The organism is Telluria mixta, from assembly GCF_029223865.1.
Taxonomy (GTDB): domain Bacteria; phylum Pseudomonadota; class Gammaproteobacteria; order Burkholderiales; family Burkholderiaceae_D; genus Telluria; species Telluria mixta.
In genome coordinates this window covers 2,575,196-2,689,189 of record NZ_CP119520.1, presented here as the reverse complement: position 1 = coordinate 2,689,189, position 113,994 = coordinate 2,575,196, and the positions used below count along the sequence as shown (strand labels likewise).

The 113,994-nt window shown below is 65.5% G+C and carries 103 protein-coding genes, 2 pseudogenes and 1 riboswitch (1 of these 106 running past the window's edge); of the genes and pseudogenes, 52 read left to right on the top strand and 53 right to left on the bottom strand.

Annotation, left to right across the window (positions count from 1 at the left end; all coding sequences use genetic code 11):
• The first annotated feature begins 103 nt into the window (after positions 1–103).
• The 3 genes from P0M04_RS11980 to thiL all read left to right on the top strand — a co-directional run bounded on the left by P0M04_RS11980 (position 104) and on the right by thiL (position 4,250).
• Complete coding sequence (locus tag P0M04_RS11980; RefSeq protein WP_259450695.1) at positions 104–1,036, top strand: AraC family transcriptional regulator; 933 nt, start codon at positions 104–106, stop codon at positions 1,034–1,036.
• Positions 1,037–1,200: 164 nt separating this feature from the next.
• The gene (locus P0M04_RS11975; protein WP_259450694.1) at positions 1,201–3,189 is read left to right on the top strand and encodes a hypothetical protein; all 1,989 of its coding nucleotides are present in this window, start codon (positions 1,201–1,203) and stop codon (positions 3,187–3,189) included.
• Positions 3,190–3,275: 86 nt separating this feature from the next.
• Complete coding sequence (thiL, locus tag P0M04_RS11970) at positions 3,276–4,250, top strand: thiamine-phosphate kinase (protein WP_259450693.1); 975 nt, start codon at positions 3,276–3,278, stop codon at positions 4,248–4,250.
• 1 nt (position 4,251) lies between these two features.
• Here thiL and P0M04_RS11965 read toward each other — a convergent pair whose 3' ends face one another.
• The 3 genes from P0M04_RS11965 to P0M04_RS11955 are packed head-to-tail and all read right to left on the bottom strand — an operon-like array spanning position 4,252 to position 9,376.
• Positions 4,252–6,834, bottom strand: a complete 2,583-nt coding sequence (locus tag P0M04_RS11965) for an EAL domain-containing protein (protein WP_259450692.1) — start codon at positions 6,832–6,834, stop codon at positions 4,252–4,254.
• Positions 6,831–8,837: a sensor histidine kinase, YfiR-like protein-associated gene (locus tag P0M04_RS11960; RefSeq protein WP_259450691.1), complete on the bottom strand. Its 2,007-nt coding sequence runs from the start codon at positions 8,835–8,837 to the stop codon at positions 6,831–6,833. The genes P0M04_RS11965 and P0M04_RS11960 overlap by 4 nt, the downstream gene beginning before the upstream one ends.
• 5 nt (positions 8,838–8,842) lie before the next feature.
• On the bottom strand, positions 8,843–9,376 hold the full coding sequence (locus P0M04_RS11955) for a TOL_0243 family YfiR-like periplasmic protein (RefSeq protein WP_259450690.1): 534 nt from the start codon (positions 9,374–9,376) through the stop codon (positions 8,843–8,845).
• Positions 9,377–9,754: 378 nt separating this feature from the next.
• Here P0M04_RS11955 and P0M04_RS11950 point away from each other — a divergent pair, with 378 nt between their 5' ends.
• From P0M04_RS11950 to P0M04_RS11930, 5 genes are all read left to right on the top strand, one after another.
• A complete protein-coding gene (locus P0M04_RS11950; RefSeq protein ID WP_036236278.1) occupies positions 9,755–10,237 on the top strand; it encodes a CinA family protein in 483 nt (160 codons plus the stop codon).
• Positions 10,238–10,239: 2 nt separating this feature from the next.
• Positions 10,240–11,139 carry a metallophosphoesterase family protein gene (locus P0M04_RS11945; RefSeq protein WP_259450689.1) on the top strand — a complete coding sequence of 300 codons (900 nt, stop codon included), beginning with the start codon at positions 10,240–10,242 and terminating at the stop codon, positions 11,137–11,139.
• A gap of 15 nt (positions 11,140–11,154) precedes the next feature.
• The gene (locus P0M04_RS11940; protein ID WP_259450688.1) at positions 11,155–13,932 is read left to right on the top strand and encodes a M16 family metallopeptidase; all 2,778 of its coding nucleotides are present in this window, start codon (positions 11,155–11,157) and stop codon (positions 13,930–13,932) included.
• Positions 13,933–14,034: 102 nt separating this feature from the next.
• Complete coding sequence (locus tag P0M04_RS11935; protein ID WP_258852713.1) at positions 14,035–14,352, top strand: ArsR/SmtB family transcription factor; 318 nt, start codon at positions 14,035–14,037, stop codon at positions 14,350–14,352.
• Positions 14,349–15,356, top strand: a complete 1,008-nt coding sequence (locus P0M04_RS11930; protein ID WP_259450687.1) for a cation diffusion facilitator family transporter — start codon at positions 14,349–14,351, stop codon at positions 15,354–15,356. Before P0M04_RS11935 ends, P0M04_RS11930 begins: the two co-directional genes overlap by 4 nt.
• 48 nt (positions 15,357–15,404) lie before the next feature.
• Here P0M04_RS11930 and cysK read toward each other — a convergent pair.
• The 3 genes and pseudogenes from cysK to tcdA all read right to left on the bottom strand — a co-directional run bounded on the left by cysK (position 15,405) and on the right by tcdA (position 17,948).
• Positions 15,405–16,336: pseudogene (cysK, locus tag P0M04_RS11925) on the bottom strand (cysteine synthase A).
• Between the two features lie 30 nt (positions 16,337–16,366).
• Positions 16,367–16,909, bottom strand: coding sequence for an FKBP-type peptidyl-prolyl cis-trans isomerase (locus P0M04_RS11920; RefSeq protein ID WP_259450685.1), 543 nt, complete (start codon positions 16,907–16,909; stop codon positions 16,367–16,369).
• Positions 16,910–17,069: 160 nt separating this feature from the next.
• On the bottom strand, positions 17,070–17,948 hold the full coding sequence (tcdA, locus tag P0M04_RS11915) for a tRNA cyclic N6-threonylcarbamoyladenosine(37) synthase TcdA (protein WP_259450684.1): 879 nt from the start codon (positions 17,946–17,948) through the stop codon (positions 17,070–17,072).
• A 100-nt stretch (positions 17,949–18,048) separates the two neighbouring features.
• Between tcdA and pdxH the strand changes: the two genes are divergently transcribed.
• Together pdxH and P0M04_RS11905 are read left to right on the top strand one after the other, a co-directional pair.
• Positions 18,049–19,254: a pyridoxamine 5'-phosphate oxidase gene (gene pdxH / locus P0M04_RS11910; protein ID WP_259450683.1), complete on the top strand. Its 1,206-nt coding sequence runs from the start codon at positions 18,049–18,051 to the stop codon at positions 19,252–19,254.
• A 38-nt stretch (positions 19,255–19,292) separates the two neighbouring features.
• Positions 19,293–20,510 carry a class I SAM-dependent methyltransferase gene (locus P0M04_RS11905; RefSeq protein ID WP_259450682.1) on the top strand — a complete coding sequence of 406 codons (1,218 nt, stop codon included), beginning with the start codon at positions 19,293–19,295 and terminating at the stop codon, positions 20,508–20,510.
• 1 nt (position 20,511) lies between these two features.
• On the opposite strand, the gene msrA is transcribed toward P0M04_RS11905, so the two are convergent.
• Positions 20,512–21,051, bottom strand: a complete 540-nt coding sequence (msrA, locus tag P0M04_RS11900) for a peptide-methionine (S)-S-oxide reductase MsrA (RefSeq protein ID WP_259450681.1) — start codon at positions 21,049–21,051, stop codon at positions 20,512–20,514.
• A gap of 106 nt (positions 21,052–21,157) precedes the next feature.
• Here msrA and P0M04_RS11895 point away from each other — a divergent pair, with 106 nt between their 5' ends.
• Positions 21,158–21,658: a flavin reductase family protein gene (locus tag P0M04_RS11895; protein WP_259450680.1), complete on the top strand. Its 501-nt coding sequence runs from the start codon at positions 21,158–21,160 to the stop codon at positions 21,656–21,658.
• A gap of 132 nt (positions 21,659–21,790) precedes the next feature.
• Positions 21,791–22,984, top strand: coding sequence for an acyl-CoA dehydrogenase (locus tag P0M04_RS11890; protein ID WP_259450679.1), 1,194 nt, complete (start codon positions 21,791–21,793; stop codon positions 22,982–22,984).
• 92 nt (positions 22,985–23,076) lie between these two features.
• Here the strand turns inward: P0M04_RS11890 and P0M04_RS11885 are convergent, their stop codons facing one another.
• The 13 genes from P0M04_RS11885 to P0M04_RS11825 all read right to left on the bottom strand — a co-directional run bounded on the left by P0M04_RS11885 (position 23,077) and on the right by P0M04_RS11825 (position 36,697).
• Complete coding sequence (locus tag P0M04_RS11885) at positions 23,077–23,589, bottom strand: hypothetical protein (RefSeq protein WP_259450678.1); 513 nt, start codon at positions 23,587–23,589, stop codon at positions 23,077–23,079.
• A 255-nt stretch (positions 23,590–23,844) separates the two neighbouring features.
• Complete coding sequence (locus P0M04_RS11880) at positions 23,845–24,522, bottom strand: OmpW/AlkL family protein (RefSeq protein WP_259450677.1); 678 nt, start codon at positions 24,520–24,522, stop codon at positions 23,845–23,847.
• A 60-nt stretch (positions 24,523–24,582) separates the two neighbouring features.
• A complete protein-coding gene (locus P0M04_RS11875; protein ID WP_259450676.1) occupies positions 24,583–25,953 on the bottom strand; it encodes an SGNH/GDSL hydrolase family protein in 1,371 nt (456 codons plus the stop codon).
• A gap of 194 nt (positions 25,954–26,147) precedes the next feature.
• Entirely contained in the window at positions 26,148–27,659 is a 1,512-nt protein-coding gene (locus P0M04_RS11870) for an alpha/beta hydrolase family protein (protein WP_259450675.1), read from the bottom strand.
• 103 nt (positions 27,660–27,762) lie between these two features.
• A complete protein-coding gene (locus P0M04_RS11865) occupies positions 27,763–28,779 on the bottom strand; it encodes an L-threonylcarbamoyladenylate synthase (RefSeq protein WP_259450674.1) in 1,017 nt (338 codons plus the stop codon).
• Positions 28,780–28,787: 8 nt separating this feature from the next.
• On the bottom strand, positions 28,788–29,978 hold the full coding sequence (locus P0M04_RS11860) for a 5-(carboxyamino)imidazole ribonucleotide synthase (protein WP_259450673.1): 1,191 nt from the start codon (positions 29,976–29,978) through the stop codon (positions 28,788–28,790).
• Positions 29,978–30,493, bottom strand: a complete 516-nt coding sequence (gene purE, locus P0M04_RS11855) for a 5-(carboxyamino)imidazole ribonucleotide mutase (RefSeq protein ID WP_259450672.1) — start codon at positions 30,491–30,493, stop codon at positions 29,978–29,980. The genes P0M04_RS11860 and purE overlap by 1 nt, the downstream gene beginning before the upstream one ends.
• 2 nt (positions 30,494–30,495) lie before the next feature.
• Positions 30,496–31,392: a phosphoribosylaminoimidazolesuccinocarboxamide synthase gene (locus tag P0M04_RS11850; protein WP_105380804.1), complete on the bottom strand. Its 897-nt coding sequence runs from the start codon at positions 31,390–31,392 to the stop codon at positions 30,496–30,498.
• A 245-nt stretch (positions 31,393–31,637) separates the two neighbouring features.
• On the bottom strand, positions 31,638–32,702 hold the full coding sequence (gene fba, locus P0M04_RS11845; protein WP_036236196.1) for a class II fructose-bisphosphate aldolase: 1,065 nt from the start codon (positions 32,700–32,702) through the stop codon (positions 31,638–31,640).
• Positions 32,703–32,863: 161 nt separating this feature from the next.
• On the bottom strand, positions 32,864–34,312 hold the full coding sequence (pyk, locus tag P0M04_RS11840) for a pyruvate kinase (protein WP_105380802.1): 1,449 nt from the start codon (positions 34,310–34,312) through the stop codon (positions 32,864–32,866).
• A gap of 58 nt (positions 34,313–34,370) precedes the next feature.
• Positions 34,371–35,576 (bottom strand): phosphoglycerate kinase, encoded by a 1,206-nt coding sequence (locus P0M04_RS11835; RefSeq protein ID WP_259450671.1) that lies wholly within the window; start codon positions 35,574–35,576, stop codon positions 34,371–34,373.
• A 40-nt stretch (positions 35,577–35,616) separates the two neighbouring features.
• On the bottom strand, positions 35,617–35,961 hold the full coding sequence (locus P0M04_RS11830; RefSeq protein ID WP_259450670.1) for an AzlD domain-containing protein: 345 nt from the start codon (positions 35,959–35,961) through the stop codon (positions 35,617–35,619).
• Positions 35,954–36,697, bottom strand: coding sequence for an AzlC family ABC transporter permease (locus P0M04_RS11825; protein ID WP_259450669.1), 744 nt, complete (start codon positions 36,695–36,697; stop codon positions 35,954–35,956). The genes P0M04_RS11830 and P0M04_RS11825 overlap by 8 nt, the downstream gene beginning before the upstream one ends.
• Before the next feature lie 240 nt (positions 36,698–36,937).
• Between P0M04_RS11825 and P0M04_RS11820 the strand changes: the two genes are divergently transcribed.
• Genes P0M04_RS11820 through P0M04_RS11810 form a run of 3 tightly spaced genes read left to right on the top strand, consistent with a single transcriptional unit; the run spans position 36,938 to position 38,751 of the window.
• The gene (locus P0M04_RS11820) at positions 36,938–37,132 is read left to right on the top strand and encodes a zinc-finger domain-containing protein (protein WP_036236204.1); all 195 of its coding nucleotides are present in this window, start codon (positions 36,938–36,940) and stop codon (positions 37,130–37,132) included.
• Between the two features lie 25 nt (positions 37,133–37,157).
• Complete coding sequence (locus tag P0M04_RS11815; protein ID WP_259450668.1) at positions 37,158–38,159, top strand: YheT family hydrolase; 1,002 nt, start codon at positions 37,158–37,160, stop codon at positions 38,157–38,159.
• Between the two features lie 4 nt (positions 38,160–38,163).
• Positions 38,164–38,751, top strand: coding sequence for a DUF2946 family protein (locus P0M04_RS11810; protein ID WP_259450667.1), 588 nt, complete (start codon positions 38,164–38,166; stop codon positions 38,749–38,751).
• 1 nt (position 38,752) lies between these two features.
• Here the strand turns inward: P0M04_RS11810 and P0M04_RS11805 are convergent, their stop codons facing one another.
• Positions 38,753–40,351, bottom strand: coding sequence for a M48 family metalloprotease (locus P0M04_RS11805; RefSeq protein WP_259450666.1), 1,599 nt, complete (start codon positions 40,349–40,351; stop codon positions 38,753–38,755).
• Between the two features lie 96 nt (positions 40,352–40,447).
• Here P0M04_RS11805 and moaC point away from each other — a divergent pair, with 96 nt between their 5' ends.
• On the top strand, positions 40,448–40,945 hold the full coding sequence (gene moaC / locus P0M04_RS11800) for a cyclic pyranopterin monophosphate synthase MoaC (RefSeq protein ID WP_259450665.1): 498 nt from the start codon (positions 40,448–40,450) through the stop codon (positions 40,943–40,945).
• Positions 40,946–40,947: 2 nt separating this feature from the next.
• Here moaC and P0M04_RS11795 read toward each other — a convergent pair whose 3' ends face one another.
• Positions 40,948–41,325, bottom strand: coding sequence for a VOC family protein (locus P0M04_RS11795; RefSeq protein WP_259450664.1), 378 nt, complete (start codon positions 41,323–41,325; stop codon positions 40,948–40,950).
• Between the two features lie 199 nt (positions 41,326–41,524).
• Here P0M04_RS11795 and pqqA point away from each other — a divergent pair, with 199 nt between their 5' ends.
• The 5 genes from pqqA to pqqE are packed head-to-tail and all read left to right on the top strand — an operon-like array spanning position 41,525 to position 44,673.
• Positions 41,525–41,599, top strand: coding sequence for a pyrroloquinoline quinone precursor peptide PqqA (gene pqqA / locus P0M04_RS11790; RefSeq protein WP_081984033.1), 75 nt, complete (start codon positions 41,525–41,527; stop codon positions 41,597–41,599).
• 46 nt (positions 41,600–41,645) lie between these two features.
• Entirely contained in the window at positions 41,646–42,554 is a 909-nt protein-coding gene (pqqB, locus tag P0M04_RS11785; protein ID WP_259450663.1) for a pyrroloquinoline quinone biosynthesis protein PqqB, read from the top strand.
• Entirely contained in the window at positions 42,551–43,240 is a 690-nt protein-coding gene (gene pqqC, locus P0M04_RS11780) for a pyrroloquinoline-quinone synthase PqqC (protein WP_259450662.1), read from the top strand. Before pqqB ends, pqqC begins: the two co-directional genes overlap by 4 nt.
• A gap of 10 nt (positions 43,241–43,250) precedes the next feature.
• Complete coding sequence (gene pqqD, locus P0M04_RS11775; protein ID WP_259450661.1) at positions 43,251–43,514, top strand: pyrroloquinoline quinone biosynthesis peptide chaperone PqqD; 264 nt, start codon at positions 43,251–43,253, stop codon at positions 43,512–43,514.
• Between the two features lie 7 nt (positions 43,515–43,521).
• Positions 43,522–44,673 carry a pyrroloquinoline quinone biosynthesis protein PqqE gene (gene pqqE, locus P0M04_RS11770; RefSeq protein ID WP_259450660.1) on the top strand — a complete coding sequence of 384 codons (1,152 nt, stop codon included), beginning with the start codon at positions 43,522–43,524 and terminating at the stop codon, positions 44,671–44,673.
• Here pqqE and P0M04_RS11765 read toward each other — a convergent pair.
• Positions 44,658–46,127, bottom strand: a complete 1,470-nt coding sequence (locus P0M04_RS11765) for a DUF4214 domain-containing protein (RefSeq protein WP_259450659.1) — start codon at positions 46,125–46,127, stop codon at positions 44,658–44,660. The two genes, pqqE and P0M04_RS11765, sit on opposite strands and share 16 nt — an antisense overlap.
• Positions 46,128–46,363: 236 nt before the next feature.
• Between P0M04_RS11765 and P0M04_RS11760 the strand changes: the two genes are divergently transcribed.
• From P0M04_RS11760 to P0M04_RS11750, 3 genes are all read left to right on the top strand, one after another.
• A complete protein-coding gene (locus P0M04_RS11760) occupies positions 46,364–48,085 on the top strand; it encodes a methyl-accepting chemotaxis protein (RefSeq protein WP_281042408.1) in 1,722 nt (573 codons plus the stop codon).
• A 103-nt stretch (positions 48,086–48,188) separates the two neighbouring features.
• Positions 48,189–50,246 carry a S9 family peptidase gene (locus tag P0M04_RS11755; RefSeq protein WP_259450658.1) on the top strand — a complete coding sequence of 686 codons (2,058 nt, stop codon included), beginning with the start codon at positions 48,189–48,191 and terminating at the stop codon, positions 50,244–50,246.
• A gap of 115 nt (positions 50,247–50,361) precedes the next feature.
• Complete coding sequence (locus tag P0M04_RS11750) at positions 50,362–51,078, top strand: flagellar brake protein (protein ID WP_259450657.1); 717 nt, start codon at positions 50,362–50,364, stop codon at positions 51,076–51,078.
• A 94-nt stretch (positions 51,079–51,172) separates the two neighbouring features.
• Here the strand turns inward: P0M04_RS11750 and P0M04_RS11745 are convergent, their stop codons facing one another.
• The 6 genes from P0M04_RS11745 to recA all read right to left on the bottom strand — a co-directional run bounded on the left by P0M04_RS11745 (position 51,173) and on the right by recA (position 56,461).
• Positions 51,173–51,637: a pilin gene (locus tag P0M04_RS11745; protein ID WP_281042407.1), complete on the bottom strand. Its 465-nt coding sequence runs from the start codon at positions 51,635–51,637 to the stop codon at positions 51,173–51,175.
• 303 nt (positions 51,638–51,940) lie between these two features.
• Positions 51,941–52,822, bottom strand: a complete 882-nt coding sequence (gene sucD / locus P0M04_RS11740; protein ID WP_056124704.1) for a succinate--CoA ligase subunit alpha — start codon at positions 52,820–52,822, stop codon at positions 51,941–51,943.
• Between the two features lie 17 nt (positions 52,823–52,839).
• Positions 52,840–54,009, bottom strand: a complete 1,170-nt coding sequence (gene sucC / locus P0M04_RS11735; RefSeq protein ID WP_259450656.1) for an ADP-forming succinate--CoA ligase subunit beta — start codon at positions 54,007–54,009, stop codon at positions 52,840–52,842.
• A gap of 82 nt (positions 54,010–54,091) precedes the next feature.
• Positions 54,092–54,649: a DUF2889 domain-containing protein gene (locus tag P0M04_RS11730; RefSeq protein ID WP_259450655.1), complete on the bottom strand. Its 558-nt coding sequence runs from the start codon at positions 54,647–54,649 to the stop codon at positions 54,092–54,094.
• Between the two features lie 264 nt (positions 54,650–54,913).
• A complete protein-coding gene (gene recX / locus P0M04_RS11725; protein WP_259450654.1) occupies positions 54,914–55,372 on the bottom strand; it encodes a recombination regulator RecX in 459 nt (152 codons plus the stop codon).
• Between the two features lie 9 nt (positions 55,373–55,381).
• Positions 55,382–56,461, bottom strand: coding sequence for a recombinase RecA (recA, locus tag P0M04_RS11720; protein WP_259450653.1), 1,080 nt, complete (start codon positions 56,459–56,461; stop codon positions 55,382–55,384).
• A gap of 189 nt (positions 56,462–56,650) precedes the next feature.
• Here recA and P0M04_RS11715 point away from each other — a divergent pair, with 189 nt between their 5' ends.
• The 6 genes and pseudogenes from P0M04_RS11715 to P0M04_RS11690 all read left to right on the top strand — a co-directional run.
• The gene (locus tag P0M04_RS11715) at positions 56,651–57,373 is read left to right on the top strand and encodes a response regulator (protein WP_259450652.1); all 723 of its coding nucleotides are present in this window, start codon (positions 56,651–56,653) and stop codon (positions 57,371–57,373) included.
• Positions 57,370–58,935: a sensor histidine kinase gene (locus P0M04_RS11710; protein WP_259450651.1), complete on the top strand. Its 1,566-nt coding sequence runs from the start codon at positions 57,370–57,372 to the stop codon at positions 58,933–58,935. Before P0M04_RS11715 ends, P0M04_RS11710 begins: the two co-directional genes overlap by 4 nt.
• Positions 58,907–59,218, top strand: a complete 312-nt coding sequence (locus tag P0M04_RS11705) for a DUF4212 domain-containing protein (RefSeq protein WP_259450650.1) — start codon at positions 58,907–58,909, stop codon at positions 59,216–59,218. Before P0M04_RS11710 ends, P0M04_RS11705 begins: the two co-directional genes overlap by 29 nt.
• Positions 59,215–61,278, top strand: coding sequence for a sodium:solute symporter family protein (locus P0M04_RS11700; protein ID WP_259450649.1), 2,064 nt, complete (start codon positions 59,215–59,217; stop codon positions 61,276–61,278). The genes P0M04_RS11705 and P0M04_RS11700 overlap by 4 nt, the downstream gene beginning before the upstream one ends.
• A 37-nt stretch (positions 61,279–61,315) precedes the next feature.
• A complete protein-coding gene (locus tag P0M04_RS11695) occupies positions 61,316–61,897 on the top strand; it encodes a hypothetical protein (RefSeq protein WP_259450648.1) in 582 nt (193 codons plus the stop codon).
• A pseudogene (locus P0M04_RS11690) lies at positions 61,873–62,259 on the top strand (alpha/beta hydrolase family protein); the annotation flags it as partial. The gene P0M04_RS11695 and the pseudogene P0M04_RS11690, both read left to right, overlap by 25 nt.
• 128 nt (positions 62,260–62,387) lie before the next feature.
• Here the strand turns inward: P0M04_RS11690 and P0M04_RS11685 are convergent.
• Entirely contained in the window at positions 62,388–62,525 is a 138-nt protein-coding gene (locus P0M04_RS11685) for a hypothetical protein (protein WP_259450646.1), read from the bottom strand.
• A gap of 33 nt (positions 62,526–62,558) precedes the next feature.
• Between P0M04_RS11685 and P0M04_RS11680 the strand changes: the two genes are divergently transcribed.
• Entirely contained in the window at positions 62,559–70,421 is a 7,863-nt protein-coding gene (locus tag P0M04_RS11680) for a VCBS domain-containing protein (protein WP_281042406.1), read from the top strand.
• Between the two features lie 19 nt (positions 70,422–70,440).
• Positions 70,441–71,034: a PEP-CTERM sorting domain-containing protein gene (locus P0M04_RS11675; RefSeq protein WP_259450645.1), complete on the top strand. Its 594-nt coding sequence runs from the start codon at positions 70,441–70,443 to the stop codon at positions 71,032–71,034.
• A gap of 62 nt (positions 71,035–71,096) precedes the next feature.
• Here the strand turns inward: P0M04_RS11675 and purM are convergent, their stop codons facing one another.
• The gene (gene purM, locus P0M04_RS11670; protein WP_259450644.1) at positions 71,097–72,140 is read right to left on the bottom strand and encodes a phosphoribosylformylglycinamidine cyclo-ligase; all 1,044 of its coding nucleotides are present in this window, start codon (positions 72,138–72,140) and stop codon (positions 71,097–71,099) included.
• A 148-nt stretch (positions 72,141–72,288) separates the two neighbouring features.
• On the opposite strand from purM, the gene P0M04_RS11665 reads away from it, so the two are divergent.
• Genes P0M04_RS11665 through folK form a run of 5 tightly spaced genes read left to right on the top strand, consistent with a single transcriptional unit; the run spans position 72,289 to position 76,610 of the window.
• Positions 72,289–73,371 carry an AI-2E family transporter gene (locus P0M04_RS11665; protein WP_259450643.1) on the top strand — a complete coding sequence of 361 codons (1,083 nt, stop codon included), beginning with the start codon at positions 72,289–72,291 and terminating at the stop codon, positions 73,369–73,371.
• 33 nt (positions 73,372–73,404) lie between these two features.
• Positions 73,405–74,097 (top strand): DnaA regulatory inactivator Hda, encoded by a 693-nt coding sequence (gene hda / locus P0M04_RS11660; protein WP_259450642.1) that lies wholly within the window; start codon positions 73,405–73,407, stop codon positions 74,095–74,097.
• A complete protein-coding gene (locus tag P0M04_RS11655; protein ID WP_259450641.1) occupies positions 74,094–74,768 on the top strand; it encodes a histidinol-phosphatase in 675 nt (224 codons plus the stop codon). Before hda ends, P0M04_RS11655 begins: the two co-directional genes overlap by 4 nt.
• The gene (gene pcnB / locus P0M04_RS11650; protein ID WP_259450640.1) at positions 74,761–76,137 is read left to right on the top strand and encodes a polynucleotide adenylyltransferase PcnB; all 1,377 of its coding nucleotides are present in this window, start codon (positions 74,761–74,763) and stop codon (positions 76,135–76,137) included. Before P0M04_RS11655 ends, pcnB begins: the two co-directional genes overlap by 8 nt.
• On the top strand, positions 76,134–76,610 hold the full coding sequence (gene folK / locus P0M04_RS11645; RefSeq protein ID WP_259450639.1) for a 2-amino-4-hydroxy-6-hydroxymethyldihydropteridine diphosphokinase: 477 nt from the start codon (positions 76,134–76,136) through the stop codon (positions 76,608–76,610). The genes pcnB and folK overlap by 4 nt, the downstream gene beginning before the upstream one ends.
• Here the strand turns inward: folK and P0M04_RS11640 are convergent.
• Positions 76,607–77,824 carry an anion transporter gene (locus tag P0M04_RS11640; RefSeq protein WP_259450638.1) on the bottom strand — a complete coding sequence of 406 codons (1,218 nt, stop codon included), beginning with the start codon at positions 77,822–77,824 and terminating at the stop codon, positions 76,607–76,609. The two genes, folK and P0M04_RS11640, sit on opposite strands and share 4 nt — an antisense overlap.
• Positions 77,825–77,963: 139 nt before the next feature.
• Here P0M04_RS11640 and panB point away from each other — a divergent pair, with 139 nt between their 5' ends.
• Complete coding sequence (gene panB / locus P0M04_RS11635) at positions 77,964–78,800, top strand: 3-methyl-2-oxobutanoate hydroxymethyltransferase (protein ID WP_259450637.1); 837 nt, start codon at positions 77,964–77,966, stop codon at positions 78,798–78,800.
• A 4-nt stretch (positions 78,801–78,804) separates the two neighbouring features.
• Positions 78,805–79,320, top strand: coding sequence for an RNA 2',3'-cyclic phosphodiesterase (gene thpR / locus P0M04_RS11630; protein ID WP_259450636.1), 516 nt, complete (start codon positions 78,805–78,807; stop codon positions 79,318–79,320).
• Here the strand turns inward: thpR and P0M04_RS11625 are convergent.
• Positions 79,310–80,476 (bottom strand): MFS transporter, encoded by a 1,167-nt coding sequence (locus P0M04_RS11625; RefSeq protein ID WP_259450635.1) that lies wholly within the window; start codon positions 80,474–80,476, stop codon positions 79,310–79,312. The two genes, thpR and P0M04_RS11625, sit on opposite strands and share 11 nt — an antisense overlap.
• The gene (locus P0M04_RS11620) at positions 80,473–81,252 is read right to left on the bottom strand and encodes a DeoR/GlpR family DNA-binding transcription regulator (protein ID WP_259450634.1); all 780 of its coding nucleotides are present in this window, start codon (positions 81,250–81,252) and stop codon (positions 80,473–80,475) included. The genes P0M04_RS11625 and P0M04_RS11620 overlap by 4 nt, the downstream gene beginning before the upstream one ends.
• A 150-nt stretch (positions 81,253–81,402) precedes the next feature.
• Here P0M04_RS11620 and P0M04_RS11615 point away from each other — a divergent pair, with 150 nt between their 5' ends.
• Complete coding sequence (locus tag P0M04_RS11615; RefSeq protein WP_259450633.1) at positions 81,403–82,971, top strand: response regulator; 1,569 nt, start codon at positions 81,403–81,405, stop codon at positions 82,969–82,971.
• On the opposite strand, the gene P0M04_RS11610 is transcribed toward P0M04_RS11615, so the two are convergent.
• Positions 82,972–84,318 (bottom strand): glutamine synthetase family protein, encoded by a 1,347-nt coding sequence (locus P0M04_RS11610; RefSeq protein WP_259450632.1) that lies wholly within the window; start codon positions 84,316–84,318, stop codon positions 82,972–82,974.
• A gap of 177 nt (positions 84,319–84,495) precedes the next feature.
• Here P0M04_RS11610 and P0M04_RS11605 point away from each other — a divergent pair, with 177 nt between their 5' ends.
• Together P0M04_RS11605 and P0M04_RS11600 are read left to right on the top strand one after the other, a co-directional pair.
• Entirely contained in the window at positions 84,496–85,557 is a 1,062-nt protein-coding gene (locus P0M04_RS11605; RefSeq protein ID WP_259450631.1) for a sensor histidine kinase, read from the top strand.
• A complete protein-coding gene (locus P0M04_RS11600; RefSeq protein WP_259450630.1) occupies positions 85,554–86,306 on the top strand; it encodes a LytR/AlgR family response regulator transcription factor in 753 nt (250 codons plus the stop codon). Before P0M04_RS11605 ends, P0M04_RS11600 begins: the two co-directional genes overlap by 4 nt.
• A gap of 121 nt (positions 86,307–86,427) precedes the next feature.
• Here the strand turns inward: P0M04_RS11600 and P0M04_RS11595 are convergent, their stop codons facing one another.
• The gene (locus P0M04_RS11595; RefSeq protein WP_259450629.1) at positions 86,428–87,912 is read right to left on the bottom strand and encodes an aldehyde dehydrogenase; all 1,485 of its coding nucleotides are present in this window, start codon (positions 87,910–87,912) and stop codon (positions 86,428–86,430) included.
• Between the two features lie 136 nt (positions 87,913–88,048).
• Here P0M04_RS11595 and P0M04_RS11590 point away from each other — a divergent pair, with 136 nt between their 5' ends.
• Complete coding sequence (locus P0M04_RS11590) at positions 88,049–89,506, top strand: high affinity choline transporter 1 (protein WP_259450628.1); 1,458 nt, start codon at positions 88,049–88,051, stop codon at positions 89,504–89,506.
• 1 nt (position 89,507) lies between these two features.
• On the opposite strand, the gene P0M04_RS11585 is transcribed toward P0M04_RS11590, so the two are convergent.
• From P0M04_RS11585 to P0M04_RS11575, 3 genes are all read right to left on the bottom strand, one after another.
• A complete protein-coding gene (locus P0M04_RS11585; RefSeq protein ID WP_259450627.1) occupies positions 89,508–90,947 on the bottom strand; it encodes an aspartate aminotransferase family protein in 1,440 nt (479 codons plus the stop codon).
• Positions 90,948–90,977: 30 nt separating this feature from the next.
• Positions 90,978–92,348, bottom strand: coding sequence for a glutamine synthetase family protein (locus P0M04_RS11580; protein WP_259450626.1), 1,371 nt, complete (start codon positions 92,346–92,348; stop codon positions 90,978–90,980).
• A 125-nt stretch (positions 92,349–92,473) separates the two neighbouring features.
• Positions 92,474–93,232 (bottom strand): gamma-glutamyl-gamma-aminobutyrate hydrolase family protein, encoded by a 759-nt coding sequence (locus P0M04_RS11575; protein ID WP_259450625.1) that lies wholly within the window; start codon positions 93,230–93,232, stop codon positions 92,474–92,476.
• A 230-nt stretch (positions 93,233–93,462) separates the two neighbouring features.
• Here P0M04_RS11575 and P0M04_RS11570 point away from each other — a divergent pair, with 230 nt between their 5' ends.
• A complete protein-coding gene (locus tag P0M04_RS11570; RefSeq protein WP_259450624.1) occupies positions 93,463–94,917 on the top strand; it encodes an NAD-dependent succinate-semialdehyde dehydrogenase in 1,455 nt (484 codons plus the stop codon).
• Entirely contained in the window at positions 94,917–95,240 is a 324-nt protein-coding gene (locus tag P0M04_RS11565) for a DUF4844 domain-containing protein (RefSeq protein WP_259450623.1), read from the top strand. The genes P0M04_RS11570 and P0M04_RS11565 overlap by 1 nt, the downstream gene beginning before the upstream one ends.
• Here P0M04_RS11565 and P0M04_RS11560 read toward each other — a convergent pair.
• The 9 genes from P0M04_RS11560 to P0M04_RS11520 form a co-directional block, all read right to left on the bottom strand.
• On the bottom strand, positions 95,219–95,584 hold the full coding sequence (locus tag P0M04_RS11560; protein ID WP_036239243.1) for a nucleotide pyrophosphohydrolase: 366 nt from the start codon (positions 95,582–95,584) through the stop codon (positions 95,219–95,221). The two genes, P0M04_RS11565 and P0M04_RS11560, sit on opposite strands and share 22 nt — an antisense overlap.
• Complete coding sequence (can, locus tag P0M04_RS11555) at positions 95,584–96,246, bottom strand: carbonate dehydratase (RefSeq protein ID WP_259450622.1); 663 nt, start codon at positions 96,244–96,246, stop codon at positions 95,584–95,586. The genes P0M04_RS11560 and can overlap by 1 nt, the downstream gene beginning before the upstream one ends.
• A gap of 94 nt (positions 96,247–96,340) precedes the next feature.
• Positions 96,341–97,462: a molecular chaperone DnaJ gene (gene dnaJ / locus P0M04_RS11550; RefSeq protein WP_259450621.1), complete on the bottom strand. Its 1,122-nt coding sequence runs from the start codon at positions 97,460–97,462 to the stop codon at positions 96,341–96,343.
• Between the two features lie 260 nt (positions 97,463–97,722).
• Positions 97,723–99,663 carry a molecular chaperone DnaK gene (dnaK, locus tag P0M04_RS11545; protein WP_259450620.1) on the bottom strand — a complete coding sequence of 647 codons (1,941 nt, stop codon included), beginning with the start codon at positions 99,661–99,663 and terminating at the stop codon, positions 97,723–97,725.
• 93 nt (positions 99,664–99,756) lie between these two features.
• On the bottom strand, positions 99,757–100,308 hold the full coding sequence (gene grpE / locus P0M04_RS11540) for a nucleotide exchange factor GrpE (protein ID WP_036239235.1): 552 nt from the start codon (positions 100,306–100,308) through the stop codon (positions 99,757–99,759).
• 364 nt (positions 100,309–100,672) lie between these two features.
• The gene (hemH, locus tag P0M04_RS11535) at positions 100,673–101,776 is read right to left on the bottom strand and encodes a ferrochelatase (RefSeq protein WP_259450619.1); all 1,104 of its coding nucleotides are present in this window, start codon (positions 101,774–101,776) and stop codon (positions 100,673–100,675) included.
• Between the two features lie 8 nt (positions 101,777–101,784).
• Positions 101,785–103,449 carry a DNA repair protein RecN gene (recN, locus tag P0M04_RS11530; protein ID WP_259450618.1) on the bottom strand — a complete coding sequence of 555 codons (1,665 nt, stop codon included), beginning with the start codon at positions 103,447–103,449 and terminating at the stop codon, positions 101,785–101,787.
• A gap of 30 nt (positions 103,450–103,479) precedes the next feature.
• On the bottom strand, positions 103,480–104,382 hold the full coding sequence (locus P0M04_RS11525; protein ID WP_259450617.1) for an NAD kinase: 903 nt from the start codon (positions 104,380–104,382) through the stop codon (positions 103,480–103,482).
• A gap of 145 nt (positions 104,383–104,527) precedes the next feature.
• Positions 104,528–105,271, bottom strand: a complete 744-nt coding sequence (locus P0M04_RS11520; protein WP_259450616.1) for a DUF3667 domain-containing protein — start codon at positions 105,269–105,271, stop codon at positions 104,528–104,530.
• A gap of 9 nt (positions 105,272–105,280) precedes the next feature.
• On the opposite strand from P0M04_RS11520, the gene P0M04_RS11515 reads away from it, so the two are divergent.
• From P0M04_RS11515 to ribB, 6 genes are all read left to right on the top strand, one after another.
• On the top strand, positions 105,281–105,520 hold the full coding sequence (locus P0M04_RS11515) for a hypothetical protein (protein ID WP_259450615.1): 240 nt from the start codon (positions 105,281–105,283) through the stop codon (positions 105,518–105,520).
• 39 nt (positions 105,521–105,559) lie between these two features.
• Positions 105,560–105,871: a hypothetical protein gene (locus P0M04_RS11510; RefSeq protein WP_259450614.1), complete on the top strand. Its 312-nt coding sequence runs from the start codon at positions 105,560–105,562 to the stop codon at positions 105,869–105,871.
• Positions 105,868–107,190, top strand: coding sequence for a PQQ-dependent sugar dehydrogenase (locus P0M04_RS11505; protein ID WP_259450613.1), 1,323 nt, complete (start codon positions 105,868–105,870; stop codon positions 107,188–107,190). Before P0M04_RS11510 ends, P0M04_RS11505 begins: the two co-directional genes overlap by 4 nt.
• Positions 107,187–107,615, top strand: a complete 429-nt coding sequence (locus P0M04_RS11500) for an OsmC family protein (RefSeq protein WP_176936478.1) — start codon at positions 107,187–107,189, stop codon at positions 107,613–107,615. The genes P0M04_RS11505 and P0M04_RS11500 overlap by 4 nt, the downstream gene beginning before the upstream one ends.
• A gap of 89 nt (positions 107,616–107,704) precedes the next feature.
• Entirely contained in the window at positions 107,705–108,118 is a 414-nt protein-coding gene (gloA, locus tag P0M04_RS11495) for a lactoylglutathione lyase (protein WP_259450612.1), read from the top strand.
• Positions 108,119–108,171: 53 nt separating this feature from the next.
• Positions 108,172–108,315, top strand: a riboswitch (FMN riboswitch).
• Between the two features lie 104 nt (positions 108,316–108,419).
• The gene (gene ribB / locus P0M04_RS11490; RefSeq protein ID WP_259450611.1) at positions 108,420–109,076 is read left to right on the top strand and encodes a 3,4-dihydroxy-2-butanone-4-phosphate synthase; all 657 of its coding nucleotides are present in this window, start codon (positions 108,420–108,422) and stop codon (positions 109,074–109,076) included.
• Between the two features lie 4 nt (positions 109,077–109,080).
• On the opposite strand, the gene P0M04_RS11485 is transcribed toward ribB, so the two are convergent.
• The 5 genes from P0M04_RS11485 to P0M04_RS11465 form a co-directional block, all read right to left on the bottom strand.
• The gene (locus tag P0M04_RS11485) at positions 109,081–110,274 is read right to left on the bottom strand and encodes a hypothetical protein (protein WP_259450610.1); all 1,194 of its coding nucleotides are present in this window, start codon (positions 110,272–110,274) and stop codon (positions 109,081–109,083) included.
• A 200-nt stretch (positions 110,275–110,474) separates the two neighbouring features.
• Entirely contained in the window at positions 110,475–111,794 is a 1,320-nt protein-coding gene (locus P0M04_RS11480) for a TolC family outer membrane protein (protein WP_259450609.1), read from the bottom strand.
• A 41-nt stretch (positions 111,795–111,835) separates the two neighbouring features.
• Positions 111,836–112,159: a rhodanese-like domain-containing protein gene (locus P0M04_RS11475; RefSeq protein ID WP_259450608.1), complete on the bottom strand. Its 324-nt coding sequence runs from the start codon at positions 112,157–112,159 to the stop codon at positions 111,836–111,838.
• A gap of 13 nt (positions 112,160–112,172) precedes the next feature.
• Entirely contained in the window at positions 112,173–112,826 is a 654-nt protein-coding gene (locus tag P0M04_RS11470) for a protein-L-isoaspartate O-methyltransferase family protein (protein WP_259450607.1), read from the bottom strand.
• A 163-nt stretch (positions 112,827–112,989) separates the two neighbouring features.
• Positions 112,990–113,637, bottom strand: coding sequence for a TetR/AcrR family transcriptional regulator (locus P0M04_RS11465; RefSeq protein WP_259450606.1), 648 nt, complete (start codon positions 113,635–113,637; stop codon positions 112,990–112,992).
• 130 nt (positions 113,638–113,767) lie between these two features.
• Between P0M04_RS11465 and P0M04_RS11460 the strand changes: the two genes are divergently transcribed.
• On the top strand, positions 113,768–113,994 hold the 5' portion of the coding sequence (locus P0M04_RS11460; protein ID WP_259450605.1) for a YkgJ family cysteine cluster protein. The gene runs 46 nt beyond the window's last position; the window shows 227 of its 273 coding nt (coding positions 1–227); its start codon is at positions 113,768–113,770; the stop codon falls past the right edge of the window.

The window sequence follows — 113,994 nt, the reverse complement described above, 5'->3', positions numbered from 1 at the left end:
TTTCGTTGTGGGTTGGTGTGGAAAGAAGTCTAGGCCTTTGGATCTATACGATGAATGCCCGGATGCTGCGATAATTTGCTTGATCGTCTCATTCGGATAAAACATGGACACACTCAGCCGCCTGCTTTCCCTCTACACGATCCGCACCTCCCTCGACATCCGCTGCGAGCTGGCGGCGCCCTGGGTGCTGGACGAGCCGGCCGCGACGCCCGGCGTGGCGCCGTTCCACGTGATCGTCGAGGGCGATGCGCGCGTGGACGTTCCCGGTCATGACTCGCTGGAGCTCACCACCGGCGACGTCGTCGTCTTCCCCGCCGGCAGTGCGCACCGCCTGCACGCCGGGCCCGCCGAAGACGCCGCCCCGGTCCGTCCGCTCGCCGCAGAGGGTCCGCTGCAGCGCAAGGGCAATGAAGGCATGGGGCCCGCCACTGCCATCCTGTGCGGCAGCTTCGTGTTCGACGGCGCGGCGCGCCAGGCGCTTGCGCGCGCGCTGCCCGACGTGATGGTCGTGCGCGCCAGCCGCGCCGACGACTTTCCCGGCCTGCACGCGCTCGTACGGCTGCTGCAGCACGAGACGACGCTGGTGCGGCCCGGGGGCGACGTCGTCGTCGCCCAGCTGTCGGGCGCCCTGTTCGCCCTGCTGCTGCGCGCCTGGCTGGCCGGCACGGGCCATGAGGCGCGCGGCCTGTTCGCCGTCCTGGCCGACCGGCGCCTGGGCAATGCGCTCGCCCGGATGCTGGAATCGCCCGAGCGGCCGTGGAAAGTGGAAGACCTGGCCGAGGCGTGCCACATGTCGCGCGCCACGTTTGCCCGCCTGTTCGCGCGCCTGTGCGGCATGCCGCCGGCCGACATGCTGACCCAACTGCGCATGGCGCGCGCCGCCCGCGCCCTGCTGCAGGGCGACGGCGCCGTCGGCGACGTGGCGCTGGCCGTCGGCTACCAGTCGGAAGCGGCGTTCAACCGCGTATTCAAGCGCCATTACGGGATCGGCCCCGGCGGTTACCGGCGCACCCTGCGCACATCGGCCCAGGTCTGACCCAGGCGCCGTCGACGTCCGCGCCGTCTCTTCCTGCCTGTTGCTGTTTGCACCAATTGTTACGCGCTACCCGTCACGCATTTGCGCGTCCTCAGCGTTGTCATCTTCGGTCAACCTAGAGTGGGCTCAGTCTGTAACATTTTTCAGGCAAAAAGGAAGCCACCATGAGAGACCATCGCATCAAGGGATTTTCCCTCCGCAGGCCGGCGCTGGCCGGACTCGCCGCATTGCTCGCCGTCAGCGTGAGCGGCACCTCCGGCGCGGACGACACGGCCACGACGGCGAACGCAACGGCAAGTGCCTGCAGCGCTGCAAGCGGCAGCCCGGCGCGACGCACATGCCGCTACAGCATCATCAACCTCGATCCGGAAGGCGGCGCCGCGGCCTTTCTCAACGAGCGGGGCGAAGCCGCCGTGGGTTCGTTCGTCTTCGGAACAAGCCGCTTCTTCGACGGCGACCGCCTGCACGACATCGGTTCGCTCGGCGGTGGCTTCACGTCTATTGCCGGCCTGAACAACAGGGGGGTGGTGGTGGGCGAATCAAGCGATGCCAGCGAACCATTTCCTCGAGTGTTTGGGTTCCGCTGGACCGTCGCCGGCGGCATGCGCGCGATCCCGGGGTCGGACGCCGGCCGCGTCCTTGGCCTCAACGACCGCAACCAGGTCGTCGGCTCCCTGTTCGCGCCGGGCGTTACGGCACGTGCGGTACGCTGGGACGCGAACAACCGGGTCGTCAATCTCGGACCGTTGCCCTTTTCGCTCTCGGAAGCCGAGGTCATCAACGACCGTGCGCTGGCCGGCGGCTATACCGACTTTGCGGACGGCACCATCCACGCCAGCCTGTGGACCGCTACCGGCAAGACCATCGACCTCGGCACGCTGGGCGGCACCCGCGCCTTCACGCAGCACATCAACAAACGGAACGAAGCGGCCGGCTATTCCGACAATGCGACGAATGACAACGAACTGGGCTTTTACTGGAGCGCCCGCGATGGCGTCGTGCCGACCGGTGCGCAAGGTTTCCCGACCCGCCTGGTCTCCGCGCTGAACGACAAGGGCGAGATCACGGGCGACACGGATGTCCCGGGCGGGAGCGCGGCCTATCTCTGGTCGCGTGCGCGCGGCCTGACGCTGCTGCCGCGCGCGGGCGCCGCGTTCAGCGATGCGTTCGACCTCAACAACAAGTCGCAGGTGGTCGGCGGGCTCGGCGGCGGCGGCCCGGTCGACGAAGCACGCGCGGTCCGGTGGGACGGCCTCGCGAATCCGGTCGACCTGAATACGCTGCTGTACCGGCCGCCTGCCGGCCTCGTGCTCAACGCCGGCGCCGCGATCAACGACGCCGGCGTCATCCTGGCCTATTCGAATGCCGGACTGGTCATGCTGCGGCCGGGCACGCGAGGCACGGACGCGCCCGTGCTCGGCCCGGTCACGGGCCTGCCGTTCGCCGTCGACGTCGGCCAGGACGTCCACCTGACACTAAGCTTCGTCGACAATTCCGCTACCCAGACCCACAAGGCCGTGGTCGACTGGAACGACGGCTGCCCCTCGCCCGCTCCCGTGGTCACCGAGTCGGGCGGCACGGGCCAGGTTACATTCCAGCACCGTTTCTGCGCGGACGGTTATTACTTCCTGACGGTACGCGTAACCGATTCCGGCGGCCGGACGACCGAGACGCGCAGGGACGTGGTCGTCAATTCGCCCGGGCTCGCCACGGTCGGCGGCCGCGGCAATCTGGTACGGGCAGGCGCTCCCGGCGGGTCGAGGGTGCCGCCCGTGCATTTCACATTCTGGACGCCGGTGGGCAATACGGCGGCGGGAAAGAGCGGCAAGCCATTCGTCCGCTTCGACGGCCCGTTCCAGTTCCGCAGCGACCGGATCGGCACGACGACGCGCAGTGGGCCAGAGGCGCACCTTGAAGGCACGGGCAGCCTGAATGGCCGCACCGGATATCGATTCGTCGTCGACGCCACCGACGGCGGCCAGCGGCAGGCCGGCGGCAGCGACAGCCTGCGCGTGCGCATCACGCATACCGATGCGGGTGGCAAGGAAGTGGTGGACTACGATAATGGCGTGGTACCCGCGGCGGGAATATCCGCTGCAACGCGTACGAAGCGGACGCCGATCGAGAGCGGCGACATCGTACTGCGGAATTGACGCGCCCGCGCGCCGGCACCAGGGTCCCGGGCAGACGGGGAGCGCCTGCCCGGGACGTTTTGCATGCGCCGGATTAGAATCGCGGGATGCTCTCCGAATTCGACCTCATCAAACGCTATTTCCAGCGCGACCGCGCCCCCGGCCCGAACACCGCCCTCGGCATCGGCGACGATTGCGCGCTGTTGTCGCCCACGCCCGGCAAGGTGCTGGCCATCTCGTCCGACATGCTGGTCGAGGACCGCCATTTCTTCGCCGGCGCCGATCCGTACACGCTCGGGCACAAGTGTCTCGCCGTGAACCTGTCGGACCTGGCCGCGATGGGCGCCCGGCCGCTCGGCTTCACGCTGGCGCTGTCGCTCCCCGCCGCGGAGCCCGACTGGCTCGACGCCTTCTCGCGCGGCCTGTTCGCGCTGGCCGACGCCCACGGCTGCGAACTGCTGGGCGGCGACACGACCAAGGGTCCGCTGAACGTCTGCATCACGATCTTCGGCGAACTGGCGCCCGGCCAGGCCTTACGGCGCGACGCCGCACGTGTGGGCGACGATATCTGGATCTCGGGCACGCTGGGCGATGCGCGCCTGTGGCTGGCCGCGCGCCGCAGCGAGGTCGCACTGGACGCCGCCGACCACGCTGCCACCGGCCAGCGCATGCACGCGCCGGCGCCGCGCATAGCGCTGGGGCGCCTGCTCGCGGAAGGGAACCTTGCGCACGCGGCGCTGGACATCTCGGATGGTCTCGTCGGGGACCTGAAGCACATCCTCGCCGCGTCGCGCGTGGGTGCCGTGCTGGACGTCGATGCGCTGCCGGCCGGCCCGGCACTGGCGCGCCAGCCGATCGGCCTGCGCCGCCGCTTCGCCGCGGCCGGCGGGGACGATTACGAATTGTGCTTCACGGCGCCGGTGGCGCAGCGCGAGGCGATTCAAGCGGCCGGTGCGGCCTGCGGGACGGCGGTGACGCGCGTGGGGTCGATCACTTCCGAACCGGGCTTGCGTCTCGTTGATGGGGACGGCGCAGAACTTGATTTGCAGCTGGCGGGGTGGGACCACTTCAGCCCGGGTTGATTCACGCTGCTTCCTCGTCCCCCCGCGGCGTCTTGCGGTCATCGTACGGCCCGTGCGTGAGCCAGTACTGGCGGAACGCGAGCCGCACGTTGTCGCGCAATTCCGTCTCGTTCCACGGCTTCGTGTAGAAGCGGTAGATGGCGCCGCGGTTGATCGAATCGAGCACCGTCTCCACGCCCGTGTAGCCGGACAGGATGATGCGCATTGTGTCCGGATACATCTCCTTGACCTTGCTGAGGAATTCGGTGCCGTTCATCCCGGGCATCTTCTGGTCGCACAGGATCACCTGCACGTGGTACAGCGCCAGCAGCTCGAAGCCCTCGGACGGCGACGCGGCCGTCAGCACGCGGTAGTTGTCGCGCCTGAACAGCCGGTGCAGCGCGCCCAGCACGTTGATGTCGTCGTCCACCAGGAGCAGCGTCTGGACATTGCGGTCGTCCTCCGCCGGCCGCGTGGGCTGGGCGCGGTTTTCCAGCACCAGCCGGGCCAGGTCGGCGGGTAGCAGCGCGCGCGAAAAATGAAAGCCCTGGATCTCGTCGCAGCGGTGGCGGCGCAGCAGCGCCATCTGTGCACGCGATTCCACGCCCTCCGCGATCACCTGCATGTGCAGGCTGTGCGCCATGCTGATGATGGCCAGCGCGATCGCCGCGTCGTCCGGGTTCGTCGTGATGTCGCGCACGAACGCGATGTCGATCTTCAGTTTGTCGATCGGGAAGCGCTTCAGGTACGCGAGGCTCGAATAGCCGGTGCCGAAATCGTCGATGGCGATGCGGATGCCCAGCGTCTTCAGGCGCTCCAGTACCTGCACCGTATGCTCGAAGTTCGACATCAGCGCGCTTTCCGTCAGCTCCAGTTCGAGCAGGCCCGGGTCCACGCGGTGCTCCGCCAGCGCCGCGCGGATGTCGCCTTCCAGGTCCCCTTCGACGAACTGGCGGCTCGACACGTTCACGGCCACACGCACGTCGCGCACACCCTCGGCGTTCCACGCGGCGATCTGGCGGCAGGCCTCGCCGATGATCCACGCGCCCACGCGCACGACCATCCCGGTGTCCTCCATGACAGGCACGAATTCGGCCGGGTACACGAGACCGACACCGGGACGGCGCCAGCGCAGCAGCGCCTCCACGCCGGTCACGCGGCCCGTGTTCAGGTCCAGCTTGGGCTGGTAGTGCAGCTCGAACTGGTCGCCGTCGATGGCCGCGCGCAGCGCCAGTTCCAGGTCCAGGCGCGCCAGCACCTGCACGTTCATCCCGGCCGTGAAGAAGCGGTAGCCGTCGCGGCCCGCCTCCTTCGCGCGCACCATCGCCACGTCCGCGTATTTCACCAGCGTACCCGGATCGGTGGCGTCGTCCGGGTACATGGCGATGCCGATGCTGGCCGTCAGCACGGCCTGCTGGCCGTTCAGGTCGAACGGCGCGCGCAGCGCCTCGCGCACCTCGTTGGCGACGCTGACCGCTTCGTCCTCGGTCTGCTCGCGCGTCATCGTGAGGATCAGCGCGAACTCGTCGCCGCCGAGGCGCCCGATCGTGTCGCGCAGGCGCACGCAGCGCACGAGCCGCGTGCTGAACTGGCGCAGCAGCTCGTCGCCCAATGCGGGACCGAGCGAGTCGTTGACGATTTTAAAACGGTCGAGCGTGATGAACAGCACGGCGATGCGCCAGTTTTTATCCTGCGCGAGTTCGATGGCGTCGCGCAGCGTGTGGAAGAACAGGCTGCGGTTCGGCAGGCCGGTCAGGCTGTCGTAGTTCGACATGTGTTTCAAACGCTGCGCGGCCTGCAGGCGCTCGCTGACGTCGCGCGCGACGGCGATCAGGATGCGGTGGCTGTTGTCCTGCTGCTGCAGCTGCCAGCTGATCTCGACCGGCACGGCGCCCTGCCCGTCCGAGCGCAGCAGCTCCGTCTCGACGATGTCGTGCTCGCGCGACGTGGAAGCCGGGTCCGCATAGCGTTCGAGCTGCACGCGTTCCGCGAGTCCCAGCGCCACCGGATCGATGCGCAGCAGCGCCTCGCGCGAAAAACCCAGCATGCGGCAGGCGCCGTCGCTGACGTCGACCATCGCCATCGTGCGCGCGTCGACGAGGAAGATGGCGTCGGTGGTCGCGTCCATCGCGCCGCGGAAGCGCTGCAGCTCGGCCGTCCGCTCGCGCACCGTGCGCTCCATGCGCGCACCGTAGTCCTGCGACTCCTTGTGGAACAGCCGTACTTCGAGCAGGTTGCGGATGCGCGTGAGGACCTCCACCGTGTCGAACGGCTTGCCGATGAAGTCGCGCGCGCCCGCTTCCAGCGCGGCCAGCTTCTTGTCCGGCTCCGCCGTCACCACGAGCACGGGCAGCCAGGACTCGCGCTCCATCGGTTTCAACGCTTCCATCACGTGGAAGCCGTCCATGTGCGGCATCTGCAGGTCGAGGATGATCAGGTCGTAGCGGTGCTGCAGGTGCAGCGCGGCCACCTGGCGCGGATCGGTGGTGCTGGCGACGTTCTCGTAGCCGCTGGTCTTGAGCAGGAACTCGAGCAGCTGCACGTTCACCGGCTCGTCGTCGACGACGAGGATGTGCGCGCGGCGGATGTCGGTGGGGGAAATCATGGGGTCGTCCTCATTCGGGCTGACAGTACGGCGTCGATGGCCTCGTTGAACTGGCCGATGTCGATCGGCTTGGTCAGGTAGTACGCAAAGCCGAGCGCCAGCGCGCGGTCGATGTCGGCGCGCATGGCGTTGGCGGACACGGCGATGGCCGGGATCCGCGCGGTCTCGGGTTCGCGGCGCAGTTGCGCCAGGACCTCGAACCCGGAGAGGCCGGGCAGGTTCAGGTCCATCAGGATGATGTCGGGTTTCTGGCTGCGCGCGAGCGACAGGCCGAAGTGGACGTCGGGCGCGCTCACGAGGTGCAGGTCGGACCGGAAGCGCACGATCTCCTGCACGAGCCTCAGGTTGGCCGGATTGTCTTCGATGTACAGCACCGTATGCGGCTGCCCAGGCGCGGCGCCGTCCGCCGACACAGGCGCCGACCGTGCGGCAGGCGGCGCGGCAGGCAGCGCGCCGTCCGCACCGGCGACGGCCAGCTCGATCCAGAACACGCTGCCGACGCCCGGGCTGCTGGTGACGCCGATCTCGCCGCCCATCAGCTCGACGAGGCGGCGCGTCACCACGAGGCCGATGCCCGTGCCTTCCTGCGTGCCCGCTTCCTGGCCCAGGCGGTTGAAGGGCTGGAACAGGCCGGCCACCTGCTCGGGCGTCAATCCGACGCCGGTATCCTGCACGGACACGCGCAGGCGTTGCGGCGCCGGCTGCGCACAGTCGACGACGATGGCGCCGCCGTCGCGGTTGTACTTCACCGCGTTCGACAACAGGTTCAGCAAGACCTGCTTGAGACGCGTGCGGTCGGCCTGCACGCGTACGCTGGGCGCTGCCGGGAACAGCACGCGCACGCCGCGCGCGGCGGCCAGCGGCGCGATCATGCCTTCGCATTCGGCCAGCACCTCGGCCAGCAGCACCGGCTCCATCGACAGGCTCACGGCCCCCGCCTCGACCTTGGCCAGGTCGAGGATCTCGTTGATCAAGGTGAGCAGGTGCCGGCCGGATTTCAGGATGTGGCCGGAGAATTCCAGCTTCTGCTCGGGCGTCGTGGGCATGTCCTTCGATGCCAGGATCTGCGCGAAGCCGAGGATGGCGTTGAGCGGCGTGCGCAGCTCGTGGCTCATCGACGACAGGAACGCGGACTTGGCCTGGTTGGCGTTTCTCGCTTCGTCGATCGCCAGTCCCAGTTCCGAGTTGGCCAGCTCCAGCTGGGCCGTGCGTTCCTGCACGCGCGCTTCCAGGCCTTCGTTCAGGCGCACGATCTCGCGGTTCGAGTCTTCCAGCGCGCGCGTGCGCTGCTCGATCTCGGTCAGCATCGCGTTGAAGGAATCGACGAGTTCCGCCGCCTCGTCCTCGCTGATGCGCGGGGCACGCCGCGAATAATCGCGCCGCGTCACCACGTCGCGCGCGATGCGGGTGATGGCGTCGATGGGCGTCGTGATCGTGTGGCCGAGGCGGCGCACGAGCAGCCACGCGGTGAACAGGGCCAGCACCGTCACGCACACGCAGATGACGAGGTAGTCGCGCATGCGTTCCATCAGCTGGTTTTCGGAGCGCAGGTAGACGGTACCGAGCAGGTCGCCGTTTTCGCTGATCGGCTTGTACAGCACCAGTTCGTCGCCGCTCCCGACATAGGTTTCCGTGCCGCCCGCATGCACGGGCCGGCCGCCCTTCGCGGGCCGCACCGGGAACGTACTGTCCGCGCCGGGCGCCAGATAGGTCGCGAACAGCGCGCCCTTCTCGTCGTAGATCGCGGCGGCGCGCACCGACGGCCGGCTGCGCAGCAGGGCCAGGTTCTCGCGCGCCAGGCGCGCATCGTCGAAAGCCAGCGCGGCCGACGTCATGTGACCCACCAGTTCGGCCTGCGTCGCCAGGTCGTTGAGCAGAGCGTGTTTATAGCTGCGCAGGTCGTAGGCGACGACGGTGCCGACGGAGACGGCCAGCGCGGCGAGCGTCGTCGACATCACGATCGTGACGAGTTTTTCGCGGATCGAGCGGCGCGGACGGATCATGGACGTCACCGCGTCGCCAGCGCCAGCAGGCGCGCGCTGATGCGCAGCTGCGCGGCCATCGCTTCGAGCCGGTCGATGCGCAGCCGCAGGCGGTCGCCGTCCGCCACCAGTCCGACGACGCAGCCGGGTTCGGGGATGCCGTCGCAGACTGTCAATACGGGCCGGCTGCGCACGGCTTCCAGCAGCCGGGCGCGCGCGGGCGATGCGGCCACGAACAGGACGTGCAGGCCGGGAGGCAGCGCACGCGGGTCGACGCGGCGGACGGCCAGCGGGCGGCCATGCACGAGGCGGCCCGTCATGAACTGTGCGGCTTCGATGGCCAGCGCGTCGTTCCCGGCGACGCCGACCAGCAACGGCGTGCCTGCGCGCGCGAACGCGGCGTCCGGCCAGTCGACGAACGTGGCCACACGGTACAGGTAGGCCGCCTTGAGCTTGTGCTCAGGCGCGCCCAGGGGGGCTGCGCCGGCCTGGGCGGCACCCGCGAGGATCAGCAGGCACAGCGCCACCCGGCGGACAGGACGCGCGGCTGCAAGGGACAAGACCATCACGAGAATGCCGGCCCCGGATGGTCATGCGCGAAACGGTCGAGCGGCATGCAAGGTCCTGGTTCGGTCAATGAACAACACTGCGGGGCTGCCCGCAAGGCGAGCAGCATAGCAGCACGACCGGAAGTGATGTCGCACAGAACGGAGCCGGGTATTTGCACCGGTAAAGACATTTGCGTTTGTAAGGACGGCAAAGACATAACCGCAAGAATGGCTTTTCGTTAAGATTCCGACGCCGCACGGCGGGAAGGCGCGCTAGAATGGACGCGAGCGCGCAGCGGATCTTCCGCGACCGGCACACGGCGGCGCGCCCGGTTGGATCCTGGAGACCTGGCGGTTCTCTGCTACCGCCATTACAAGGAGGAGCGACACGTGACGAACGACATCATCGACCTGGCCACCCGTGTGGGCCGGGCACTCGAATCCAAGAACCTGCTGCTGGCCACCGCCGAATCCTGCACCGGTGGCGGCGTCTCCCAGGCCATCACGGAAATTCCCGGCTCGACCGGCTGGTTCGAATGCGGCTTCGTGACGTATTCGAACGCCTCCAAGACGGAGATGCTGGACGTGCCCGCCGCGCTGATCGCGCAATTCGGTTCCGTCAGCGAGGAAGTCGCGGGCGCGATGGCCGAAGGCGCGGTCGCGAACAGCAATGCCGACGTGGCCGTATCCACGACCGGCATCGCCGGCCCGACCGGCGCCGTGCCCGGCAAGCCCGTGGGCACGGTGTGCTTCGGCTGGTCGAAGGGCGACACGACGTACACCGAACGCCTCGTGTTCTCCGGCGACCGCCACGCGGTACGCGAGCAGACGGTGGCGCACGCGCTGGCCGGCCTCCTGCGACTGCTCGAGTAAGGATGCGCCGCCCGCCGTTGCGTGCTGCGGCCGCGCTCCTGGCGGCCGTATCCGTGAATGCGGCCGCCGCGGATCCGGACAAGGGCATCACCGTGTACGCGGCCGGCGACATCGCGCGCTGCGCCCATCGCGACCCGGCGTATTCGGGCGCGGCCGACACGGCCGCCACCGTCGCCGCCGGGCTCGCGCAGGACCCGCAGGCCGTCGTACTGGCGTTGGGCGACCTGACCTATCCGCGCGGCGCCATGAAGGAATTCACCCACTGCTACGCGCCGACGTGGGGCCGCTTCAAGGACCGCACGTGGCCCGCGCCCGGCAACCACGAGTACTACACGCCGGGCGCCAAACCCTATTTCGACTGGTGGGGCGCGCGCGCCGGCCGCGGCTACTACAGCTTCGAACTGGGCACCTGGCACGTCATCTCGCTGGACAGTAACCTCGCCCCGGCCCAGCACGCGGCCCAGCTGGACTGGTTGCGCGCCGACCTCGCCGCCCACCCCGCGCGCTGCACGCTCGCCTACTGGCACCATCCGCTGTACAGCTCGGGCGGGCACGGCAGCATCTCGAAGATGCGCGACGCGTGGCAGCTGCTGTACGCAGCCGGCGCCGAGCTGGTGCTGTCCGGCCACGACCACGACTACGAACGCTTCGCCCCGCAGGATGCCGATGGCCGGCTCGACCCGACGCACGGCATCCGCCAGTTCGTCGTCGGCACGGGCGGCGCCTATCCGACGCCGTTCCTGTTCACCGTCGCGCACAGCGAAGTCCGCGACAGCAACCGCACCGGCGTGCTGCGCCTGCGCCTGTACGCGGGCGGCTACGGCTGGGAATTCGTCGAGTCCACGCGGCTCTCCACCTTCAGCGTCGTCCCGCCCGACCGCGGCAGCGCCGCCTGTCATTAATAAAACGGAGTCCGCATGACACGCCTCCTGTCCCTGCTCTTGTTGTCGTTGCTGCTTGCAGGGCCGACGGCCGCGCAGCAGATCCGCTACGACAAAACGACGCTCCCCAACGGCCTGGAGGTGATCCTTGTCGAGGACCACCGCCTGCCCATCGTGGCCGTCAACATCTGGTACCACGTCGGCCCCGCCAACGAAGCGCCAGGGCTCACCGGCTTCGCCCACCTGTTCGAGCACATGATGTTCGCCGGGACGCGGCACCTGCCGCGCGGCCTCGCCGACCGCCTGCTGGAAGGCGCCGGCGCCACCGACAGCAACGGCAGCACGGACTACGACCGCACCAATTACTACGACACGGTGCCGTCGAACCAGCTCGAACTCGCGCTGTGGGTGCACGCCGACCGCATGGGCTACCTGCTCGACGTGCTGGACCAGACGGCGCTGTCGAACCAGCAGGACGTCGTGCGCAACGAGCGCCGCCAGAGCGTCGAGAACCGCCCGTACGGCGTCGTCGAGGAAGCGCTGAACCACGCGCTGTTCCCGAAGACGCACCCCTATTACGCCGCCGTCATCGGTTCGCACGCCGACATCCAGAACGCGAAACTGGCCGACGTGCGCGACTTCTTCAAGCGCTACTACGGCCCGAACAACGCCAGCATCGTGATCGCCGGCGACATCGACAAGGCGAAAACGCGCGCCCTCGTCGCGAAATACTTCGGCAGTTTCAAAAAGAGTCCGCCGGTCGTGCACCCGCAGGTGGCCACGCCCGCCATCACGCGCGAGCGCCGCATCACGGTGCCGGACCGCGTGGAGCTGCCGCGCCTGTACATGGCGTGGCTCACGCCGCCGGCCTTCCAGCCGGGCGACGCCGAGCTGGCGGTGACGGCGCAGATCCTCGCCGGCGGAAAGTCCAGCCGCCTGTATAAAACCCTCGTGTACGAGCGGCAGATCGCGCAGGAAGCGGCGGCCGCGCAGAATTCGAACGCGCTCACGTCGACCTTCATCGTCGACGCCACCGCGCGCCCCGGCCACGAACCGTCCGAGCTGGAGACGGCCATCGATGCGGAACTCAAGGCGCTGCGCGACACGGGACCGTCCGAGCAGGAAGTCGAACGCGCGCGCAACACGATCGAGACGGCGATGCTGACGTCGATCGAAAAGCTGGGCGGCACGGGCCTCGCGAACCAGATCAACCAGTACAACCAGTACACGGGCGACCCTGGCTACCTGCCGAAGGACATCGAGCGCCTGCGCCGCGTCACCGCCGCCGACGTGCGCCGCGTGGCGCAGGCCTACCTGCAGCCGAACGCGCGCGTGATCGTGTCCGGCGTGCCGGGCAAGCCGGACCTCGGCCCCGACGTGTCGACGCCGCCACCGCCCCAAGTCTCGAAGGCCGGCAGGACCGACCGCGCCGCCGGCATCAACCGCGACGAAGCGTGGCGCCGCACGCCGCCGAAGCCGGGACCGGCGCCGCGCTTCACGCTGCCGCAGGGCGAATCGTTCAAGCTGCCGAACGGCCTGACGGTCATCGTCCACCCGAATCCCGCGCTGCCGCTCGTGGCGGCGGAACTGGTCGTGAAAAGCGGCTCCGACGCCAATCCATCCGACCAGCCGGGCCTCGCCGGCTTCACGGCGCAGATGCTGGACGAAGGCACGGCCACACGCAGCGCGCCGCGCATCGCCGACGAGATCGCGCAGCTCGGCGCCTTCCTCGGCAGCGCCGCGTCGTCCGACGCGTCGACGGTGTCGCTGCTGGCGCTGCGTTCCACGTTCCCGCAGGCGCTGGACGTGCTGGCCGACGTCGTGCTGCATCCGGCCTTCCCGACGGCCGAAGTGGAACGCCAGCGTGCCTCACGCATCGGCGAACTGACACAGCAGCGCGACGATCCGGCGCTGGTCGCCGCCGTCGCCGCGGCCGGCGCGCTGTACGGCCGGGATCACCCGTACGGCTACGGCCAGCTGGGCACGGAACAGGCAATCCGCGCGACGACGCGCGAAGACCTCGTGCGCTTCTGGCGCCGCCACTACCTGCCGGGCAATGCGGCCCTCGTCGTCTCCGGCGACATCACGGCGGACGAGCTGCGCGCGCTGGCGACGGCGCGCTTCGGCGGCTGGGGACGGGCCGACGCGGCCATCACGGCGGTCGGCGATCCGGCCGGCACCAAAGCGCGCCTCGTCGTCGTCGACAAACCGGGCGCGCCGCAGACGGCACTGCGCGTGACGGCCATCGGGGCCCCACGCAGGACGCCGGACTACCCGGCCATGCAGGTCATGAACGCGGCGCTGGGCGGCCTGTTCTCGAGCCGCATCAACCTCAACCTGCGCGAAGAAAAGGGCTACAGCTACGGCGTGTTCTCGGCATTCCGCTACGACCGTACGCCGGGCCCGTTCATTATCGCGGGCAGCGTGCGCACGGACGTTACGGGGCCATCCGTCTCCGAGATTTTCCGGGAAGTGAACGGCATGCGCGACAAGCCGCTGCCTGCGGCCGAGCTGGCGGGCGCGCGCGATTCGCAGGTGTATTCGCTGCCGGGGCAGTTCGAAACGAACAGCGGCATCGGGGCGAGCCTGGCCGACACCTTTGTGTTCGACCTGCCGGCGGATTACTGGCGCACCCTGCCCGACCGCTATCGCGCCGTGACGGCGGCCCAGGTGCAGGCGGCGGCGCAGAAATATTTGAAACCCGATCAGCTGAAGGTCATCGCCGTCGGGGATAGGGCGGCGATTTTGCCGCAGTTGCAGAAGCTGGGGCTCGGGACGCCGGAAGTGCGCGACGTGGATGGGCAGGTGCCGTAACGCGGCGCCGCCCATATTACGTGTTCCCCACGTCCGTACGATATGGCTTGCACCCGCGGCCGCTATGCGCTTAACATGTGAACAGTTCTTCAAACGTTAAGCATGAGCATCCCACCCGACATCGACAACGCGGTCGACGAGCTCGCCGACCTGTTCCACCTGCTGGGCGACCCCACGCGGTTGCGGATCGTGCTCGCCTGCCTGGCGCAGCCGACGGCCGTGGGCGACATCGCCGGCGCGTTGAACCTGTCCAGTTCGCTGGTCAGCCACCACCTGCGCCTGCTGCGCGCGGCCCGCATCGTCAAGGCGGAGCGCCAGGGCAAGCAGGTGTTCTATGCGGCCGCCGATGCCCACATCAGCAGCCTGCTCTCCAATATGTTCGAACACATCGCTGAACCCACCACCGGACTGGACGCATGAGTCACTCCCATTCCCACGGCCATGGACATGGCCATCACCACCACCCGGCGCCGGGCGACAACGGCCGCGCGTTCGGCATCGCCATCGGCCTGAACACCGCGTTCGTCGCCATCGAATTCATCTACGGCTTCATCGCCAACTCGACGGCGCTGATGGCCGACGCCGGCCACAACCTGTCCGACGTGCTGGGTCTCGGCCTCGCCTGGGGCGCCGCGCTGCTGACGAAGAGTGCGCCCACGCGCCGCTTCACGTATGGCATGCGCGGTACGACCATCCTCGCCGCCCTCGCCAACGTCCTGTTGCTGATGGTGGCCTGCGGCGCCATCGCATGGGAAGCCGTGCACCGCTTCGCCCATCCGGAACCGGTGGCCGGCACGACGGTGTCCATCGTCGCCCTCGTCGGCGTGCTGATCAACGGTTTCTCGGCCTGGCTGTTCGTGGCCGGTAGCAAGGACGACATCAATGTGCGCGGCGCCTACCAGCACATGGCGGCGGATGCGTTGCTGTCGCTGGGCGTCGTCATCTCCGGTGTCGTGATCATCTACACGGGCTGGTCGTGGCTCGACCCGGTCGTCAGCCTCGTGCTCGTCGTCGTGATCGTCGCGGGCACGTGGTCGCTGCTCAAGGAATCGATCCAGATGGTGCTGGCGGGCGTGCCGGCCAGCGTCGACGCGACCGGCGTCACGGCCTTCCTGGCCGCGCAACCGGGCGTGACCGAAGTGCACGACGTCCATATCTGGGCGATGAGCACGACGGAGACGGCCCTCACGGCCCACCTCGTCATGCCGGACGGCTATCCGGGCGATGCGGCCCTCGACGACATCACCCTTCACCTGCGTGAGGATTTCGCCATCCACCATTGCACGCTGCAGGTGGAACAAGGCACGACCAAGCACAGCAGTTGCTGCCTGCACGACGGACTGGAGGCGCATGCGCACGATGACCATGATCACGACCACGATCATAACCACGGCCATCATCACGGCCACTCGCACGCACACTAAAAAAAATGGCCCGCATACAAGCGGGCCATTTCGTAGAGGGAAGCCGGATCAGCCGGCCAGGTTCGCGTACAACGCCGTACTGAGATAACGCTCGCCGAACGACGGAATGATCGTCACGATCAGCTTGCCCGCATTCTCCGGCCGCTTGGCGACCTGGATCGCGGCCCACAACGCGGCGCCGGACGAGATGCCGACCAGCAGCCCCTCCTCGCGCGCGGCCGCACGGGCCGTCTCGAAGGCATCGTCGTTCTTGACGGTGATGACTTCGTCGTAGGCTTTCGTGTTCAGCACGTCCGGAATGAAGCCGGCGCCGATGCCCTGGATCGGGTGTGGGCCCTTCGTGCCCTTGGACAGGATCGGCGACGCTTCCGGTTCCACGGCGATCGCCTGGAACGACGGCTTCCTTGCCTTGATCACTTCGGCCACGCCCGTGATCGTACCGCCCGTGCCGACGCCGGCCACGAGGATGTCGACCTTGCCGTCGGTGTCGCGCCAGATTTCCTCGGCCGTGGTGCGGCGGTGGACTTCCGGGTTGGCAGGGTTGTTGAACTGCTGCGGCATGAAGCAGTTCGGGTCGGCCGCGACGATTTCCTCGGCACGGCGGATGGCGCCCAGCATGCCTTCCGGCCCCGGCGTGAGCACCAGTTCGGCACCGTAGGCGCGCAGCAGCATGCGCCGTTCGTTGCTCATCGTCTCCGGCATGACGAGGCGGCAGCGGTAGCCGCGCGCCGCGCACACCATCGCCAGCGCGATGCCCGTGTTGCCGCTGGTGGGCTCGACGATGATGGTGTTCGGGCCGATCTTGCCGGCCTGCTCGGCCGCTTCGATCATGGCCCAGCCGATCCGGTCCTTGACGCTGTGGGCCGGATTGTAGAACTCGAGCTTGGCGGTGAGATCCGCGCCGGCGCCCTGCGCCAGGCGGCGGATCCGCACCAAGGGGTATTGCCGATCAGTTCCGTCACGTCGTTCGCGATGCGCATGCAGAGTCCTCCCGGTTGAGTGAATTGGACTTACTTGACCTTCAAGAGTTCGACGTCGAAGATCAGGTCGGAATCCGGCGGAATGGAACCGCCGCCGGCGCCGCGCTTGCCGTACGCGAGTTCGCTCGGGATGATCAGGGTGCGCTTGCCGCCCACCTTCATGCCCTGCACGCCCTGCTCCCAGCCCTTGATGACCTGGCGCGCGCCGAGCTGGAACTCGAGCGGTTCGCGGCCCGCGTCCAGCGACGAGTCGAACTTGCGGCCGCGTTGCTTGGCGGCCAGCGGCTTGTAGAACCAGCCCGTGTAGTTGACGACGACCGTGCTGCCGACCATCGCCTCGGTACCCTTGCCGATCACGTGGTCGATGACCTGCACCTTCGGCCCCTGCTCCGCTTGCGCTTCGGGTGCCGGATTGACGGGATTGTTCGGATTGGCCGGATTGGCGGCGTTGGCGGTGGCCTGGGCCGGGTCCTTGGGACCTTGCAGGCCGTCGCCGGCCTGCTGGGATGCGTCCTGCGCGTTGGCGGCGACGGCCGCCAGCAGCAGGCTGGCTAAGGCGATACGACGGATCATGGAGCCTCTTTTCACGAATCAGTAAAAACCAGGGCACGTCGCAAAACCTGCTGCGCGTTGCACTGCTGTCCTGCGATGCTCGCTGTACTCCTCGTACAGCTGCGCTTCTCGAACAGCATTGCGGCCGCTCGCGACGGTTTTGCGAGGTGCCCCACTGATCCTATGATAACAAGGCGTCTTCCAGTTGCACAGCGTCGACGGATTCGGTTACATGGTCCGGCACCCGCACGGCATTGGCCTCCTCCGCCAGCTTGCGCAGCATGTGGCCGGCCGCGACCATGCCGAACGTCGCGGTGACGACCATGCTCGAACCGAAGCCGGCGCAGTTCAGGCCCGTGATGCTGTTCGCGTCGACTTCGCAGGCGTCGCCGTCGCCGGACTGCGGATAGCGCAGCGGTTCCATCGAGAACACGGCGTCGATGTGGTACTTGTTCTTTTCGCCGCGGGCGAAGCCGTAGCGGGCACGCAGGATCTTCCGCACTTTTTTCAGCAGCGGTTCCTGCTCGGTGCGGGCGAGGTCACGCACTTCGATCTTGGTCGGATCAAGCTGGCCGCCGGCGCCGCCGATGACGATCAGCGGGATCGCATGCTGGCTGCAGTACGCGATCAGCGCGGCCTTGGCCTTGACGCTGTCGATCGCGTCGACGACGTAGTCGAAACGGTCGGTCCCGATCATTTGCGGGATGTTGTCCGGATCGATGAAGTCTTCGACGAGCTCGACTTCGCAGTACGGATTGATGAGCGCGATGCGCTGTTTCAGCGCCTCGATCTTGGGCATGCCGACCGTGGTCGACAGGGCCTGGATCTGCCGGTTGATGTTGGATTCGGCCACGTTGTCGAGGTCGATGAGCGTGAGCCGGCCGACGGCGCTGCGGGCCAGCGCTTCGACGATCCAGGAGCCGACGCCGCCGACGCCGACCACACAAACGTGCGCCGCGCGGAAGCGTTCCAGTGCACGCTCGCCGTAGAGGCGGGCAATGCCGCCGAAGCGCCGCTCGAAGTCGACGTCATCGAAAAGAGAGGTGGTAGTCGTAGTCATGATCCCTTCATTTTACCGGACGGAACGGCGCTCATTGCTCTAAAATAACTTTCAGTCAATCAAAAAATTCTCCGCATTCTGCACGTCCACAACAGCGATCATGAACAACCTTCTTGCCGACCCCGCTCCCGATTTCGACCAACCCGTCGCCGTCCTCAAGCACTGCCACGGCCGCATCCGTAAGCAGCTTGCCACGCTGGAAAAACTTGTCGCCCACCTGCCTGAACACGGTGCCGACGAGCAAGCGCGCCAGGCGGCGACGGCCGTGCTGAAATACTTCGACAAGGCCGCCCACCTGCACCACGAGGACGAGGAACAGGACCTGTTGCCGATGCTGCTGGCCGTCGCCAAGGGAGACGATGCGGCGACCCTGCAGGCCCTCGTACCCGTGATCCTGCAGGAACACAAGGACATGGATGCGATGTGGCAAGACCTGCACGAACAGCTGATGGGCATCGCGGACGGCAGCGGCACGCAGTTGTCGGCCTCCATCGTGCGCCGCTTCGTGCAGAGCTACCACGGCCATATGGAACGCGAAGAAGGCATCGTCGCGCCGATGGCACTGCGCCTCTTTGGTCCGGATCAGATGGCGCGCCTGGGCGGCGCCATGCGCCAGCGCCGCGGCCTGGAACAGACAACAAGCCCGGCAACCCCGGCGCCATCCATCGGCGAGACGGTCGCCGACCTGCGCAAGGATTACGGCCAGGCGCGCCTGGACGAAAGCGACGTGGCCAGCGATCCGATGGACCAGTTCACGCGCTGGTTCGAGGAAGCGCTGAAGGCCGAAGTGAACGAGCCGAACGCGATGAGCGTGGCCACCGTGGGCGAGGATGGGCGGCCGACGTCGCGCATTGTTCTCGTCAAGCAATTCGATGCGCGCGGGTTCACCTGGTACACGAATTACGACAGCCAGAAAGGCAAGCAGTTGGCAAGCAAGCCGTTTGCAGCTCTGCTATTCTTCTGGAGTGAACTTGAACGGCAAGTGCGGATCGAAGGCAGAGTTGAGCGCACGAGTGCCGAGGAAAGCGATAAGTATTTCAACAGCCGGCCGTTGAAAAGCCGGCTGTCGGCGATCGCGTCCGAACAAAGCGAGCCGATCGCAAACCGTGCCGCCCTCGAGCAACATTACGAGGAGGTGGCGCGTCAATATGGCGAAGCACCGCCACGGCCACAACACTGGGGCGGTTTTCGCCTGGTGCCGGAACGGATCGAGTTCTGGCAGGGGCGGCGTTCACGCTTCCACGACCGCATCGTCTACACGCGGCAGGAAGACGGCAGCTGGACGCGGCAACGTTTGCAACCCTGACCCGGTGCATCCGGCTCAGGATCAGCCGGAGAAATCGCGTGTTCGACCAACTGAAGCTTTCCGCCTGGACTTCAGGCATACGCAGCAAATTCAACCTGCCCCTGCGCGTGGAGCTATGGAACGGCGCGCAGGTGGACCTGTCATCCGACCACCAGCCGCGCGTGAAAATCCGCGTACCCCACCCGGGCGGCCTGCGCTACCTGCTCGCGCCGTCGCTGGGCAACCTCGGCGAGGCCTATGTCGAAGGCGCGCTCGAGATCGAAGGACGCGCGGCCGACATGATCCAGGTGGGTTCCGCCCTCGCGGAAACCACGGGCAAGCCTGCGCGCACGAGCCGCGTCGCCAGCGCCGCCCTGCGCCTCGTCTCGCCGCACACGCGCGAGAAGGATGCGGAAGCCATCCGCTACCACTACGACGTCTCCAACGCGTTCTACAGCCTGTTCCTCGACCCGGCCATGGTCTATTCCTGCGCCTATTTCGAGAATGGCGACGAGGACCTCGCCACGGCCCAGCAAAAGAAGATCGACCACATCCTCACCAAGATCGGCGTGCAGCCGGGCCAGACGCTGCTCGACATCGGCTGCGGCTGGGGCGCGCTCGTGATGCGCGCAGCCAGCAAATTCAGGGCGCGCTGCGTCGGCGTCACGCTGTCCGAACGACAGTACGAGCTGGCGCGCGAGCGCGTGGCGCAGGCCGGGTTGCAGGACCGCATCGACATCCGGCTGCAGGATTATCGCGACGTCGCCGGTCAGTTCGACCGTATCACCAGCGTCGGCATGTTCGAGCACGTGGGTGTGGACAATTTACCGGAGTACTTCGCCCGCATCGGCAAGCTGCTGGCGCCGGGTGGCGTCGTGATGAACCACGGCATTACCACGTCCGACGTCGAACAGCGCAACAGCCCGTACGGCGGCGGCGAGTTCATCGACAAATACGTGTTCCCGCATGGCGAGCTGGCGCACCTGTCCACCGTCATCCGCACGATGCAGGAAGGCGGCCTCGAGGTCCGCGACGTGGAAAACCTGCGCCGCCACTACGCCCGCACGTGCGCGCTGTGGACCGAGAATTTCGAGAACAATGCCGACCGCATCCGGGCGACGTGCGATCCGAAGACCTTCCGCATCTGGCACGTCTACCTGGCCGGCTGCGCCTACGGCTTCGCGCACGACTGGGTCAGCCTGTACCAGATCGTGTGCGGCAAGGCGGGCGAGACGCCGGACCTGATGCCGTGGTCGCGGCGCTACATGTACCCGTGACTTATTTCACCCGGTCCGTGAAGACCTTGCGGAACTTGGCCACCTTGGGCGCCACCACGAATGCGCAATACCCCTGCAGCGGGTGCTGGGCGAAATAATTCTGGTGGTAATCCTCGGCCTTGTACCACTGCTCGGCCGGCAACACCTGCGTGACGATCGGCGCATCCCACACCGCGGCCATCTCGGCCATCACCTTGCGCGCCGTCGCTTCCTGCTCCGGCGACGTGAAGAAGATCACCGAGCGGTATTGCGTGCCGACGTCATTGCCCTGGCGATTGAGCGTCGTCGGGTCGTGGATCGTGAAAAAGATTTCCAGGATGTCGCGATAGCTGATCACGTTCGGATCGAATTCCAGGCGCACGACCTCCGCGTGCCCGGTCGTGCCCGCGCACACCTGCTCGTAGGTCGGTGCGGGAGTCGCGCCGCCCATATAGCCCGATTCCACGCGGAGAATCCCGCGCGCTTCCAGATAAACCGCTTCCAGGCACCAGAAACACCCGCCGCCCAGGATGGCCACTTCGGTTGCTGATTGCTGGCTCATGCTGACTCCTCGAGGAATAAATAGTTGTCCATGGTTTCACTGTAAACGAAAGTGCGCGCTCGTGCAGGCTCGGGGACCCTCTGGCCATTGATGGCATAATGCGCGCATGAACACCAGCTCACCTCGCGCCGCCACGCGCGGTTTCGATTCCGCCCATTTCCGCCAAGCCCTGTCCCAATTCGCGACGGGCGTCACCGTCATCACGACCCGCCTGGGCGACGGCAAATTCCGCGGCCTGACCGCGTCGTCCTTCAATTCCGTGTCGCTGGAGCCGCCGCTGGTGCTGTGGAGCCTGTCGAACGTCGCCAACAGCCTGCCCATCTTCACCGGCAACTCGCACTACGTCATCAACGTGCTGTCGGCCGGACAGGAAGAGCTGGCGCGCCGGTTCTCGCGGCGCGGCCAGGATCCGTTCGAAGGCGTCGAGTACGAATTGTCGCGCACCGGCCAGCCGATCCTGAAAGGCGTCTCCGCCTGGTTCGAATGCCACAACCGCAGCCGCTATCCCGAAGGCGACCACGTGATCTTCGTGGGCGAAGTGGAAGACTGCGCCGTGCATCCGCAGTCCGCCCTGCTGTTCCATGGCGGGCGCTTCGGCAGCACGTGATCCTTGTTTGAAAAATGAAAATGCCTGTCGCAGTTTGAAAAGATGCGGCGGGGCGGGGTTTCTATAATGGCTCGATCCGGGCGGTCATCCATTCGCCCGCCACATTCTTACAAAGATTGAGACAGGAGCCCCATGAGCCGTTCCGATACGCCCCGCAAAGCCCAGTTCCATTGGGATGATCCGTTGCTGCTGAACGAGCAGTTGCTCGACGAAGAGCGCATGGTGCGCGACGCCGCCGCGGCCTATTGCCAGGACAAGCTGCTGCCGCGCGTCCTCGAAGCCTTCCGCAATGAAACCACGGACGCGTCCATCTTCCGCGAGATGGGCGAGCTCGGCCTGCTGGGCCCGACCATCCCCGAGCAATACGGCGGCCCTGGCCTGAACTACGTCAGCTACGGCCTGATCGCGCGCGAAGTCGAGCGCGTCGATTCCGGCTATCGCTCGATGATGAGCGTGCAGTCGTCGCTCGTGATGGTGCCGATCTACGAATTCGGCAACGAGGAAACGAAGCAGAAATACCTGCCGAAACTGGCCACCGGAGAATGGATCGGCTGCTTCGGCCTGACCGAGCCGAACCATGGCTCCGACCCGGGCTCGATGGTCACGCGTGCGCGCAAGGTCGACGGCGGCTACTCGCTTTCCGGCTCGAAGATGTGGATCACGAATTCGCCGATCGCCGACGTGTTCGTCGTCTGGGCCAAGGATGACGAAGGCAAGATCCGCGGCTTCGTGCTGGAAAAGGGCTGGAAAGGCCTGTCGGCGCCGGCCATCCACGGCAAGGTCGGCCTGCGCGCGTCGATCACGGGCGAGATCGTGATGGACGAGGTGTTCTGCCCCGAAGAGAATGCGTTCCCGGAAGTACGCGGCCTGAAGGGTCCGTTCACCTGCCTGAACTCGGCCCGCTACGGCATCGCCTGGGGCGCGCTGGGCGCCGCGGAAGACTGCTGGCACCGTTCCCGCCAGTACGTGCTGGACCGCAAGCAGTTCGGCAAGCCGCTGGCCGCCAACCAGCTGATCCAGAAGAAGCTCGCCGACATGCAGACGGAAATCACGCTGGGCCTGCAGGGCGTCCTGCGCCTGGGCCGCATGAAGGACGAGGGCACGGCCGCGGTCGAGATCACATCGATCATGAAGCGCAACTCCTGCGGCAAGGCGCTCGACATCGCACGCATGGCGCGCGACATGATGGGCGGTAACGGCATCAGCGACGAGTTCGGCGTGGCACGTCACCTCGTCAACCTGGAAGTCGTCAACACGTATGAAGGTACGCATGACATCCATGCGCTGATCCTGGGGCGTGCGCAGACCGGTATTGCCGCGTTTTAACCTCGAAATCCCGCTGAGCCGTCGTCATACGACCCACGGCTCAGCGACTGCGCAAGATCGGGCAATTCGAACGGCTCGGCTACCCGCCAGACTCAGGGTTTGCTCCCGGTCGTGCGATGCGCCTGGTTATTGCCGCCTTCGAGTTTATTGCTACATTGCAGGACCGTGGTCGAGCCTTGGCGGATCGTGAAGCTGGCGAAGTCCACGCCGACGCCGGGCTCGGCATTGTCGACCAGCCTGAAGCTGATGGTGGCGGGATCGCCGTTCAGTGTGCCGGTGCCTGTACCGGTCATGGTCGTGAACGGGGCGTCGGGACTACCGTTGTCCGGACCCGAGCAGACCGCCGAGGTCAGCGCGGTCAGGTGGAAGTGCTCGCCGGTGGAAAAATTCACCTCCAGGTTGTTCGGGGCGGAGATCGGCGTGCCTTCGCGCTGGCAGTGCAGCTCGTAGCCGAACGTGACCCGGTAGGCCGGACCGGAGCAGATGATGGAACCGCCGCCAGTCATGCGCCCGCCTTCCCAGGCCCAGGCGGAGACGGTGGCCGAACACAGCAGCACGGATGCCAGCACGCGGCTGCGCCTGCAGGAAAAAATTGATAGAGACATCGCTTGTCCTCCTCGGAAATGCTTGTCAAAACCGTGGGAGAGCTGCGTGCCCCCCAGGTCCAGGCAACCAGCATAGGCAGGCGCCGGCGCATTCAGAATGATGGAGCGACAACGGCGGACGTTGCACTTGAGAGGAATCAGAGGCGCTAAGTTTGCGAGAACTTTGCAGCCGGCGGTGGCACCCAAACTAAAAGGCCTGAGCCCTGTTCAATACAGGACTCAGGCCTTGGCTGCCTGGCGAACTTGACCGTCCAATCAGAACTTGTAACCCAGCGTCAGTACGGTCGACTTCGGATCCAGCTTCATGTGCTGGGTCTGGCCGGTCGAGAAGTGGACGTCGGTCCGCAGGCGGGTCTTCACGAGTGCGGCGTTGAGGAACCATTTCTCGTTGAAATTCCACACGGCACCGATCTGGCCCGAGTACGTCCACTTGTTGTCGATGCTGAACGTCGTTGCCGGACCGCCCGGGTTCGTCAGCGCCGTCATGCGGAACGAACCGGTTTCCTTGTAAAAGTAGGCATAGGTGACGCCCAGGCCGACGTAAGGACGGAAGGCCGCGTTCGGCGAGAAGAAACGGTATTGCGCGAACAGGGTCGGCGGCAGGGCACGCGTCGTGCCCAGCTCGCCCGTACCGGCGATGGAGCCCGCGCCGTAGATGCTGTGCTTGTACGGTTTCGCGATGGTAAATTCGGCGGTGATGTTGTCGGTGATCCCGTAGTTGATGATCGCCACCGGTTCCGTATCCTTGCCGACGTCGCCCAGCGAATTGGGCAGGGCCGGGGCGGAAATCGCACCGCTCTCCACCTTCGGTTCGATCTCGATGGCACCGACCGACACGGCCCACTTCCCTTTGGCCTGTGCCGCGGCGCCGCCCGCCACGGCCAGGGCACCCGCGGCGACCAGCAATTTCACGACATTGGAACTTACTTTCATGTTATCTCCTGATTCTTATTGATGACCCGTCCGCGCGCGCAGACGGGCCTGTCGTGACGATTACAGCCAGCCCTTCACGGCCATCTGCTCGAGGACGTAGCGGGCGACCAGCCAGTTCTCGAACGGCGTCGGGTGCACCTCGTCGGCGAACATGTAGCGGCTGACGTCGCCGGCGATCACGTTCTTCGCATTGCAGACGAGCGACGTGTTGCCCAGGGCGTTCGCGCCGCAGGCCGGGGTCGACGTATTGGTGAGGCCGTACGGGCCCGGGTTGATCACTTCGTCGTGGCTGACGGTCCACAGGTCGACGTACAGGACCTTCGGTTCGTTCGCGACACCGGCTTTCAGCTGCGCGTTGAAGGCGTCGACGGCTTTCACGATCAGGGCCTGGACGTCAGCCGACTTCGACTTGCCCGCCGGGGTCGAGGCCACGTCCGGCAGGTTGTTCACGACGACGTAGTTCGCGCCCTTGGCGACGATCTGCGACTTGACCAGGGCGCCCAGCTCGGCGCCGGCCGTTGCCATCGCGGTGACGACACCCGCGGCGTTGGCGGTCAGGTAGTCGGCGCCCGCCTTCTGGCCGGCGGCCGTGGCGTCGGCCTGGGCCTTGGTGACCATCGGACCATACACCGTCGCCTGCGCGGCTGCCGTGTTGCCGGCCATGACGGCGGCGGTGACGGCGGCTTGCACGATGGAGGCGTCGGTGTGGCCGGCGCGCGCTGCTTCCGTCTGGATCGCGAGGCCGATCGATTGCGCTGCGGTGGCCGGGTTCGTCGCACCGGCGGCCAGCTGGGTCGTCAGCGACACGGCGAAGGCCTGGGAACCGGCGGCGGTGCCGGCAGCGGTGGCGTTCGTCGACAGCTGGCCCAGCAGGAACAGGATGTCGTTACCGCCGGCCATCACGGTCACCAGTTCGGTGCCGCTGAACTTGCCGCCGGTCTTCGCCAGGTGGTTCGCGATCTGCGTCACCACGGGCACGGTGGTCAGGCCCAGCGTCGGGTTCACGGCCTTGTTGTTCGGGCCGATCGGGTTCGTCACGCGCGAGCCGCCCTGCGCATAGTTCAGGCAGTTGACGTTGTTGCTGATGGGGACGGAGAAACCTTTGGTCGCGTCGCCCTGCAGGCCGGTCTGGGCCGCGCACGGTGCCGGCAGAGTCAGTTGGGCTGCGACGAATTCGGTCCAGTTCTTGCCCGTCAGGTCGGCGTTGATCGACGTGTTGTCGCCGTTGATCGTGAACTTGCCGCCGCCCAGCGCCTTGACGCCGCCGACGGCATACGAGCCGACGTCGGACAGGCTGTCGCCGAACGACACCTGTGCGCTGAATTTGGTACCCGGGGTCTGGTCGCCGCCGCGAGGGCTGGTGCTGCTGCCGCCGCAAGCCGACAGGACAGCAGCGGTCAACAGCGCGAGCGCGAATGAGGTCTTACGCATTGTGTCTCCTAAAGAAATTTTTCTTTTACAACGAACGGCCGTGCTATTCGTGTCTTGGATAATATGCCAGTGTTCGACATCGTTGTATAGCGAAAACCTTTGTCGTGCACCGGCAACAACACCATGTCGTGACGGCTGGGAGACACGGCCGGCAGCGCGGCCGATTATAGCAACGCCGCAGGCGAGTTCATGTCTTAATGTGACAATGTTGTCTGAAAATAATCACGCGTCGCCGCCATGCAGAACGGCGCCACGAGACCCGCGTGGTAAGCCGACGCGACGGCACCGTCCCCCGACGCCGCCCGCAGGACCGACCTCGCCGTCACGAAGCCTGCCTTGGCCGAGCGGTACGGGTCGTTCAGGCCCGGCGTATCGTCGATGTCCAGCAGCGTGATGTTGCTGCCGCGTGCGCTGAAATAGCTCGCGGCCGCCGTCGCGTTGAAGAACGGCACGACGGGGTCGTCATGGCCGCCGCACAGCATCGTGGGCGCGCTGGGCATATAGCTGCGCAGGTCATTGCGCACGAGCCATTTACGCAGGCTGTGGGCCGGAGAGCAGGCCAGCGGGGAACTCGTGCTCTGGTCGCACGGGTGCGCGGCGAGATCGGCGAGGTAGCTGCCGCGGTAGGCCGTACGGATCAGGTTGTTGGCGCCGAAATATGCCGTGTAGCCGGCCGTTTGCGGCTGCGAATCCGCAGCGAACAGGGCTGTCGCCGGCAGCTTGCCCTGGTCGACGAGGTCACCGCTGCCGAGGCTGCCCGGCACCAGGTCGGCGATCGATGCGGCGTACTGCGTCTCGTAGACGTCCGACGGTGTCCCGTACAGCGCGGCGCTCGCGTGCTGGCCTGCGTTGATGATCATTGGCACGATCACGGTGGCACCGTTGCGCGGCGCGCCGCCGAACAGGTCGTCGCCGAAGCGGGCGATGGCATACGGGCCCGACATGCCGGACGCCGCCGTCAACGTGAACTCGTTCGTGCCCAGGTCTTGCATGGCGCGCTGCGTGGCCATCGCGACATAGCCGCCTTGGGAATAGCCGGTGACCATCAGCTTGCCGGAATCCTTGGCGCCGATCGCCCCGAACGACGTGCGCGCGGCGCGCAGCGCGTCGATCATGTCGGCAGCCTGCGCGACGCGGTCCAGGTACGGGTGGTAGCCCAGCGACGAACCGCTGTAGCCCGTGTAGTTGGGCGCGACGACGATGAAGCCCTGGGCCGCGAACACGGCCGCGGCAAGGCGCGCTTCCGTATTGCTGGCGATGTCGGCCATGTCGTAGGATTTCTGCAACGAGGTACCGTGCGCATACAGCACGACAGGCCGCGAGTTGCTGCACGACGCGCCGCCGCCCGTGGGCACGTAGATGGCGGCGCTGCCATCCGTGGCTTCGCCGGCACCGCCGATCGTGTTGTAGTGAACCTTGTACACGGAGACCGAGCATTGCGGCTGGCCCGCCACGGCCAGGGTGCCCTGCTGGGCCGATTCGAGGAAGCCGGCCAGCACGGTCGGGGTCAAGGTGGGAAGGCTGGCACCGCCGACGTTGACGGCCACGGAGGCGGCCTGCCCCACGAGGCTGCCGCGCGTCGCGACGGGCAGCGGTTCAGGATTCGAGACGCCGGTCGGCGTGCCGCCGGCAGTGGTGCCGCCGCTGCAAGCGGCAAGCAGATAGCCCAGCCCGAGGCTGCAGGCCAGGGTAAAGAGGGAACGCATGGATGTCCTTCGGCTAACGGATGACGGTCCGCGCAGGAGGCAGACCGGGGGTTGCCGTGTAGCATGCCACCGGACAGGCGTTTATGGGAAGTTTCCCGACGGATTACAGCGCAGGGGTGTTGTTTATCAGCCCGTGGACGATGCCAGTCGAACCATGCGCAGCGCGGCGCAGGCGGTCGTTGACGCCCAGCCATGGGCCATCCTGCGGCGGCGCCTCGACGAGGATCACGTCGGCGCCCGTGCCATCCATCCCGCGCAGTGCCGCGTACAGCGCGTGCGCGAAGCCTTCCGGAGAATTCGGCAGGCGGACGGCCGCGTGCGTGGCCGGCAAGTCCGAATAATGGATCAGGGCGACCTTGCGTCCGGCGCCTTGCAACCTGGACAAGGTATCGGCCAGGGTCGCCGTGTCCTGCATCGCGACGGGCGTGTGCGGCGCGTAATGCGATTCCAGCGTGCCGGACGCGCGCGGTGCCGCGGCATCGGGACGTGCTGGCACCTGGTCGATCACGGCCGCGATGGCATCCGCCGAGATATGACCCGGGCGCAGCAGCACCGGACCGTGCGTGGCCAGACGGGACAGATCGACGATCGTCGATTCGATGCCGACCTCGCTCTGGCCGCCATCCAGCACGAACGCGATGCGGCCGTGTTCGCCGATATCGTCGCCGAACTCGTCGCGCACGTGCTGCGCGGTCGTCGGGCTGACGGCACCGAATTTATTCGCGGACGGGGCCGCGATGCCGCCCTTCCCGCCCTTGAACGCCTGCAGCAGTTCGATGGCAACCGGATGCGACGGGCAGCGGATGCCGACCGTGTCCTGGCCGCCCGAGACGGCGTCCGGGATGTGCGGCGCGCGCTTTACAATCATCGTCAGCGGGCCGGGCCAGAAGGCGTCGGCCAGCTGACGGGCTTCCGACGGAATGTCGGCGGCCCAGTAGTCGAGATCCGCGCCAGGCGCCACGTGCACGATCACGGGGTGATCCTGCGGGCGGCCCTTGGCGGCATAGATCGCGGCAACGGCAGCCGGATTTTCCGCATCGGCGCCGAGGCCGTACACGGTCTCGGTCGGCAGCGCGACGAGGCGGCCGGCCTCGAGCGCGCGCGCGGCCGCTTTGATCACATCATCCGTCACAGCGCGATTCCCAGCACGCTGCACGCCTGCGCGAAATTCGCCTGGGCTTCCTGCAGGGTCGGCGCGACGAACGTCACGTGGCCCATCTTGCGGCCGCGGCGCGGGTCCGTCTTGCCGTACAGGTGCAGGTTGGCGCCGGGCAACGCCAGCACGGCGTCCCACGCCGGTTCACGGACCGTCTCGCCTTCGAACCACACGTCGCCGAGGATATTCAGCATGACGGCCGGCGAATGCTGGCGCACATCGCCCAGCGGCAATTTCGCCATCGCCCGGACCTGCTGGGCGAACTGGCTCGTGATGCACGCGTCGATCGTGTAGTGGCCGCTGTTGTGCGGCCGCGGCGCCATCTCGTTGACGACGAGCGAGCCGTCGGCAAGCACGAAGAATTCGATGCACAGCACGCCGACATAGCCGAGCTCGGCCACGATGGCACGGGCCGCATCCTGCGCCTTGCGGGCGCAGTCATCGGACACATTCGGGCCCGGCACGGTCGTCGTGAACAGGATGCCGTCGCGATGCACGTTCTCCGCGATCGGGTAGACGACCGACTGGCCATCCGCCCCGCGCGCCGTCAGCACGGACACCTCATAGGCCAGCGGCAGCATCTTTTCCAGCAGACAGGTCACGCGGTCCATGGATTCGAACGCGGCACGGACGTCTTCGCGCGTGCGCACGCGCACCTGGCCCTTGCCGTCGTAACCCATGCGCACCGTTTTCAGGATGCCGGGCAGCAGGTCGTCGGCGATGGCGTCGATGTCGGCATCGCTCGCGATCACCTTGTGCGGCGCCGGCATCACACCGGATTTACCGGCGCAGGCGACGAAGAAGGATTTTTCCGCGATGCGGTCCTGGGCGACGGACACCCCATGCGCGTTCGGCGCCACGAACACCTGCTGCGCGAGGCGCGACAGGCTGGCGGCCGGGACGTTTTCGAATTCCGTCGTGACGGCCACGCATTGCGCGGCCAGCGCGTCCAGGCCGGCCGCATCTTCATAGCCGGCCTCGACGAGGCGCTCGGCCACCTGGCCGGCCGGGCAGTCGGTCGACGGCTCCAGTACGGCCACGCGGTAGCCCATCGCCTGTGCGGCGTGGGCAAACATGCGGCCCAGCTGGCCGCCGCCCATCACGCCGAGCCAGGCCGGTTCACCGGCTGCGGGGAGGTAGGCTAGGGACTTCGTATTACTCATCACTCGTTCACGGGCAGGGTCATGGCCTTGGCGGCGGCGGTCTGTTGCTGGCGGAACTGTTCAAGCTGGCCCGCCAGGGCGTCGTCGGTGGTGGCGATGATGGCGATCGCGGTCAGCGCGGCATTCGCGGCGCCGGCCTCGCCGATGGCGAAGGTCGACACAGGCACACCTTTCGGCATCTGCACGATCGACAGCAGCGAGTCTTCGCCGCGCAGGTATTTCGACGGCACGGGCACGCCCAGCACCGGCACGACCGTCTTCGCGGCGACCATGCCCGGCAGGTGCGCCGCACCGCCGGCACCGGCGATGATGGCGCGCAGGCCGCGGCGGCGGGCGGATTCCGCATACGCGAACATCTCGTCCGGCATGCGGTGCGCCGAGATCACCTGCGCTTCGAACGGCACGCCGAACTGCTTCAGCATGGCGCAGGCATGTTGCATCACATCCCAGTCGGAACTGGAACCCATGATCACGCCGACCAGCGGCGCAGTTGCCGAATTCGTCTGATCGGCCATCGTCAGACCTTCAGCTTCTCGCCCGTCAGGCGTTCGATGGCTTCGAAGTACTTGGCCTGGGTCTTTTCGATGACGTCCTGCGGCAGCGGCGGTGCCGGCGGGGCCTTGTTCCAGTCTTTCAGCGTTTCCAGGTAGTCGCGCACGAACTGCTTGTCGAACGACGGCGGCGACATGTCCGGCGCGTACGAGTCCGCCGGCCAGAAGCGCGAGGAATCGGCGGTCAGCACTTCGTCCATCAGGTGCAGCACGCCGTTCTCGTCCAGGCCGAATTCGAACTTGGTGTCGGCGATGATGATGCCGCGCGTGGCCGCGTAGTCGGCGGCGGTCTTGTACAGCTGGATGCTGATGTCGCGGATTTTATTCGCCAGTTCCGAACCGATGCGCTGTTCCATGTCGGCGAAGCTGATGTTCTCGTCGTGCTCGCCCAGGTCGGCTTTCGCGGCCGGGGTGAACAGCGGCTCGGGCAGCTTGTCGGCCTGGCGCAGGCCGGCCGGCAGCTGGATGCCGCAGATGGAACCGGTGGCCTGGTAATCCTTCCAGCCCGAACCGATGATGTAGCCGCGCACGACGGCTTCCACGAGGATCGGCTTCAGGCGCTTGGCGACGACGGCGCGGCCTTTCACCTGCTCCACTTCTTCCGGTGCGACCACGGATTCCGGCGCCACGCCGGTCAGGTGGTTCGGCACGATGTGGCCGAGTTTCTCGAACCAGAAATCGCTCATCTGGTTCAGCACCATGCCCTTGCCGGGGATCGGTTCGTTCATGACGACGTCGAAGGCCGACAGGCGGTCGGTCGTGACGATCAGGATCTTGTCGTCGCCGACGGCGTAGTTGTCACGGACCTTGCCATGGCCCAGCAGTGGCAGGGAGGAAATAGTGGATTGGTAGAGGCTTTTCATAGAGGGGATATCTTGATAAAGCGAAACCGGCGAAGGAGCCGGTCGGATGGGCGGCGGCTCGGGAGAGCCGGTGCCAAAGCGATATTTTACGCGAATATTGCGTGAATATCGTCGCCCCCGCGAAAGCGGGGGCCCATGCTGAGGTTCCGAAGTTCGAATTCCAGGAAGATTTCGGCACATTCCGACATACCGAATCCTGTTGCTCAGCATGGATTCCCGCTTTCGCGGGAATGACGGTTTTGGTGTTACTGAACGATCTGCGCCAGTTCGCCAGCCTTATAGCGCTCCGCCATTTTCTCCAGCGGAATCGGCTTGATCTTGGCCGCCATGCCTTCGCAGCCGAAGGAGATATAGCGCGCCTTGCAGATCTGCGTCGCGGCTTCGCGGGCCGGCTTCAGGTAGTCGCGCGGGTCGAATTTCGACGGGTTCTCGAACAGGTATTTGCGGATGGCGGCCGTCATCGCCAGGCGGATGTCCGTGTCGATGTTGATCTTGCGGACGCCGTGCTTGATGCCTTCCTGGATTTCCTCGACCGGCACGCCATACGTTTCCTTCATGTCGCCGCCGAATTCGCGGATGATCGCCAGCAGGTCCTGCGGGACCGACGACGAACCGTGCATCACGAGGTGCGTGTTCGGGATGCGCGCGTGGATTTCCTTGATGCGGTCGATGGCGAGGATGTCGCCGGTCGGCTTGCGCGTGAACTTATAGGCGCCGTGCGAGGTGCCGATGGCGATGGCCAGCGCGTCGCACTGGGTGCGCGCGACGAAGTCGGCGGCCTGCGCGACGTCGGTCAGCAGCTCTTCGCGGGTCATGGTGCGGTCCGCGCCGTGGCCGTCTTCCTTGTCGCCCTTCATCGTTTCCAGCGAACCGAGCACGCCCAGTTCCGCTTCGACGGTCACGCCGATCGAGTGCGCGAATTTCACCACTTCCTTCGACACTTCGACGTTGTAGTCGTAGGAGGCGACGGACTTGCCGTCCGCTTCCAGCGAGCCGTCCATCATGACGGACGTGAAGCCCGAGCGGATCGCGGCCATGCAGACGGCCGGCGACTGGCCGTGGTCCTGGTGCATGACGACCGGGATGTGCGGGTAGGCTTCGACGGCGGCGTCGATCAGGTGGCGCAGGAAGGCTTCGCCGGCATATTTGCGGGCGCCGGCCGAGGCCTGCATGATCACCGGGCTGCCGGTCTGGTCGGCCGCGGCCATGATGGCCTGGACCTGCTCCAGGTTGTTGACGTTAAACGCCGGGAGGCCGTAGCCGTGTTCGGCGGCGTGGTCCAGCAGTTGACGCATTGATACGAGTGCCATGGTTTAGCTCCATAGGAATAAAGAAACCTTTCCGGGTCTCACACCTTCTGCGCGTGCGTGCGTCTGGCCTCGCGCGAAGGCGCGTCAGCCATGCACATCATCCGTTCGACAGTCTGGCGCGGCCGCGGTTGCGGCCGCGCGCACAGGTGTTGAGCTCCCTCTTAATTGAATTCACCGACGCGAACGATCTTGAGCGCGTTCGTACCGCCGACCTGGCCCATCGGCTCGCCCCACGTGACGACGATCGTGTCGCCCTTCTTGACGATGCCGTTGGCCACCAGCAGGTCTTCCGCCTGTTTCAGGACGGCGGCGCTGTCGCCGCGCTGCGTCAGGTGGTACGCATGCACGTTACGATACAACGCAACCTTGCGTTGGGTGGTGACGCTTGGCGTCAGGGCGAAGATCGGGGTGTCGACACGGTGGCGGCTCATCCACAGCGCGGTCGAACCGGACTCGGTCAGCGCCACGATCGCCTTCACGCGCAGGTGGTGCGCGGTGAACAGGGCGCCGTACGCGATCGACTGGTCGATGCGGGTGAACTGCACGTTCAGGAAGTCGGCTTCCAGCTTGTTGTATTCGGAACGTTCCGCTTCGACGCAGATCGCGGACATCATCTCGACCGTCTCGACCGGCCACTTGCCGGCGGCGGTCTCGGCCGACGTCATCACAGCGTCGGTGCCGTCCAGCACGGCGTTGGCCACGTCCGACACTTCGGCGCGGGTCGGCACGGCGTTGACGATCATCGACTCCATCATCTGCGTGGCGGTGATCGCCAGCTTGTTGCAATCGCGCGCCATGCGGATCATGCGCTTCTGCAGCGCCGGCACGGCCGCGTTGCCCACTTCGACGGCGAGGTCGCCGCGGGCGACCATGATGCCGTCGGAGGCGTCCAGGATCTCTTGCAGCACGGGAATCGCTTCCGCGCGCTCGATCTTCGCGATCATCATCGGCTTGTGGCCGAACGGCTCGCCGGCGATGTTCGCCAGCTGGCGCGCCATTTCCATGTCGGTCGCCGTTTTCGGGAACGAGATCGCCAGGTAGTCGGCCTGGAAGGTCATCGCGGTCTTGATGTCTTCCATGTCCTTGGCGGTCAGCGCCGGTGCCGTCAGGCCGCCGCCCATGCGGTTGATGCCTTTGTTGTTGGACAGGTCGCCGCCCACCTTGACGATGGTGTGGATCTCGCTGCCGGCCACGCGCTCGACGATCAGCACGATCAGGCCGTCGTTCAGCAGCAGCGTGTCGCCCGGACGGACGTCGTTCGGCAGTGCCTTGTAGTCGAGGCCGACGCGTTCCTGGTTGCCCAGCTCGCCGTTCTCGCCCCAGCGGGCGTCCAGGATGAAGCGGTCACCGTTGTTCAGCAGGATCTTGCCTTCTTCGAATTTACCGACGCGGATCTTGGGACCCTGCATGTCGGCCATGATCGCCACTTCGCGACCGCACTCGGCGGCAGCGCGACGCACCAGGTTGGCACGGTCGATATGGTCCTGGGCGCGGCCGTGCGAGAAATTCAGACGCACGATGTCCACGCCCGCGCGGATCATGCGGACGAGCGTATCGAAGTCGGAGGAAGCGGGGCCGATGGTTGCGACGATCTTGGTACCACGAGACATTGATCTATCCTTGAAGTGAAAAGCGCAGCCCGTGGGCTGCGCCGGTGACCGTGAGGTGTTATTTCGCAGCGCTACGCTGCAGCAGGATCTCCACTGCCGGAAGCGTCTTACCTTCGAGGAACTCGAGGAAGGCGCCGCCGCCGGTCGAGATATAGCCGACTTGGTCGGCAATATTGTATTTTGCGATGGCAGCCAGGGTGTCGCCGCCGCCCGCGATCGAGAAGCCTTTCGATGCGGCGATGGCCTGGGCCAGGGTCTTGGTGCCTTCGGCGAACTGGTCGAACTCGAACACGCCGACCGGGCCGTTCCACACGATGGTGCCGGCGGTGCCGATCTGTTCGGCGAGCTGGGCCGCGGTCTTCGGACCGATGTCCAGGATCATGTCGTCGTCGGCCACGTCCTTGACGTCCTTGATGGTCGCGGCGGCCGTCGGCGCGAATTCCTTCGCGCACACGACGTCGACCGGGATCGGCACTTGCGCGCCACGGGCGGCCATCTTCTCGATGATCGTCTTGGCTTCACCGACCAGATCCAGTTCCACGAGCGACTTGCCGATGTTCAGGCCCACGGCCTTCATGAACGTGTTGGCGATGCCGCCGCCGACGATCAGGTTGTCGACCTTGTCGGCCAGGCTCTGCAGGATCGACAGCTTGCTCGACACCTTGGAGCCGGCAACGATCGCGAGCAGCGGACGCTGCGGCGCGCCCAAGGCCTTGCCCAGCGCATCCAGCTCGGCCGCCAGCAGCGGACCGGCGGCGACCACGGGCGCGAACTTCGCGATGCCGTGCGTGGTCGCTTCGGCGCGGTGCGCGGTGCCGAAGGCGTCATTCACATAGATGTCGCACAGCTTGGCCATCTTCTGGGCCAGCTCGTCCGAATTCTTCTTCTCACCTTTGTTGACGCGGCAGTTTTCCAGCAGCACGACCTGGCCCGGCGCGACGTCGACGCCGTCGACCCAGTTCTGTTTCAGTTCGACCGGCTGGCCCAGCAGCTCGGACAGGCGCATGGCGACCGGCGCCAGGCTGTCTTCCGGCTTGAACTCGCCTTCGGTCGGACGGCCCAGGTGCGACGTGACCATCACGGCCGCACCTGCATCAAGCGCAGCGCGGATCGCGGGAACCGAAGCACGCACGCGCGTGTCTTCCGTAATGTTGCCGGCGTCGTCCTGCGGGACATTCAGGTCGGCGCGGATGAAGACGCGCTTGCCTTTCAGCGCGTCTTGGTCGATCAGGTCTTGCAAGCGGGTGAAATTGAGAACGGCCATTGTCAACAATCTTGGAATGTTTAAAAAACGCTATTTTACCTTAGCCGACCCCATGGAAAACATCGAAAACACGCAGGGCAGTAAATACCAGCATGCCGATAACGATGGTCTGCAACATGTTCCGTCGCCACAGGTAGTACGCAAGCGCGAGGATACCGGCCAGCAGTTTCGGGTTCGTGACAGCCAGTTCGATCTCGCCCTGCGGCCCCAGCAGGAAATCGGGCGCGACGATCGCGGCCAGCGCGCAGGCGGGCGCATAGCGCAGCATTTCCTGCACGCGCCGGGGGATCGTCACGCGGTGGCCCACCATCCACAAGGCACTGCGGCAGCACGCGGTGGCGACGCCCAGCACGACGATGACGGTCCAGATTTCCCAGTCAGCCATGGCGGACCTTGCGGCGATCCTGCGTTTCCTCGATGGCGATGGCGGTGACCATGCCGACGAGAACCGCGACCAGCAGCCCCAGCTTGTACGGCAGGCCATGCGCCAGCACGGACACGGCGGCTGCCACCAGCACGCCGCACAGGGCCGCGCTGTTCATGACGAGGGGAACGAGGATGCACAGGATGGCGAGCATGCCGGCAAAGCCCAGTTGCCATTCCGTCGGCACGGCGCTGCCCAGGAAGATACCGATGAAGGTGCCGACCTGCCACGCGACCCAGCTCGGATACAGCAAGCCCTTCAGGAACGACAGCTTGCCCCGTTCGGGCGCCGTGCGGGGATAGCGTTGCAGGAAGAGCGCCGTGGTCAGGTCACCGGAGATATGGCCGAGATAAAAACGCTGCAGCAGGGGCAGCTGCGAGAAATGGGGAGCGAGCAGTGCGGAAAAGATGACGAAACGCAGGTTGACGACGAAGGCGGTGGCGAAGATGACGCCGATGGGTGCGCCGGTGGCGATCAACGGCAACGACGCAAGTTGCGCCGAGCCGGAATACACGATCAGCGTCATGGCGCTGGCCTGCAGCACGGTGAGGCCGCTCTTGACCATCGCGACCCCGACCACGATGCCCCATGCGCCGAGGCCGAACAGCGTGGGCAGGCCAACCTGGAAACCTTCGCGCCAGGCGGCGGGATCGTGGCCGTCGACGTCGCTGCCCCTCTCCATGCGAGCCCTGCTCATGTCGCGTTCCTGCAACAAAAGCGGTCGACAAGCATGGCGGACAGGCAGCGTTCGAACATGAAACGGTGTTGTGAAAATGCGCGTAGATTTCTCTACAGGAAATTCTACTCGACAGTATTAAGATTGCTATTCTACCGGACCATTCCGGCAATCAGGTCGAATCCGTTAGAATCGTGGTTTTGGGAATGCTGTGTTTTCAATGTGACGGCTTCCCTTGCCTATTAGCTGACGGAGAAATGAATGAACGACAAGACCATCCCGGTCGTGGAACTGGAAGCCAAGGACCTGCCGGCCTATTGCCCGAACCCTGCCATGCCGCTGTGGTCGTCCCACCCGCGCGTCTTCCTGGACTTCGATCATGACGGCAACGCCAAGTGCCCGTACTGCGGCACCCAGTACCGCCTGAAGCCGGGCACCGTGCTGGCGCATCACTGATTTCTTTCCTTTCCGGGAGCTTGCCGTGAACCAAGCGGGCGCAGCAGGCTACCGGGCTCCGTGGTGGCTGCCGGGCGGTGATCTGCAGACGATTTATCCCGCCGTCTGCATTCGCAAGCCGGCCGTCGCCTACCGGCGCGAGCGCTGGGACACACCCTGCGGCCAGGATTTCATCGACGTCGACCTCGTCGACGGCACTTCTCCTGCTTCTCCCTGCGTACTGCTGTTCCACGGCCTGGAAGGTTCGTCGGACAGCCATTACGCGCGGTCGCTGATGGCGCTTGTTGCGGCGCGCGGCTGGCATGGCGCGATCCCGCATTTCCGCGGCTGCTCGGGCGAGCCGAACCTCGCGCCCCGCTTCTACCACTCCGGCGACGCCGAAGAACTCGACTGGATCATCCGCCGCCTGCGATCCCGCTATCCCGGCCCGTTCTACGTGGCCGGCGTCTCGCTGGGCGGCAATGCGCTGCTGCGCTGGCTCGGCGAACAGCGCCATGGCGCGGGCATCGTCGACGCCGCCGTGGCCGTCTCCGCCCCGCTCGACCTGGCGGCCGGCGGCGCCGCGCTGTCGGCCGGCTTCAACCGGCTGTACACGCGCATGTTCCTGCAGACCCTGAAACCCAAGGCACTGGCCAAGCTGGAACGCTTCCCTGGCCTGTTCGACCGCGACCGGCTGCTCGCCGCACACGATTTATACAGTTTCGACAACGTCGTCACCGCCCCGCTGCACGGCTACCGCGACACGGACGATTACTGGCACCGCGCCAGCGCCCGCCACGTCCTGCACGACATCGTCGTACCGACGCTCGTGCTGAACGCGCAGAACGACCCGTTCCTGCCCGGCCGCCACCTGCCGCGAACGGCCGCGCCCGCGGTGACGCTGGAATATCCGGCAACAGGCGGTCACGTCGGATTTTCCGTCGGCCCCTTCCCAGGCCAGCTCGACTGGCTGCCGCAACGCATCCTGACATTTTTCGACGACACGGCCATGCGCGCGCCGACGCCCGCGCGGCTGTGCGAAGCTTGACTCCATGGACGACATCGTAAAACAGGCAATGGCCAAGTGGCCGAACGTGCCGTACTGCTACGGCTGGCTGGCACTGGACGCGCGCGGCACCTGGCGCATGCGCGACGAAGCAGCCCAGCGCGCGGGCGCCCCCGGCGACAAGCTGACGAATGCCGCGCTGGTCGGCTTCATCGCCCGCAATTATTTATCGGATGAGCGTGGCTGCTGGTATTTCCAGAACGGTCCGCAGCGCGTGTACATCAACCTCGAGACGACGCCCTTCGTCGCGCGCACGGATCCGGCGCAGGGTCTCGTGCTGCACACGGGGCAGCCGCTGGGCGCGCCGGAGGAAGCGTTCATGACGGATGCCGGCGGCATCGTGCTGCGTGCCGGGCAGACGGTGGCGCAAGTGGACGACCGCGACGCGGCGCAATTGCTGCAGGCGTTCGAGCTGGATGGCCGTCCTGCCGCGGATGAGGACGTGATGGCGTGGCTGGAAGGCGGCGCGGGAGACCTGGCCCTGCGCTGGCAGGACAGGCGCATCGCCGTCGGACGGTTGACGGCGGACGAGGTGCCGGCGCGCTTCGGGTTCGTGCGGCAACCCACCCCATGAATCAGCGATCCTTGTCCTTCTTCTCTTTCTTCTCGTCCTTCTGGCGCTCGTTCAGTTCGCGTTCGCGCGCATCGATCACGGCCTGGTCGTAGAACGACACATCCTTCGCCTTGCGCGCGAGATTGAGCTGGTCGACAGCGGCCGGCAACGCACCCGTCAGCACATACGATTCGGCGAGCGCCATGTGCTGCAGCGCGATCCTGCCCTGGGCCGCATAGGCCTTGGCGAGCTGGTCGTAGAGCTTGGGCTCTTCGCGGTATTGCTGCACCTGGTCGCGCAGGAACTGGGCCGCCTTGTCCAGCTTGCCGTCCGCGATCAGCGCGTCGGCGTACTGGCGCGCCAGCATGCGCGACAGCGGGAATTTCTGGTACGCAGCTTCCGCGTCCTGCACGGCCTGGCGGACGACCTCGGGCGGCTGGCCCGGCGCCAGCTTGATCTCGGTGGCGAGGCCGGCGAACAGGGCGCTGCCGTCCGTGCCGCTGCGTTCGCTCGAAAACACGCCCGGGCGCGGTTTCGTCGATGCCTTCGCCTTGTCGAGCCAGCTCTGCGCCCCCTTCAGGTCGCCCTGCCTCAGCGCGAGGAACGACAGACCGTACATCGCGGCCGTCTGCTGCTGCGTGTTCGGCTGGGCCAACTGGCTGTCGAACGTGGATTTCGCTTCGTCGCGGCCCTTCTGGCTTTCGTCCTGCAGCACCCGCGCGCGGGCGCGGACGATGTGGAATTCGATGCTGTCCGGCCGGATGTGCATCAGCTTCGGATTGTCGCGGATGCGCGCCTGGATGTCGGCGATGCGCTCGCCCGTCAGCGGGTGGCTGCTGAGCCAGGCCGGCGCCTCGCCATAGACGCGCGTCGTGCTCTGCAGGCGCTTGAAGAACGCCACCATGCCCGACGTGTCGTAGCCGGCCGCGCGCATCGTCTGGAAACCGACGCGGTCGGCCTCGCGCTCGGCGTCGCGGCTGAAATTCAGCTGGCGCTGGATGGCGAGACCCTGTCCGCCCAGCATGACACCCATCGCAGCATCGGCCCCGCCGCCCGCCTTGCCGACGAGCGCCGCCAGCAGCAGCGCGGCCAGCGGCAGCAGCGCATCCTGTTTCTGCTGGCCGATCATGCGCGCGATGTGGCGCTGCTGCACGTGGCCGATCTCGTGCGACAGCACGGATGCCAGTTCCGATTCGTTCTGCGCCGAGATCAGCAACTGCGAGTGCACGCCGATGAAGCCGCCGGGCAGCGCGAACGCGTTGATCATCGGATCGCGCACAGCAAAGAAGAAGAAATCGGCGTTCGTCTCCCCGCGCGCGCCGGGCGCAAACGACACGAGGTTTTCGCCGAAGTTGTTCAGGAACTCGATGATCGCGTCGTCGTCCAGGTAATCGGGATCGCGCCGGATATCGTTCATGATTTCCTCGCCCAGCTTGCGCTCCAGGAAGGGCGACAAGTCGGCACGCGCGGTATCGCCGAGCGTCGGCAACCCGGTCGTATCGGCGCCGCCGCGCAGGACGGGAACAGTGGGGGCGGCAAGCGCGCCGGCGGTGGCCACGACCAGGCCGGCGGCGGCCGCCGCGACACGGCGCCACGGCCACCTTGGTGAAAGCTGCAACATCGCTGAAATCGGGTTAGGTTTCACGATGCTATGATAACCGCTTCCCGGCCGTTACTACTGCTGGGTCAAATTTTGTGACTTCGCTCCCTCGACAACATGACAACATCCCCCGCCGACAGCCCCCTAACCCACTTCGACGCCACCGGACAAGCCCACATGGTCGACGTGGGCGCCAAGGACGCAACCCACCGCATCGCCGTCGCCGCCGGCACCATCCGCATGCAGCCGGCCACCCTGGCACTGGTGACGTCAGGCTCGGCCAAGAAGGGCGACGTGCTGGGCGTGGCGCGCATCGCGGCCATCATGGCAGCCAAGCGGACGAGCGACCTCATCCCCCTGTGCCATCCGCTGGCCATCACGCGGGTCGCCGTCGATTTCGAGATCGACGAGGCGAACAACAGCGTGCATTGCCGGGCGCAGGTGGAGACCTACGGCAAGACCGGGGTCGAGATGGAGGCGCTCACTTCCGTGCAGGTCGGCCTGCTGACCATTTATGACATGTGCAAGGCGGCGGATCGGGGGATGGTCATGACCAATGTGCGCGTGCTGGAAAAGCACGGGGGCAAGAGCGGGGACTGGACGGCGCAGGTGTAAGCTCACAACCGCGTCCCGATCCACCAGTAATTCCCCTGCCCATCCTGCACCCCCGCCGTCCGGTCCCCATACGGCTGGTCGCGCGGCTCGGACAGGCTCGTCGCACCGTGGTCCAGCGCCCGCGCGTAGACCCTGTCGACATCCTCGACATACACGTGTACCGAGGCGATCAGGTCAGCGCCAGGCCGGCATCCCATCATCACCACCGAATCGCCGATGCGCACTTCCGCATGCCGGATCCCGCCCTCGGCATCGGGCTGGCGCCGCAGTTCCGTCGCGCCGAACGCGTGCACGAGGAAATCGAGCATGACGCGCACATCTTTCACCAACAAGTACGGCGACACCGCGTTATAGCCATCCGGCTTGTACCCATCGTCCATATCGTCTCCTTGAGATGAAGGTGATCATCGAAACTGGACAATTCTGTCACAGATGTATCGTCGTGCAATACAACTGTTCATCTTTGACACAGCCCCGCCCCTGAGATACCGCGCCACACCATGTGGCATGGATATTGCGAATTCCTCCTTGACTGCGCGTCGCGCATTCATAACCCATCCAACGATCAAGGAGACAACCATGGCCTGGACCAAACCTGAATTCATCGACTGGCGTTTCGGTTTCGAAATCACGATGTACATCGCGAATCGCTGACACAGCACCCGCCCGCGGCGCTGCCGCGGGCTTACCGGATCCCGTCATGAACATCGTCGTATTAGGCTCCGCGGCCGGAGGCGGTTTCCCGCAGTGGAACTGCAATTGCCGCAATTGCGCCGGACTGCGCAACGGCACCATCCGCGCAACGGCGCGCACGCAATCGTCGATCGCCGTGTCCGGCAACGGGACCGACTGGGTCCTGATCAACGCGTCGCCGGACATCCTCGCGCAGATCCGCGCGACACCGGCCCTGCAGCCGGCGCGCGCCCGGCGCGATTCCGGTATCGCCGCCGTCATGCTGATGGATGCGCAGATCGACCATGTCACAGGCCTCCTGATGCTGCGCGAGGGGAAAGAGCTACCTCTCTATTGCACCGCACAGGTCTGGCGCGAACTCAACCAGGGTCTGCCGCTCGTGCCCGTGCTGTCGCACTATTGCGGCGTGCGCTGGCATGAGCTGCCGATCGAAGGCGGCATGCACGTGCCCGGCATCGACGGCATCCGCTTCACGCCGCTGGCGCTGAACAGCAAGGCACCGCCGTATTCCGACCACCGCAACGATCCGCACCCGGGCGACAACATCGGCCTGCTGATCGAGGATACGCAAACGGGAAAAACCGTGTTCTACGCGCCCGGACTCGGCGCGATCGATCCGCACGTGGACGCCGCGCTGCAGAAAGCGGATTGCGTGCTCGTCGACGGCACGTTCTGGCGTGCGGACGAAATGATCGCGCTGGGGTTTTCCAAAAAAACGGCGGCCGACATGGGCCACCTGCCGCAATCGGGCGACGACGGCATGATCGCCGTGCTCGACGGCGTCAAGGCGCGGCGCAAGGTGCTCATCCACATCAACAACACGAATCCGATCCTGGACGAAGACTCGGACGAGCGCGCCCTGCTCGCACACCACGGCATCGAGGTCGCGTTCGACGGCATGGAGATCACGCTATGAGCATCGACGCATGGAGCCGCGACGAATTCGAGGCGCAACTGCGCGCACGAGGCGCCGGCTATCACATCTACCATCCGTTCAACGTCAAAATGAATGACGGCCTGCTGGGCCCGGACCAGATCCGCGGGTGGGTCGCCAACCGGTTCTATTACCAGGTCAATATCCCGCAAAAGGATGGCGCCATCATCGCCAATTGCCCGGACCGCGCCACGCGGCGCCGGTGGGTGCGGCGCATCCTCGACCATGACGGCTGGGGAGAGAACGAGGGCGGCATCGAGGCGTGGGTGCGGCTCGGCGAAGCCGTCGGGCTCACGCGCGAGGCGCTGTGGTCGCAGCGGCACGTCGTGCCGGGCGTGCGCTTCGCCGTCGATGCGTACGTCAATTTTGCGCGCCAGGCGCCGTGGCAGGAAGCCGTCTGCTCGTCGCTGACGGAGATGTTCGCGCCGAAGATCCACAAGGACCGGCTGGCCAACTGGCCGACGCATTACGCGTGGATCGATCCCGACGGCTTGCAATATTTCCGCAGCCGCATCTCGCTGGCGGAGCGCGACGTCGAACACGGGCTCGAAGTGACGCTCGGCCATTTCACCACCCGCGCCCAGCAGGAGCGCGCGCTCGAGATCCTGCAGTTCAAGCTCGACATCCTGTGGACCATGCTCGACGCGATCGAGAAGGCTTATCCCTGAGGAGGATTCCATGTACACCGTTCCCGACCAACCCGCCCTGTCGCGCCTGTTCCGCATGCAGTGGGAAGAGGCCCAAGGCAACTACGTGCTCCTGTATCCGGAAGGGATGGTGAAGTTGAGCCAGAGCGCGGCCGAGATCCTGAAACGCTGCGATGGCGCCCGTACCGTGCCGGCGATCGTCGGCGAACTCGAACAGGCGTTCAACTGCGGCGGCCTGCGTGACGACGTCGACGACTTCCTGCGCGTCGCCAGCGAACGCGGCTGGATCGTGTGAGCGCGCCATGAACGCCCCGACCTTCCGCGCGGCCATCGCGCCGCCGCTCTGGCTGCTGGCCGAGCTGACCTACCGCTGCCCGCTGCACTGCCCGTTCTGCTACAACCCGGTCGATTACGCCAACGACCGCACCGAACTGACGACCGAGCAATGGTTCGACGTGATGCGCCAGGCGCGCCAGCTCGGCGCCGCACAGCTCGGCTTCTCGGGCGGCGAGCCGCTGCTGCGGGACGATCTCGAAGAGCTGGTCGGCGAAGGCCGCCGGCTGGGGTTTTATACGAATTTGATCACGTCCGGCATTGGCCTGACCGAATCGCGTCTCGCGCGCATGAAGGAACTGGGCCTGGACCACATCCAGCTGTCGTTCCAGGATTCGACGCGCGAGCTGAACGATTTCCTGTCGAGCACGAAAACGTTCGACCTGAAGGCGCGTGTCGCCCGGCTCATCAAGCAGTACGACTATCCGATGGTGCTGAATGTCGTGCTGCACCGCTTCAATCTCGACCATGTGGAAAAGATCATAGCCATGGCCGTCGAGATGGGTGTCGAGTACCTGGAACTGGCCAACACGCAGTATTACGGCTGGGCGCTCGTCAACCGCGACCAGTTGATGCCGACGCGGGAGCAGGTCGAGCGTGCGGAAAGCGTCGTGAATGCGTGCCGCGCGCGGATCGGCAACCGGATGCGCATCCTGTTCGTCGTGCCCGACTATTTCGAGGCGCGCCCCAAGGCCTGCATGAACGGTTGGGGCGGCGTGTTCCTCGGCATCGCGCCGGACGGCACCGCCCTGCCCTGTCACGCGGCCCGCACGTTGCCGGGCATCGATTTCCCGAATGTCCGCACCACAAGCGTGAAGGACATCTGGTACGACAGCGACGCATTCAACCGCTACCGCGGTGATGCCTGGATGAAGGATCCGTGCCGCACGTGCGACGACAAAGGGAAGGACTTCGGCGGCTGCCGCTGCCAGGCCCATGCGCTGACGGGCGATGCCGCGAACGCGGACCCCGTATGCGCGAAGTCGGCACGGCATGGCGACGTGCAGACGATCGTGATGCATGCGCAGCGCGCACAGCAGGATGCCGTGTGGCGGCCCGCGCAACCGATCGTGTTCCGGTCCGACGTCAATTCGCGCAAGGTACCTCAGCCCTGCCCGTAAGGCGTGTACTCGAACCCGTTGCCGATCACGCCGATCAGGCCGGCCTTGTTCTCGGCACTGTCGCTGATGGAAGCCAGCACGTCCGCGGTACCGGCCGCCTTGCTGTCGAGTACACCGGCCCAGAAATCCAGGCCGCCCGCGTCCGGCGTGCGGTGCAGGATGTTCTCGTAGTATTTGGTGACCAGTGCGCGGTTCGACGCCACGCCGTCGTACGCCTTGTGGTATTCGTCCGAATCGAGGAAACCCTTGGCCACACTGGTAAAACTTGCGCCGCGGTCCATCGCGTTGATCCAGTAACCGAGGCCGGCCTTGTCGGGCGTGCGGTTGAACGCGGCCTGGTAGATGCGGTAAGCCTGGCCGGCGGTGCCGTCGATGTCCAGCGCGATGGTCGCGTCGCTGAAGGCGATGCGTTCGACGCCCGACAGCTGGTCGACCGTGCCCGCCTTGTCGGTCACGGTGTATGAGCTGCCCGACGTGCCGATCCGCTGGACGGTCGCATCGGCGCGCGCAACGGACAGCCGAACCGTGTCGATGCCGCCGCCGCCATCGACGGTATGCGCGCCGCCGAACAGCGTGACCTGGTCGTTGCCGTCGCCGGCCATCACGCCCAGTTGTCCGCCACCGCCGTTGAGGCTGACGCGGTCGTTGCCGGCGCCGGCCTGCAGCATGAAGGGCGCGTACACGTGCGCCGGCAGGTCCACGGAGAGGACGTCGTCACCGTTGAAATAACGGCCGTCGGACCACGCGTCATCCAGGTTCTGCTGCGCGTTCAACGTGGTCGAGAAACCGCTGATCTGCAGCACGCTGCCGTCCCGGTACAGCTCCTTGTAGCCGGTCATCACGCCGCCGACCGGGTCCGGACGGGAACTGTCGATATAAAAATTGCCATCTATCCTAGTCGAGTCCAGGAATTTTTCCGCGTACAGCGTCATGCTGCCGATGGAGCCGATCATGTCGCCTTGCGGCGTGAAGTTCAGGTTCCCCTTGAGTCCGACGCCGAAGTTGCCGAACACCGGGTCATAGCCGGAGCTGCCGGCCTTCAGGTCGGTGGCGACGCCCAGGGTGTCGAATACATCCCCTTGCGTCGACACCAGCAGCCAGGTGTTGGCGCCCTCGACCTTGTAGTCGAAATTGATCTTGCCCGTGCCGTACACCCCGGCAACGCCACTTTGAAGAAGTTCGTAATCGTTGGCACTGCCATGGCCGCTGGCGCCGCCAGGATTGTCGAGTACCACGTTCTTGTACGTCTCCGTGGCGCCGCTCGTATAGCGGACGGTCAGTGTGGAACCGCTCAGCGTCGAGCTGACGGGCTCCCCCAGGTTCAGCTCTTGTTCGTATTTTTCGATGTTGCCGAACAGGCCGGCGAAGGAGTTCGTGAACGCATGGTCCTGCAATTCCAGCGCGTGATCCTGATCGATCACGGCTTGCGAAAACTTCATGGTGATAGTGGTCATGCTGTACATCCTTTGTCAAAAGGCAATCCGACCATTGTAATGAGAGAAATAGACAGAAAAATCACTAAAAATATCGTCCTGCTAAACAATCCTTTATCGACCAAATATTGAACAAAACAGGCATCAAAGTAAGTGTTGGGAAAACGCGCCAGATCGTACGTACGCGTCCGAATTCTCACAAATTATTTCCAAACATCAATTAACATTTACCTGAACTCATCATCAGGAGACGTGCCATGTTCAAGCAGATGAAGGTCGCGACCCGGCTGACCCTTGGTTTTCTTGCCGTCGTCGTGCTCGGCGCCATCGTCGCCGGCATTGCGGTGTACAACATGACCCAGATGAACGAGCGGGCCAAGCGTATGTACCAAAAGGAATTGCTGGGCATTTCCTACGTCAAGGAAGCCGACCTGGACCAGGTTTCCCTCGGCCGTTCGCTGCGCGGCGCCATGCTGGCGTCGACCGACGAACAGCGCGCAAAGTTGCTGGCCGACGCCGACAAGTACAAGCAGCAGCTGAAGGAAAACCTCGACAAGGCGCGTCCACTGTTCCACTCGGACGAAGGCAGGCACATCTTTGCCGAAGCCGACGCCCAGCTGCGCGACTACGATGGCATCATCGCGGAGCTGGTCAAGCGCGTGAAGGCGGAGCCGCTCCAGCCCAAACGCGATTCCGTCGACTACCTGTTCGGCACGATGCTGCCCAAGTCGCAGGACCTCGACGCCAGATTGGCGGAGCTGGCCCACAACAAGGAACAGATGGCCCAGGAAACCAATCTGAGCAACAAGAACGCCTATGAAAACAGCCGCGCCACGCTGCTCGTGCTGGTCGCGCTCAGCGCCCTGGTCGGCACCGCCTTCGGCATCCTGATCACCCGGAGCCTGACGCGCCAGCTGGGCGGCGAACCCGCCTATGCCGCCGACATCGCAGCCCGCATCGCCGACGGCGACCTGGGCACCCACGTGCAGCTGCGCCCCGGTGACGAGACGAGCCTGCTGTTCGCGATGAAATCCATGCGCGATCGCCTGGCCAGCATCGTCAGCGAAGTGCGCCACGGCACGGATGCCATCAGTTCCGCCTCCGCCGAAATCGCGAGCGGCAACCTGGACCTGTCGTCGCGCACGGAACAACAGGCCAGCTCGCTCGAGGAAACGGCGTCGTCGATGGAAGAGCTGACGTCGACCGTGAAGCAGAACGCGGACAACGCACGCCAGGCCAATGTGCTGGCGCAGACGGCGTCGACCGTGGCCGGCCAGGGCGGCGACGTCGTGGCGCAGGTCGTGCAGACGATGGGCTCGATCAACGATTCGTCGAAGAAGATCGTGGACATCATCACCGTCATCGACGGCATCGCGTTCCAGACGAACATCCTGGCGCTGAACGCCGCGGTCGAGGCCGCGCGTGCCGGCGAGCAGGGTCGCGGCTTCGCGGTCGTCGCGGGCGAAGTGCGGACCCTGGCCCAGCGCTCGGCGGCCGCCGCCAAGGAAATCAAGGCCCTGATCGGCGACTCCGTCGACAAGGTCGAGACCGGCACCAGGCTCGTCGCCCAGGCCGGCAGCACGATGCACGAGGTCGTCGCGAGCATCCAGCGCGTGACCGACATCATGGCCGAGATCAGCGCCGCCAGCCAGGAACAGACCAGCGGCATCGAGCAAATCAACCAGGCGATCAGCCAGATGGACAACGTGACCCAGCAGAACGCGGGTCTCGTCGAGGAAGCCGCGGCCGCGTCGGAAGCGCTGCAGGGCCAGGCGGCCAAGCTGGCGGAACTGGTCAGCGTGTTCCGCCTCGACGACCGCGCAGCGGCGACTGCGCCGGCCGCACCCGTGGCGCCGATCCGTGCCGCGAAGGCCGCCAAGGTACTGGCGGCACCGAAGCCGGCGCCGAGCGTCAAGCCGGCCCCCGCGCGCGCGCCCGTGAAAACGGCGGCCACCGCGGACGAGTGGGAAGAGTTCTAACCTCCATTTCCCGCGTCATCTTGCACGTGGTAAATTGCTGGCTTTCCGCGGCCGCGCCTGACCGGCAGGCCGCGTATTCACAAGCCACAAGCGAGAGGACAGGATGAAATTACGTATGCTGGCGCTGGCCGCCGCCCTGACGGGCACGGCGTTCGGCGCGACGGCCGCACTGCGCGGATTCACGGTCGAAGACCTGGTGACGATGGAACGCGTCGGCAGCCCGGCGGTGTCGCCGGACGGCGGCCGCGTCGTGTACACGGTGCGCACGACCGACATGGGCAAGAACCGCGGCCATACCGACCTCTACCTGGTCGACCTGCGCGCCGCCAGTCCGGCCCCGCAACGCCTGACGTCGGACGCTGCCAGCAGCACGGATCCGGAATGGTCGCCGAACGGCGACGCGATCTATTTCCTGTCGTCACGTTCGGGCTCGGGCCAGGTGTGGCGCGTACCGGCGGCCGGCGGCGACGCGGTCCGCGTGACCGATCTGCCGCTCGACGTGGACGCCTTTCGCGTCGCGCCGACGGGCGACCGCATGCTGCTGAGCATGGCCGTGTTCCGCGACTGCGCCGACCTTGCCTGCACGAAGGCGCGCGTCGATGCGAAAGAGAAGGACAAGGCCAGCGGCAAAGTCTACGACCGCCTGTTCGTGCGCCACTGGGACACGTGGTCAGACGGCCGCAACAACGTGCTGTACGCGGCGCCGCTGGATGCGTCCGGCCGCGTGAACGGCACGCCGGTCAGCCTGTCGGGCGCCCTCGACGGCGACGTGCCATCGAAACCGTTCGGCGACCGCGAGGAATTCCGCTTCAGCCCGGACGGCAAGACCGTCGTGTTCTCGGCGCGCATCGCCGGCAAGACGGAGGCGTGGTCGACGAACTTCGACCTGTACACGGTCCCCGCCACGGGCGGCACGCCGCGCAACCTGACGGCCGACAATCACGCCTGGGACACGAAAGGCGTGTTCTCGCCGGACGGCCGCACCCTCGCCTACCTGGCCATGAGCCGCCCCGGCTTCGAGGCAGACCGCTACCACATCGTGCTGCTCGATCTCGCCACCGGCAAGAAGCGCAACGTGGCCGAAAGCTGGGACCGCTCGCCGGGCAGCATCCAGTGGACGGCCGACGGCAAGACGCTCATCGCGGATGCCGAGGACATCGGCCAGCACCGCCTGTTCGCCATCGACGTGGCCAGCGGTAAAGTCTCTCCGCTGACCGACAAGGGTTCCATCGGCGGCTTCGACGTGCGCGGCGATACCGTCGCGTTCACGCAAGCGAATCTGGCATCGGGCGCGCAATTGTTTGGCATGCAGTTGGGCACTAACCAACCCAAGCAATTGACCCACGTGAACGAGGAGAAGCTGGCCGACGTGCGTTGGGGCGACTATGAACAGTTCTCGTTCAAGGGCGCGAACGGCGACACCGTCTATGGCCATGTGATGAAGCCGTGGAACTATGAGCCGGGCAAAAAGTATCCGATCGCCTTCCTCGTGCACGGCGGCCCGCAGGGCAGCTTCGGCAACGGCTGGAGCTACCGCTGGAACCCGCAGGTGTACGCGGGTGCGGGCTATGCGACCGTGTTCATCGATTTCCATGGCTCGACCGGCTACGGCCAGAAGTTCACGGACGCCATCAGCGGCGACTGGGGCGGCAAGCCGCTCGAGGACCTGAAAAAAGGCCTGGCCGCGGCCACCGCGAAATATGCCTGGCTGGACCGCCCGCACGCGTGCGCGCTGGGCGCGTCGTATGGCGGCTACATGATGAACTGGATCGAGGGTAACTGGTCCGACGGTTTCAAGTGCATCGTCAACCACGACGGCGTGTTCGACACCCGCGGCATGGCCTATTCGACCGAGGAACAATGGTTCACCGATTGGGAAAACGGCGGTCCGTACTTCAGCGTGCCGGACAAGCATGAGCGCTTCAACCCGGTGTTGCACGTGAACAAGTGGAAGACGCCGATGCTCGTCGTGCAGGGCGACCTCGACTTCCGCATCCCCACGGCCCAGGGCCTGTCCACGTTCACGGCGCTGCAGCGGCGCGGCATCGACAGCAAGCTGCTGGTGTTCCCGGACGAGAACCACTGGGTGCTGAAGCCGGCCAATTCCGTGCTGTGGCATCACACCGTGATCGGCTGGCTGGACCAGCACCTGAAGCAGTAAATCCACGTGTAATTGTTGCCTGGATGACGAAAAACGCCTGTACGTACAGGCGTTTTTTTCGTTTCCAAAGAATTGCCTCGGTGCTACTATTGCCCGCTTCTGAGATGAAAACATCATGAACGACCCGCAAGCGGACCGCGAACTCAAACCCCAGGAATTCGAATTCGAGTCGATGAACCTGCAGGTGGGCGTACGCCTGCAATTCATCACGCACCGGCGCCTGAAACCCGTGCAGCACTTCTCCACGCTGATCGGCTGGTTGAAGGACGAATACCTGATCGTCAAGATCCCGATGGATAACGGCGCGCCGATCCCGCTGGTCGAGGGCGAGCGGGTGACGATGCGCGTGTTCTCGGGCATCCACGTGTGCTCGTTCGCGTGCACGGTCGAACGCGTGTTCGGGCGGCCGCTGCTGTACGCCCACATCTCGTTCCCGCGCACGATCCAGGGCACGAGCCTGCGCACGGCGATGCGGGTCAAGGTCGACATTCCCGCCAAGGTCATCCCGAAAAACGCCACCGTGCCGGGCGCCGATTGCCTGCTGACGAACCTGAGCGTGAACGGCGCCCGCATCGAATCGAAGAAGAGCCTGCCCCAGGACGAGGACGAAATCGACCTGGAATTCGCCCTGCTGGCGCCGCCCAATAACCAGGAAATCCGCGTCCGTACGCGCGCGGCCGTGCGCAACATCAGCGCCCTCTCGGGCGGGACGGAACAGGCCGAGGGGTTTGCGTACGGCGTGCAGTTCGTGGACCTCGATCCCGTGCACTACACGCTGCTGCAGAACCTGACGTACGAGGCGTTGCTGGCGGATCGGCAGAAGATCGTCTGATCGTCTGGATGGATGGCGATTGCGCGATCCGACGTACTGCGCGGTAAACGAAAAAAAACCCGGCCGCAGCCGGGTTTTTCATACTTCAGCCCGATTAGGTCGGGTCGGTGATCGTTGCAGCGCTGGTCGGGCAGGCGCCGGTCGGAATGACCTTGGCTGCGTCGTCAGCGGTCACGCTGGTGCTGCACGTCCAGGCGCCATCCGTGCCGCGCGTCAGCTTGATGTTTTTATCCTTGACGGTAGCCGGGCCGCCCTGGATTTTGCAAACGATGTTGTCGGAGCCGGCGCCGAACTTGCAGTTCGTCGTCGGGGCGGTGCTGGCGGGCAGGCCGATATCTGCCGGGGCGGCAATAGTTGCGCCATCGTTCAGCTTGACGTCGAAGGCAGTTTTACCAGCCGACACTTCAGCCAGCGCAGCCGTGAACTTCGACTTGGCGACGTAGTTCTGGTAAGCCGGGATGGCCACGGCGGCCAGGATACCGATAATCGCGACAACGATCATCAGTTCGATCAGGGTGAAGCCGGCTTGGGCTTTCTTGACGATTTTCGGTGCTTTCATGATGTCTCTCCAGGTGGGGGCACTGCAAAATTAAAGGGGTACTTCGTATCCGGTTACTGCTTGCTTCTGCCCTTTACACTATGCAATCGGCGTGCCAGGACATTTCCGTACGGAATCGTTAGCACGGTGCCATCGAATTGTGGGTTTTTGCGTGTTTTTTGCATTGCCGCATGACAATTTTTGTCACGCTGGGTTGGCGAAAATTGTCACCCCGACCGTTTTTGTTGAGTTGCGACAAAAATTGTCAGTACAAAAAAAACGGGACGCCGAAGCGTCCCGTTCATCGGATGCGAATCCGCAGGATTACAGCATCGCCTTCAGCAGACGAGCCATTTCCGACGGGTTCTTGGTGACCTTGATACCGCAGGCTTCCATGATTTCCAGCTTGGCGTCGGCGGTATCGGCACCGCCCGAGATCAGCGCGCCGGCGTGGCCCATGCGCTTGCCCGGCGGCGCGGTGACGCCGGCGATGAAGCCGACGACCGGCTTCTTCATGTTGTCCTTGATCCAGTACGAAGCATTGGCTTCGTCCGGGCCGCCGATCTCGCCGATCATGATGACGGCGTCCGTGTCCGGATCGTCGTTGAACATCTTCATCACGTCGATGTGCTTCAGACCGTTGATCGGGTCGCCACCGATGCCGACTGCCGACGACTGGCCGAGGCCCAGTGCGGTCAGCTGGCCGACGGCTTCATACGTCAGCGTGCCCGAACGGGACACGACGCCGATGCGGCCTTTCTTGTGGATGTGACCCGGCATGATGCCGATCTTGATCTCGTCCGGGGTGATCAGACCCGGGCAGTTCGGGCCCAGCAGCAGGGTCTTCGAACCGGCCTTGGCCATGCGGTCCTTGACTTCCATCATGTCACGGACAGGGATGCCTTCGGTGATGCAGATTGCCAGGTCCAGCTCGGCTTCCACGGCTTCCCAGATGGCGGCGGCAGCGCCTGCCGGCGGAACGTAGATGACCGACACGGTGGCGCCGGTGTTCTGCTTGGCTTCCTTGACGCTCGCGAAGATGGGGATACCCTCGAAGTCCTCACCGGCTTTCTTCGGGTTCACGCCTGCGACGAAGGCTTCACGGCCGTTCGCGTAGTCGCGGCACATGCGGGTGTGGAATTGGCCGGTCTTGCCGGTGATACCTTGGGTGATGACTTTGGTGTCTTTGTTAATCAGAATCGACATGTTATTTCCTTTGCGAATTAGGCTTGGCCAGCTGCAGCGGCAACGACCTGCTTCGCTGCGTCTTCCATGGTGTCGGCCGAGATGATCGGCAGGCCGGAGTCGGCCAGCATCTTCTTGCCCAGGTCTTCGTTGGTGCCCTTCATGCGGACGACCAGCGGCACTTGCAGCGACACGGCCTTCGATGCGGTGATCACGCCTTCGGCGATCACGTCGCAGCGCATGATGCCGCCGAAGATGTTGACCAGGATGGCTTTCAGGCCCGGGTTCTTCAGCATGATCTTGAAGGCTTCGGTGACCTTCTCGGCGGTTGCGCCGCCGCCGACGTCCAGGAAGTTGGCCGGCTCGCCGCCGAACAGCTTGATGGTGTCCATGGTGGCCATTGCCAGACCGGCGCCGTTCACGAGGCAGCCGATGTTACCGTCCAGCGAGATGTACGCCAGGTCGAATTTCGATGCTTCGACTTCGGCCGGATCTTCTTCGTCCAGGTCGCGGTAGGCGACGATTTCCGGGTGACGGAACAGGGCGTTCGAGTCGAAGTTGAACTTGGCGTCCAGGGCGATGACCTTGCCGTCGCCGGTGATGATCAGCGGGTTGATTTCAGCCAGCGATGCGTCGGTTTCCCAGTACGCTTTGTACAGGCCTTGCAGGTTCGCGCGCGCAGCGGCGATCGAGCCTTCCGGCACGCCGATCTTGCGGGCGATGTCGTCGGCATCCGCATCGGTCAGGCCGACGCTCGGCTCGATCACGACGTTGTGGATCTTTTCCGGGTTGCTGTGTGCAACTTCTTCGATGTCCATGCCGCCTTCCGACGAGGCCATCAGCACGACTTTCTGGGTGACGCGGTCGGTGACCAGCGACACGTACAGTTCTTTCTTGATGTCGGCGCCTTCTTCGATCAGCAGACGGCGGACTTTCTGGCCTTCCGGACCGGTCTGGTGGGTCACCAGCTGCATGCCCAGGATCTGGTTCGCGTATTCGCGCACTTGTTCCAGCGACTTGGCGACTTTCACGCCACCGCCTTTGCCACGGCCGCCAGCATGGATCTGGGCCTTGACCACCCAGACCGGTCCGCCCAGCTCTTCAGCGGCTTTGACAGCCTCGTCGACCGACAGGCACGGAATGCCGCGCGGAACGGTCACTCCGAATTTTCGGAGGATCTCTTTGCCCTGATACTCATGGATTTTCATGCTGGCTTCCCTTCTTCTGTTACTGATTTAGAAATGCGGTTGAATAAAAAAGCGACAAACCCGGAGTCTACTCCGGACGACACTACCCCGGCACCGCCTTGAGAGCCCAGCGCGGGTAATACGTTTCGACGGCAGGGCCGTCGAGGCGCAGCGCGTGGCAGCGGTCCAGTTCGTAAGGCCGCTCGGCCGACGTATCGGACGGGCGGTTGGCCATCGCGTCATCGGCGAAGGCCTGGATTGCCGCGGTGGGCAGGACTTGCGCGAGTTCGGTCAGGTGGGTGCAGCCGAGTACCCCGGACAGGCGGTCCTTCAGATGCAATCGGAAATGTTTCAGCAGCGACAAGCCGATGAGCTTCTTGTAGGCAGGAGCAATGGTGTCGCAGAAACCGGGATAGGGTACGGCATCGGACGCGGCTTCGGCGTCGACGATGTTCATGTCGCGGTCGATAGTCACCCGCAATTTGAGTTCGTGCACCGGCAGGCCGGCCGGACGGGAGCCGGAAGGCAGGGCAATATCATGCGTCTTGGTGTCGCGGATGCACGCGTCGAGGTCCCACAGGCCATCGTCGCGCGCGAACGCTTCGACGGTAATGGCGCGCGTGTGCCTTGGCTTACGCGGAGCGGGAGGAGACAGGGGCATAAACACCAATGCCGGTATGCGGCGAAAAAATTTGCAGCCGTTGTGCCTGATGCACGTTGCCGCAGCTTCTACGGCAACAACCGCTCTTGCGGCGCTGCTTAAACCATGAAAGTTTAGCACAGGGTGCCGGGCTGTGCACCGTCTCCCCGGTTACAGAAGGGTTTTTGCAGGGAAGATAAGGGAAGATGTTGCGAAGTTGAGATGCCGAAAGCGCAAGCTCACGGTCATAAACAGAACGATAGTGGGGTATTCACGACGGTGAGATCAGAGGTCGTCCTCGTCGTCGCTGCCTTTGAGCGCGGCACGCACCGCACTTTGGGAAAAGCCGCGTTGCATCAGGAAGCGCATCTGTTTGCTGCGCTCCTCGGCATCCTGCGGAACCCTGCCGAACTTGCGGCGCCAGACTTCGCGGGCCCGTGCCGTTTCGGATTCCTTCAGTTCGGACTTGAGTTCGTCGAACGCGTCGCCGTCGACGCCATGCTGCTGGAGTTCGGCGAGCACCCGGGCGTTGCCGTAGCGTCCTGCGCGCCGGTGGACCAGCGATTCGGCAAAACGCTCCTGCGACAGCCAGTTGTTCTTTTCAAGGAAATCGAGGAGGGCTTCGACGTCGTCGCCCTCCTCCGCATATCGCGACAATTTGCGCGCCAGTTCGAGCCGGCTGTGCTCGCGCGTCGACAGATACTTCAACGCGCGAGCCTTGAGGCTCAGCTGCTGGCGCGGCATCAGCGACGATTACTCGTCGTCGCCGACGGATGCCAGCTGGGCGGCACCGTCACCGGCCGGGGCCGGCGGCAGTTCGCGCACGCCGAGGGCGGCGCGGACCTTGTTCTCGATTTCGCGTGCCAGTGCCGGACGCTCCCTCAAGAAGATACGGGCATTGTCCTTGCCCTGGCCGATGCGCTCGCCACCGTAGCTGTACCACGAACCCGACTTCTCGACGATCTTGTTGTCCACGCCCAGGTCAATGATCTCGCCTTCGCGCGACGTGCCTTCGCCGTACAGGATGTCGAAGTGCGCTTCCTTGAACGGGGGCGCGATCTTGTTCTTGACAACCTTGACCTTGGTTTCGTTACCGATCACCTCGTCGCCGGTCTTGATCGAGCCGGTACGGCGGATGTCCAGACGCACGGAGGCGTAGAACTTCAGCGCGTTACCGCCGGTCGTCGTTTCCGGGCTGCCGAACATGACGCCGATCTTCATACGGATCTGGTTAATGAAGATCACCAGGGTGTTCGTACGGTTGATCGATGCGGTCAGCTTGCGCAGCGCCTGCGACATCAGGCGGGCTTGCAGGCCCGGCAGGGAGTCGCCCATGTCGCCTTCGATCTCGGCGCGCGGCGTCAGTGCCGCCACCGAGTCGATGACCACCATGTCGACACTGCCCGAACGCACGAGGGCGTCCGTGATTTCCAGCGCCTGTTCACCCGTGTCCGGCTGCGAGATCAGCAGCTCGTCCAGCTTGATGCCCAGCTTTTGCGCATAGGTCACGTCCAGCGCGTGCTCGGCGTCGATGAACGCGCAGGTGCCACCCAGCTTCTGCATCTGGGCAATGGTCTGCAGGGTCAGCGTCGTCTTGCCCGACGATTCCGGACCATAGATCTCGACGATACGGCCACGCGGCAGGCCTCCGACGCCGAGTGCGATGTCCAGGCCCAGCGAGCCGGTCGAGACGGTTTGTACTTCCTCGACGGGCGCATTGGTATCCATGCGCATCACCGAGCCTTTACCGAATTGCTTTTCGATCTGCGCGAGGGCTGCTGCCAGCGCCTTGCCCTTCTCGGCTGCATTTACTGCGGATTTTTTGTCGTCCATAACTTTCTTTCTGTCCTAGAGTGAACCAAGGTGTGGGCCGCTCGCGCGATTTCAATAGGAAGTACTGTATAAAATCCCAGTGGTTTTGGCAAGCGATATTTACTGTCGCTTGACCGATTCGACATGTTGCGAAACTTCACACACAATACGCGGGTGAGCGGGGTCGAACAACGAAAGCCGGGAGAAAAGATGCGTATTTTACTAGCCGAAGATGATAGCGTATTGGCCGATGGGCTGACGCGCTCCTTGCGCCAGTCCGGCTACGCCATCGATTGCGTCAAGAACGGCCAGGACGCGGACACGGCGCTGTCGACCCAGGAATTCGATCTCCTGATCCTCGACCTCGGCCTGCCCAAGCTGTCCGGCCTGGACGTGCTGCGCCGCCTGCGCGCGCGCGGCTCGCTGCTGCCCGTGCTGATCCTGACGGCCGCCGATTCCATCGAGCAGCGCGTGGGCGGCCTCGACGCCGGCGCCGACGACTACATGCCCAAGCCGTTCGCGCTGTCCGAACTGGAAGCGCGCGTGCGCGCCCTCACCCGCCGCGGCCAGGGCGGCGGCTCGACCGTCATCCGCCACGGCCCGCTCGTGTACGACCAGGTCGGACGCAGCGCGTACATCAACGACCAGATGCTCGATTTGTCCGCGCGCGAACTGGGCCTGCTGGAAATCCTGCTGGCGCGCACGGGACGCCTCGTATCGAAGGAACAGCTCGTCGACCACCTGTGCGAATGGGGCGAGGAAGTGTCGAACAACGCCATCGAGGTCTACGTGCACCGCCTGCGCAAGAAGATCGAGACGGGCGGCATCCGCATCGCCACCGTGCGCGGGTTGGGCTATTGCCTGGAACGTTTTTCCGATACCCCCCGTGACAGCGCCCGCAAGAGCGCCGACGCGGCCAGCGGCCACAAGTGAAACCCTTCAAGCGGCGCGCGGCCGGACCGGATCCGCTCGCCGTCACGGAACCGGTCGACGACCTCTACGTTCCGCCCAGGCCCGAGCCCGAAGAAAGCATCCAGCACTCGCTGTTCGGCGAAATCCTCGACTGGATGCTGGCCCCGCTGCTGCTGCTGTGGCCGATGAGCATCGCGATCACGTACCTGGTCGCGAAATCGATCGCGAACCAGCCATTCGACCACGCGCTGGAAGACAGCGTCACGGTGCTCGCACAGCAGGTCAAGGAAGTCGACGGCAGAGTCGTCGCGCGCCTGCCCGGCACTGCGCGCGACATCCTGCGCGCGGACGACGTCGACAGCGTCTATTTCCAGATCAGCGGCCCGCGCGGCGAGATCGTCGACGGCGACCGCGACCTGCCGCCGCCGAACGCGGACGACGCCGAGCGCAGCGGCCGCGTGCACTTCCGCACCGAGACCCTGCACGGCGCGCCGGTGCGCATCGCCTATGCCTGGGTGAACCTGCAGCCTCTGCTGGACGCCACGCAGGAACCGCGCCTCGCGCTCGTGCAGGTGGCGGAGACGCTCGACAAGCGCGCGCAGCTGGCCAACGAGATCATCAAGGGCGTGATCCTGCCGCAGTTCATCATCCTGCCCGTGATCCTGGCCCTCGTCTGGTTCGCCCTGTCGCGCGGGCTGTCGCCGCTCGCACAACTGCAGGAACGCATCCGCGCGCGCCCGCCGGACGACCTGTCGCCCATCGATTCGCGCCAGGTGCCGGAAGAGATCTCGCCGCTCGTCGGCTCGCTGAACGACATGCTGGCGCGCCTCGCGCACACGATAGCCGTGCAGAAGCGTTTCATTGCCGATGCCGCGCACCAGATGAAGACGCCGCTCGCGGGCATGCGCATGCAGTCGGAGCTGGCGCTGCGCCAGGTCGATCCGAACGAGATCCACCGCTCGCTCGAACAACTTGCCAAGAGCTCGGAATCGGCCACGCGCCTCGTCAACCAGTTGCTTGCGCTGGCCCGCGCGGAAAACCAGCCGCATGCAGGCCAGACGCTGGAGCCGCTCGACCTTGCCGCATTGGCGCGCGACGTCGTGCAGGACTGGGTACAGGCCTCCTTCGCACACGAGATCGACCTCGGCTACGAAGTCATCGGCGACCCGCCGGAAATCGACGGCAGCGCCATGATGCTGCGCGAGCTGCTGTCGAACCTGATCGACAACGCGCTGCGCTACACGCCGCCGGGCGGCAGCGTCACCGTGCGCGTGCGCGGAACCAATATCGGCAACGGCAATCAAGCCTTGCTGGAAGTCGAGGACACGGGCCCCGGCATCGCGCCGTCCGAGCGCCACCGTGTGTTCGAACGTTTTTATCGCATCCTCGGTTCGAGCGCCTCCGGTTCCGGCCTCGGTCTCGCCATCGTGCGCGAGATCGCGCAGCAGCACGGGGCCGACATCGAGATCTTCAACAACCCGCGCAGCACGCACAAGAAATTCCCGGGCAGCCTGTTCCGGCTGACCTTCCCGCCCACCGTCACGCTTGTCCCCGATGCCGACCGAGACCGTTCTTTCCTCTGACCCCGATCGCGAGCGCCAGCACATCGTCGCCGCGCGCGCCGCGCACTGGGCGCGCGCGCGCCGCCTGATCGCCCTGCTGCTGGCGCTGTGGCTGGCCACGAGCTTCTGCACCGTGTTCTTCGCGCGCGACCTCGCGCACCTGTCCGTGTTCGGCTGGCCGCTGTCCTTCTACCTCGCGGCCCAGGGTGCGTCGCTGACCTACCTCGCCATCATCGGCGCGTACGCCTGGCGCATGCGCATCCTCGACCGCGATTTCGACCGGATGCTGGGGCGGCATCCATGACCGTCACCGCCGCCAGGACCCGCTCCTACTTCCGCCGCCTGTCCCGCTACTACCTGTGGTTCACGCTGTGCTTCGCGCTGTTCCTGGGCGCGCTGGCGATCCTGGAACACGAGGGCATGCCGCGCCAGTGGATCGGCCACCTGTACATGTTCGCGACGATCGTCCTGTACGCGATCATCGGCGTCGTCAGCCGCACGTCGAACGTGTCCGAATACTACGTGGCGGGGCGGCGGGTCCCGGCGCTGTTCAACGGCATGGCGACGGCGGCCGACTGGATCTCGGCCGCCAGCTTCATCAGCCTGGCGGGCACGCTGTACCTGCACGGCTTCGACGCCCTCGCCTACGTGATGGGCTGGACGGGCGGCTACTGCCTCGTCGCGCTGCTGATCGCGCCCTACCTGCGCCGCTTCGCCCAGTACACGATCCCCGACTTCCTCGCCGCGCGCTACGGCGGCGAGACCGGCACGCGCCGGGGCAGCATCGTGCGCGCGCTCGCGGTCGGCGCCACCATCGTCGTCTCGTTCACGTACGTCGTCGCGCAGATCTACGCGGTGGGCCTGATCGCGTCGCGCTTCACCGGCGTCGATTTCTCGGTCGGCATCTTCCTCGGCCTCGCCAGCATCCTCGTGTGCTCGTTCCTGGGTGGGATGCGCGCCATCACGTGGACGCAGGTTGCGCAGTACATCATCATCCTCGTCGCCTTCCTGATCCCGACGATCTGGCTGTCGATGAAATTCGCGGGCAACCCGGTGCCGCAAGTCGCGTACGGCTCCGTGCTGCCCAAGCTGGCGGCGCGCGAAGCCCAGCTGGCGGCCGATCCGCGCGAGGCCGAAGTGCGCGCCCGTTTCCGCGCCCGCGCCGACGACTACGCGGCGCGCATCGCCGCCCTGCCCCACTCCTGGGAAGCGGGCAAGATCGAAGCGCAGCGCCGGCTGGACAAGGCGCGCGGCCGCAACGCGCCGCTGACCGAGGTACGCAGCGCGGAACGCGAACTGCTCGACTATCCGCGCACCGCGGACGAGGCCGCGCGCGTGTGGACCGAACTGCGCGCCGCCAACCTGGCGCGCGCCCAGCCGCCGGAGCCGCACGCGGAACCGTTCCCCGGCAAGACGCGGGAAGAATCGGACATCCGCCGCAACAATTTTCTGTCCCTCGTGTTCTGCCTGATGTTCGGCACGGCGGCGCTGCCGCACATTCTGATGCGCTCCTACACGACGCCGTCCGTGCACGAGACGCGCGTGTCCGTGTTCTGGACACTGTTCTTCATCCTGCTGATCTACCTGACGATGCCGGCGCTGGCCGTCCTGGCCAAGTACGATATCTACACGGCCCTCGTCGGCACGGACTTCAATTCCCTGCCGACCTGGGTCTCGTACTGGGCCAACGTCGACAAGTCGAATCCATTGATCAGCATCGTCGACGTCAACGGCGACGGCATCGTGCAGCTGGCCGAGATCGCGATCGACGGCGACGTGCTCACCCTGGCCACGCCGGAGATCGGCGGCCTGCCGTACGTGATTTCCGGGCTGGTGGCGGCCGGCGGCCTGGCGGCGGCGCTGTCCACGGCGGATGGCCTGCTGCTGGCGATCTCGAACGCGCTGTCGCACGACATCTACTTCAAGATCGTCGACCCGGGCGCCTCCACGCAGAAGCGCGTGACGATCTCCAAGCTGCTGCTGCTCGCGGTCGCGTTCATCGCCGCGTATGTCGCGTCGCAAAAGCCGGCCGACATCCTGTCGCTCGTCGGCGCCGCGTTCTCGCTCGCGGGGTCGACCATGTTCCCGGCGCTGGTGGCGGGCGTGTTCTGGAAACGGGCCAATTTCGCGGGCGCGATCGCGGGCATGGCGACCGGCTTCCTCGTCTGCATCTACTACATGCTGCACACGAATCCGATGCTGGGCGGGAGCCTGGACGCCGTCTGGTTCCACATCGCGCCCATCTCCGCGGGCGTGTTCGGCGTGCCGGCGGGGGCGCTGGCGCTGGTCGTCGCCAGCCTGCTGACGGCGGCGCCGCCGCGCGAGAGCGGGGGGCTCGTGGCGCATATCCGGGCGCCGGAATAAATGTTATCTTTATGCAATGTTCTCGATGAGGATTTGCATGTTCCTGCGCCGTACCCTGCCGTATCTGTTCGCTCTCTCCGCCGCACTCGCCCATGCCGCCTGGGCCGCGCCGGCCGCTGACACCGCGCCGCCAGCCATCGCCTTTTTCCAGCACGCCGCCATCCATCGCGTCGCGCTGTCGCCCGATGCGCGTTACCTGGCCGTCCGCGCGGGCGCGCCCGACCGCAACGACTATCTCGCCGTGATCGACCTCGCCACCAACAAGCCGACCGTGGTGGCCGCGTTCGACGATGCCGACATCGACGACTTCGAATGGGTGAACGGCACGCGGCTCGTCTTCGACCTGACCGAAAAAAGCATCGGCGAGGGCGACGTGCGGCATGCTCCCGGCCTGTACGCCGTCGACCGCGACGGCCAGCATTTCGCGCAGCTGGCCGACCGCTATTTCGACTCCGCTTCGCGCCATGAACTGATCGGCAAGGTGCCGATGCAACCGTGGAACACCTTCCTCATGCCCCAGCGTCCACGCAAGGACGACATGATCTATGTGTCCCGTCCCATCCGGGATGGGGGCGATGAACACCTCTATACCGGGTCGGCGTCACCGACATCAACCTGATGTACACGGGTGCCTGGAGCCGCGCATCCGACCTGACGGACCAGTGGAAGGCCTACGGCATGCCGGAACTGATCGGCGACCGTGTGAAGGACGCGGCGCAACTGAAGGCCACGTCGCCCATCGAGCAGGCGGCCCGCATCACGCAGCCGGTGCTGCTGGCCTACGGCGGCGTCGACCGCCGCGTGCCGCTGTACCACGGCCAGAAGTTCCACGACGCCGTCACGAAGACCAACCGGAACGTCGAGTGGATCGAATATCCGGAAGAAGGCCATGGCTGGCATCTGCCGAAGAATTCTGTCGATTTCTGGAACCGGGTCGAGGCCTTCCTCGACAAAAACATCGGCCCGAACGCGGGCCGATAACGACCGACGGGGCGCTACGGCGCCCCGTTTTCATTCCCTTCCTCCCTTCCCGCGCGCCGCATCCTTGTAACCGCCCGTCGGTTATACCCACTGTGATTGTCGGTTTTATTTACAACTTGTTACAACCATTACCAAGCCCAAAAGAAACCTTGATAAAAATCAATGGCTTGTCTTTTTGGCACATTAATTGCATTCGCCACAGCAAAAAAAATATTTCCGCAATTCCATTTTTTTGGCATTGCTCCCGCGTTTTTGCTGAGTTTCATTCGATTGCTGTACTCACTGAGAGGGAACGAACGATGGCGAATTTCACTGGCACCCGGCGGACCGATGTGTTCAACGGCACGGACGGCGATGACTATATCGATGGCGGCGGGGGCACCGACACGCTGAAAGGCGGCGGCGGCAACGATACGATCGTGTACCAGAACGATTCGAACCGCGGCAGCGTGATCGACGGCGGCACCGGCACCGATACCCTGCTCGCGAAGCAGGCCGTGCGCATCGATCTGGCGCTGGGCAACCAGGATGCCACGGCACGCGTCGTCACCGTCACGGGCTTCGAGAACGTCGATGCCGGCACCTCCGCGGAAGCCGTCTGGCTGGCCGGTGCCGCGGGCACCAACGTGCTGCGCGGCGGCGCCGCGGCGGACACGCTGGCGGGACGCGGCGGCGCCGACGTGCTGGAAGGCGGTGCCGGCGGCGATCTCTTCGTCTATGAAACCGCCGGCGATTCCACCGCCGCCGCCACGGATGCCATCCTCGATTTCCAGTCGGGCCAGGACAAGATCGACTTGCGCGCCTTCACGGGCCTGCGCTGGACCGGCACGAATCCGGCGGCGCACGGCGTCTGGCAGGCGCAGTCCGGGGCAGACGTGCACGTGTTCGCGGACACCGACGGCGACGGCGTGGCCGACCTGAAGATCGCGCTGAAGAACGTGGCGGTCACGCTGGATACCAAGGACTTCCTCGGCGTCGCCGCCTTCGTGAACGGCGTCCCCGTGGCGAACCCGGATCAGGGGACGATCGGCGAAGACTCGGCCATCCTGAAACTCGTCGGCAATGCATTGGCCAACGATACGGATCCCGATGCGGGGACGGTATTGAACGTGGTCCAGCCGGGTACCTTCAACGGCAAATACGGCACCCTGGTCATCGGCGCCGATGGCGCCTACGAATACACCCTGAACAATGCCAGCCTGGCCGTCCAGGCTTTGAAACAGGGAGAAACCGGCACCGATATCTTCAGTTACGGCGTGACCGACGGCAGTGCCGGCGCGACGACGACCCTGACGATCGTTGTGACCGGAAGTAACGACGCGCCCATCGTCAGCGCGGCCGTCACGGGCAATGCCACCGAGGACGGCACGGCCGTGACGCTGGATGCGCTGGCGAAGGCGTCGGACGTCGACAGCGGTGCTGTCCTGAGCGTCGTGAACGTGCCGGCCACGCTGCCGCCGGGCGTGACCTACGACGCGGCCACGCACACCTTCACCCTCGATCCGTCCAACGCGGCCTACCAGGCGCTGAACGACGGCCAGTCGCAGGTCGTGACCGTCAACTACGGCGTGTCGGACGGCACGGCGACGACGTCTGCATCCGTTTCCTGGACGATCGCGGGCGTGACGGACGTGCCGACGAACCGTGCGCCCGTCGTCAGCGGCCCGGTCGGCGGCACCGCCACCGAGGACGGCGCGGCCGCCGTGCTGGACGCGCTCGCCAACGCGTCCGATCCCGATGCGAACACCCTCTCCGTCGTGAACGTGCCCGCCACGCTGCCGGCCGGTGTGACGTACGACGCGGCCACGCACACGTTCCGGCTCGATCCGTCCTACCCGGCGTATCAATCCCTGGCGCAGGGCCAGACGACGACGGTGTCGGTGACGTACGGCGTCTCGGACGGTTCGGCCACGACGGGCGCGACGGCGTCGTGGACCATCACCGGCGCGAACGACGCGCCCGTCGTGAGCAGCGCCGTCACGGGCAATGCCACGGAAGACGGCGCAGCCGTCGTCCTGGATGCGCTGGCCAAGGCGTCGGACGTCGACGCCGGCACCACCCTCTCCGTCGTGAACGTGCCGGCCACGCTGCCGGCCGGCGTGACGTACGACGCCGCCACGCACAGCTTCAGCCTCGCCCCGTCGAACGCCGCTTACCAATCGCTGGCGCAGGGCCAGACGACGACGGTGTCGGTGACGTACGGTGTCTCGGACGGCACGGCCACGACGGCCGCGACGGCCTCCTGGACCATCACCGGCACGAATGACGCGCCTGTCGTCAGCGGCGCCGTGACGGGAAATGCGGCCGAAGACGGCACGGCCGTCGTGTTGAATGCGCTCGCCCGGGCCTCGGATGCCGACAGCGGCGCGACGCTCTCCGTCGTGAACGTGCCGGCCATGCTGCCCGCCGGCGTGACGTACGACACGAGCACGCACAGCTTCCGCCTCGATCCCACCGACGCCGCCTACCAGTCGCTGGCGCAGGGCCAGACGACGACCGTGTCGGTGACGTATGGCGTCTCGGACGGCACGGCCACCACGAACGCGACCGCGTCGTGGACCGTCACCGGCGTCAACGATGCGCCCGTCGTCACCGGCGCCGTCACGGCCAATGCCACCGAGGATGGCGGCGCGGTCGCGCTCAACGCGCTGGCGAAGGCGTCGGACGTCGACGGCAGCACCACATTGACCGTCGTGAACGTGCCGGCCACGCTGCCGCCGGGCGTGACCTACGACGTCGCCACGCACACCTTCACCCTCGATCCGTCCAACGCGGCCTACCAGGCGCTGAACGACGGCCAGTCGCAGGTCGTGACCGTCAACTACGGCGTGTCGGACGGCACGGCGACGACGTCTGCGTCCGTTTCCTGGACGATCGCGGGCGTGACGGACGTGCCGACGAACCGTGCGCCCGTCGTCAGCGGCCCGGTCGGCGGCACCGCCACCGAGGACGGCGCGGCCGCCGTGCTGGACGCGCTCGCCAACGCGTCCGATCCGGACGCGAACACCCTTTCCGTCGTGAACGTGCCCGCCACGCTGCCGGCCGGTGTGACGTACGACGCGGCCACGCACACGTTCCGGCTCGATCCGTCCTACCCGGCGTATCAATCCCTGGCGCAGGGCCAGACGACGACGGTGTCGGTGACGTACGGCGTCTCGGACGGCACCGCCACGACGAACGCGATGGTGTCCTGGACCGTCACCGGCGCCAACGATGCGCCCGTCGTGAGCAGCGCCGTCACGGGCAATGCCACGGAAGACGGCGCAACTGTCGTCCTGAATGCGCTGGTCAGGGCATCGGACGCCGACAGCGGCACCACCCTCTCCGTCGTGAACGTGCCGACCACGCTGCCGGCCGGCGTGACGTACAACGCGGCCACGCACATGTTCACGCTCGACCCGTCCAACGCGGCGTATCAGGCGCTGGCGCAAGGCCAGACGACGACGGTGTCGGTGACGTACGGTGTCTCGGACGGCACCGCCACGACGGCCGCGACAGCCTCCTGGACCCTCACAGGCGCCAATGATGCCCCCGTCGTGACGGGCGCCGTCACGGCCAGTGCCACCGAAGACGGTCCGGCAGTCGTGCTGGATGCGCTGGCGCGCGCGTCGGACGTCGACAACGGCGCGGTTCTCGCCGTCGTGAACATGCCGGCCACGCTGCCCGACGGCGTGACGTACGACGCGGCCACGCACACGTTCCGCCTCGATCCGTCCAACGCGGCGTACCAGGCCCTGAACAACGGCCAGTCGCAGGTCGTGACCGTCAACTACGGCGTATCGGACGGCGCGACGACGACGCCCGCTTCCGTCTCGTGGACGATCGCGGGCGTCACGGATGTCCCCACGAACCATGCGCCCGTCGTCAGCGGCCCGGTCACCGGCAACGCGACGGAAGACGGCCAGAAGGTCGTCTTGAACGCGCTGGCCAACGCCAGCGACCAGGATGCCGGCACGACCTTGACGGTCGGGTCGCTGCATAACGGCCTGCCGGCCGGCGTGACGTACGACGCGGCCACGCACAGCTTCACCCTCGACCCGTCGAACGCTGCCTATCAATCGCTGGCGCAGGGACAGACGACGACGGTGCAGGTCGAATACGACGTGTCCGACGGCGCAACCACGACGACGGGCACGGTCAAGTGGACGATCGCCGGCAGCAACGACACGCCCTACCTCGTCACGCCGGTGGGCGACCAGCTCGTGGAGGGTGGCACGGCCTTCAGCTACACGGTCCCCGCGACGGCTTTCGCCGACGTCGACGCGAATGCGGCGCTGACGTACAGCCTGAAGCTCGACGACGGCACCGCGCTGCCGTCCTGGCTGCACTTCGACGCGGCCACCCGCACGCTGAGCGGCACGGCACCGGCGACGACCAACGTCACGCCGTTCGCGCTCGACATCGCGGCCACCGACCAGAACGGCGCCACGGCGCATGATCATTTCACGCTGAGCGTGGTCGGCGCCATCCGCGGCACGCCCGGCCCCGACACGCTGTACGGCACCGCGCTCGACGACCTGATCTACGGCCTGGAAAGCAGCGACGTCATCTTCGGCCACGAGGGCAACGACTCCATCGAAGGCAACGACGGCCACGATACCCTGTACGGCGAAGCGGGCAACGACACGCTCGTGGGCGGCGACGGCAACGACTACCTGGCCGACGGCCAGGGCATCAACGCGTTCTATGGCGGCGCGGGCAACGACACCATCGACGCGAACGGCTCGTCGCCGCAATCGGTCATCGACGGCGGCAGCGGCAGCGACACGTTCTACGTCTACGGGTCCAACAATACCCAGACCATCACGACGGGGGCCGACAGCGACCTGGTCTATTTCTACTACCCGACCAACGCCGGTGCCGGCACCGCCATCGTCATCACCGACTTCACCACCGGCGCCGGTGGCGACAAGATCGACCTCGGCCACCTCATCGCCTACTCCAGCGGCTACGTCGGCGACACCGATCCGTTCGCCACAGGCTATCTGCGCCTGCAGCAGGACGGCAACGACACCTGGCTCCAGTGGGACCAGGACGGCACCGGCGGCGGCACCACGTGGAAAACGATGATGGTGTTCCAGAACGCCACCGCGACCGACTTCACGATGCATAACTTCAACCCGGGCTACAACCCGGACGGCACGAGCCAGGGCATCACCCTCACCGGCACCACCGTCGGCGAAGCGCTGGACGGCACGGTCAACAACGACACGATCTACGGGCTGGACGGCAACGACAATCTCCAGGGCTACCAGGGCAACGACACGCTCGACGCCGGCCTCGGCAACGATGTCCTGTTCGGCGGCGCCGGCAACGATTCGCTGCTGGGCGGCGACGACAACGACAACCTGTACGGCGAAGCGGGCAACGACACGCTGATCGGCGGCGACGGCAACGACTACCTGTCCGACGGCCAGGGCATCAACGCACTGTACGGCGGGGCCGGCAACGACATCATCGACGCGAACGGCTCGTCGTCGCAATCGATCATCGACGGCGGCAGCGGCCTCGACACGTTCTACGTCTACGGCTCGAGCAATGCCCAGACCATCACGACGGGGGCCGACAGCGACCTGGTCTATTTCTACTACCCGACCAACGCCAACGCCGTCGTCACCATCACCGACTTCACCACGGGCACCGGCGGCGACAAGATCGACCTCGGCCACTTCATCGCCTACTCCAGCGGCTACGTCCCCGACACCGATCCGTTCGCCACGGGCTATCTGCGCCTGCAGCAGGACGGCAACGACACCTGGCTCCAATGGGACCAGGACGGCGCCGGCGGCGGCACCACGTGGAAGACGATGATCGTGTTCCAGAACACGACGGCGACGAACTTCAAGCTGGACAACTTCTACCCGGCGTACAACCCGGACGGCACGAGCCAGGGCATCACCCTCACCGGGACCACGGCCAACGATTCGCTGGAAGGTACCGTCAACAACGACACGATCCACGGGCTGGACGGCAACGACAATCTCTACGGCTACCAGGGCAACGACACGCTCGACGCCGGCCTCGGCAACGATTACGTGGCAGGTGGCACCGGCAACGATTCGCTGATCGGCGGCGACGGCGACGACAACCTGTACGGCGAGGCGGGCAACGACACGCTGATCGGCGGCGACGGTAACGACTACCTGTCCGACAGCCAGGGCATCAACATGCTCTACGGCGGCGCGGGCAACGACACGCTCGACCTGAACGGCGCGCCGTCACAGTCCATCGTCGATGGGGGCAGCGGCAGCGACACGTTCTACGTCTACGGTTCGAGCAATCCCCAGACCATCACGACCGGCACGGACAGCGACCTGATCTATTATTTCTACCCGACCAACGCCGGTGCCGACGCCATCGTCACCGTCACCGACTTCACTACGGGCGCCGGCGGCGACAGGGTCGACCTCGGCCACCTGATCGCCTACTCCAGCGGCTACGTCGGCGACACCGACCCGTTCGCCACGGGCTATCTGCGCCTGCAGCAGGACGGCAACAATACATGGCTCCAGTGGGACCAGGACGGCGCGAGCGGCAGCGGGACGTGGAAGACGATGATCACGTTCCAGAACACGACCGCGACCGACTTCAGGCTGGACAACTTCTACCCTGCGTACAACCCCAACGGCACGGGCGTCGGCGTGACGCGCACCGGCACGACCAGCGGCGAGCAACTGGACGGCACGGTCAACGACGACACGCTCAATGCGCTGGAGGGCAACGACGCGCTCTACGGCTACCAGGGCAACGACAAGCTCGACGGCGGTGCCGGCAACGACTATCTGATCGGCGGCGTCGGCAACGATTTGCTGCTGGGCGGCGCCGACGACGACTACCTGTACGGCGACGCGGGCAACGACACGCTCATGGGCGGCGACGGCAACGATTACCTGTCCGACAGCCAGGGCGTCAACACGCTCCAGGGCGGCGCGGGCAACGACACGTTCGACCTGAACGGCACGTCGTCGCAATCGATCATCGACGGCGGCAGCGGCAGCGACATCTTCTACGTCTACGGTTCGAGCAATGCCCAGACCATCACGACGGGCGCCGACAGCGACCTGCTCTATTTCTTCTACCCGAGCAGCACGAATGCCGTCGTCACCGTCACCGACTTCGCCACCGGCGCCGGCGGCGACCGGGTCGACCTCAGCAGCATCATCGCCTACTCGAGCGGCTACGCCGGCGACACCGATCCGTTCGCCACAGGCTATTTGCGCCTGCAGCAGGACGGCAACGATACCTGGCTCCAGTGGGACCAGGACGGTGCCGGCAGCGGCAGCACGTGGAAGACGCTGATGACGTTCCAGAACACGACCGCGACCAACTTCAAGCTGGACAACTTCAACCCGGCATACAACCCCAACGGCACGGGCGTCGGGGTGACGCTCACCGGCACGACCAGTGGCGAACAGATGCAAGGCACGGTCAACAACGACACGCTCAATGCGCTGGACGGCAACGACTATCTCTACGGCTACCAGGGCAACGACACGCTCGACGCCGGCCTCGGCAACGACCAACTGTACGGCGGCGCCGGCAACGATCTGCTGCTGGGCGGCGGCGATGCCGATTACCTGTCCGGTGAAGCGGGCAACGACACGCTCATGGGCGGCGACGGCGACGACTACCTGTCCGACAGCCAGGGCGTCAACGCGTTCCACGGCGGCGCGGGCAACGACACGTTCGACCTGAATGGCACGTCGTCGCAATCGGTCATCGACGGCGGCAGTGGCAGCGACACGTTCTACGTCTACGGTTCGAACAATGCCCAGACCATCACGACCGGCGCGGACAACGACCTGATCTATTACTACTACCCGAACAGCGCCAACGCCGTCGTCACCATCGCCGACTTCACGGCCGGCACGGGCGGCGACAAGGTCGACATCGGCAATATCCTCGCCTATTCCAGCGGCTACGCCGGCGGCTCGGACCCGTTCGCCGGCGGCTTCCTGCGCCTGCACCAGAACGGCACCGACACCGAGTTCCAGTGGGACCAGGACGGCGCCGCCAACGGCCAGAGTTTCACGACGCTGCTGCTGCTGAAGAACGTGACGGCGGGCGCGCTCAACGCCAGCAATTTCTCACCCAACTTTACGCCGGTCACCGATGGCGCCGTCGTCGTCGGCGTGGCGCAGGCCGAGCCGGCCCTCCATTAATCCACCAAGGAAAACAACGATGAAAAAACTCATGTTCCTGTTGCTCGCGCTGGCCGGCGCCAGCGCCAACGCCGCGATCGTCAAGGCCGATTTCGGCACGTCCGCCGGTCTGCCCTACTGCGCCGTCTGCGCGCCTTTTAACTTCGGGCCGAAGACATTCACGGCCGCCGGCCAGGCCGTCGGCGCCGGCGTCGAGCTGGGCGCGGGCGCGGTGGTCGGCAACCCGTCCGGCTGGGGCGGCGGCGAAGTCTGGATCGACCTCGATCCGGTCGCGCAGACGCTGACCCTCACGTCGCAGGACCTGTTCGACTTCGAGAACTTCACGGCCCTGATTTCCAACATCAAGTTCGACAAGAACGAGGTCATCTCCGGGCTGTCGCTGGTCTCGAACGACCTGACCGAAGACGTCGCCGTCGACCCGGTCCTGACGTTCACGGGGAACAGCCTGCGCATCCTGTACGACACGCCGGACGGCTTTTATTTCACCGGCCGCAGCGCCGTCTTCCAGTACACGACGCGCGAGGTGACGGCGGACGTGCCGGAACCGGGCAGCCTGGCGCTGCTCGCGCTGGGCGGCGCCGCCTTCCGCCTGCGCCGCCGCCAGCGCGGCTGATTTCATACCCTGCAACGACAACGGGCGCCACGCGGCGCCCGTTTTTCATCGCATGCGCGAACTTATTCGACGATCGTCTGCGCCTGGCCTTCGCCGCGCGCGCGGATCTCGCCGATGCGGTACACGGTCTCGCCGGCCGCCTTCAACTGCGCTTCGGCCGCGTCCGCGTTTTCCTTCGAGACGATGACCGTCATGCCGATGCCGCAGTTGAAAACGCGGTGCATCTCGGCGTCGGCCACGCCGCCGTGCTGCTGCAGCCACTGGAACAGCGGCGGGAGGGTCCACGACTTGCTGTCGAGCACGGCCGTCAGGTTATCCTGCAGCACGCGCGGGATGTTCTCGACGAGGCCGCCGCCCGTGATGTGCACGAGGCCCTTCACTTCCATCGACTGCATCAGCGCCAGCAGCGGCTTGACGTAGATGCGGGTCGGCTGCATCAGCGCGTCGGAGAGCTTGCGGCCGTGGAAGTCGGCTTCCAGGTCCGGCTTCGAGACTTCGATGATCTTGCGCACCAGCGAGTAGCCGTTCGAGTGGATGCCCGACGAAGCCAGGCCCAGCACGACGTCGCCCGGGGCGATCTTGGTGCCGTCGATGATCTGCGATTTTTCCACAGCGCCGACGGCGAAGCCCGCCAGGTCGTATTCGCCGTCCGGGTACATGCTCGGCATTTCGGCCGTTTCGCCGCCGATCAGGGCGCAGCCGGCCTGTTCGCAGCCGGTGGCGATGCCTTTGACGACGGCGGTCGCGGTCGGCACGTCCAGCTTGCCGCAAGCAAAGTAATCCAGGAAGAACAGCGGCTCGGCGCCCTGCACCAGGATGTCGTTGACGCTCATGGCGACGAGGTCGATGCCGACCGTGTCGTGGCGGTTCAGTTCGAACGCCAGTTTCAGCTTGGTGCCGACGCCGTCGGTGCCGGACACGAGGACCGGTTCCTTGTACTTCTTGCTGATTTCGAACAGCGCACCGAAACCGCCGATGCCGCCGAGCACGCCTTCGCGCATGGTGCGCTTGGCAAAAGGTTTGATCGCTTCGACCAGGGCGTCGCCGGCATCGATATCGACACCAGCGTCGCGGTAGGAGAGAGAAACATTAGATGGTTGGCTCATGGTATTTGGCAGCGGAGGCGGTAAAATAGTAGGCGGTTGACAACTGGGCATTAGACGGCGTGCACCGGTGGTAGCCAGTCGGTCAATCCATTATTTTATCAAAACGGCCTGCCAAGGCACCGTTTTAACGGTCAAGAACAACAACTACATGCCTTTTTCCCTCAGCCCGGAGCAAAAACAGTCGGCGTTTTGGTTGGCAGTCTGGCTGGCTTGCGGTCTGCTGCTGTACGCCCTCGGGCCCATCCTCACCCCGTTCATCGCCGCCGCCATCCTCGCCTACGCCCTGAACGGCGCCGTCGACCGGCTCGAACGCACGCGCCTCGGCAAGTTCCATTTGCCGCGCTCGCTCGCCGTCGTCGTCGTGATCGTCGCGTTCCTGGCGGCCGTCACCGCCCTCGTGCTGATCGTCGTGCCGGTGCTGCGCACGGAATTGCCGCTGCTGCAGGCCCAGATCCCGGACGCGCTGGCCCGCGTCGACACCATCCTGTCGCCCCGTCTCGCGCAGCTGGGCATCCACATCAAGCTGGACGGCAGCAGCCTGCGCACCATCCTCACGCAGCAGATCATGACGTCCAGCGACGAGATCTGGACCACCGTGCTCGCGTCCGCGCGCGTGGGCGGCAGCGCCCTGCTCGGCTGGATTGCGACGGCGATCCTGATCCCCGTCGTGCTGTTCTACCTGCTGCTGGACTGGCACCGCCTGCTGCTGCAGCTGGAAAACGCCGTGCCGCGCCGCTGGGTGCGCCAGACGGTGGGCATGGCCCAGGAAGTCAACGCGCTGCTGGCCCAGTACCTGCGCGGCCAGCTGCTCGTGATGCTCGTGCTGGCCCTGTACTACTCGGCGGCGCTGGCGCTGGCGGGCTTCGAGGTGGCGCTGCCGGTCGGTATCCTGACGGGGTTGCTCGTCTTCATCCCTTATCTCGGCTACGGCCTGGGGCTCGTGCTGGCGCTGACGGCCGCCATCCTGCAGTTTTCCGACTGGAGCGGCGTGATCGCCGTCGCGGTGATCTATGGCGCGGGCCAGGTGATCGAAGGGTTTTTCCTCACCCCGCGTCTCGTGGGCGAGCGCATCGGCCTGAATCCGCTGGCCGTAATCTTCGCCCTGCTCGCCTTCGGCCAGCTGTTCGGCTTCGTGGGCGTGCTGCTGGCGCTGCCGGCGTCGGCCGTGCTGATGGTGGCATTCCGTCACTTGAAACGCCACTATCTGCGCAGCAGCTTTTATAATGCCTAGTTCATACGCACACGACAGGATGAGAACCGAGCCATGAAACAGCTGGTGCTCGATTTGGGCGCCGAGCCGGCGCAAAGCCTCGACACCTTCCAGATAGGGGAAAATGCCGAAATGGCGCATTTGATGCACCAGTTCGCCCAGCGCGCATCGCGCGAGCATTTCTGCTACCTGTGGGGAGAAACGGGCGCCGGCAAGACGCATTTGCTGCAGGGCCTCGCCGCCACCGATGGCGCGCGCTACATCGCAGCCACTGCCGGTGCGGACGACTTCGTATTGACACCGGACGTGAGCCTGTACCTCGTCGACGACGTCGACCAGCTCTCGCCCGAGCGCCAGATCGACGCCTTCGCCCTGTTCAACCAGGTGCGCGAACATGGCGCCTACATGGTCTGCACGGGGCCGGTGCCGCCGGCCGTGCTCCCGGTGCGCGAAGACCTGCGGACGCGCATGGGCTGGGGTCTCGTGTACCAGATCCACGGCCTGTCCGACGACCAGAAGATCGCCGCGCTCACGCAGGCCGCCGAGGCCCGCGGTTTGACGCTGTCCGCCAGCGTGTTACCCTATCTGCTGTCCCATTTCAAGCGCGACATGCGCTCCCTGTCGACCATGCTGGATGCGCTCGACCAGTATTCGCTCGAGACCCAGCGTCCGGTCACGGTACCGCTGCTGCGCGATCTCTTGCTTCAGGGCAATCCCGGCAGTCCACACTCCGAACCAAAAGAATGAACGACCTCGCGCTGTTTGACCTCGACCACACCCTCCTGCCGATCGATTCCGACTACGAATGGGGACAGTTCCTCGTCCGTGAGAACGTCGTCGACGCGGCCGAACACCAGCGCCGCAACGACGCCTTCTTCGCGCAGTACAACGCCGGCACGCTCGATCCGGTCGAATACCTCGAATTCGCCCTCGGCACGCTGGCCCGCTTCGACCCGGCCCACTTGAAGGACCTGCAGGCGCAATACATGCGCGACGTGGTCAAGCCGGCGATCCGCCCGAAGGCGCTCGACCTCGTGCGCAAGCACCAGGACGCGGGCGACCTCGTGGCGATCATCACCGCGACCAACGCGTTCGTCACCGCGCCGATCGCACAGGAATTCGGCGTCGAGCACCTGATCGCCGCGCGTCCCGAGCTGGACGGGCGCGGCCACCCGACCGGCAAGCTGGCCGGCACGCCCACGCAGGGCCACGGTAAAGTGACGCACATGCACGCCTGGCTGGACGGCCTGGGCCGCCCGTTCGACAGTTTCAAACGCAGCTGGTTCTACAGCGATTCGCACAATGACATCCCGCTGCTGTCGGTCGTCTCCCACCCGGTCGCGACCAATCCGAGCGAGAAACTGAGCCAACACGCCACCGCCCTCGGCTGGACTTCACTGCATCTCTTCAATGATTAAAAAATTCATCCGCAAAATCCTGGGCGTCAAAGACGAGCGCGACCCGACCGAACCCGTCATCCTCGGGCCCGAGCAGCACGGCATCGATCCGAAGCTCGTGTCGAACAACGCGGTGCGCGTCACGCAGACCTTGCAGGAAGCCGGCTTCAAGGCGTTCGTCGTCGGCGGCGCCGTGCGCGACCTGCTGCTGGGCGTGAAGCCGAAAGACTTCGACATCGCCACCGACGCGACGCCCGAGGAAGTGAAAAAGCTGTTCCGCCGCGCCTTCATCATCGGCCGCCGCTTCCAGATCGTGCACGTGATGTTCGGCCAGGACCTGCTGGAGGTGACCACGTTCCGCGGCAAGGGCAGCGACAACGCGCCGAAGGACGAGCATGGCCGCGTCCTGCGCGACAATAACTTCGGTCCGCAGCACGAAGACGCCGAGCGCCGCGACTTCACGATCAACGCCATGTACTACGACCCGGCCACGCAGTCGGTGCTCGACTACCACGGCGGCATCGAAGACATCCGCGCCAAGGTCCTGCGCATCATCGGGCAGCCGGAAGCACGCTACCGCGAAGACCCGGTCCGCATGCTGCGCGTCGTGCGTTTCGCGGCCAAGCTGCAGTTCACCATCGAGCCCGCGACCCGCGCGCCGATCCCCGTGATGGCCCCGCTGATCAACAACGTGCCGGCCGCGCGCGTGTTCGACGAAATGCTCAAGCTCCTGATGAGCGGCCACGCGCTGGCCTGCCTGAAGGAGCTGCGCTCGTCCGGCCTGCACCACGGCCTGCTGCCGCTGCTGGACGTCGTGCTGGAACAGCCGATCGGCATGAAATTCGTGACGCTGGCCCTCGAATCCACCGATACGCGTGTCAAAGCCGGCAAGGGCGTGTCGCCGGGCTTCCTGTTCGCGTCGCTGCTGTGGCACCAGGTGCTGGAAAAGTGGAACGCCTACCGCGCGGCCGGCGAAGCGCCGATCCCCGCCCTGCACCTGGCGGCGGACGACGTCCTCGACAACCAGACGGACAACCTCGCCCTGCAGCGCCGCATCGCCACCGACATGCGCGACATCTGGGCCATGCAGCCGCGCTTCGAGCGCCGCACCGGCAAGACGCCTTATAAACTGCTCGAGCATCCGCGCTTCCGCGCCGGCTTCGACTTCCTGCTGCTGCGCTGCGAATCGGGCGAGCTCGATGCGGAGATCGGCAACTGGTGGGCGACGTTCTACGCCGGCGACATCGCCGAGCGCGAACGCCTGATCAATTCGACGCGCGACACGCCATCCTCCAGCCAGAAGAAACGCCCGCGCCGCCGCGGTCCGCGCCGCGCCGAGGGTGAAGGCGGGGCACCGGTAGACACACCGCAGGCGGCGAGCGGCGAATGATCGCCTGGGTCGGCATCGGCGCCAACCTCGGTGACGCGCGCGCAAACGTGCTCGATGCGCTCGAGCGCCTGGCGCGCCTGCCCGGTGCGCGGCTCGTGCAGACGTCGTCGCTGTACCGCACGGCCCCCATCGATTCGTCGGGCGACGACTACGTCAACGCCGTAGCAATGCTCGACACCGACCTCGATGCGCACGCCCTGCTGCAGGCGCTGTTCGCCATCGAACAGGCGCACGGCCGTGAACGCCCCTACCGCAACGCGCCGCGCACGCTGGATCTCGACCTGCTCCTCTACGGCGATGAGATCATCGACGATGCGCCGACCTTGATCGTCCCTCACCCCCGCATGCACGAGCGCGCGTTCGTGCTCGCGCCCCTCGCCGAAGTGGCACCCGATCTCGTCATCCCCGGCCGCGGTGCCGTGAGCGCCCTGCTCGCAACGGTCGGCGACCAGGGCATCGCCCGCCTCGCTTAAAACCGCAGCGCCAGGTACACGCCGGAAACGGCCAGGGTCATCAACGTGACCGGCACGCCCACGCGCGCGTGGCGCTTCCAGTCGATGACGATGCCGCGCCGTGCCGCCGCATCGACGACGATGATGTTCGCGATACTCCCCACGATCAGCAGGTTGCCCGCCAGGGTGCTGACCAGTGCCAGCATCACGCCGCCCAGCGGGTGGTGCACGACGGGCATCAGGAGCATCACGGCGGGCACGTTGGACACGAGATTGGACAGCACGAACGTGGCGGCGAACAGCGTTCCCGGCTCATCGAGCCCCACGCCGAGCGACGCGAGCCAGGCGATCGCCTGCGCCGTGAATCCCGTGCTCTGGAAGGCGGCGTTCACGACGAACAGGCTCATGAACAGCACCAGCAATTCCCAGTCGACGAGGCCCAGCATGTTCTGCGAACGGAGCTGGCGGCTCATCAACAGGATGCCCGCGCCGATCAGCGCCATGTGCTCGCGGGGCCACGGCGCGACGAGGAAGGCCACCAGCAGCGCGCCCGCGATCAGCAGGCCCTTGGTCGTCTGCCACGCATCGAAAGGGACCGTTGCGGCCCGGGGTTCCACGACGGCTGCCTTTTCTTCCCAACGTCCCTTCGTCTGCCACGTGATCAGCACCCAGCATGCGGCGAGGCCCAGTGCAACCGGGAGGATCGCATCGAGGAAGTAGCCGTCGAACGACAGCCGCATCGTCTGGCCAATCAGCATGTTCTGCGGATTGCCGATCAGCGTCGCGGCGGAGCCGATGTTGGAGGCGCACGCGAGCGCCAGCAGATACGGGACCGGCGCGAGCTGGCGCTGGCGGCAGGCGTCGACGAGCAGCGGCGCCATCGCGAGGCAGACGATGTCGTTGCTGAAGACGGCCGACAGCGCTGCGGAGACGCCAATCAGCACGCCCAGCAGGCTGGCGGGACTCAGCGCCAGGCCGGCCAGTTTTTGCGTGACCCAGTCGTAGAATCCCCCGAGGCGCATCTGTGCCGACACGACCATGAAGGCGAACAGCAGGGCCATCGTCGGCAAATGGATCGAGGCCACTGCCTGCTCCAGGCTCAGCGCGTTGATGCTGATGAGCGCGATCGCGCCGAGCAGCGCGACGCCGGTCCGGTCGAGGCGCAGGAACGGCAGGCCGCCGAGAATCATGCCAAGATAGACGATGAGGAAGATGATGAGGATGGTCGTGGCCATTGGCGGGCAGCGTTTTCGGGTAAGATCGCGCATCTTAACAAACGATACCGGGCACGCCTGTGACCGCATGCCTGCCCGGACGCGTGGCACGCCGGGGCGATCCTCCGGCACGGCTTATTTTGATTTGCAAAGGAATACTATGAGCGCTTATCTGGGCGGCACCTCGACGAACGAAGCACCGGCACGCAAGGCCGTGACCTTGCCCGCGCTGCTGGCGATGCGCGCATCCGGCGAGAAGATCGCCATGCTCACCTGCTACGACGCCAGCTTCGCGTCGCTGATGGACCGCTGCGGCGTGGACATCCTGCTGATCGGCGATTCGCTGGGCATGGTGTGCGCCGGCTACGACTCCACGCTGCCCGTGACGGTGGCCGACGTGGCCTACCACACGGCATCTGTCGTACGCGGCCGCAAGAACGCGTTCGTGCTGGCCGACCTGCCCTTCGGCACCTACGGCACCCTGCAGCAGGCCTACGACAGCTGCGCCGCGCTGATGCGCGCGGGCGCCCAGATGATCAAGATCGAGGGCGGCGCCTGGCTCGCCGAGACCGTGCGCTTCCTGACCGAGCGCGGCATCCCCGTCTGCGCGCACATCGGCCTCACGCCGCAATTCGTCCACCAGCTGGGCGGCTACCGCGTGCAGGGCAAGACCGACGAAGGCGCGGAACAGCTCAAGCGCGACGCGCTGGCGCTGCAGGAGGCCGGCGCGGCGATGGTGCTGCTGGAAGCCGTGCCCGCGGCACTGGGCAAGGAAGTGACGGGCATCCTGCAGGTGCCGACGATCGGCATCGGCGCGGGTCCGGACTGCTCCGGCCAGGTGCTCGTGATGCACGACCTGCTGGGCGTCTTCCCGGGCCGCAAGGCGCGCTTCGTGAAGAACTTCATGGAAGGCCAGACGAGCATCGACGCGGCCGTGCAGGCCTATGTCGCCGCCGTGAAGGACGGCAGCTTCCCGGCGCCGGAACACTGCTTCTGATGCCATGAGCGCGCAAGGGGACACCACCCGCCTCTTCCTGGCCCTGTGGCCGGATGATGCCGTGCGTGACCAGTTGCGCGCGTGGCGCGACGCGTGGACGTGGCCGCGCGGCGCGGCGCCCGTCCACACCGACAAGCTGCACGTGACCCTGCACTTCCTCGGCAACCAGCCCACCGCGCGGCTGCCCGAATTCCTGGACGGCTTCCAGGTGCCCTTCGAACCGTTCGACCTGCAGTTCGGCCGCCCCACGCTGCAGCGCAGCGGCATCGCGTGGATCGAGCCGCTCGGCGAACCGCAGGCGCTGCTGGACCTGCATGCGCGCCTGTCCGATGCCTTATTGGCGCTGGGCCTCACGCCGGAAGCCCGCGCCTATCGCCCGCACGTGACGATGGCACGGCGCGCGAACGGGGCGGTCATTTCCGCCGCCGGTCCCGCGATCGACTGGGCGATCATGCACTACGCACTGGTCGCATCGCACGCCCGCAGCTACACCGTATTACGGGAATACGTTACGGCCTGACGCGACGCGCATTCGCCGCGATCACGATCCCCGACAACGACAGGATGCCCAGCGCCATGGCGATATTCGTGTGCGCCGCGATCGCCCCGAGCAGCGGCGGCGCCATCAGCAGGCCCGCGTAACCGAGCGTGGCGACGGTCGCGAGGCCGCCGCCCGCCGACATTCCCGGCATGCGCGCGGCCGCCGCGAAGATCAGCGGCACGACGTTCGCCGCGGCGAGGCCGATCAGCGCGAGGCCCAGTGCCGACAGCCAGAACTGCGTACTGACCACGGCCAGCATCAGGCCCGCGAACATGCCGAGACCACCGACGATCATCACACGCAGCGGTCCGAAACGCAGCACGAGCCGGTCGCCCGCGAACCGGCACGCGGCCATCGTCACCGAGAACGCCGAGTAGCCGAGGGCCGCGGTCGCCGCGTCGACCTGCGTGCGCTCCTTCAGCAGCAGCGCGCTCCAGTCCACGAGCGCGCCCTCGATGGCGAAGCACAGCAGGGCCAATAAACCAAGGAACAGCGCGGGCCCGCGCGGCAGCGCGAAATGGCTCGCATGCGGTGCCGGCGGCACGGCCAGCAAACGCCCGCCGCACGCCAGCACGGCCGCGAAGATGGCGGCGCTGACCATCAGCGCGCCGCGGCCGTCGCCGAGGCCCGCGCCGATCAGCAGGCCGCCGAGCGCCGCGCCAATCAGGCCACCGAGGCTGTAGAAGCCATGGAACGACGACATCGTCGGAATGCCGCGCGCCGCCTCGACCTCGCTGGCGTTGGCGTTCATCGCCACGTCCAGCACGCCGTTGCTGGCGCCGAACACGTACGCCGCAAGGAACAGCGGCACGAGGCCGCCCACGTTCATCAGCACGGCGCTCATGAGCGCGAACAGCAGGCCGCTGCCGACGACGACGGCGCGCGTGCCCCAGCGTCCCGCCATCCAGCCGGACAGCGGCATCGCGGAGATCGCGCCGCCCGCGATGGTGAGCAGCAGGAAGCCGAGCACGCCCGTGTCGATGCCGGCGCGTGCCTGCACGAGCGGCACGTGCGCGGCCCACACGCCGATGCCGGCGCCGTTCAGCAAAAAGATCGTGGAGACGGACCAGCGCGCGGCATTCAGGCCGACGGCAGGGGCACGTTCGAGGGATTTGGTATCGTCGATGCGGCTCATGCGCGGCTCCTTGCGGCCAGTACGATGTCGGGTGCGCGCTCGCCCTTGCGCAGGCGTGCGACGACGCTGGGCGCCGCATCCGCTTCCAGCACGAGGCGGTCGATGTCCGCCAGCGGCGCGATCGGGAACGGCGCCGGCGCTTCCAGCCGCTCGTTCAGCGCGGCGACGACGCGCCGGCTGCCCGCGGCCAGGATGGCCTGCTTGAGGATGGCTTCCTCGGGGTCGCTCGCGCCCAGGCCACGCTCGGCCTCGACGCTGCACACGCCTACGACCGCAACGTCCACGCGCAGGCGCTGGATCTCGGCCAGCGTCTGCGCGCCCATCACGGCGCCGACGTGGGCGGAATACACACCGCCCAGCAGCACGACGCGCGTTCTGCGCAGGTGGCCCAGGCCCAGCGCGATCTGCGGACTGTTGGTGATGATGGTCGCGGCCCGGCCGTCTTCCAGCTGGCGCGCGAACGCAAGATTCGTCGTGCCGGCATCGACGAGGACCGTGTCGCCCGGCTGCACGCTGTCGGCCAGCGCACGCGCGAGCATCTCCTTGCGCGCTTCGTCGGCGTCAAGCCGCTGGCCGAAGCTGGGCACCGGCTGCGTGCGCCGCATCGCGCCACCGTGCACGCGGCGCAGCAGGCCCGCCGCGTCCAGGTCGCGCAAATCCCGCCGGATCGTGTCTTCCGATGTGTTGAACCGCTGCGCCAGTTCGGCCGCCAGCACCTTGCCCTGCTGCTCGACCGTGTCGACGATGTGTTGCCGTCGTTCTTCCGCCAATTGCATGTGTTTCTCCTAGAATGCACGCACTGTACACGTTTACGCACGAACCTGCAAGAATCAATACAAACATGCACATTCATGCATATCAGCGACCTGATGGTTGGTTCGCGCTGCAATCGTTGCTACACTCGCGGCATTCATTATTAGAAAAATATGCACAAGTCCGCCGCCATCCTGATCGTCGACGACTATCTCCTGATCCGCACCGCGGTGCGCCAGGTCCTGACGGAACTCGGCTTTTCCAACGTGTTCCAGGCCGAGAACGGCAAGACCGCGCAAGACCTCATGCGCAAGCAGCCGATCGACATCGTCATCGGCGACTGGGGCATGCCGGTGATGAGCGGCCTGGACCTGCTGCACTGGATGCGCCGCGACGCGCGCTATGCGAAGACGCCGTTCATGATGCTGACGGCCGAAGCGAATCCGGCCTCCGTGCGCAGCGCGCTGCAGGCCGGCGTCAACGCCTACATGATCAAGCCGTTCACCGTGCACAGCTTCGCCAGCAAGTTCATGGCGATGATCGGCACGGTGCAAGAGTCCGAGCCCGCTCCGGAGCCCGTGCCCCGCCCCGACAGCGCCCCGCCGCCGGTGCTGAAGCCGACGCCCGTCCAGGCCGACGTCATCGGCCTGCAGGCGCCGCTGGCCGAGCGCCTGAAACGCTGCACGGTGCTGATCGTGGACGACGTCCCGACCAATATCGAGGTGCTGGCCGGCGCGCTGAAGGACGAGTATGCGATCAAGGTGGCGATCAGCGGCCGCAAGGCGCTGGAGATCGCGGGCGCCTTCCCCATCGACCTGATCCTGCTCGACATCATGATGCCGGTGATGGACGGCTTCGAGACGTGCCGCCATTTGAAATCCGACCCCAGGACGGCGCACATCCCGGTCATCTTCCTGTCCGCGAAGGATGCCGTCGACGACATCGTGGGCGGCCTGCGCCTGGGCGCGGTCGACTACGTGTCGAAGCCGGCCGATCCGACGATCCTGAAGGCACGCATCGCCACGCACCTCGCCCTGTCCACGGCGATGGGCGACCTGAAGCGCCAGAACGAACTGCTGATCGAGAACGCGCACCTGCGCGAAGACGTGGAGCGCATGACGCGCCACGACCTCAAGAGCCCCATCGCCGTCACCCTGCACGCGAGCCAGGCGCTGCTCGCCGGCGACCTGCCGGATCCACAGCGCGACCATGCGCACATGATCGAGATGGCCGCCAACCACGCGCTCGACATGATCAACCGCACGCTCGACATCCACAAGATGGAAAAAGGCGAGTACCAGCCGGCGCTGCAGCCGTTCGACCTGGGCGCCCTGCTGTCGCGCGTCGCGCAGCAGACCGAGCTCGCGTTCACGGACCGCCGCATCGCGATCCGCTTCGCCGCGCCGGGCGACACCGTCTGCCTGGGCGAATCGCTGCTGTGCTATTCGATGTTCTCGAACGCCTTCAAGAACGCGGCCGAGGCGGCGCCGCCGGGCGGCACGATCAAGGTCGACGTGGCGCCGGGCCCCGGCAGCCTTCATGTCGTGATCGACAACGAGGGCGAAGTCCCGCTCACCATGCGCGGCCGCTTCTTCGACAAGTACGCGACGGCCGGCAAGCAGGGCGGCATCGGTCTCGGCACGTATTCGATCCGCCTGATGGCCGAAGTGCAAGGCGGCGACGCCACCATGGAGACCGGCGACGGACATACGCGGCTGACGATCACCCTGCCGTGCGTGTGATCACACCAGCAACATCAGGTGTTCTCTCTCCCATGAACTGATCACGCGCGAAAACGTCGCGAACTCCAGTTCCTTCACTTCGCAGAACGCCTGCACGAACAAGGGCCCCAGCATGTCGGCCAGCGCCGGGCACCCGCGCAGCTGCAGGATCGCATCCTCGAGGTTGCGCGGCAGGTCGCCGTGGATGTGTTCCGCGCTCTCGGGCGTCGGCGCCGACGGCTCCAGCCCTTCGACCATGCCGAGCAAGCCGCAGGCGAGCGTGGCCGCCATCGCGAGATAAGGATTCACATCCACGCCCGGCACGCGGTTTTCCACGCGGCGGCTGGCCGGGTTCGAGTTCGGGATGCGGATGCCGCACGTGCGGTTGTCGTAGCCCCAGTGCACGTTCATCGGCGCCGACTGGAAGCGCGACAGGCGCCGGTAGGAATTCACGTGCGGCGCGAACAGCAGGGTCGCCGCCGGCACGTAGCGTTCGAGCCCGCCGATGAAGTGGCGGAACAGCACGCTTTCCGAACCGTCCTCGTTGGAAAAGATGTTGCGGCCGTCCGCGTCGACGATGCTCTGGTGCACGTGCATGGCGCTGCCCGGCTCCGTCTCCATCGGCTTGGCCATGAATGTGGCAAAGATGCCGTGGCGCAGCGCCGTTTCCCGCACGGCCCGCTTGAACAGGAACACGCGGTCGGCCAGTTCCAGCGCGTCCCCATGCGTAAAATTAATTTCCATCTGGCCGGCGCCGGCCTCGTGGATCAGCGTCTCGACCCCGAGCTCGTGCTGCTTGCAGAACGCCGACAATTCCAGGAAGAATGGATCGAAGTCGTTGACGGCATCGATCGAATAGGATTGCCGGCCCTGCTCCGTGAAGCCGCTGCGGCCCGTCGGCGGGCTCAGCGGCTCGTGCGGATTCGTCGTGCGTGCGACGAGGTAAAACTCCATTTCCGGCGCCACGACGGGTCGCCAGCCCCGTTCGGCGTACAGGCCCAGCACGCGGCGCAGCACGGAGCGCGGGGCCAGGTCGACCTGGGTGCCGTCGAAGTTCGTGCAATCGTGGATCACGAGCGCCACGCGCTCCGTGGCCCAGGGCACGACGCGGATCGTGGCAGGGTCGGGGACACAGACCATGTCGGGATCGATGGAGCCGACATACGGCGTGTTGTTCGGCTGTTCGCCGTGGACCGTGTTCAGCAGTACGCTCTTCGGCAGCCGCATGTGCTCGCCCGCCAGGAACAGGTCTTTCGGAAGGATCTTGCCGCGGGCAATGCCCGTCATATCGGCGATGACGCACTCGACTTCGTGGATATTGTGTTCGCGCAGAAAATCGCGCATCGGATTATGCGCTTCGGAATCCATCACGCTCTCGCTTGACTCGATGCGGGTCAATATAGCATCGGCGATTTTTAGGCCGCGCGCGGGTCGGACTGTCCCGTTTCCTCAATTCGTTGCCGCGATACCGCACTTCGCGTCAAGGACATCGCGCCCGCCGCCGTCCTGCGTCATACTTTCTGCATGGAACAGCTGACGACGACCATGAAGACGCCGACCGCCCGCATGTGGCGCAACTACGCCTGCGGCTGGCTCGCGTACATGCTGCTGCTCGCGGTGGTGCTGCGGCTCGCCGACCCCAGCCAGCAAGGCTACGGCTGGCGCGGCCTGGTCCCGATGCTGTGGATCGTGCCGCAGGCCCTCGTGCTGGCCCTGCACTGGCCGCTCAGCGGGTGGATGGAGCGAAGGAACACCTCGTTCGCGACGCGATGCCTGATCCACGGCGTGGGTGCGCCGGCCTATGGCATTCTCTCGTACGCCCTGCCTGCGCTGATCTATGGCGCGACGCAGCCGTTGTCGTTCTACGTCTGGCCAGTGCTGTACGCGATGATGAGCTACGGCGTCATCGCGACGACGTTCCACATGATCCGCGCCAACGATGCCCGCCGCCGCCAGGAAGTCGCGGTGCAGCAGGCGCACGCGCTCCTCGTCGCGACGGAGCTGAACGCGCTGCGCAGCAAGCTCAATCCGCACTTCCTGTTCAACACGCTGCACTCGATCATCGCCCTGACCCGCAAGGACCCGAACGCCGCCGAGACCGCGCTGTTCCAGTTCTCCGACATGCTGCGCTACGTGCTGGACACGGAAAAGACGGGCAACGACCGCGTGACGCTGGACGACGAACTGCGCTTCGTGCGCGACTACCTGGAACTGGAAAGCCTGCGCCTCGGATCGCGCCTGCACGTCGACTGGGAACTGGACGACGCCGCCTCCAGCCACCTGCTGCCCGCGCTGTCGCTGCAGCCGCTCGTCGAGAACAGCATCAAGCACGCCTTCAATCCGCACAGCCGGCCGGGCCGGATGCTGATCCGCACGCGCCTCGATGCGCGCACGGGCAAGCTCGTGCTGTCCGTCGGCGACGACGGCCCCGGCGCCGACATCGGCCGCGTGCGCGCGTCGAACGGCCTGGGCCTGCGCACCGTCGAGCGCCGCCTGCAACTGGAATACGGCACCGACGAGGGCCTCGCCATCGAGACGGCACCGGGCGCCGGCTTCGTCGTCACGATGGCCATTCCCCTGCCCGCCAACGACAAGGAATTCACATGAATGCCCGGACCGTGTTCATCGCCGAGGACGAACCGCTCGCGCGCGACGTCCTGCGCGACTTCATCTACGCCCATGCGGGCCTGCGCCTCGTGGGCGAAGCGGCGGACGGCGCCAGCGCGCTCGCGCAGATCGACCGCATCCGCCCCGACATCGTCTTCATGGACATCCAGATGCCCGAGATGACGGGCCTGGACGTGCTGCGCCGCCTGGCCGTCGTGCCGGACATCGTGTTCACGACCGCGTACGACCAGTACGCCGTCACCGCGTTCGAACTGAATGCCGTCGACTACCTGCTCAAACCGTTCACGCGTGCCCGCTTCGACGCGGCCGTCGCGCGCCTGCTGGAGATGCCGGGATCGTCCGTCCCCGCGCGCGACCTCGTCGACGGCGCGCTCGCGCAGGCGGTGCAGCATGCGCCGGCACGCATCGAACGCATCCTCGTGCGCGACCGCGGCCGCATCTTTCCGCTGTCCGTGAACGAGATCGCCTACCTGAAGGCGGATGCGAAATACACGGCGATCGCCGCGCGCGGCCACACCTTCCTCGTGCGCATCGGGATCTCGGAACTGGAAGCGCAACTGGACCCGGGCCGCTTCATCCGCATCCACCGCTCGGCGCTCGTGAACCTCGACTTCGTCGACTCCATGCGCGCGGACGACCAATCGCAGCTCGAGATCACGATGCGCGATGGCGCCGTGCTGACGGCGAGCCGGGAGGCGTCGAAGGTGCTGCGGGAGATGGCGATTTAAAACGTCGCCTGCGCACATGAAACGTCGTCCCCGCAGAGGCGGGGACCCAATTTCGCGTACATGGCCACGCAAAAAACTTGGGCCCCTGCCTGCGCAGGGGCGACGGTTTTGCATGTAGCTGTCAAATTTGAATCCACGTGGTTTTCAGTTCCGTGTACTTGTCGAACGCATGCAGCGACTTGTCCCGCCCATTGCCCGACTGTTTATACCCGCCGAACGGCACCGTGATGTCGTCGTTGTCGTACTGGTTCACATGCACGGTGCCCGCGCGCAGCTTGCGTGACGTGCGGATTGCCTTGCTCATGTCGGACGTCCACACGGCCGCCGCCAGGCCGTACGGCGTCGCATTCGCCTGGCGCACGGCCTCGTCAAGGTCCGTGAACGACAGCACGGACAGCACGGGCCCGAAGATTTCCTCGCGCGCGATGCGCATCGTCGCGTCCACGTCGTCGAACAGCGTGGGTTCGATGTACAGGCCGCCCGTCTCCGCGCGCGCCGCGTTGCCGCCCGCGAGCAGGCGCGCGCCGGCCGCCTTGCCGTCTTCGATGAAGCCCAGCACGGTCTTCATCTGGATCGAATCGACGATGGCGCCCATCACGGTGGATTCGTCGAGCGGGTCGCCCGGCGCATACTGCGGGATCAAGGCGAGGGCCTTGTCGAGGAAGGCTTCGCGGATCGACTCTTCGACGAACAGCCGCGACGGCGCGTTGCAGCTTTCGCCCTGGTTGAAATAGATGGAACCGATGGCGCCCGCCACTGCCGCGTCGAGGTCGGGACAGTCCGCGCACACGATGTTGGCGGACTTGCCGCCCAGTTCCGTCCACGCGCGTTTCAGGTTCGACTGCCCCGCCATCTGCAGGATCTGCTTACCCACGCGCGTGGAACCGGTAAAACCGATGCAGTCGACGTCCATGTGCAGCGCGAGCGCTTTGCCTGCCTCGTCGCCGTAGCCGGGCAGCACGTTGAATACGCCTTCCGGCACGCCCGCCTCCAGCGCCAGCTCGGCCAGCCGCAGAGAGCTCAAAGGCGCCTTTTCCGACGGCTTCAGCACGACACTGTTACCGGCGGCGAGTGCCGGCCCGATCTTCCACGCAGCCATCAGCATCGGATAATTCCACGGGATGATGGCGGCGACGACGCCGACCGGTTCGCGCGTGATCAGCGCCAGGCTGTCCTGCGGGCTCGGCGCGACCTGGTCGTAGATCTTGTCGATGGCCTCGCCGTACCAGCGGATGCAGTTCTGGGCGAGCCGCACGTCCACGCTCTTGCTGTAGCGGATGGGCTTGCCCATGTCGAGGGTTTCCAGCAGGGCCAGTTCGTCCTCGTGCGCGAGCATCAGGTCGGCGAAGCGGATCAGGGTGCGCTTGCGCTCGGCGGGGGCCTTGCCGGCCCAGCGGCCATCCTCGAAGGCGGCGCGGGCGCTGGCGACGGCGGCATCGACGTCGGCCGCATCGCAGCGGGCCACGTCGCCCAATTTACGGCCGTCGATGGGAGAAATATTGTCGAAACGGGCGCCGGAGAGCGCGTCGGCACGCCGGCCTCCGATGACGGCGCGGCCGTCGATTTGCACCCTTTTGGAACGCTCATGCCAGCTTTGCGTGGTCATAATGACTCCGTGCAGATTACAACGTGTTGTCAGGCCGATACTAGCAAACAAAATCGATCCAAATGCCGATTTCTGCCGCTATAATCGCGAATTTTTCCCACCCGCATTTTCTATTCCGCGCCCGGAGCACACCGATATGAACACCATTCTGATTACGTCCGTTGTGCTCTACCTGCTCGGTACGCTCGGCCTGGGCGTCTGGGCCGGCACGCGGATCAAGAACACGTCCGACTTCGCCGTCGCCGGCCGCAGCCTGCCCCTGATCATGGTCATCACGACGACGTTCGCGACCTGGTTCGGCGCCGAAACCGTGATGGGCATCCCGGCGAAATTCGTGCAGGGCGGCCTGGGCGCGCTGGTGGAAGACCCGTTCGGCGCCGGCACCTGCCTGATCCTCGTCGGCCTGTTCTTCGCCGCCCGCCTCTATAAACTGAACCTGCTGACGATCGGCGACTACTACCGCGCCCGCTACGGCAAGGGCATCGAAGTCTTTTGCTCGGCCGCCATCATCCTGTCCTACCTCGGCTGGGTGGCGGCGCAGATCACGGCGCTTGGCCTCGTGTTCTCCGTGCTGACGGGCGGCGCGATGTCGGAGACGGCCGGCATGATCGTCGGCACGCTCGCCGTGCTGATCTATGTCGTCATCGGCGGCTTCCTGGCCGTCGCCATCACCGACTTCATCCAGATGATCGTGCTCGTGGTCGGCCTGTCCATCATCGCCGTGTTCTCGGCGAAACTGGCCGGCGGCACCGGTGCCGTCATCGACATGGCCCACAACGCGAACCTGTGGCACTTCCTGCCGGAAGCAAAATTCACCGACATCGCCTTCTTCGTCGGTTCGGCCGTGACGATGATGCTGGGCTCGATCCCGCAACAGGACGTGTACCAGCGCGTGATGTCCGCCAAGAACGCCCCCACCGCCCGCGCGGGTGCCGTGATCGGCGGCGCGAGCTACATCATCTTCGCGTTCGTGCCGATGTTCGTCGTCGCGTGCGCCGTGATCGTGATGGGCAATGATGCGATGGAACTGGCCAAGAGCGATTACCAGCGCGTGCTGCCCACGTTCGTGATGACGAAGATGCCGCTGATCATGCAGATCCTGTTCTTTGGCGCCCTGCTGTCCGCCATCAAGAGCACGTCGTCGGCCACCCTGCTGGCCCCGTCGACGAGCTTCACGGAAAACATCCTGAAAAACCTGCGCCCGGGCATGAACGACCGCCAGCAACTGCTCGCGATGCGCATCACCATCGTCGTGTTCGCCTCGCTCGTGCTGGCCTACGCCATCGCGATGAAGGGCACGTCGATCTACGACCTCGTGTCGTCCGCGTACCAGGTGACCCTCGTCGGCGCCTTCGTGCCGCTCGTTACCGGCCTGTACTGGAAGCGCGCGACGACGCAGGGCGCGATCCTGTCGCTGGTCGCCGGCATCGCCACGTGGATCGTGTTCTTCCCGCAGATCTCGCCGCTGGGCGAAGTCTTCCCGGGCCAGCTGGCGGGCCTGCTGGCGGCGTTTGCCGGCATGTTCATCGGTTCGCTGGCGCCGCAGGTGCTCAAGAACCGGCACGAGCCGCACAAGACGGCGGTCAGCGCTTAACTTAATCCATCCAGCCGCGACCCACGACGTCCGCCAGCGTCAGGTCGAGGCAATCCCGTATCCGCGCCACCATCTCGTCGATCTGCGCACAGGTCATCACGAGCGGTGGCGCGACGATCATCCGGTCCCCGACGGCGCGCATGATGACGCCGTTGTCGAACATGTGCTGCCGGCACACCATGCCCACCGCCAGGTCGCGCGCGAACGGTTCGCAGTCGTGCAGCGTCGCGGCCTTGCGTCGCACGAGGTTCAGTCCGGCCGCCATGCCGATGCTCTCGGCGTGTCCGACGAGCGGGTGCTCGGCCAGGCGGGCGAACGCGGCTTTCAAATGCGGCCCCGTCTCGCGTGCGACCTTGTCGACCAGTTTTTCCTCTTCGACGATGCGCAGGTTCTCCAGCGCCGCCGCGCAGGCGACGGGGTGGCCGGAATAGGTAAAACCGTGGTTGAAATCGCCGCCGCGCTCGATCAGCGCGCGCGCCACCCGTTCGCCGACCAGCACCCCGCCCAGCGGCACGTAGCCTGACGTAACGCCTTTCGCGAACGGGATCAGATCCGGCCGCGTGCCCATGCGCTCGCAGCCGAACCACGTGCCCAGCCTGCCGAAGCCGCAGATGACCTCGTCCGAGATGAGCAGGATGCCGTACTTGTCGCAGATGCGCTGGATTTGCGGCCAGTATGTCTGCGGCGGGATGACGACCCCGCCCGCGCCCTGCACCGGTTCGCCGATGAACGCCGCGACCTTCTCCGGTCCCAGTTCCAAAATCTTCTGTTCGAGCCAGTCGGCCGCCAGCAGCCCGAATTCCGCTTCCGAGAGGCCGCGGCCATGCTCGGCGAAATTCGGTTGCTCGATGTGGTGGATGTGCGGGATCGGCAGCGCGCCCTGGGCGTGCATGGCCGCCATGCCGCCCAGCGACGCCCCGGCGATCGTGCTGCCGTGGTAGGCGTTGCGGCGGCTGATGACGATCTGCCGCTCCGGCTGCCCCATCAACTGCCAGTAGCGCCAGACCATGCGCAGCGCCGTGTCGTTGGCTTCCGAACCGGAACTGGTGAAAAACACGTGCTCGAAGCCGGGCGGTGCCAGGCCCGCCAGCTTTTCCGCCAGCTTCACGGCCGGCACGTTCGTCGTGTTGAAGAAGCTGTTGTAGAACGGCAGAACATCCATCTGCCGCGCGACGGCTTGCGTGATGGACGTGCGGCCATAGCCCACGTTCACGCACCACAGGCCGGACATGCCGTCGATGGTTTTATTGCCGTCCGAATCCCATAAATAAACGCCCTCGCCGCGCACCATCACGCGCGCGCCCTTCGTGCTCAGGGCGCCGTGGTCGGTGAACGGGTGCAGGAAGTGGGCGCTGTCGAGCTGTTGCAAAGTCCGGGTGTCATGGTCCTCACGGACCGGCGCGCGCAGGCCTGCCTCGAATGCCATGGTGTCGAAAGTCATGATGATCTCCTTGTCGTCGTCGTCGCATGGTCATACGTGCAGTAACAGGTGCTCCCGTTCCCACGGGCTGATAACGGTCATGAATTCCTGGTGCTCCAGTTCCTTGACCGCGGAATAGACGTCGATGAAGCGCTCGCCGAGGATGTCGCGCAGGCGGTCCTCGCCGCGCAGCAGGGTCAGCGCTTCGGACAGGCCCTGCGGCAGCTCGACCTTCATCTTGTAGGCGCTGCCTTCGACCATCGGCGTCGGCTCCAGCTGTTCCTGGATACCGAGGTAGCCGCAGGCCAGGGTAACGGCCAGCGCGAGATACGGGTTCGCATCGGCACCGATCACGCGGTTTTCCACGCGTCGGTCCTGCGAGCCGGACACGGGCACCCGGAAGCCCACGGTGCGGTTGTCCACGCCCCATTGCAGGTTGATGGGGGCGGCCGTGTGGCGCACGATGCGGCGGTACGAATTCACGTACGGCGCGACGATCGCCATCGCGGACGGCATGTATTTCTGCAGGCCGCCGATGTAGTGGCGGAAGAGATCCGACGGCGAGCCGTCGACATTGCTGAAGATGTTGCGGCCGGATTCCGCGTCGACGACGCTCTGGTGCACGTGCATCGCCGAGCCGGGCTCGCCAGCCATCGGCTTGGCCATGAAGGTGGCGTACATGTCATGTTTTAAAGCCGCTTCGCGCAGGGTGCGCTTGAAATAGAAAACCTTGTCCGCGAGGCCCAGCGGTTCGCCGTGCTGGAAATTGATTTCCATCTGGCCCGCGCCGATCTCGTGGATCAGGGTGTCGACGTCGAGGCCCATCATGTCGCAGTAATCGTAGATGTCCTCGAACAGCGGATCGAATTCGTTGACGGCGTCGATGCTGTAGACCTGGCGGCTCGTCTCGGAGCGTCCGCTGCGGCCGATCGGCGCGGCCAGCGGCAAGTCGGGGTCGATGTTCTTCGCCGTGAGATAAAACTCCAGTTCCGGCGCGACGAGCGGCTTCCACCCCTTTTTCTCGTACAGTTTCAGCACGCGGCGCAGCACGCTGCGCGGCGCGAAATCGACCAATTTGCCGTCGGAGAAATAGCAGTCGTGAATCACCTGCGCCGTCGGGTCGACGGCCCACGGCACCATCGTGATCGTGCCGGGATCGGCCTTCAGGATCATGTCGCGGTCCGTCGTCGAGATCGCGCGGTCGAAGGCGTCGTCGTCGGACGGCGAATTGCCCGTCACGGTCATGCCCAGCACGATTTCCGGCAGGCGCATGCCGCGGTCTTCGGTAAATTTTACGCGCGGAAGAATCTTTCCACGCGCGACGCCCGTCAGGTCGGGCACCAGGCATTCGATTTCGGTGACTCGTTTACCGTTGAGCCACTCGTCCATGTCGTTGTATGAAAAATTGTCGCGGATAGCCATGATGTTCTCTCTGTCCGTTAATGGATTGCACGCGAGCGCAAGCGCGCCGCCCGCGGGCTGCGTGGGATCGAGCAGGGATCAGGGAAGCTATGGGACGGGCGTGACCGCCCATTTCGCGTCGGGGGTCATGTCGGTGTCCGTTTGGTTGATCTGTAGGCGCGGCAGGCGGCGCCGAATGCGCCGAACATCTTCATCGAATGGGGATTGTGGACGATGCGCCATTCCGGGTGCCATTGCACGGCCAGGGTAAAACCGGGCGCACCCTTCACCGAGAAGGCTTCCACGAGCCCATCCTCCGCCGTCGCCTCGACGACGAGGCCCGGCGCCAGTTCGTTCACGCCCTGTCCATGGAGGGAATTCACTGGGATTTCCGGCAGGCCAATGATCTCGTGCAGCATCCCACCCTCGACGAGCTGGACCTTGTGAGCGTCGCCATATTGCTCGTCCATGCCCAGTTCGGGATTCTCGCGGTGGTCGAAGTGCCCGGGCACCGCCTGCACAGCCTGAAACAGGCTGCCGCCCAGCGCCACGTTCATTTCCTGGAAACCGCGGCAGATCGCGATGATCGGAATGCCGCGTTTCACGGCCGCGCGGATCAGCGGCAACGTGGTCTGGTCGCGCGCCGGGTCCTGCGGCAGCGACGGATCGAGCAATTCTTCGGAGTAATAGCTGGGGTGCACATTCGATGCCGAGCCCGTCAGCATGATCCCGTCGCACAGGGCGAGCATCGTCTCCAGGTCGAGCGCCTCCCCCAGCGACGGCAGGATCAGCGGCGCGCAGTCGGCACCGAGGACGACGGCGTCGACATACTTGTGCTGGGCCGCGTGGTAAGGGTGTTCACCGAAATCGCGGGTGCAAGCGGGGACGAAAACGATCGGGCGCATGGTCTCTACCTTGTAGTGAGCGCACAGGAACCATCATACGTACAAAGTGGTCCGAATGCGAGTGGCCGTTGTTTCAGATCAAGGAAACCGCGTTCCCAATGCCAACGCTTCCTGGGATCTGCTAGTTGAGCGGGTTCGCTGTTGTAACCCGTAGCAAAAGCTTAACGTCAACTGAAGAACGATGCCAACACAAACGACCCGATTCGCGGCATCGTGCTATCGTTTTTCCCATGCTGAACCTCAAAGATCCTGCCCTGCTGCGCCAGCAGGCCTACATCGACGGCGCCTGGTGCGATGCCGACGACGGCAAGACCGTCCCCGTGATCAACCCCGCCACTGGCGAAACGCTCGGCACCGTGCCGCACATGGGCGCACAGGAAACCCGGCGCGCCATCGAGGCGGCGCAGGCCGCCTGGCCCGCCTGGCGCAAGAAGACGGCGCGCGAACGCGCCCTCATCCTGCGCAAGTGGAACGACCTGATGCTGGCAGACGCCGACGACCTGGCCGCCATCATGACGGCCGAGCAGGGCAAGCCGCTGGCCGAATCGAAGGGAGAGATCGCGTACGCCGCATCGTTCCTCGAATGGTTCGGCGAGCAGGCCAAGCGCATCGAAGGCGACGTGCTGGAATCGCCCGCGCGCGACCGCCGCATCGTCGTCACGAAGGAACCGATCGGCGTGTGCGCCGCGATCACGCCATGGAATTTCCCGGCAGCGATGATCACCCGCAAGGTCGCGCCGGCGCTCGCGGCCGGCTGTCCCATCGTGCTGAAACCGGCGGAGCTGACGCCCTATTCCGCCCTCGCGCTCGCCGTACTCGCGGAGCGGGCCGGCGTGCCGAAGGGCGTGTTTTCCATCGTGATCGGCGACTCCAGGACGATCGGCGCGGAGATGTGTGCGAACCCCATCGTGCGCAAGCTCAGTTTCACGGGTTCCACGCCGGTCGGCCGCCTGTTGATGGAGCAATGCGCGCCGACGGTCAAGAAACTGTCGTTGGAACTGGGCGGCAACGCCTCGTTCATCGTGTTCGACGACGCCGACCTCGATGCCGCCGTCGAAGGTGCCATGGCCTCGAAATACCGCAACATGGGGCAGACCTGCGTGTGCGCCAACCGCATCTACGTGCAGGATGGCGTCTACGAGGCGTTCGCGGAAAAGCTGACGGCCGCCGTCGCGAAACTGAAGGTCGGCAACGGCATGGAGCCGGGCGTGAACCAGGGGCCGCTGATCGAAGAAAAAGCCGTCGAGAAGGTCGAACACCACATCGCCGATGCGCTCGGCAAGGGTGCGCGCCTGCTGCTGGGCGGCAAGCGCCATCCGCTCGGCCACACCTTCTTCGAGCCGACCGTGCTGGCCGACGTCACGCCGCAGATGCTGATCTCCGACGAGGAAACGTTCGGCCCCGTGGCGCCGCTGTTCCGTTTCAAGACCGAAGAGGAAGCGATTACGCTCGCCAACGCGACGGAATATGGGCTGGCGTCGTACTTTTACGCACGCGACGTCGGCCGCGTGTGGCGCGTCGCCGAGCAGATCGAGTCGGGGATGGTGGGCGTGAACACGGGCCTGATCTCGAACGAGGTCGCGCCGTTCGGCGGCGTCAAGCAGTCCGGCCTGGGGCGCGAAGGGTCGAAGTACGGGATGGACGACTATCTCGTCATCAAGTACATCTGCCTGGGCGGGATGTGATGGCGGAGGATCCGTTTCAGCGGGTGCGCGACGCGCCGCTGTTCATCGTACCGCGTACGGTGGAGGCGCTGCGGGCGTTCCGGGATGGGCCCGGGTTGGACGATAATCTCGCGCGCGTTGCGGACCGGCTGCTCGCCGGGGTCGCGGCGCACCCGACGAAATTCTGGGTGCTGAAACAGTTCCAGCCTGCGCTGGAGGATGCCCGGGACGCGCCCGCAGAGACGCGCGAACGCGTCGCCGCGGGGCTCAGGCAATTGATGGATATTCTCGGGATCGAGCGTTCCGAGGGGGTGCTGACGTATTACCTGGGCTTGTACTCGTAATACTTGCGAGCGTCCCCGCGCACCTGATCGGCTGGGTACTTGGCGCGATTGAGCACCATCTTTTCCTGCACGGCGGCGAGAAGGTCGACGTCCAGCTTGTCGGCCAGGCGCACGAGATAGACAAGCACGTCGGCCATCTCGTGACGCACTTCCACGAGCTTGTCCGCGCCGAGCTCGTCGGCACGGCCGTGCTGCAGCCACTGGAAGTGTTCCAGCAGCTCGGCCGCTTCCACCGTCAGCGCGGATGCCAGGTTCTTGGGCGTGTGGAACTGGTCCCAGTCACGCTCCTCGACGAACTGGCGCACGATGGCGCGCAGCTGGTCGAGTTCGCCGCCGGGCTGCATCACTTGAGGTAACCCTGCAGGATCTTGTCCAGCTTCGGCTGGATCTCCTCGTAGCTGCGGACGGTGACGCCGAGGTCGCGCAGCAGGCCATCGTGCACGCCGTAGACCCAGCTATGGATGGTGATGTCCTGGCCGCGTTCCCACGCGTCGCGCACGACCGTGGTCTGGGCGATGTTGATGACCTGCTCGGCCACGTTCAGTTCCACGAGGCGGTTGGTGGCGGCCGTACCGGCGACATTGCCCAGGTATTTGCCGTGCTTGTCGCGCACGTCGCGCACGTGGCCGAGCCAGTTGTCGGCCAGGCCGACGCGGGTGTTGTTCAGTGCCGCGCCCACACCGGAGCAGCCGTAGTGGCCGCACAGGATGATGTGCTTGACCTTCAGCACGTCGACGGCAAACTGCAGCACGGTCAGGCAGTTCAGGTCGGAGTGCGACACGACGTTGGCGATATTGCGGTGGACGAATAGTTCTCCCGGCGCCATGCCGACGAGTTCGTTCGCGGGCACGCGGCTGTCGGAGCAGCCGATCCACAGGTATTCCGGAGATTGTTGGGAGGCCAGGTCCTTGAAGAAGTCGGGATCCTCCTGGATCATCGACGCGGCCCATTGGCGGTTGCGTTCGAAGAGGTCTGCGGCGGTGAGGCCGGTGGGGGTCTTTGCCATGGCGTTTTACCTTGCTCTAAAACTTGTTTAATCGACCACATTCTGGTCAAAAAAAACCGCCGGGGCTCGCGCGCCCGGCGGTCCATCCGACATCTTACTCGAAGAAGTCCTTTACCTTGTCCATCCAGCCCTTGCTCTGCGGGCTGTGCTTCGCGCCGCCCTCGACCGTCAGACGATCGAATTCGCGCAGCAGGTCCTTCTGCTTCTCGGTGAGCTTGACGGGCGTCTCGACCACGACGTGGCAGAACAGGTCGCCGGAGTAACCCGAGCGCACGCCCTTGATGCCCTTGCCCTTGAGGCGGAAGGTCTTGCCCGTCTGGGTACCTTCAGGGATCGTGAACGAGACCTTGCCGGCCAGGGTCGGCACCTCGATCTCGCCGCCCAGTGCAGCCTTGCTGAACGAGATCGGCATTTCGCAATGCAGGTCGTCGCCTTCGCGCTGGAACACGGTGTGCGGCTTGATGTGGATCTCGACATACAGGTCGCCCGGCGGCCCGCCGTTCGTGCCCGGCTCGCCGTTGCCGGTCGAGCGGATGCGCATGCCGCTGTCGATACCCGCCGGGATCTTGACTTCCAGCGTCTTGTTGCGCTTGATGCGTCCGGCGCCGCCGCAGGATGCGCACGGTTCCGGGATGATCTTGCCGCTGCCGTGGCACTTCGGGCAAGTTTGCTGGATCGAGAAGAAGCCCTGCTGCATGCGCACCTGGCCGTGGCCGTGGCACGTCGTGCAGGTGACGGGCGACGTGCCCGGCTTGGCGCCGCTGCCGTGGCAGGTGTCGCACTTGTCCCAGCTCGGCACGCGGATCGTCGTGTCGAAGCCGGCGGCTGCCTGTTCCAGCGTAATTTCCAGGTTGTAGCGCAGGTCGGCGCCGCGGTACACCTGCGGGCCCGAGCTGCGGCCGCGACCGCCGCCGAAGATGTCGCCGAAGATGTCGCCGAACGCATCGCCGAAGCCGCCGGCACCGAAGCCGCCGCCCATGCCGCCGTTCGGATCGACGCCAGCGTGACCGTAGCGGTCATAAGCCTCGCGCTTTTCCGGATTGGTCAGCATCTCGTAGGCTTCCTTGACCTCCTTGAACTTCTCTTCCGCTTCCTTGTTATCGGGATTGCGGTCCGGATGGTACTTCATCGCAAGCTTGCGATAGGCCTTCTTGATCTCGTCTTCCGAAGCAGTCTTCGCGACGCCGAGGATCTCGTAAAAATCACGCTTTGCCATTTGTCGGCACCTTGCTGTCTATCTACAAAAGAACTGTGGCGGACCAGGCAACGACCTGCGAACGCACAGCCCAAAAGGATACGAGTATACAGTGAGCATTACGGGCTTGCGCGACTCGGCCGTAAAAACAACGGCTGGCGCGGGCCCGATGATGTTGGACACCACAAAAAAGCCGAGCCGTGCACCATGAGGTCGCTTCGGCTCGGCGGGTTGCGGCGACGGGGCCGGCCTGTCACCAGGCCCGCCCCGTCAGGACGTCATTACTTGGCGTCCTTGACTTCCTTGAAGTCGGCGTCGACGACGTCGTCATCCTGCTTGGCCGACTCGGCACCCGGCTGCTGGCCGCCAGCCTGTGCGCCTGCGGCGCCCTGCTGGGCCTGCATGTCGGCGTACATCTTCTCGCCCAGCTTCTGGGCGGCGGTCGACAGTGCAGCCACCTTGGCGTCGATCTCGGCCTTGTCGCCCGACTTGATCGAACCTTCCAGGTCGGTGATTGCGGCTTCGATCTTTTCCTTCTCGCCCGCGTCCAGCTTGTCGCCGTACTCGGTCAGGGACTTCTTGGTCGAGTGCACCAGCGCGTCGGCCTGGTTGCGCGACTCGGCCAGTTCCTTGACCTTCTTGTCTTCTTCCGCGTTCAGCTCGGCGTCCTTCACCATCTTCTGGATCTCGTCTTCCGACAGACCCGAGTTGGCCTTGATGGTGATCTTGTTCTCTTTACCGGTGGCCTTGTCCTTCGCGCCCACGTGCAGGATGCCGTTGGCGTCGATATCGAAGGTCACTTCGATCTGCGGCGTGCCGCGCGGTGCCGGCGGGATGCCTTCCAGGTTGAACTCGCCCAGACCCTTGTTGCCGGCGGCGATTTCGCGCTCGCCCTGGTAGACCTTGATGGTCACGGCCGGCTGGTTGTCGTCGGCGGTCGAGAACACCTGCGAGAACTTGGTCGGGATCGTGGTGTTCTTCTGGATCATCTTGGTCATCACGCCGCCCAGGGTTTCGATACCCAGCGACAGCGGGGTCACGTCCAGCAGCAGCAGGTCCTTGCGTTCGCCCGACAGGACCGAACCCTGGATGGCGGCGCCGACAGCGACGGCCTCGTCCGGGTTGACGTCCTTGCGCGGATCCTTGCCGAAGAACTCCTTAACTTTCTCCTGCACCTTCGGCATGCGGGTCATGCCGCCGACCAGGATGATGTCGTCGATGTCCGAGACCTTCACGCCCGCATCCTTGATGGCGATGCGGCACGGTTCGATGGTCTTGACGATCAGTTCCTCGACCAGGGCTTCCAGCTTGGCGCGGGTGATCTTGAGGTTCAGGTGGACCGGCGCGCCGTTCGCCATGGCGATGTACGGCTCGTTGATCTCGGTCTGCTGCGACGACGACAGTTCGATCTTCGCGCGCTCGGCCGACGCCTTGATGCGCTGCAGGGCGATCGGGTCCTTCGACAGGTCGAGGCCGTTGATCTTCTTGAATTCGTCGATGATGTAGTCGATGATGCGCTGGTCGAAGTCTTCGCCGCCCAGGAACGTGTCGCCGTTGGTCGACAGCACTTCGAACTGCTTCTCGCCATCCACGTCGGCGATCTCGATGATCGACACGTCGAACGTACCGCCGCCGAGGTCATACACGGCGATCTTGCGGTCGCCCTTGTCGGTCTTGTCCAGGCCGAATGCCAGCGCGGCCGCAGTCGGCTCGTTGATGATGCGCTTGACGTCCAGGCCGGCGATGCGGCCGGCGTCCTTGGTTGCCTGGCGCTGCGAGTCGTTGAAGTACGCCGGGACCGTGATGACGGCTTCCGTCACTTCTTCGCCGAGGTAGTCTTCGGCGGTCTTCTTCATCTTGCGCAGCACTTCGGCCGAGATCTGCGGCGGTGCCAGTTTCTTGTCGCGTACCTGCACCCAGGCGTCGCCATTGTCGGCCTTGATGATCGAGTACGGCATCAGGCCGATGTCCTTCTGGACTTCCTTCTCGTCGAATTTACGGCCGATCAGGCGCTTGACGGCGAACAGGGTGTTCTTCGGGTTGGTGACGGCCTGGCGTTTCGCCGGCGCGCCGACCAGGATCTCGCCATCTTCCTGATAAGCGATGATCGAAGGCGTCGTACGGGCGCCTTCCGCGTTTTCGATGACCTTGGGCTGACCATTTTCCATGATCGCCACGCAGGAGTTGGTGGTGCCCAGGTCGATACCGATGATTCTGCCCATAATATTTTCCTTTTTAGTACTCAGTTTTTCAGATGTGTCGAATATTGGGAAATGTCGCCTAGTTTCAAGAGCTTATTCAGCCTTGAAGCAACATTATTTCGGTGCGGCGGCGGTCACGATGGCCGGGCGCAGCAGGCGGTCGGCGATCATGTAACCCTTCTGCAGCACGGCCACCACGGTGTTCGCTTCCTGGTCGGACGGCACCACGGCCACGGCCTGGTGCTTGTTCGGGTCGAGCTTGTCGCCCGGTTGCGGCATCACTTCGACCAGGCGGTTCTTCTCGAACGCGGCGGTGAGCTGCTTCAGGGTCATCTCGACGCCTTCCTTGATCGATTCGACCGTCGGCGCTTCGACTTTCAGCGCCATCTCGAGGCTGTCGCGCACGGGCACCATGGCCTCGGCGAAGCTTTCGATGGCGAATTTATGGGCCTTGCTCACATCTTCCTGGGCACGGCGGCGGATGTTGTCCGCTTCGGCCTTGGCACGCATGAAGGCATCGTGCATCTCGGCCAGCTTGGCTTCGGTGGCGCTCAGCTGCTCTTCGAGGCCGGGCTCGTTGGCCGGTGCGGCCTGCGCTGCCGCGGCTGCAGCCGCATCGGCGGCTTCCGGCTGATTGCTCACCTCTTGGTTTTCTTGGTCTTGCATCGAAAAAACTCCTGAAATCAAGGACTTGGCTGATTGGTCGGACGACTGTTGCAGTCACACAGCGCCCCATATTGGGCATTCGCCTACATTTTCAAGGGGAATTGCAGAAATAATATGCAGACGCGCGTATTCTTTTGTTACAAGATTTACTTGCTCGTAGTCACCATCGACAGCCAGCCGTTCTACTATCCTGTCGTTAAGACATCCGTCTATCGACCCGATGGGAAAGAACATGAAACTGCATCTGATCAGCGGCGCCGTGCTCATCTACACCCTGCTTGCGCTGGCTGCGATCTGCCTGGCGGAGCTCGGGTCGGCGCCGCAAAACGTGGCATTCTAGCATTTCGCCATCGGGCGACGGCGCTTATGCCCCGAGTTTCACCGCGTGCTCGCGTGCGATTTCGGCATCCTTGCGCTGCGCCTCGCGTTGCGCGGGCGTGAGCATCGTCGGCCAGCCGATCAGGTGCTGCTCGGCGATCTCGGCCATGCCGACGATCCAGGCCGGATTGTCGTTCAGGCAGGGAATGTAGTGATATTCCTGGCCGCCGTTCGATTCGAAGTCGTGGCGGACTTCCATGTTGATCTCTTCCAGCGTCTCCAGGCAGTCGCTCGTAAAACCGGGACACAGGACGTCGATCCGCTTGACGCCATCGCGCGCCAGCTGCTGCACGGTCGGCGCCGTGTACGGCTGCAGCCACTCGGCCTTGCCGAAGCGCGACTGGAACGTCACCATGTACTGGTCCGGCGCCAGGCGCAGGCGCGCCGCCAGCAGGCGGGCCGTCCGGTGGCATTCGCAGTGGTACGGATCGCCCAGCAGCAGGGTGCGCTTGGGCACGCCGTGGAAGCTCATCACCAGCTTCTCGCCGCGGCCGTGCGTCTCCCAGTACGTCTCCACGGACGCGGCCAGCGCATCGACATAGCCCTCGTGGTCGTGGTAGTGCTTCACGAGACGCAGCTCGGGGATGTTGCGCACCTTCTTGTAGTGGTCGAAGACGGCATCCCAGATCGACGCGGTCGTCGTGCCGGAGTATTGCGGGTACGCGGGCAGCACGACGATGCGCTCGACGCCGCGCGCCTTCAGTTCATCCAGCACGTCCGGCAGCGCGGGCGAGCCGTAGCGCATCGCCATCGCCACCTCGACGTCGTGGTGGCCGCGCTGTTCGAGCAGCGCCTGCAGCTTGTTCGCCTGCCGTTCCGTGTAGACCTTCAGCGGCGAGCCCTCGCGGCTCCAGATCGTCGCGTATTTTTGCGCCGACTGCCCCGAGCGGAACGGCAGGATCGCCAGGTGCAGGATCAGATTCCACACGGCGCGCGGGATTTCCACGACACGCGGGTCGGACAGGAACTGCTTCAGGTAGCGCCGCACCGCGGGCCGCGTCGGCGCGTCGGGCGTGCCGAGGTTGACGAGGACGATGGCGCTCTTCGCGACGGTGCCGTGCTGGTGCACCGGTTCTTTATTGAAGGGCATGAAGGTCCTTAGGAAGCCAGCAGTTCGCGCGCATGCTTGCGCGTCGTTTCGGTGATCTCGATGCCGCCCAACATGCGCGCCACCTCTTCCACGCGGGCCTTGTTGTCGAGGACGTCGATGCGCGACACGGTCTTGCCGCCATCCGTCGTGCCCTTGGCCACCTGGAAGTGCTGGTTCGCCTGGCTCGCGACCTGCGGCAGGTGCGTGACGCACAGCACTTGCCGGCTCTGCCCCAGGCGCTTCAACAGACGGCCGACGACTTCCGCCACGCCGCCGCCGATACCGGTGTCGACCTCGTCGAAGATCAAGGTCGGCACCGTGGTCGCGTTCGCCGTGATGACGGAGATCGCCAGCGAGATGCGCGCCAGTTCGCCGCCCGACGCCACCTTGGCCAGCGGCCGCGGCGCCACGCCGGCGTGGCCGGCCACGAGGAACTCGACCTGCTCGCAGCCGTACACGGCCGGTTCGCACGGGTTCAGCGCGACGACAAAGCGGCCCCCGCTCATCGACAGTTCCTGCATCGCTTCCGACACCTGCGACGACAAACGCTGGGCCGCCTGTGCGCGCGTCGCGGACAGCTTTTGCGCGGCCGCCAGGTAGACCGCCTTCGCCTTCTCTTCCTGCTTGCGCAGGCCGTCCACGTCGCTCGCGTCGGCCAGCTGCTGCAGCTTGGCCTTCAGGGTCGCGTGTTCTTCCGGCAGTTCTTCCGGCGTCACGCGGAATTTGCGGGCCGTGCTGTGGATGGCGTCCATGCGCGCGTCCACTTGGGACAAGCGGTCCGGATCGAGCTCGACCTTGTCGACATACGTGTTCAGCGCGTACACGGCTTCCTGCAACTGGATGCGCGCCGGCTCCATGCAATCGAGCACGGCCTGCAGGCCCGCGTCGACGCCGGCCAGCTTCGACAGCTTCTGGTTCAGCGACGACAGCTGCGACAGGATCGGTTGCTCCGATTCCGACAGCGCTTCCAATGCTTCCTGCGCCCCTTCGATCAGGCTCGCGGCATGCGACAGGCGGCTGTGTTCATTCGTGATCTCCGCCCACTCGCCCGGCTTCACCGCGAGTTTATCCAGCTCGCCGACCTGCCACTCGAGACGCTCGCGTTCCAGCAGCACGTTCTTCGCGTTCGTCTCGAATTCCTCGCGCTGGCGCGCCAGCGCCTTCCACGCCTTATAGGCATGCGCGACTTCCTGCACCTGCGCGCTTGCGCCCGGATCGCGCACGGCGACCTGGTTGTCGAGCAGCGCGCGCTGGGCGTCGAGTTTCAACAGCGACTGGTGCGCGTGCTGGCCGTGGATGTCGACGAGCAGTTCGCCCAGCTCGCGCAACTGGCTCGCGGTGGCGGCGATGCCGTTGATATAGGACTTGGAGCGGCCGGCGTTGTCGATCACGCGGCGCAGCAGCGCGCCGCCTTCGTCGGTTTCGAACTCGTTCTGTTCCAGCCAGATGCTCGCGGCCTGGGTCAGCGCGAAGTCGGCGCTGATGTCGGCCTTGGCCGCGCCTTCGCGCACCATGCTTGCCTCACCGCGGCCGCCAAGCGCGAGCTGAAGCGCGTCGATCAGGATCGACTTGCCGGCGCCGGTCTCGCCGGTGAGCACCGTGAAGCCGTTCGAGAACTCGAGCTCGATCGTGTCGACGATGACGAAGTCGCGGATGGTCAGTGTGCGCAACATGAAGAAACTCATCTCCTGATGGATGCTGATTTACTTGAGCTTGCCGTCACCGGACGGATATTCGTTCCAGTGCAGCTTCTCGCGCAGGGTGTGGTAGTAGCTCCACCCTTCCGGATGCAGGAAGGTGATGGTGTTGGGCGAGCGCGAGATCATGATCTGGTCGCCGTGCTGCAGGCTCGTGAACGTCTGCATGTCGAAGTTCACGCTGATGTCGCGGCCGTTGATGATCTCGACGACGATGTCGCTCGTGTTCGGCACGACGATCGGGCGGTTGGACAGCGCGTGCGGCGCGATCGGCACCAGCACGATGCCGGCCAGCGTGGGATGCAGCAGCGGACCGCCGGCCGACAGCGCGTACGCCGTGGAGCCGGTAGGCGTCGAGACGATCAGGCCGTCCGAACGCTGGTTGTACATGAACTTGCCGTCCACCGTCACCTTCAGCTCGGCCATGCCGGCACCCGTGCCGCGCGCGACGACGACGTCGTTGACGGCGACGGAGCAGTGGATCTCGACGCCGTCGCGCACGACGCGCGCTTCCAGCAGCGAGCGCTCCTCGGCCTTGGCCTTGCCGCTGAGGATCTCGCCCAGCGCGGGCAGCATGCGGTCGATGGGGATGTCGGTCATGAAGCCCAGGCGGCCCTGGTTGATGCCGATGAGCGGCACGCGGTAGCGCGCCAGCTGGCGGGCGATGCCGAGCATCGTGCCGTCGCCGCCGACGACGATGGCGGTGCCGCAGTGCGCGCCGATCTCGTCCACCGTCATGGCGTCCACGCCGGCGACCTTCACGTGCCCCGCCGTTTCCTGCTCGAACACGACGCGGTAGCCGGCCCCCTGCAGGAAGTCGACGATGGCCTGCACGTGCTCGTCGATCCCGGCCGTGTTGTGCCGTACGACGAGCGCGATGGTTTGTTGCGGTTCAGGCGTCACGGACATTACGACTCTCGGCAGCAGGTGATAGGGAGACAGAAGATTAACCGATTCGCCCGGCTTCTGCACTATCGCAACTCAGCAAATACTGTACAAACGCACAGTATAGTTGGGCGGATGGACTTCCGGCAAGCGGACGGTCGTGCTCGCTTCAATGCAGGATGCCGAACGCGAACGCGGCGCCGATCGCCACCCCCACCCCGGTCACGTGCAGCGCCATCAGCACGAACCAGCGCAGGCCGGTCACCAGGCGCGAGCCGCCGTACACGCGCCGCATCGCGATGGGCGTGTAGAGCAGGAGCCACACCCACAGCACGAAGGAGACGATGCCGACGATATCCGGCACCACCATCAGCAGGGTCAGGGCCAGGAACGCGAACGCATTCACGTGCAGCGCGAACAGCAGGTGTTCGCCGTAGCGCCGTCCCGATCCCAGGTACAGTATCTTGAGGTACAGCGCGAACAGCGGCATCATCAGGAAGACGGCATACGGCACATAACTGCTGAAGGCCGTCCGCATCACCTTGTCCCGCTCCGCCGGCGACATCCTGGCGAACCGGTCCGCCTGCTCGCCCCAGTGCTCGTTGACGCTGCCGATGCTCTTGCGCAGGTCCACCGTCCCCTCGGCGATTTCACCCGGCGCGTCTTCGCGCATCAGCCCGCCCTGCTTGTCCGCCTTGCCGTGTGCGGCCGCGGGCGCGTGTTCCTGCCCGGCCGGTGCCGGGACCTGGTCGTGGCCGCCGAATTTCGCGACGGCGAAGAAGATCAGGCTGAACGTCAGGTACAGGCGCAGCGGCTGGATGTAACGCACACGGCGGCCATTGATGTATTCCAAAGTCAGCTGTCCTGGCCGGAACAAAAGCAGCAGCAGCGACTTCCAAAGCTTGCCTTCCAACGCGACGTAATGGCCGATGAACTCGTGCAGGAACTCGCGCGTGCTGGGCGGATGCAGAACCGTTTCCTGACCACATTCGTGGCAAAAATTACCGGAAACGATGGCGCTGCAGTTCGGGCAATCGCTGGCAGTGTGATGGAGATGGGCTGGCGTGTTCACGACGTTCGTCAGGTTTGTCATATGAACCAACATGTTAAACAGTTCATTGCAAAAAAGCATCTTCCAATTGCGCGACCGCGTTCGATTTGAAGGATTAGGATTTAATCAATTGAATCGAAGGAGGTTGCTATGGTGCAGGAAGAAAAAGACCGCGTCGTGAATACCGATCGGAAGATCGAAGAGCAGAGCTACAAGCGCGAGCCGCACGAGCGCGACGAGTCGCCGGACGGCCAGGGCGTCAGGCCGCGCGGCATCATGAAGCAGGCGGCGGAAGACCTCGAGCAAGGCCTCGTCGATACCGACGCGCGCGCGACCCCGGGCGTCAGCGAAGCCGTGAACCCGGCACCGGATGCCACGGGCCAGGCCAACCCGCAGCCCGACCGCCACCGCGACATGCGCGACCACGATTCGACCATTCCGGACGGAGGGAAGAATCGATGAGAACACCGGCCAGGCTTGCGCTCCTGCTCCTTCCTCTGCTGGGCGCCGGCGCCGCCCAGGCCCAGCAATATCCCGTCGGCTGGGGGCCGAATCCGGCCCTGCCGGCACCCGAAAAATCGCTGATCCCGACCATCAACATCGCCAAGGCGGACGCGTGGCCGCAAGGGACGCGTCCGACGCCGGCCGCGGGCCTGGCCGTCACCGCGTACGCGACCGGCCTCGACCATCCGCGCTGGCTGTACGTGCTGCCGAACGGCGACGTGCTCGTCGCCGAGAGCAACAAGCCCGGCAACGCGCCCAAGGAAAAAGGCATCCGCGCCAAGGTACAGGGCCTGGCGCAAAAGGAAGCGGGCGCGGGGGTCGAATCGCCCGATAAAATCATCCTGCTGCGCGGCTTCAAACCGGACGGCACGGCCGACACGAAGACCACGTTCATGCAGGGCCTGACGTCGCCGTTCGGCATGACCCTCGTCGGCAACGACCTGTACGTCGCCAATGCCGATGCGCTGTGGAAGTTCCCGTATAAAACCGGCGAGACGAGCATCACGGCCAAGGGCACCAAGGTGCTCGACCTGCCGTCCGGGATCAACCACCACTGGACGAAGAACGTCGTTGCCGCGCCCGACGGCAAGAAGCTGTACATCACGGTCGGCTCGAACAGCAACGTGGCCGAGAACGGCATGGAGATCGAAAAGGGCCGCGCCGCCATCTGGGAGTACGACATCGCCAGCGGCAAGTCGCACATCTACGCGAGCGGCCTGCGCAATCCGAACGGAATGGACTTCCAGCCGCAGACGAAGGCCTTGTGGGCCGCCGTCAACGAGCGCGACGAACTGGGCAACGACCTCGTGCCGGACTACATGACGGCCGTGAAGGATGGCGCCTTCTACGGCTGGCCGTACAGTTATTACGGCCAGCATGTCGACACGCGCGTCAAGCCGCAGAACCCCGAACTCGTCGCGAAGGCAATCCCGCCGGATTACGCGCTGGGCGCACACACGGCCTCGCTGGGCCTCGCGTTCTACAACGGCGACCTGCTGCCGCAGTTCAAGAACGGCGCGCTGATCGGCCAGCACGGCTCGTGGAACCGCAAGCCGTATTCCGGCTACAAGCTCGTGTTCGTGCCGTTCACCAACGGCAAGCCGAGCGGTCCGCCACAGGACGTCCTGACGGGCTTCCTCGGCAAGGACGAGCACGCGTACGGGCGCCCGGTCGGGGTCGCGGTCGACCGGACCGGCGCCATTTTGCTGGCGGATGACGTCGGCAACATCGTCTGGCGGATCACACCGGCCGCCACCAACCAGGGAGCAAAACAATGATCAAACGTAAGGGAAGCGCCGTCTGGAGCGGCGGACTGAAAGATGGCAAGGGCACCGTGTCCACGCAGAGTGGCGTCCTCAACCAGGCACAATACGGCTTCAACACCCGCTTCGAGAATGGCGCGGGCACGAATCCGGAAGAACTGCTGGCGGCCGCGCACGCCGGCTGCTTCACGATGGCCTTGTCGGCCCAACTGGGCGAAGCCGGCATGACGGCGCAGAAGCTGGAGACGACGGCCACCGTGTCGCTGGACAAGGCCGACGGCGGCTTCGCCATTCCGGCCGTGCACCTGGAGCTCGTCGCCACGATTCCCGGCGCGAGCGAGGAAGCGTTCCAGGAAGCGGCGCGCAAGGCCAAGGAAGGGTGTCCGGTATCCAAGCTGTTCAATGCCAATATCACGCTGGACGCAAAACTCCAGGCGTAAACACGGGGCGTGCCGCGCGCGGCACGCCTGCACGAATCCACACGAGCGCATAAAATTCCCGTTTTCCCCACGAACCAACAAGGACAACAATGCGCCTCCTGCACACCATGCTTCGCGTCGGCGACCTGCAGCGCTCCATCGATTTCTACACCAAGGTGCTCGGCATGAAACTGCTGCGCACGAGCGAGAACCCGGAATACAAATACACCCTGGCCTTCGTCGGCTACGGCAACAATCCGGACCACGCGGAACTCGAGCTGACCTATAACTGGGGCGTCGACAAATACGACATGGGCTCGGCCTACGGCCACATCGCCATCTCGGCCGACGACATCTACAAAACCTGCGACCAGGTCCGCGCGGCCGGCGGCAACATCACGCGCGAGCCGGGCCCCGTCAAGGGCGGCACGACGGTGATCGCCTTCATCACCGATCCGGACGGCTACAAGGTCGAACTGATCGAGCGTGCCGACAACGCCGGCGGCGGCGGCCTCAGCAGCTGATCTCCCACCCTGCTACAATCACCGCGCCCGTTTCGCGACGGGCGACAATTTAACTACGTCTTCGGGGCGGGGTGAAATTCCCCACCGGCGGTATGGCCATCACGGTGGCCGAGCCCGCGAGCGCCTGCGGTTGCAGGGTCAGCAGACCTGGTGAGAAGCCAGGGCCGACGGTATAGTCCGGATGAAAGAAGATGTGCGTCATCATGTGTGCGCTGTGCCGTCCGGCATGGTCGCGCGCGTCGTTTCGCTTTGCCCTGATGCGTTTTTCGCTGCGTTTATATTTTTTGCGAGGAGCGTCTCAATGACCACCCAAACCTTTACTCTCTTCAGCGAGGATCTCGACGGCCGCATCGCCGCCGCCCTCGATGCCACGCGCGCCGGCATTCCCGTGATCCTGCTCGACGATTTCGACCGCGAGAACGAAGCGGACCTGATCGTCGCCGCCGAAAAACTGACCGTCGAAACCATGGCGCTGATGATCCGCGAATGCAGCGGCATCGTCTGCCTGTGCCTGTCGGCCGACAAGGTCCGTGCGCTCGACCTGCCGCCGATGGCGGCGGACAACGGCAGCCGCTACGGCACGCCGTTCACCGTCTCGATCGAAGCGCGCGACGGCGTGACCACGGGCGTGTCCGCGGCGGACCGCGTGACGACGATCCGCGCGGCCATCGCCCCGGATGCGAAGCCCTCCGACCTCGTGCGCCCGGGCCACGTGTTCCCGCTGCGTGCCAATCCGGCCGGCGTGCTGGGCCGCAAGGGCCATACGGAAGGCTCCGTCGACCTGGCCGTGCTGGCCGGCCTGCAACCGGCGGCCGTGCTGTGCGAGCTGATGAACGAGGACGGCACGATGATGCGCGGCGACGCCATCGAACGCTTCGCGCGCGAACGCGGCTTTCCGATCCTCACGATCGCCGAGCTGATCGCCTGGCGGTCGCGCAACGAGCAGCAAGCCGCGTAAGGCTTTACTTCCAGGGCCTGAGCAGCGCCAGGCCCTGGTTCGTGCGCACGACGATGTAGCCGTCATCGGCCACCGCGAGCGCGCGCACGAGCACGAGGCCGGCGGGCGGCGCGTAGAGCCGGCCGTTCAGGTCGACGATGCCGTCCTTGCGGGTCCAGGACACGGCGTGCTCCTCGGTCGCCGTCGCGGCCGAGCCGACGACGAGGCCGCTCCCATTGATCGCTTCCGCGATCGAGACATTGCCGCCCGGGAGAGAGCCGATGCTCGTCATGGTCGTGCCGTCGTAGACGAAGCCGCGGTTGCTGCCGTCGGCAGTCGCGGAGGCGCCGATAACGAGGCCCGCACCATTGATCTGGAAGGCTTCCGCGCTGGCGCCGCCGAGCGTGCCGATGTCGCGGATCTTGCCCAGTTCGTACAGGAAGGCACCGGTCGGCGCCCCCTCGCCGTTGCGGAACCAGCCGGTGACCTGGCCGGCGTCATTGATGTCGACGGCGACGGAATTGCCGACCGGCGAGCCGAGGTCCACCAACGGCCCGCCCGTGCGGCTGTCGACCAGGAAGGCGTGGAACCAGGCATTGTGCGGTCCAAACGAATAGCCCACTACTACGCCCAGATTGTTCAGCCCGTTGCCGAACGAATTGCCGCCGAGCGAACCGAGGTCGTTCAGCTTCCTGCCGTCGTACAGGAACGCATGGGTCTGCCCGGCGGCCGTCGCCGCCCAGCCCGTGATTTGTCCGCAGTGGGTGATCACGGTGCCTTCGGAATCGCTGCCGCCGAGCGTGCCCAGGTCGTGCATGGTGCCGTCGTACAGGAAGGCGTGCGCGGTGCCGGCCTTTGTCGCGGACCAGCCCGTTACATGGCCACAGGCGTTCACGGCCAGGGCCTGCGAAAAATCGCCGCCGAGCGTCCCCAGCCCGATCGTCTTGCTGCCGTTGTAGAGGAAAGCGTGCCCGGTGCCGTCCGCGCCGCGCGATGTGCCGGCGACGACGCCGCCGTTCGCGATGCCGCGGCGCGTGACCTCGCCATACGTGGCGCCGGGCAGGCCGATCGGGATGACGTCGTAGGTGGGACCGTTGCTGATGGGCCCCGGTCCGGGCCCGCCCGGATTGCCGTGATGGTGGCCACCGCCGCAGGCGGACAGCGTCAGTGTCATTGCGAGCGCAGCGGCGGATGCAAATGCGCGGGAGAACGTGAACATGGCGACCTCGCTTTCGAATGGTTCACGCTTGAGTGTAGGAGTGCGTGTCGCGCGAGTTCGATGAATGCAGAGCTTGCTTCGGGCGTCTCAAGCGAGATTTTCGAGGGCAATAAAAAACGGCGCACGTAGCGCCGTTTTCAAAACCGGGGTCAGAGCCCGTTTTCAGGAAATTGCCAAAATTCGGGCTCTGACCCCGGTGTTCAAGGCTGTTGCAGCAGGGCGTTGATGGGCTGCAGGTCTTCCTCGCGCAGCGAACCAGCGGCGGCCTTCAGCTTCAGGCCGGCCAGGATCGTGTTGTAGCGCGCGCGGGCCAAGTCCGTACGGGTCTGGTACAACTGGCGCTGCGCATTCAGCACGTCGATGTTGATACGCACGCCGACCTGATAACCGAGTTTGTTCGATTCCAGCGCGGAATTGCTCGACACTTCGGCCGCTTCCAGCGCCTTCACTTGCGCGAGGCCGCTGTTCACGCCGAGGAACGATTGGCGCGCCACCAGCGCGGCGTTGCGGCGGTTCGCTTCCAGGTCGTTGCGGGCCTTGTCTTCCAGCGCGATCGATTCGCGCACCTTGCTCGTCACGGCGAAACCGTTGAAGATCGGGATGCTGTACTGGATGCCGATCGAGTTGCTGGTGCTCTTGCCCGACTGGATCGTCTGGCCATTGACGTCGCGGTGCAGCGACGATGCGACGAGGTCCACGGTCGGATAGTGGCCGGCGCGGTTCTTCGAGATGTCGCGCTTGGCCGATTCTAATTGCAGCTGGGCCACGGTCACGGCGTAGTTCTGGTTCTCGGCGGCGGACACCCACTGGTCCACGTTGATCGGCTGCGGCGCCGTCAGGGACACGCCCGTGCGCAGCGTGGCCAGCGTGGCCGGCGCCGTGCCGATGATGGCTTGCAGCGCCGTCTTCTTGGTTTCTAGATCGTTGACGGCAGCAATTTCCTGCGACACCACGAGGTCGTACGCGGCCTGAGCTTCATGGGTGTCGGTGATGGTCTGCGTGCCGACTTCGAAGTTGCGCTTGGCGGAAGCCAGCTGCTCCGTCACTGCGACCTTTTGCGCCCGCGTGGATTCCAGCGTGTCCTGGGCGGCCAGCACGTCGAAATACGCCTGCGCGACGCGCGTGATCAGGTCTTGCTGGGCCTGTGCGAACTGGGCTTCGGAGATGGCTTGCGCCAGCTTGCTCTGCTGGTACGTCTCCCAGCGGTCCCAGTGGAACAGCGGCTGCTGCAGGGTCACCTGGATTTCGTTGGTGCGCAGGTTACTGCCGGAGGACGGTGTGTTGTTCCATGGCGAGAAATCGCTGTTGTTCTTCGTGATATCGCCATTGATGCCGACGGTCGGCAGCAGGCCGGAACGCCCCTGGGTGATACGTTCGCGCCCTGCCGCGGCGGATGCGCGGGCGCTGGCATAGCTGGCGTCGTTCGCCAGTGCCTGCTGGTACACCTGGATCAGATCGGCCGCCTGGGCATTGAGCGAAAACGCGCTGGCCAACAGTACGGCGATGAGGGGCTTCTGCATTACTTTCTCCGTCGGAGTCATCAATAGTTAAGGACGCAGCGTCAATACTTCGGCATCGAAGGGTCGACCTGCACGGCCCAGGCGTGTATCCCGCCTGTAAGGTTGGTAATGTTGCTGAATCCGTTGCGTTCCAGGAAGGCGGCCACCTGCATGCTGCGTGCGCCGTGGTGGCACACGCAAACGATGTCCTGGCCGTCCTCCAGTTCGCTCACGCGGACCGGAATCAGGTTCATCGGAATCTGGGTCGAGCCCTCGATGTGGCAGGTCTCGAATTCCCAGTTTTCCCGCACGTCGAGAAGCAACGGCTTCGGACGCGACGGGTCGGCCAGCCAGGTGGCCAGCTCGGGAGCGGTAATATGCTGCATCCTTGTGCCCGCCTCAGAACTGGAAGTGCGACGGCACCGGGGCGCCGCTCAGGTAGCGCACGTTGGTCTCGAACACCTTGACCGTGCTGTACGCGTCCTCGCCGGTGCGGGTGATGATCGATGCTTCCATCACCGGCGCCTGGCCGACGATGGCGGCGACGCGGCCACCCACCTTCACCTGCTTCAGGATGGCTTCCGGCAGCACTTCCAGCGCGCCCGAGATCACGATCACGTCGTACGGCGCGCCCTTTTCCCAACCCTGGGCGCCGTTGCCGACTTCGACCGTCACGTTGTGTACGCCGGCATTGGCCAGGTTCTTCTTGGCCTGTTCCGCCGTTTCCGGATTGATTTCCACGGTCGTCACCTTGGCGGCGCGGTGCGCCAGCAGGGCGGCCATGTAGCCCGAACCCGTGCCGATTTCCAGCACGGTCTCGTGCTTCTTCACACCGGTTTCCTGCAGGATGCGCGCCTCGAACTTGGGTGCCAGCATGGCTTCACCGCCCGGCAGCGGGATCTCGACGTCGGCGAACGCCAGGTTCTGGTACGCCGCCGGCACGAACTGTTCGCGCTTGACGACGTGCAGCAGGTCGAGCACATCCTGGTCCAGCACGTTCCACGGACGGATCTGCTGTTCGATCATGTTGAAGCGGGCTTGTTCGATATTCATCTTTAGACTCGGTGGAAATAAATAATCCGATATTTTATCGTTGAACGGCTTCAGCAAACATATCTTAACGACATGCGGCTGAGTGCCAGGGGAAATTGCGACAGTCTGCAGTTTCCGGGGCATGAACCCCGGAATTCGGCGTCTTGACGTAGGAAAACAGGGGTCAAACGGGAGGCGCGGCCGGTAAAAGACCATGCAGCGCCATGTCGAGGAAGGTATCGAGGAAGGCCTGCGGTTCCAGTTCCGCGCGGGGGCATGGGCCCACCGAATGCTTCCAGATGATCAGGGTGAGCATCGGGGCGACGAGCACCTGGGTCATCGTATTGACGTCGATCGGGCGGAATTCACCGCGCGCGATGCCCCGTTCGAGCATCGACGCCATGGCCTTGGTGCCGCGGGTAATGACTTCTTCCTGGTAAAAGCGGGCCAGTTCCGGAAAATTGTCCGCTTCGGCCATGACGAGCTTGATGATGCCGGATGCCTTGGTCGCACCCAGCCGCTGCCACCAGGAGTGGATCAGCTGGCGCAGCAGGTCGGCGCTGTGGCCGTCGAACTCGGCGACGGACGCTTCCGCCTCGCCGATCACGGGCACGATATTGCTGCGCACGACGGCCTTGAACAACTCTTCCTTGTTTTCGTAATACAGGTACAAGGTGCCCTTCGACACGCCGGCGCGGCGCGCGACGTCTTCCAGGCGTGTGGCGGCGTAGCCACGCTCGACGAACAGGTCGATGGCCGCCTCCAGCAACTCCTGGGGCCGCGCGTCCTTCCGGCGCTCCCAGCGCGGCTTGGTGTCAAAAGGGCATGGCATGCTTCTGTCCGACAACTAACTGTTGAGTCAGCAAATATAGACCTGGGGATAGGGCCAGTCAAGAACGGCGGCCATTAGCGGTCGTACTAAGCGGTAGTATACTGGCTGCTTGCCCGCCTCTGGTCTTTACATGCATACCCCGTCTTCCCTTGTTTCCTGCCGCCCCGGCTGCGGCGCCTGCTGTATCGCCCCGTCGATCACGTCTCCTATTCCAGGCATGCCGAACGGCAAGCCAGCGGGCGTGCGCTGCGTGCAGCTGGACGAGCACGACGGTTGCCGCATTTTTGGGCACCCTGAACGGCCCCGCGTCTGCGGCAGCCTGCCGCCATCACGTGACATGTGCGGCGACACGCGCGA

Excerpts from the sequence above, each read along its gene's own strand:
- P0M04_RS11980 (WP_259450695.1), top strand. The coding sequence starts at position 104 with ATGGACACACTCAGCCGCCTGCTTTCCCTCTACACGATCCGCACCTCC.
- P0M04_RS11975 (WP_259450694.1), top strand. The coding sequence starts at position 1,201 with ATGAGAGACCATCGCATCAAGGGATTTTCCCTCCGCAGGCCGGCGCTG.
- thiL (WP_259450693.1), top strand. The coding sequence starts at position 3,276 with ATGCTCTCCGAATTCGACCTCATCAAACGCTATTTCCAGCGCGACCGC.
- P0M04_RS11965 (WP_259450692.1), bottom strand. The coding sequence starts at position 6,834 with ATGATTTCCCCCACCGACATCCGCCGCGCGCACATCCTCGTCGTCGAC.
- P0M04_RS11960 (WP_259450691.1), bottom strand. The coding sequence starts at position 8,837 with ATGATCCGTCCGCGCCGCTCGATCCGCGAAAAACTCGTCACGATCGTG.
- P0M04_RS11945 (WP_259450689.1), top strand. The coding sequence starts at position 10,240 with ATGCGCCGCCCGCCGTTGCGTGCTGCGGCCGCGCTCCTGGCGGCCGTA.
- P0M04_RS11940 (WP_259450688.1), top strand. The coding sequence starts at position 11,155 with ATGACACGCCTCCTGTCCCTGCTCTTGTTGTCGTTGCTGCTTGCAGGG.
- P0M04_RS11935 (WP_258852713.1), top strand. The coding sequence starts at position 14,035 with ATGAGCATCCCACCCGACATCGACAACGCGGTCGACGAGCTCGCCGAC.
- P0M04_RS11930 (WP_259450687.1), top strand. The coding sequence starts at position 14,349 with ATGAGTCACTCCCATTCCCACGGCCATGGACATGGCCATCACCACCAC.
- P0M04_RS11920 (WP_259450685.1), bottom strand. The coding sequence starts at position 16,909 with ATGATCCGTCGTATCGCCTTAGCCAGCCTGCTGCTGGCGGCCGTCGCC.
- tcdA (WP_259450684.1), bottom strand. The coding sequence starts at position 17,948 with ATGACTACGACTACCACCTCTCTTTTCGATGACGTCGACTTCGAGCGG.
- pdxH (WP_259450683.1), top strand. The coding sequence starts at position 18,049 with ATGAACAACCTTCTTGCCGACCCCGCTCCCGATTTCGACCAACCCGTC.
- msrA (WP_259450681.1), bottom strand. The coding sequence starts at position 21,051 with ATGAGCCAGCAATCAGCAACCGAAGTGGCCATCCTGGGCGGCGGGTGT.
- P0M04_RS11895 (WP_259450680.1), top strand. The coding sequence starts at position 21,158 with ATGAACACCAGCTCACCTCGCGCCGCCACGCGCGGTTTCGATTCCGCC.
- P0M04_RS11890 (WP_259450679.1), top strand. The coding sequence starts at position 21,791 with ATGAGCCGTTCCGATACGCCCCGCAAAGCCCAGTTCCATTGGGATGAT.
- P0M04_RS11885 (WP_259450678.1), bottom strand. The coding sequence starts at position 23,589 with ATGTCTCTATCAATTTTTTCCTGCAGGCGCAGCCGCGTGCTGGCATCC.
- P0M04_RS11880 (WP_259450677.1), bottom strand. The coding sequence starts at position 24,522 with ATGAAAGTAAGTTCCAATGTCGTGAAATTGCTGGTCGCCGCGGGTGCC.
- P0M04_RS11875 (WP_259450676.1), bottom strand. The coding sequence starts at position 25,953 with ATGCGTAAGACCTCATTCGCGCTCGCGCTGTTGACCGCTGCTGTCCTG.
- P0M04_RS11870 (WP_259450675.1), bottom strand. The coding sequence starts at position 27,659 with ATGCGTTCCCTCTTTACCCTGGCCTGCAGCCTCGGGCTGGGCTATCTG.
- P0M04_RS11860 (WP_259450673.1), bottom strand. The coding sequence starts at position 29,978 with ATGAGTAATACGAAGTCCCTAGCCTACCTCCCCGCAGCCGGTGAACCG.
- purE (WP_259450672.1), bottom strand. The coding sequence starts at position 30,493 with ATGGCCGATCAGACGAATTCGGCAACTGCGCCGCTGGTCGGCGTGATC.
- P0M04_RS11850 (WP_105380804.1), bottom strand. The coding sequence starts at position 31,392 with ATGAAAAGCCTCTACCAATCCACTATTTCCTCCCTGCCACTGCTGGGC.
- fba (WP_036236196.1), bottom strand. The coding sequence starts at position 32,702 with ATGGCACTCGTATCAATGCGTCAACTGCTGGACCACGCCGCCGAACAC.
- pyk (WP_105380802.1), bottom strand. The coding sequence starts at position 34,312 with ATGTCTCGTGGTACCAAGATCGTCGCAACCATCGGCCCCGCTTCCTCC.
- P0M04_RS11835 (WP_259450671.1), bottom strand. The coding sequence starts at position 35,576 with ATGGCCGTTCTCAATTTCACCCGCTTGCAAGACCTGATCGACCAAGAC.
- P0M04_RS11830 (WP_259450670.1), bottom strand. The coding sequence starts at position 35,961 with ATGGCTGACTGGGAAATCTGGACCGTCATCGTCGTGCTGGGCGTCGCC.
- P0M04_RS11825 (WP_259450669.1), bottom strand. The coding sequence starts at position 36,697 with ATGAGCAGGGCTCGCATGGAGAGGGGCAGCGACGTCGACGGCCACGAT.
- P0M04_RS11820 (WP_036236204.1), top strand. The coding sequence starts at position 36,938 with ATGAACGACAAGACCATCCCGGTCGTGGAACTGGAAGCCAAGGACCTG.
- P0M04_RS11810 (WP_259450667.1), top strand. The coding sequence starts at position 38,164 with ATGGACGACATCGTAAAACAGGCAATGGCCAAGTGGCCGAACGTGCCG.
- P0M04_RS11805 (WP_259450666.1), bottom strand. The coding sequence starts at position 40,351 with ATGTTGCAGCTTTCACCAAGGTGGCCGTGGCGCCGTGTCGCGGCGGCC.
- moaC (WP_259450665.1), top strand. The coding sequence starts at position 40,448 with ATGACAACATCCCCCGCCGACAGCCCCCTAACCCACTTCGACGCCACC.
- P0M04_RS11795 (WP_259450664.1), bottom strand. The coding sequence starts at position 41,325 with ATGGACGATGGGTACAAGCCGGATGGCTATAACGCGGTGTCGCCGTAC.
- pqqB (WP_259450663.1), top strand. The coding sequence starts at position 41,646 with ATGAACATCGTCGTATTAGGCTCCGCGGCCGGAGGCGGTTTCCCGCAG.
- pqqC (WP_259450662.1), top strand. The coding sequence starts at position 42,551 with ATGAGCATCGACGCATGGAGCCGCGACGAATTCGAGGCGCAACTGCGC.
- pqqD (WP_259450661.1), top strand. The coding sequence starts at position 43,251 with ATGTACACCGTTCCCGACCAACCCGCCCTGTCGCGCCTGTTCCGCATG.
- pqqE (WP_259450660.1), top strand. The coding sequence starts at position 43,522 with ATGAACGCCCCGACCTTCCGCGCGGCCATCGCGCCGCCGCTCTGGCTG.
- P0M04_RS11765 (WP_259450659.1), bottom strand. The coding sequence starts at position 46,127 with ATGACCACTATCACCATGAAGTTTTCGCAAGCCGTGATCGATCAGGAT.
- P0M04_RS11760 (WP_281042408.1), top strand. The coding sequence starts at position 46,364 with ATGTTCAAGCAGATGAAGGTCGCGACCCGGCTGACCCTTGGTTTTCTT.
- P0M04_RS11755 (WP_259450658.1), top strand. The coding sequence starts at position 48,189 with ATGAAATTACGTATGCTGGCGCTGGCCGCCGCCCTGACGGGCACGGCG.
- P0M04_RS11750 (WP_259450657.1), top strand. The coding sequence starts at position 50,362 with ATGAACGACCCGCAAGCGGACCGCGAACTCAAACCCCAGGAATTCGAA.
- P0M04_RS11745 (WP_281042407.1), bottom strand. The coding sequence starts at position 51,637 with ATGAAAGCACCGAAAATCGTCAAGAAAGCCCAAGCCGGCTTCACCCTG.
- sucD (WP_056124704.1), bottom strand. The coding sequence starts at position 52,822 with ATGTCGATTCTGATTAACAAAGACACCAAAGTCATCACCCAAGGTATC.
- sucC (WP_259450656.1), bottom strand. The coding sequence starts at position 54,009 with ATGAAAATCCATGAGTATCAGGGCAAAGAGATCCTCCGAAAATTCGGA.
- P0M04_RS11730 (WP_259450655.1), bottom strand. The coding sequence starts at position 54,649 with ATGCCCCTGTCTCCTCCCGCTCCGCGTAAGCCAAGGCACACGCGCGCC.
- recX (WP_259450654.1), bottom strand. The coding sequence starts at position 55,372 with ATGCCGCGCCAGCAGCTGAGCCTCAAGGCTCGCGCGTTGAAGTATCTG.
- recA (WP_259450653.1), bottom strand. The coding sequence starts at position 56,461 with ATGGACGACAAAAAATCCGCAGTAAATGCAGCCGAGAAGGGCAAGGCG.
- P0M04_RS11715 (WP_259450652.1), top strand. The coding sequence starts at position 56,651 with ATGCGTATTTTACTAGCCGAAGATGATAGCGTATTGGCCGATGGGCTG.
- P0M04_RS11705 (WP_259450650.1), top strand. The coding sequence starts at position 58,907 with ATGCCGACCGAGACCGTTCTTTCCTCTGACCCCGATCGCGAGCGCCAG.
- P0M04_RS11700 (WP_259450649.1), top strand. The coding sequence starts at position 59,215 with ATGACCGTCACCGCCGCCAGGACCCGCTCCTACTTCCGCCGCCTGTCC.
- P0M04_RS11695 (WP_259450648.1), top strand. The coding sequence starts at position 61,316 with ATGTTCCTGCGCCGTACCCTGCCGTATCTGTTCGCTCTCTCCGCCGCA.
- P0M04_RS11685 (WP_259450646.1), bottom strand. The coding sequence starts at position 62,525 with ATGAAACTCAGCAAAAACGCGGGAGCAATGCCAAAAAAATGGAATTGC.
- P0M04_RS11680 (WP_281042406.1), top strand. The coding sequence starts at position 62,559 with ATGGCGAATTTCACTGGCACCCGGCGGACCGATGTGTTCAACGGCACG.
- P0M04_RS11675 (WP_259450645.1), top strand. The coding sequence starts at position 70,441 with ATGAAAAAACTCATGTTCCTGTTGCTCGCGCTGGCCGGCGCCAGCGCC.
- purM (WP_259450644.1), bottom strand. The coding sequence starts at position 72,140 with ATGAGCCAACCATCTAATGTTTCTCTCTCCTACCGCGACGCTGGTGTC.
- P0M04_RS11665 (WP_259450643.1), top strand. The coding sequence starts at position 72,289 with ATGCCTTTTTCCCTCAGCCCGGAGCAAAAACAGTCGGCGTTTTGGTTG.
- hda (WP_259450642.1), top strand. The coding sequence starts at position 73,405 with ATGAAACAGCTGGTGCTCGATTTGGGCGCCGAGCCGGCGCAAAGCCTC.
- P0M04_RS11655 (WP_259450641.1), top strand. The coding sequence starts at position 74,094 with ATGAACGACCTCGCGCTGTTTGACCTCGACCACACCCTCCTGCCGATC.
- pcnB (WP_259450640.1), top strand. The coding sequence starts at position 74,761 with ATGATTAAAAAATTCATCCGCAAAATCCTGGGCGTCAAAGACGAGCGC.
- folK (WP_259450639.1), top strand. The coding sequence starts at position 76,134 with ATGATCGCCTGGGTCGGCATCGGCGCCAACCTCGGTGACGCGCGCGCA.
- P0M04_RS11640 (WP_259450638.1), bottom strand. The coding sequence starts at position 77,824 with ATGGCCACGACCATCCTCATCATCTTCCTCATCGTCTATCTTGGCATG.
- panB (WP_259450637.1), top strand. The coding sequence starts at position 77,964 with ATGAGCGCTTATCTGGGCGGCACCTCGACGAACGAAGCACCGGCACGC.
- thpR (WP_259450636.1), top strand. The coding sequence starts at position 78,805 with ATGAGCGCGCAAGGGGACACCACCCGCCTCTTCCTGGCCCTGTGGCCG.
- P0M04_RS11625 (WP_259450635.1), bottom strand. The coding sequence starts at position 80,476 with ATGAGCCGCATCGACGATACCAAATCCCTCGAACGTGCCCCTGCCGTC.
- P0M04_RS11620 (WP_259450634.1), bottom strand. The coding sequence starts at position 81,252 with ATGCAATTGGCGGAAGAACGACGGCAACACATCGTCGACACGGTCGAG.
- P0M04_RS11615 (WP_259450633.1), top strand. The coding sequence starts at position 81,403 with ATGCACAAGTCCGCCGCCATCCTGATCGTCGACGACTATCTCCTGATC.
- P0M04_RS11610 (WP_259450632.1), bottom strand. The coding sequence starts at position 84,318 with ATGGATTCCGAAGCGCATAATCCGATGCGCGATTTTCTGCGCGAACAC.
- P0M04_RS11605 (WP_259450631.1), top strand. The coding sequence starts at position 84,496 with ATGAAGACGCCGACCGCCCGCATGTGGCGCAACTACGCCTGCGGCTGG.
- P0M04_RS11600 (WP_259450630.1), top strand. The coding sequence starts at position 85,554 with ATGAATGCCCGGACCGTGTTCATCGCCGAGGACGAACCGCTCGCGCGC.
- P0M04_RS11595 (WP_259450629.1), bottom strand. The coding sequence starts at position 87,912 with ATGACCACGCAAAGCTGGCATGAGCGTTCCAAAAGGGTGCAAATCGAC.
- P0M04_RS11590 (WP_259450628.1), top strand. The coding sequence starts at position 88,049 with ATGAACACCATTCTGATTACGTCCGTTGTGCTCTACCTGCTCGGTACG.
- P0M04_RS11585 (WP_259450627.1), bottom strand. The coding sequence starts at position 90,947 with ATGACTTTCGACACCATGGCATTCGAGGCAGGCCTGCGCGCGCCGGTC.
- P0M04_RS11580 (WP_259450626.1), bottom strand. The coding sequence starts at position 92,348 with ATGGCTATCCGCGACAATTTTTCATACAACGACATGGACGAGTGGCTC.
- P0M04_RS11575 (WP_259450625.1), bottom strand. The coding sequence starts at position 93,232 with ATGCGCCCGATCGTTTTCGTCCCCGCTTGCACCCGCGATTTCGGTGAA.
- P0M04_RS11570 (WP_259450624.1), top strand. The coding sequence starts at position 93,463 with ATGCTGAACCTCAAAGATCCTGCCCTGCTGCGCCAGCAGGCCTACATC.
- P0M04_RS11565 (WP_259450623.1), top strand. The coding sequence starts at position 94,917 with ATGGCGGAGGATCCGTTTCAGCGGGTGCGCGACGCGCCGCTGTTCATC.
- P0M04_RS11560 (WP_036239243.1), bottom strand. The coding sequence starts at position 95,584 with ATGCAGCCCGGCGGCGAACTCGACCAGCTGCGCGCCATCGTGCGCCAG.
- can (WP_259450622.1), bottom strand. The coding sequence starts at position 96,246 with ATGGCAAAGACCCCCACCGGCCTCACCGCCGCAGACCTCTTCGAACGC.
- dnaJ (WP_259450621.1), bottom strand. The coding sequence starts at position 97,462 with ATGGCAAAGCGTGATTTTTACGAGATCCTCGGCGTCGCGAAGACTGCT.
- dnaK (WP_259450620.1), bottom strand. The coding sequence starts at position 99,663 with ATGGGCAGAATCATCGGTATCGACCTGGGCACCACCAACTCCTGCGTG.
- grpE (WP_036239235.1), bottom strand. The coding sequence starts at position 100,308 with ATGCAAGACCAAGAAAACCAAGAGGTGAGCAATCAGCCGGAAGCCGCC.
- hemH (WP_259450619.1), bottom strand. The coding sequence starts at position 101,776 with ATGCCCTTCAATAAAGAACCGGTGCACCAGCACGGCACCGTCGCGAAG.
- recN (WP_259450618.1), bottom strand. The coding sequence starts at position 103,449 with ATGTTGCGCACACTGACCATCCGCGACTTCGTCATCGTCGACACGATC.
- P0M04_RS11525 (WP_259450617.1), bottom strand. The coding sequence starts at position 104,382 with ATGTCCGTGACGCCTGAACCGCAACAAACCATCGCGCTCGTCGTACGG.
- P0M04_RS11515 (WP_259450615.1), top strand. The coding sequence starts at position 105,281 with ATGGCCGATGAACTCGTGCAGGAACTCGCGCGTGCTGGGCGGATGCAG.
- P0M04_RS11510 (WP_259450614.1), top strand. The coding sequence starts at position 105,560 with ATGGTGCAGGAAGAAAAAGACCGCGTCGTGAATACCGATCGGAAGATC.
- P0M04_RS11505 (WP_259450613.1), top strand. The coding sequence starts at position 105,868 with ATGAGAACACCGGCCAGGCTTGCGCTCCTGCTCCTTCCTCTGCTGGGC.
- P0M04_RS11500 (WP_176936478.1), top strand. The coding sequence starts at position 107,187 with ATGATCAAACGTAAGGGAAGCGCCGTCTGGAGCGGCGGACTGAAAGAT.
- gloA (WP_259450612.1), top strand. The coding sequence starts at position 107,705 with ATGCGCCTCCTGCACACCATGCTTCGCGTCGGCGACCTGCAGCGCTCC.
- ribB (WP_259450611.1), top strand. The coding sequence starts at position 108,420 with ATGACCACCCAAACCTTTACTCTCTTCAGCGAGGATCTCGACGGCCGC.
- P0M04_RS11485 (WP_259450610.1), bottom strand. The coding sequence starts at position 110,274 with ATGTTCACGTTCTCCCGCGCATTTGCATCCGCCGCTGCGCTCGCAATG.
- P0M04_RS11480 (WP_259450609.1), bottom strand. The coding sequence starts at position 111,794 with ATGCAGAAGCCCCTCATCGCCGTACTGTTGGCCAGCGCGTTTTCGCTC.
- P0M04_RS11475 (WP_259450608.1), bottom strand. The coding sequence starts at position 112,159 with ATGCAGCATATTACCGCTCCCGAGCTGGCCACCTGGCTGGCCGACCCG.
- P0M04_RS11470 (WP_259450607.1), bottom strand. The coding sequence starts at position 112,826 with ATGAATATCGAACAAGCCCGCTTCAACATGATCGAACAGCAGATCCGT.
- P0M04_RS11465 (WP_259450606.1), bottom strand. The coding sequence starts at position 113,637 with ATGCCATGCCCTTTTGACACCAAGCCGCGCTGGGAGCGCCGGAAGGAC.